Origin of the sequence: Chryseobacterium sp. UNC8MFCol, from assembly GCF_000482305.1 — a bacterium.
Classification (GTDB): domain Bacteria; phylum Bacteroidota; class Bacteroidia; order Flavobacteriales; family Weeksellaceae; genus Chryseobacterium; species Chryseobacterium indologenes.
The window spans coordinates 57,672-173,014 of the sequence record NZ_AXUZ01000014.1 but is presented as its reverse complement, the minus strand read 5'-3'; the positions used below and the strand labels follow the sequence as shown (position 1 = coordinate 173,014).

At 37.8% G+C, this 115,343-nt stretch carries 88 protein-coding genes and 1 pseudogene (2 of these 89 cut by a window edge); 55 read left to right on the top strand and 34 right to left on the bottom strand.

What is annotated here, in order from left to right; genetic code table 11:
- Positions 1-120: the final stretch of a DedA family protein gene (locus M030_RS0109005; protein WP_027373212.1), read on the top strand. 579 nt of this gene lie to the left of the window's left edge; the window shows 120 of its 699 coding nt (coding positions 580-699); its start codon lies off the left edge, out of view; its stop codon occupies positions 118-120.
- 33 nt (positions 121-153) lie between these two features.
- On the opposite strand, the gene M030_RS0109000 is transcribed toward M030_RS0109005, so the two are convergent.
- Entirely contained in the window at positions 154-1,023 is an 870-nt protein-coding gene (locus M030_RS0109000) for an alpha/beta hydrolase (protein WP_027373211.1), read from the bottom strand.
- Positions 1,024-1,046: 23 nt separating this feature from the next.
- Positions 1,047-1,535, bottom strand: coding sequence for a tetratricopeptide repeat protein (locus M030_RS0108995; protein WP_051584964.1), 489 nt, complete (start codon positions 1,533-1,535; stop codon positions 1,047-1,049).
- Between the two features lie 155 nt (positions 1,536-1,690).
- Here M030_RS0108995 and M030_RS0108990 point away from each other — a divergent pair, with 155 nt between their 5' ends.
- Positions 1,691-2,572, top strand: a complete 882-nt coding sequence (locus tag M030_RS0108990; RefSeq protein WP_027373209.1) for a DUF808 domain-containing protein — start codon at positions 1,691-1,693, stop codon at positions 2,570-2,572.
- A gap of 128 nt (positions 2,573-2,700) precedes the next feature.
- On the opposite strand, the gene dnaJ is transcribed toward M030_RS0108990, so the two are convergent.
- The 5 genes from dnaJ to proS form a co-directional block, all read right to left on the bottom strand.
- Positions 2,701-3,819, bottom strand: coding sequence for a molecular chaperone DnaJ (dnaJ, locus tag M030_RS0108985; RefSeq protein ID WP_027373208.1), 1,119 nt, complete (start codon positions 3,817-3,819; stop codon positions 2,701-2,703).
- A gap of 101 nt (positions 3,820-3,920) precedes the next feature.
- Positions 3,921-4,457: a nucleotide exchange factor GrpE gene (locus M030_RS0108980; protein ID WP_034722341.1), complete on the bottom strand. Its 537-nt coding sequence runs from the start codon at positions 4,455-4,457 to the stop codon at positions 3,921-3,923.
- A 127-nt stretch (positions 4,458-4,584) separates the two neighbouring features.
- A complete protein-coding gene (locus M030_RS0108975; RefSeq protein WP_027373206.1) occupies positions 4,585-5,922 on the bottom strand; it encodes an Nramp family divalent metal transporter in 1,338 nt (445 codons plus the stop codon).
- A 113-nt stretch (positions 5,923-6,035) separates the two neighbouring features.
- Positions 6,036-7,373, bottom strand: a complete 1,338-nt coding sequence (locus M030_RS0108970) for an OmpA family protein (protein ID WP_027373205.1) — start codon at positions 7,371-7,373, stop codon at positions 6,036-6,038.
- 116 nt (positions 7,374-7,489) lie between these two features.
- Positions 7,490-8,965, bottom strand: coding sequence for a proline--tRNA ligase (gene proS, locus M030_RS0108965; protein ID WP_027373204.1), 1,476 nt, complete (start codon positions 8,963-8,965; stop codon positions 7,490-7,492).
- Positions 8,966-9,109: 144 nt separating this feature from the next.
- On the opposite strand from proS, the gene M030_RS25980 reads away from it, so the two are divergent.
- Positions 9,110-10,246, top strand: a complete 1,137-nt coding sequence (locus M030_RS25980) for a prolyl-tRNA synthetase (protein ID WP_027373203.1) — start codon at positions 9,110-9,112, stop codon at positions 10,244-10,246.
- Positions 10,247-10,275: 29 nt separating this feature from the next.
- The gene (locus M030_RS0108950) at positions 10,276-11,682 is read left to right on the top strand and encodes an OmpP1/FadL family transporter (protein ID WP_027373202.1); all 1,407 of its coding nucleotides are present in this window, start codon (positions 10,276-10,278) and stop codon (positions 11,680-11,682) included.
- 442 nt (positions 11,683-12,124) lie between these two features.
- Here the strand turns inward: M030_RS0108950 and M030_RS0108945 are convergent, their stop codons facing one another.
- The 5 genes from M030_RS0108945 to M030_RS0108920 all read right to left on the bottom strand — a co-directional run bounded on the left by M030_RS0108945 (position 12,125) and on the right by M030_RS0108920 (position 19,568).
- Positions 12,125-12,946 (bottom strand): GLPGLI family protein, encoded by an 822-nt coding sequence (locus tag M030_RS0108945; RefSeq protein ID WP_027373201.1) that lies wholly within the window; start codon positions 12,944-12,946, stop codon positions 12,125-12,127.
- Positions 12,947-13,484: 538 nt separating this feature from the next.
- Complete coding sequence (locus M030_RS0108935; RefSeq protein WP_027373200.1) at positions 13,485-15,137, bottom strand: RagB/SusD family nutrient uptake outer membrane protein; 1,653 nt, start codon at positions 15,135-15,137, stop codon at positions 13,485-13,487.
- A 12-nt stretch (positions 15,138-15,149) separates the two neighbouring features.
- Positions 15,150-17,909, bottom strand: a complete 2,760-nt coding sequence (locus tag M030_RS0108930) for a SusC/RagA family TonB-linked outer membrane protein (protein WP_027373199.1) — start codon at positions 17,907-17,909, stop codon at positions 15,150-15,152.
- A 211-nt stretch (positions 17,910-18,120) separates the two neighbouring features.
- Positions 18,121-18,840, bottom strand: coding sequence for a ZIP family metal transporter (locus M030_RS0108925; RefSeq protein WP_027373198.1), 720 nt, complete (start codon positions 18,838-18,840; stop codon positions 18,121-18,123).
- Between the two features lie 2 nt (positions 18,841-18,842).
- Positions 18,843-19,568, bottom strand: a complete 726-nt coding sequence (locus tag M030_RS0108920) for a class I SAM-dependent DNA methyltransferase (RefSeq protein ID WP_027373197.1) — start codon at positions 19,566-19,568, stop codon at positions 18,843-18,845.
- Between the two features lie 137 nt (positions 19,569-19,705).
- On the opposite strand from M030_RS0108920, the gene M030_RS0108915 reads away from it, so the two are divergent.
- The 3 genes from M030_RS0108915 to M030_RS0108900 all read left to right on the top strand — a co-directional run bounded on the left by M030_RS0108915 (position 19,706) and on the right by M030_RS0108900 (position 22,397).
- Positions 19,706-20,875: a class I SAM-dependent RNA methyltransferase gene (locus tag M030_RS0108915; RefSeq protein ID WP_027373196.1), complete on the top strand. Its 1,170-nt coding sequence runs from the start codon at positions 19,706-19,708 to the stop codon at positions 20,873-20,875.
- A 16-nt stretch (positions 20,876-20,891) separates the two neighbouring features.
- The gene (locus tag M030_RS0108910) at positions 20,892-21,308 is read left to right on the top strand and encodes a hypothetical protein (protein WP_027373195.1); all 417 of its coding nucleotides are present in this window, start codon (positions 20,892-20,894) and stop codon (positions 21,306-21,308) included.
- Positions 21,309-21,392: 84 nt separating this feature from the next.
- Entirely contained in the window at positions 21,393-22,397 is a 1,005-nt protein-coding gene (locus tag M030_RS0108900; RefSeq protein WP_027373194.1) for a glycosyltransferase, read from the top strand.
- A gap of 46 nt (positions 22,398-22,443) precedes the next feature.
- On the opposite strand, the gene M030_RS0108895 is transcribed toward M030_RS0108900, so the two are convergent.
- Positions 22,444-23,670, bottom strand: coding sequence for an aminotransferase class I/II-fold pyridoxal phosphate-dependent enzyme (locus M030_RS0108895; RefSeq protein WP_027373193.1), 1,227 nt, complete (start codon positions 23,668-23,670; stop codon positions 22,444-22,446).
- Positions 23,671-23,828: 158 nt separating this feature from the next.
- On the opposite strand from M030_RS0108895, the gene M030_RS0108890 reads away from it, so the two are divergent.
- A complete protein-coding gene (locus M030_RS0108890) occupies positions 23,829-24,287 on the top strand; it encodes an Lrp/AsnC family transcriptional regulator (RefSeq protein ID WP_027373192.1) in 459 nt (152 codons plus the stop codon).
- A gap of 66 nt (positions 24,288-24,353) precedes the next feature.
- Here the strand turns inward: M030_RS0108890 and M030_RS0108885 are convergent, their stop codons facing one another.
- The 3 genes from M030_RS0108885 to M030_RS0108875 form a co-directional block, all read right to left on the bottom strand.
- Positions 24,354-25,382, bottom strand: coding sequence for a bestrophin family protein (locus M030_RS0108885; protein WP_027373191.1), 1,029 nt, complete (start codon positions 25,380-25,382; stop codon positions 24,354-24,356).
- A 196-nt stretch (positions 25,383-25,578) separates the two neighbouring features.
- On the bottom strand, positions 25,579-27,651 hold the full coding sequence (locus M030_RS0108880) for a thiamine pyrophosphate-dependent enzyme (protein ID WP_027373190.1): 2,073 nt from the start codon (positions 27,649-27,651) through the stop codon (positions 25,579-25,581).
- A 223-nt stretch (positions 27,652-27,874) separates the two neighbouring features.
- Entirely contained in the window at positions 27,875-30,016 is a 2,142-nt protein-coding gene (locus tag M030_RS0108875; RefSeq protein WP_027373189.1) for a S8 family peptidase, read from the bottom strand.
- Positions 30,017-30,283: 267 nt separating this feature from the next.
- Between M030_RS0108875 and dnaE the strand changes: the two genes are divergently transcribed.
- From dnaE to M030_RS0108860, 3 genes are all read left to right on the top strand, one after another.
- A complete protein-coding gene (dnaE, locus tag M030_RS0108870; protein WP_027373188.1) occupies positions 30,284-34,951 on the top strand; it encodes a DNA polymerase III subunit alpha in 4,668 nt (1,555 codons plus the stop codon).
- Positions 34,952-35,275: 324 nt separating this feature from the next.
- Positions 35,276-38,653: a fibronectin type III domain-containing protein gene (locus M030_RS0108865; protein WP_081806310.1), complete on the top strand. Its 3,378-nt coding sequence runs from the start codon at positions 35,276-35,278 to the stop codon at positions 38,651-38,653.
- A 213-nt stretch (positions 38,654-38,866) separates the two neighbouring features.
- Positions 38,867-41,194: a GEVED domain-containing protein gene (locus M030_RS0108860; RefSeq protein ID WP_027373186.1), complete on the top strand. Its 2,328-nt coding sequence runs from the start codon at positions 38,867-38,869 to the stop codon at positions 41,192-41,194.
- Positions 41,195-41,362: 168 nt separating this feature from the next.
- Here M030_RS0108860 and M030_RS25470 read toward each other — a convergent pair whose 3' ends face one another.
- Both M030_RS25470 and M030_RS0108850 read right to left on the bottom strand, forming a co-directional pair.
- Positions 41,363-41,521, bottom strand: a complete 159-nt coding sequence (locus M030_RS25470; RefSeq protein ID WP_155857855.1) for a hypothetical protein — start codon at positions 41,519-41,521, stop codon at positions 41,363-41,365.
- Positions 41,522-41,564: 43 nt separating this feature from the next.
- On the bottom strand, positions 41,565-42,392 hold the full coding sequence (locus M030_RS0108850; RefSeq protein WP_027373185.1) for an ion transporter: 828 nt from the start codon (positions 42,390-42,392) through the stop codon (positions 41,565-41,567).
- Positions 42,393-42,641: 249 nt separating this feature from the next.
- On the opposite strand from M030_RS0108850, the gene M030_RS0108845 reads away from it, so the two are divergent.
- The 3 genes from M030_RS0108845 (at position 42,642) to M030_RS0108835 (ending at position 45,493) form a co-directional block, all read left to right on the top strand.
- Positions 42,642-43,490 carry a hypothetical protein gene (locus M030_RS0108845; RefSeq protein ID WP_051584962.1) on the top strand — a complete coding sequence of 283 codons (849 nt, stop codon included), beginning with the start codon at positions 42,642-42,644 and terminating at the stop codon, positions 43,488-43,490.
- 126 nt (positions 43,491-43,616) lie between these two features.
- Entirely contained in the window at positions 43,617-44,714 is a 1,098-nt protein-coding gene (locus M030_RS0108840) for a Nif3-like dinuclear metal center hexameric protein (protein ID WP_027373183.1), read from the top strand.
- Positions 44,715-44,716: 2 nt separating this feature from the next.
- Positions 44,717-45,493 carry a zinc ribbon domain-containing protein gene (locus M030_RS0108835; protein ID WP_027373182.1) on the top strand — a complete coding sequence of 259 codons (777 nt, stop codon included), beginning with the start codon at positions 44,717-44,719 and terminating at the stop codon, positions 45,491-45,493.
- Between the two features lie 298 nt (positions 45,494-45,791).
- On the opposite strand, the gene M030_RS0108830 is transcribed toward M030_RS0108835, so the two are convergent.
- Positions 45,792-47,570: an AMP-dependent synthetase/ligase gene (locus M030_RS0108830; protein ID WP_027373181.1), complete on the bottom strand. Its 1,779-nt coding sequence runs from the start codon at positions 47,568-47,570 to the stop codon at positions 45,792-45,794.
- Between the two features lie 339 nt (positions 47,571-47,909).
- Here M030_RS0108830 and M030_RS0108825 point away from each other — a divergent pair, with 339 nt between their 5' ends.
- Positions 47,910-49,049 carry an acyl-CoA dehydrogenase gene (locus tag M030_RS0108825; protein ID WP_027373180.1) on the top strand — a complete coding sequence of 380 codons (1,140 nt, stop codon included), beginning with the start codon at positions 47,910-47,912 and terminating at the stop codon, positions 49,047-49,049.
- A gap of 25 nt (positions 49,050-49,074) precedes the next feature.
- Positions 49,075-49,440: a hypothetical protein gene (locus M030_RS0108820; protein ID WP_034722339.1), complete on the top strand. Its 366-nt coding sequence runs from the start codon at positions 49,075-49,077 to the stop codon at positions 49,438-49,440.
- 416 nt (positions 49,441-49,856) lie between these two features.
- On the opposite strand, the gene M030_RS0108810 is transcribed toward M030_RS0108820, so the two are convergent.
- The 4 genes from M030_RS0108810 to M030_RS0108795 form a co-directional block, all read right to left on the bottom strand.
- A complete protein-coding gene (locus tag M030_RS0108810) occupies positions 49,857-50,801 on the bottom strand; it encodes a DUF4349 domain-containing protein (RefSeq protein WP_027373178.1) in 945 nt (314 codons plus the stop codon).
- Positions 50,802-51,111: 310 nt separating this feature from the next.
- Complete coding sequence (locus tag M030_RS0108805; protein WP_027373177.1) at positions 51,112-52,707, bottom strand: peptide chain release factor 3; 1,596 nt, start codon at positions 52,705-52,707, stop codon at positions 51,112-51,114.
- Positions 52,708-52,819: 112 nt separating this feature from the next.
- On the bottom strand, positions 52,820-53,518 hold the full coding sequence (locus M030_RS0108800) for a hypothetical protein (RefSeq protein WP_027373176.1): 699 nt from the start codon (positions 53,516-53,518) through the stop codon (positions 52,820-52,822).
- A 1-nt stretch (position 53,519) separates the two neighbouring features.
- Positions 53,520-54,239 carry a hypothetical protein gene (locus M030_RS0108795; RefSeq protein ID WP_027373175.1) on the bottom strand — a complete coding sequence of 240 codons (720 nt, stop codon included), beginning with the start codon at positions 54,237-54,239 and terminating at the stop codon, positions 53,520-53,522.
- 93 nt (positions 54,240-54,332) lie between these two features.
- Here M030_RS0108795 and M030_RS0108790 point away from each other — a divergent pair, with 93 nt between their 5' ends.
- The 8 genes from M030_RS0108790 (at position 54,333) to M030_RS0108755 (ending at position 67,339) form a co-directional block, all read left to right on the top strand.
- A complete protein-coding gene (locus M030_RS0108790) occupies positions 54,333-55,163 on the top strand; it encodes a CPBP family intramembrane glutamic endopeptidase (protein ID WP_027373174.1) in 831 nt (276 codons plus the stop codon).
- A gap of 30 nt (positions 55,164-55,193) precedes the next feature.
- The gene (rdgB, locus tag M030_RS0108785) at positions 55,194-55,781 is read left to right on the top strand and encodes an RdgB/HAM1 family non-canonical purine NTP pyrophosphatase (protein WP_410492701.1); all 588 of its coding nucleotides are present in this window, start codon (positions 55,194-55,196) and stop codon (positions 55,779-55,781) included.
- A gap of 127 nt (positions 55,782-55,908) precedes the next feature.
- Complete coding sequence (locus tag M030_RS0108780; protein WP_027373172.1) at positions 55,909-56,823, top strand: ribonuclease Z; 915 nt, start codon at positions 55,909-55,911, stop codon at positions 56,821-56,823.
- 6 nt (positions 56,824-56,829) lie between these two features.
- Complete coding sequence (locus tag M030_RS0108775; protein WP_027373171.1) at positions 56,830-57,600, top strand: TIGR02757 family protein; 771 nt, start codon at positions 56,830-56,832, stop codon at positions 57,598-57,600.
- An 11-nt stretch (positions 57,601-57,611) separates the two neighbouring features.
- Positions 57,612-58,169 (top strand): DUF1003 domain-containing protein, encoded by a 558-nt coding sequence (locus tag M030_RS0108770; protein ID WP_027373170.1) that lies wholly within the window; start codon positions 57,612-57,614, stop codon positions 58,167-58,169.
- 214 nt (positions 58,170-58,383) lie between these two features.
- Positions 58,384-60,747: a T9SS C-terminal target domain-containing protein gene (locus tag M030_RS0108765; RefSeq protein WP_027373169.1), complete on the top strand. Its 2,364-nt coding sequence runs from the start codon at positions 58,384-58,386 to the stop codon at positions 60,745-60,747.
- A gap of 169 nt (positions 60,748-60,916) precedes the next feature.
- On the top strand, positions 60,917-64,507 hold the full coding sequence (locus M030_RS0108760; RefSeq protein ID WP_027373168.1) for a choice-of-anchor L domain-containing protein: 3,591 nt from the start codon (positions 60,917-60,919) through the stop codon (positions 64,505-64,507).
- Positions 64,508-64,978: 471 nt separating this feature from the next.
- Complete coding sequence (locus M030_RS0108755; protein ID WP_027373167.1) at positions 64,979-67,339, top strand: T9SS C-terminal target domain-containing protein; 2,361 nt, start codon at positions 64,979-64,981, stop codon at positions 67,337-67,339.
- 117 nt (positions 67,340-67,456) lie between these two features.
- On the opposite strand, the gene rsmA is transcribed toward M030_RS0108755, so the two are convergent.
- Positions 67,457-68,227: a 16S rRNA (adenine(1518)-N(6)/adenine(1519)-N(6))-dimethyltransferase RsmA gene (gene rsmA / locus M030_RS0108750; RefSeq protein WP_027373166.1), complete on the bottom strand. Its 771-nt coding sequence runs from the start codon at positions 68,225-68,227 to the stop codon at positions 67,457-67,459.
- 91 nt (positions 68,228-68,318) lie between these two features.
- Here rsmA and M030_RS0108745 point away from each other — a divergent pair, with 91 nt between their 5' ends.
- The 6 genes from M030_RS0108745 to M030_RS23900 all read left to right on the top strand — a co-directional run bounded on the left by M030_RS0108745 (position 68,319) and on the right by M030_RS23900 (position 73,387).
- The gene (locus M030_RS0108745; protein WP_027373165.1) at positions 68,319-69,218 is read left to right on the top strand and encodes a cell division protein FtsX; all 900 of its coding nucleotides are present in this window, start codon (positions 68,319-68,321) and stop codon (positions 69,216-69,218) included.
- A gap of 2 nt (positions 69,219-69,220) precedes the next feature.
- Positions 69,221-69,517 (top strand): DUF3098 domain-containing protein, encoded by a 297-nt coding sequence (locus M030_RS0108740; protein WP_027373164.1) that lies wholly within the window; start codon positions 69,221-69,223, stop codon positions 69,515-69,517.
- An 89-nt stretch (positions 69,518-69,606) separates the two neighbouring features.
- Entirely contained in the window at positions 69,607-70,425 is an 819-nt protein-coding gene (locus M030_RS0108735) for an undecaprenyl-diphosphate phosphatase (protein WP_027373163.1), read from the top strand.
- A gap of 26 nt (positions 70,426-70,451) precedes the next feature.
- Positions 70,452-71,150 (top strand): tRNA pseudouridine(55) synthase TruB, encoded by a 699-nt coding sequence (gene truB / locus M030_RS0108730; protein ID WP_027373162.1) that lies wholly within the window; start codon positions 70,452-70,454, stop codon positions 71,148-71,150.
- Positions 71,151-71,180: 30 nt separating this feature from the next.
- A complete protein-coding gene (gene rluF / locus M030_RS0108725) occupies positions 71,181-71,903 on the top strand; it encodes a 23S rRNA pseudouridine(2604) synthase RluF (RefSeq protein ID WP_027373161.1) in 723 nt (240 codons plus the stop codon).
- Between the two features lie 260 nt (positions 71,904-72,163).
- Positions 72,164-73,387 carry a YncE family protein gene (locus tag M030_RS23900; RefSeq protein WP_051584960.1) on the top strand — a complete coding sequence of 408 codons (1,224 nt, stop codon included), beginning with the start codon at positions 72,164-72,166 and terminating at the stop codon, positions 73,385-73,387.
- Between the two features lie 89 nt (positions 73,388-73,476).
- Here M030_RS23900 and M030_RS0108715 read toward each other — a convergent pair whose 3' ends face one another.
- Both M030_RS0108715 and M030_RS0108710 read right to left on the bottom strand, forming a co-directional pair.
- Complete coding sequence (locus M030_RS0108715; protein WP_228375197.1) at positions 73,477-74,724, bottom strand: helix-hairpin-helix domain-containing protein; 1,248 nt, start codon at positions 74,722-74,724, stop codon at positions 73,477-73,479.
- 212 nt (positions 74,725-74,936) lie between these two features.
- On the bottom strand, positions 74,937-75,284 hold the full coding sequence (locus M030_RS0108710; protein WP_027373159.1) for a MerR family transcriptional regulator: 348 nt from the start codon (positions 75,282-75,284) through the stop codon (positions 74,937-74,939).
- Between the two features lie 181 nt (positions 75,285-75,465).
- Between M030_RS0108710 and M030_RS0108705 the strand changes: the two genes are divergently transcribed.
- On the top strand, positions 75,466-76,020 hold the full coding sequence (locus tag M030_RS0108705; protein ID WP_155860240.1) for a hypothetical protein: 555 nt from the start codon (positions 75,466-75,468) through the stop codon (positions 76,018-76,020).
- Between the two features lie 105 nt (positions 76,021-76,125).
- On the top strand, positions 76,126-77,010 hold the full coding sequence (locus M030_RS0108700) for an AraC family transcriptional regulator (RefSeq protein WP_228375195.1): 885 nt from the start codon (positions 76,126-76,128) through the stop codon (positions 77,008-77,010).
- A gap of 104 nt (positions 77,011-77,114) precedes the next feature.
- On the opposite strand, the gene ccoG is transcribed toward M030_RS0108700, so the two are convergent.
- Entirely contained in the window at positions 77,115-78,557 is a 1,443-nt protein-coding gene (ccoG, locus tag M030_RS0108695; RefSeq protein ID WP_051584958.1) for a cytochrome c oxidase accessory protein CcoG, read from the bottom strand.
- Positions 78,558-78,815: 258 nt separating this feature from the next.
- Between ccoG and M030_RS0108690 the strand changes: the two genes are divergently transcribed.
- Positions 78,816-79,709 (top strand): SMP-30/gluconolactonase/LRE family protein, encoded by an 894-nt coding sequence (locus M030_RS0108690; protein WP_027373155.1) that lies wholly within the window; start codon positions 78,816-78,818, stop codon positions 79,707-79,709.
- A 116-nt stretch (positions 79,710-79,825) separates the two neighbouring features.
- Here M030_RS0108690 and M030_RS0108685 read toward each other — a convergent pair whose 3' ends face one another.
- The gene (locus tag M030_RS0108685; RefSeq protein ID WP_027373154.1) at positions 79,826-81,133 is read right to left on the bottom strand and encodes a DEAD/DEAH box helicase; all 1,308 of its coding nucleotides are present in this window, start codon (positions 81,131-81,133) and stop codon (positions 79,826-79,828) included.
- A 226-nt stretch (positions 81,134-81,359) separates the two neighbouring features.
- Between M030_RS0108685 and M030_RS0108680 the strand changes: the two genes are divergently transcribed.
- From M030_RS0108680 to M030_RS0108660, 5 genes are all read left to right on the top strand, one after another.
- Positions 81,360-83,249, top strand: a complete 1,890-nt coding sequence (locus M030_RS0108680) for a DNA methyltransferase (protein ID WP_051584956.1) — start codon at positions 81,360-81,362, stop codon at positions 83,247-83,249.
- A 4-nt stretch (positions 83,250-83,253) separates the two neighbouring features.
- A complete protein-coding gene (locus tag M030_RS0108675; protein WP_027373152.1) occupies positions 83,254-85,806 on the top strand; it encodes a DEAD/DEAH box helicase family protein in 2,553 nt (850 codons plus the stop codon).
- Positions 85,807-86,054: 248 nt separating this feature from the next.
- A complete protein-coding gene (rpsA, locus tag M030_RS0108670; RefSeq protein ID WP_027373151.1) occupies positions 86,055-87,845 on the top strand; it encodes a 30S ribosomal protein S1 in 1,791 nt (596 codons plus the stop codon).
- A 355-nt stretch (positions 87,846-88,200) separates the two neighbouring features.
- A complete protein-coding gene (locus M030_RS0108665; RefSeq protein ID WP_027373150.1) occupies positions 88,201-89,187 on the top strand; it encodes an EamA family transporter in 987 nt (328 codons plus the stop codon).
- Positions 89,188-89,275: 88 nt separating this feature from the next.
- Positions 89,276-90,271, top strand: a complete 996-nt coding sequence (locus tag M030_RS0108660) for an alpha/beta fold hydrolase (protein ID WP_027373149.1) — start codon at positions 89,276-89,278, stop codon at positions 90,269-90,271.
- Between the two features lie 115 nt (positions 90,272-90,386).
- On the opposite strand, the gene M030_RS0108655 is transcribed toward M030_RS0108660, so the two are convergent.
- On the bottom strand, positions 90,387-91,523 hold the full coding sequence (locus tag M030_RS0108655) for an MFS transporter (RefSeq protein ID WP_027373148.1): 1,137 nt from the start codon (positions 91,521-91,523) through the stop codon (positions 90,387-90,389).
- A 75-nt stretch (positions 91,524-91,598) separates the two neighbouring features.
- Between M030_RS0108655 and M030_RS0108650 the strand changes: the two genes are divergently transcribed.
- Together M030_RS0108650 and M030_RS23895 are read left to right on the top strand one after the other, a co-directional pair.
- Positions 91,599-92,381 (top strand): AraC family transcriptional regulator, encoded by a 783-nt coding sequence (locus M030_RS0108650; RefSeq protein WP_027373147.1) that lies wholly within the window; start codon positions 91,599-91,601, stop codon positions 92,379-92,381.
- A gap of 173 nt (positions 92,382-92,554) precedes the next feature.
- Positions 92,555-92,998, top strand: a complete 444-nt coding sequence (locus tag M030_RS23895; protein WP_051584954.1) for an SRPBCC family protein — start codon at positions 92,555-92,557, stop codon at positions 92,996-92,998.
- Positions 92,999-93,189: 191 nt separating this feature from the next.
- Here M030_RS23895 and rplS read toward each other — a convergent pair whose 3' ends face one another.
- Complete coding sequence (gene rplS, locus M030_RS0108635; protein ID WP_002980648.1) at positions 93,190-93,546, bottom strand: 50S ribosomal protein L19; 357 nt, start codon at positions 93,544-93,546, stop codon at positions 93,190-93,192.
- 295 nt (positions 93,547-93,841) lie between these two features.
- Here rplS and M030_RS0108630 point away from each other — a divergent pair, with 295 nt between their 5' ends.
- Positions 93,842-96,598, top strand: a complete 2,757-nt coding sequence (locus M030_RS0108630) for a fibronectin type III domain-containing protein (RefSeq protein WP_027373146.1) — start codon at positions 93,842-93,844, stop codon at positions 96,596-96,598.
- Positions 96,599-96,751: 153 nt separating this feature from the next.
- Here the strand turns inward: M030_RS0108630 and M030_RS23890 are convergent, their stop codons facing one another.
- Positions 96,752-98,284: a hypothetical protein gene (locus tag M030_RS23890; protein ID WP_051584952.1), complete on the bottom strand. Its 1,533-nt coding sequence runs from the start codon at positions 98,282-98,284 to the stop codon at positions 96,752-96,754.
- Positions 98,285-98,649: 365 nt separating this feature from the next.
- On the opposite strand from M030_RS23890, the gene M030_RS0108620 reads away from it, so the two are divergent.
- Entirely contained in the window at positions 98,650-99,351 is a 702-nt protein-coding gene (locus M030_RS0108620; protein WP_027373145.1) for a CoA transferase subunit A, read from the top strand.
- 51 nt (positions 99,352-99,402) lie between these two features.
- Here M030_RS0108620 and M030_RS0108615 read toward each other — a convergent pair whose 3' ends face one another.
- Positions 99,403-101,205: an ABC transporter ATP-binding protein gene (locus M030_RS0108615; protein WP_034722334.1), complete on the bottom strand. Its 1,803-nt coding sequence runs from the start codon at positions 101,203-101,205 to the stop codon at positions 99,403-99,405.
- A gap of 121 nt (positions 101,206-101,326) precedes the next feature.
- Here M030_RS0108615 and M030_RS0108610 point away from each other — a divergent pair, with 121 nt between their 5' ends.
- The gene (locus M030_RS0108610; protein ID WP_027373143.1) at positions 101,327-101,980 is read left to right on the top strand and encodes a CoA transferase subunit B; all 654 of its coding nucleotides are present in this window, start codon (positions 101,327-101,329) and stop codon (positions 101,978-101,980) included.
- A 250-nt stretch (positions 101,981-102,230) separates the two neighbouring features.
- On the opposite strand, the gene M030_RS0108600 is transcribed toward M030_RS0108610, so the two are convergent.
- Entirely contained in the window at positions 102,231-103,055 is an 825-nt protein-coding gene (locus M030_RS0108600; protein ID WP_027373142.1) for a DUF4197 domain-containing protein, read from the bottom strand.
- Between the two features lie 277 nt (positions 103,056-103,332).
- Here M030_RS0108600 and M030_RS0108595 point away from each other — a divergent pair, with 277 nt between their 5' ends.
- From M030_RS0108595 to M030_RS0108570, 6 genes are all read left to right on the top strand, one after another.
- A complete protein-coding gene (locus M030_RS0108595) occupies positions 103,333-105,564 on the top strand; it encodes a family 20 glycosylhydrolase (RefSeq protein WP_316931412.1) in 2,232 nt (743 codons plus the stop codon).
- A gap of 19 nt (positions 105,565-105,583) precedes the next feature.
- Positions 105,584-106,219: a Crp/Fnr family transcriptional regulator gene (locus M030_RS0108590; protein WP_027373140.1), complete on the top strand. Its 636-nt coding sequence runs from the start codon at positions 105,584-105,586 to the stop codon at positions 106,217-106,219.
- Positions 106,220-106,383: 164 nt separating this feature from the next.
- Complete coding sequence (locus tag M030_RS0108585) at positions 106,384-107,178, top strand: sulfite exporter TauE/SafE family protein (RefSeq protein ID WP_027373139.1); 795 nt, start codon at positions 106,384-106,386, stop codon at positions 107,176-107,178.
- Between the two features lie 83 nt (positions 107,179-107,261).
- A complete protein-coding gene (locus M030_RS0108580; RefSeq protein ID WP_027373138.1) occupies positions 107,262-108,674 on the top strand; it encodes an MBL fold metallo-hydrolase in 1,413 nt (470 codons plus the stop codon).
- Positions 108,675-108,680: 6 nt separating this feature from the next.
- Positions 108,681-109,244 carry a YeeE/YedE family protein gene (locus M030_RS0108575; RefSeq protein WP_027373137.1) on the top strand — a complete coding sequence of 188 codons (564 nt, stop codon included), beginning with the start codon at positions 108,681-108,683 and terminating at the stop codon, positions 109,242-109,244.
- 24 nt (positions 109,245-109,268) lie between these two features.
- Positions 109,269-109,760 carry a YeeE/YedE family protein gene (locus M030_RS0108570; RefSeq protein ID WP_027373136.1) on the top strand — a complete coding sequence of 164 codons (492 nt, stop codon included), beginning with the start codon at positions 109,269-109,271 and terminating at the stop codon, positions 109,758-109,760.
- 69 nt (positions 109,761-109,829) lie between these two features.
- On the opposite strand, the gene M030_RS25880 is transcribed toward M030_RS0108570, so the two are convergent.
- Entirely contained in the window at positions 109,830-110,069 is a 240-nt protein-coding gene (locus M030_RS25880; RefSeq protein WP_227533139.1) for a TolC family protein, read from the bottom strand.
- Positions 110,070-110,356: 287 nt separating this feature from the next.
- Between M030_RS25880 and M030_RS0108555 the strand changes: the two genes are divergently transcribed.
- The 6 genes and pseudogenes from M030_RS0108555 to M030_RS0108535 all read left to right on the top strand — a co-directional run.
- Entirely contained in the window at positions 110,357-111,352 is a 996-nt protein-coding gene (locus tag M030_RS0108555) for an isoaspartyl peptidase/L-asparaginase family protein (protein ID WP_027373134.1), read from the top strand.
- Positions 111,353-111,435: 83 nt separating this feature from the next.
- Positions 111,436-111,999 (top strand): hypothetical protein, encoded by a 564-nt coding sequence (locus tag M030_RS0108550; protein WP_027373133.1) that lies wholly within the window; start codon positions 111,436-111,438, stop codon positions 111,997-111,999.
- A 15-nt stretch (positions 112,000-112,014) separates the two neighbouring features.
- Positions 112,015-112,677: a copper homeostasis protein CutC gene (locus M030_RS0108545; RefSeq protein WP_027373132.1), complete on the top strand. Its 663-nt coding sequence runs from the start codon at positions 112,015-112,017 to the stop codon at positions 112,675-112,677.
- A gap of 324 nt (positions 112,678-113,001) precedes the next feature.
- Positions 113,002-113,115, top strand: a pseudogene (locus M030_RS26060) (hypothetical protein); the annotation flags it as partial.
- Positions 113,076-113,222, top strand: coding sequence for a GxxExxY protein (locus M030_RS25255; protein WP_081806309.1), 147 nt, complete (start codon positions 113,076-113,078; stop codon positions 113,220-113,222). The pseudogene M030_RS26060 and the gene M030_RS25255, both read left to right, overlap by 40 nt.
- Positions 113,215-115,343, top strand: the 5' portion of a protein-coding gene (locus M030_RS0108535; RefSeq protein WP_027373131.1) for a beta-mannosidase. It continues 343 nt past the right edge of the window; the window shows 2,129 of its 2,472 coding nt (coding positions 1-2,129); it begins with the start codon at positions 113,215-113,217; its stop codon lies off the right edge, out of view. The genes M030_RS25255 and M030_RS0108535 overlap by 8 nt, the downstream gene beginning before the upstream one ends.

Below are 115,343 nucleotides of genomic sequence, written 5' to 3'. Positions count from 1 at the left end.
AAACTGGAATACATCATTATTGTTATCGTGCTTGTGACTACACTTCCGGTGATTATCAAATTTATGTTCGGAAAAAAAGAGGATCTCTCTAAATATGAGAATAAAGATTTTGAACAATAAAATTAAAAATACAAATAGCCTGCATTTAGCAGGTTATTTTTTTATCCATTCCAGAATATTCGGATAGATAATACTGTCTCTTTTCCTTTTGCTGAACAGTCTCGGTACATGCCCTGTTCTTTCCATGAAGACAAATTTGTGCGGTATATTCATACTGGTGAGAGCAGAATCCATAGCGATTCCCTGATGCTGATTCACAAGAAAATCCTTATTTCCCTGAAATAACAGTGTAGGAACATAGGTAATATTGGCAATAGGGCTGGCTTCTCTAAAAGCTTCAGAAACATTCTTCCGGTTAAAAGGGATTCCAACCACTTTCTGAATCGTGGGTGAAGTATATTTGGAGTAAAAAGATTTTAAATAGTCGTGGCTGTAGAAATCGGTCGGGCCACTCAGGGAAATGATTTTTTTGATCTGATCAGGATGTTTGTATCCGTATAGAAGAGCAAGATGTCCACCGGCACTTTCTCCCAGAATAATATAATTGTTGGGAAGAAGCTCTGCTTTTTCAGTTAAAGAATTAAAACGGTCAATGGCCGAGCTGATATCTTCTAGCTGTTGTTTATAGGTTATTTTCTTTTTTTTCGAAACCAGGCGATAGTTCATATTGATACTGGGGATATTATTCTTAAAAAGCATTTTCTGAACCTGAATCATGTGTTCTTTTTTACCTAAAGTCCATGCACCTCCGTGTACGATAAGCAGTACCGGAGAATCTACAGGATACTCCTTCGGCAGAAAAATATCCATTTTCTGTCTTTTATGGTCTCCGTATTTTAAATTATAGATTTTTTGCTGACCGCCGGGGCCTACCCAAACTCTGAATTTCGTATTGCAGGACTGCAGTATGAAGCCAATGCATCCCATAACGAAAAAATGATACCTGAGAATGAGTTTTTTCATAAGGTAAAAATAAAGAAATATTATTACAATTCTTTATTCAAAGCCATTGCGTAGTTGCAGACAGATCGGTTGTATCTGGGCAAATGATGAGAAAGGGCTTTTAAACTTAATGATAATGCTTCCTTATGTTTTCCGGCTGAAGAAAGAGAAAGAGCTAAAAATGCGTCTACTGCATCATTCAGCTCATCAGAATAATTTGCTTTTTCTTCTCTTAGAATATGAATGCTTTCCTCTGTTTTTCCATTGTTTCTTAATGTACTTGCCAGCTGTATTCTTGCCCTTCTTCTCCGCAATCCTGATAATCCGGCGTTTATTGCGGCCCTGTACAAAGGTTCCGCTTCTTTTTCATGTCCCGTTGAGTCATAGGCGCATGCCATTTCGAAGTCAGCAATAGCCTTTGGAACTGAAAATACATTCATATGCTCTCTGAGCTCTTGAATAAACTCTTCGCTGCGAATACTGCCAAGTCTCAGCCATATATCCTGCAACAGGATTTCCCAGTTTTCATCCATTGAATAGATTTTAAACAAAGATATAAAATATTGAAACTGAAGTATTACTTTATTGTTCGCATAATTTTCAAAATTATTGTCAATTTGTGAATCCGAAAACGGAATTAAATATTTATTTTTGTTGAACTTAACAAAGATTAAAAAATTATTAAAATATGGCATCAGGCTTTTTTGCAATTTTAGACGATATTGCAGCATTGATGGATGATGTAGCAGTTACCAGTAAGATCGCTACCCAGAAAACAGCAGGTATTTTAGGGGATGACCTGGCTGTGAATGCAGAAAAAGCCACGGGCTTTCTTTCTTCAAGAGAACTTCCTGTTTTATGGGCGATTACCAAAGGGTCTTTTATTAATAAACTGATTATTCTTCCTATAGCATTTCTTTTGAACTGGTTGTACAAACCGGCTATTGAGATGATTCTTATTCTCGGAGGCTTATATCTTGCGTTCGAAGGAGTAGAAAAAATCATTGAATTCTTATTTCATCGTTCCAAAAAAGGACATGAAGTAATCAAAGAAAGTACGGAAGAAGAAAATTCAGAAGTTTCTGAGAAAGCTAAAATAAATTCAGCGATCAGAACCGATTTTATTTTATCTATTGAAATTGTAATTATTGCCCTGGGAACGGTAATCCAGCAGGAACATCCGCTTCTTACACAGATTATTACCGTAACTTTTGTTTCATTTATTGCGACAGTAGGGGTGTACGGAATTGTTGCCCTTATTGTAAGAATGGATGACGCGGGCTTTAGCTTAATCAGAAAAAGCCATGATAAAGGTTTCTTTTCAAAGCTTGGGCATTTACTGGTGAAAGCATTACCGGTAATTATTAAACTGTTGGGAATCGTAGGAACAATTGCCTTAATATTAGTTTCCGGAGGTATTTTCGCTCACAATATTCATTATTTGCATGACCTTCTTCCAAGCTGGCCATCAACGCTTAAAGAGTTTACATTCGGAATTATAGGCGGATTGGCTGCAGTGGCTGTGTTCACCGTAGGAAAAGCAATCTATTCGTTGGTAGCAAAGAAATAAAAACAGAATTAGAATTAAATAACCAAAAAACCTGTATTCGAAAGAATGCAGGTTTTTTATGGTCTGGCTTAAAGGTCATTTTGAAACTTTAAACAAAAAAAGAGACTTGTAAAAGTCTCTTTTTTATATTAATTGAATAAATCTTTTACTTTATCAAAAAAAGTTTTTTCCTTTCCGGACGGTTCTGCAACCATTTCTCCGCTGGACATCTGATTTTCGAAGAAGTCTTTTTGCTCTTTTGTAAGCTTTTGTGGAGTCCAGACATTGATATGAATAAACATATCACCTTTTCCATAGCTGTCAATACTTGGAAGTCCCTTTCCGGCAAGTCTTAAGATCTTTCCGGACTGTGTTCCCGGATCAACCGTAATTTTTACTTTTCCGCCTACTGTAGGAATTTCTTTTTTAGTTCCTAAAGCTGCTTCAGCAAATGAAATGTACAATTCCTGGTGAAGATTATCGCCTTCTCTTTTGATCGTTTGGTCAACCTCTTCTTCAATAATCACCAATAGATCCCCAGGAGTTCCTCCAAAAGGAGCATCATTTCCTTTTCCTCTTACATTAAGCTGGATTCCGTCTCTTGCTCCTGCAGGAATATTGATGGTGATTTCTTCCTCATCTTTTATCAGACCCTGTGCATTAGCACCGGCTGGAATTTTATCAGCAACTTTTCCGATTCCCTGACATGTGGAACAGGTTGTTTGAGTCTGCATCTGACCAAACATGGTATTCATTACTTTTAATTGAACACCGGAACCGTTACAGGTAGGACATGTTTTTGAAGTTGCCCCTTCGGCCATCTTCATTTTTTTTACTTTAATGGTCTTGTGAGTTCCGTTTACCATTTCCTCAAGATTCAGCTTGATTCTGATTCGTAAATTAGAACCTTTCACCTGCTGGCGTCCGCCGCCGCCAAAGCCGCCTCCTCCGAAGCTACCGCCGAAAATATCTCCAAACTGGCTGAAAATATCCTCCATGTTCATTCCGCCTCCGAAGCCACCGCCTCCGAAGCCGCCGTTTCCACCCATTCCTGCGTGGCCGAACTGGTCGTATCTGGCGCGTTTCTGATCGTCGCTCAATACCTCATAGGCCTCAGCTGCTTCTTTGAATTTTTCTTCAGCCTCTTTGTCACCGGGATTTTTATCCGGGTGATATTTGATGGCCATTTTACGGTATGACTTCTTTATTTCGTCGGCTGATGCAGATTTACTGATCTCAAGAACCTCGTAATAATCTCTTTTTGACATGACAATTTTATAATTGATTATTGATAAATGATAAAAGATATTTTAAAATTTAATAAGTGAATATTCATCCATTATCACTCATCATTTATCATTTATGAATTTTAGTTTCCTGTTACTACTTTTGCAAAACGAATCACTTTATCATTTAAAGTATATCCCGTTTCAATAACGTCTACGATTTTTCCTTTTAAATCTTCTGATGGAGCAGGAATTTGAGTGATAGCCTCATGGAAATCAACGTTAAAGCTGTCACCAGCTTTTACTTCCATTGCTTTCAGTCCTTTTTCAGTAAGTTTATTTTTGAATTTCTGATAGATCAATTCTACTCCTTGCAAATCAGCCGGATTTCCGTTTTTAGCGATTTCTTTTAATGCTCTTTCGAAATCATCTAAAACACCCAGCATAGAAACCATCATGTCCTGATTGGCATACTGGAAAAATTCCATCTTTTCTTTAGATGTTCTTTTTTTATAGTTTTCGAACTCAGCATACAGTCTGATGTAACGGTCTTTTTCTTCTGCCAAAAGTTCTTCTGCAGAAGGAGTCGCTGTCACATTGTCCTGAGACGTTGCTTCGTTCTGAACGTTGTTTTCTTCCTGATTATTGATGCTTTCTTCGTTAATATCCTGGTTTTCCATAATTCAATATTTATTTACTGAATTGTTTGACAAAAGGTCTGCCAAATAAAAAAATCAGGACATTAAGTCAGAAAATGAAAATTCAGGGTAAAAATTGAAAGTTGAAGTTGAAAATTTCTGATACTTTTTATTGTTCACCTGTGAATGTCTGATAGAGCAGATAAAGGTTTAAAACAATGATGATAGCAGAGATAATCCAGACACAGATTTTCAGGAAAGGTTTATTCACAAATTCTCCCATCTTCGCTTTATCATTGGTAAACATCACCAAAGGAACAACGGCAAAACTCAATTGCATTGATAAAATGACCTGACTTAAAACCAATAATTCTGTGGTGCCTTTTTCTCCATATAGAATAGCCACAATTAATGCGGGAACAACGGCAATAAGTCTGGTGATTAATCTTCTTAACCATGGTTTTAATCTGATATTCAGAAAACCCTCCATTACGATTTGCCCGGCAAGAGTTCCGGTAAGTGTAGAATTTTGTCCTGAAGCTAATAAAGCGATAGCAAATGCAATACTTGCCATGGAGGCCCCTAAAATAGGAGTCAGCATTTTATAAGCGTCATGAATGTCTGCAACATGCTCGTTGCCTGTCGTATGGAATGTGGCAGCAGATAAGATTAATATGGCTCCGTTGATGAAAAAAGCCAGCATCAATGATACGGTACTGTCTAAAGTCGCAAATTTGATCGCCTCTTTTTTCCCCTCCCTGTCACGGGTATAATCACGGGTCTGAATAATACTGCTGTGGAGGTACAGATTGTGAGGCATGACGGTAGCTCCCAGAATTCCAATGGCGATGTAAAGCATAGCCGGATTCTGTATAACTTCTTTCTGAGGAACCAATCCTCCCAGGATTTCATTGACAGCGGGTTTTGAAATGACAATTTCATAAGCAAAACAAGCGAGAATAATGAAAATAAGACCACCTACAATACTTTCTATCCACCTGAAACCTTTAGCCTGAAGCAAAAGGATGACCAAAACATCTACGGTGGTGATGACAATTCCCCAGGTGAGAGGAATGTGAAAAAGAAGATTGAGTGCAATGGCGGATCCAATAACTTCTGCGAGGTCACAGGCGGCAATGGCTATTTCACACAAGATCCAAAGAATAAAATTAGTGGTCGGGCTAAAGTGATCTCTGCAGGCTTGTGCCAAATCTCTTTCCGTAGCCACTCCAAGTTTTACCGACAAATGCTGTAAAACCATGGCAAAAATATTAGAAATCAGGATCACTGAAAGTAGAGTGTACCCGAACTGCGCCCCTCCGGCAATGTCGGTAGCCCAGTTTCCGGGATCCATATATCCTACGGCAATCATTAAACCAGGGCCTGTAAATGCCAGATATTTCCTCCAGAATGATCCGTTTTTGGGAACTTTTATGGAAGAATAAACCTCTGATAGAGAATGATCTGTTTTATCTTGTCGCCATGCGCTTTTTAAATTGAAATTCATAAATGTTAGAAATGACTAACAAATTTAATTAAATAAATGTAAACACAAAAATCAGAGCATGAAAAAATCCCGGAAAATGCTTTCCGGGATTCTATTTTTATTGATTCTAAAGATTATTTTGAGAATCTTACAGACATTTTTCTGTCAGAAGCTCTTTCAGCATCAGAAGCTTTAGCATCTACAGTAGCAAATTTGCTTCCGTATCCTTCTGCTCCAAGTACTTGTGCTCCAACTCCTGCTTTAGCTAAAGCAGCTTTGATAAAGTCTGCTCTTGCCTGAGATAATTTTACGTTGGAAGCTTCGTTTCCTGTTTTATCAGTATATCCGCCGATTTTGATTTTAGCGTCAGGGAAAGCCTTTAGGATAGCCACTAGGTTATCCAATTGTCCTTGCGAACCAGCTTCCAGTTCAGTAGAACTTCCCATTTTGAAGTTTACATGATCAAAATCGTACCATTTATCCTTCAAAGCTGAATCATCAGCGGCATTTTTATAACCGTCAGATTTCAGGAAAGCAATCATCTGATCTTCCATTCCACCTTTATAACCTTTTAACATTACGCCGTTCAGATCAATGTTTTCATCGGTTCTTGTTGCAGGTGTTGCGGTAGAAGTTGATGGAGCTGTTGTGGCAGAAGAGTCAACACCGGACGCTGCAGTTCCTGTAGAATCAGTAGTCGTCGTCGTTGTAGTGGTCGTCTGCTTTTTCTCGCACTGTTTCCATAAGAAATACCCGGCTGCAATTAACAATAAAAGCGGAAGTAACCATTTCCAGATTGACCCTCCGCCTTGATTGTTATTATTGTTGTTATTGAATTGCTCTCTGATTTCTCTTGCTCCTTCTGAAACATTTTCTCTGGCTGTTGCAACACCTTCAGAGATATTGTCTTTAGCCGTGGAAGTTACTGAAGAAACAGTTTCTTTAGCCTGTCCAAACCAATTCTCAGCTCCTAATCCAAAAGAAGCTAAAGAAAGACCTGCCGGCAATAGAGAAGAAATAATGCCTTTCTGGTCATTCAGTAAGCTGGAAATACCCGAAGCACCCAAATTGTTGTCTGCTGCGTATTTTCCTACAGTGCCTACTGTAGCCCCGGTCACCAGGTTTAACAAAGAACCTGCAGAATTGTTGCTGATTCCTGAAAAACTGGCAATGGAATTTACTAATCCTCCTACCTTATCTCCAAAAAGAGTAGTTAGCAAGTTGGTAATAATAGGGTTACTGGAAGATCCTCCTAATAAATTCCCTAAAATACCACTTGAAGAGGCTTTCGTAATAGCATCCACAACACCAGGATTGTTTGCGTTATTGGCCAATCCACCTACAACAGCAGGTAATAAGCCACCAATTGCTTTAGAAATTCCGGATTCGCTTTCTCCAAACTGTGATGCAGCCTGTGAAACCAAAGCGGGACCTAATTGTCCTTTAATTAAATCAATGACATTTAAAGACATAATAAATTTTTTTAGATTAATGTTGAGATAAATTTAAAAAAAAATCTGTCCAAATGTCACTTTTTTTTGAATATTTCTTTAAAAAATAATGAAGTTTTTAAAAATCACTAAATTTATTAGTAAGCTTTTGCGAATAATACACGTCTTTTTGATGGTTTTCCGGAAACCAAAGAAATACCTTCTTCTATATCATTATCCAGAGGAATACATCTGATGGTAGCTTTGGTTTCGTCTTTTATTTGCTCTTCTTCTTCTGCAGTACCATCCCAATGTGCATAGATGAAGCCTCCTTTTTCTTCTAAAACCTTTTTAAATTCTTCGTAGGTATCCACTTTTGTGATGTTTTCTTTTCTGTAATTGAAGGCTTTATTGTAAATATCCTGTTGGATTGTTTTTAATAATTCTTCAATATAAGAGTCGATTCCCTCAATAGAACGCACTTCTTTGGTAAGATTGTCTCTTCTTGCAATTTCTACAGAATTGTTTTCAAGATCTCTTGGGCCCATAGCGATTCTTACAGGAACACCTTTCAATTCATATTCTGCAAATTTCCAACCTGGTTTGTTCTGAGTATCATCATCAAATTTAACAGAAATACCTTTTGCTTTAAGCTTAGCCTGAATATCCAGTGCCACTTCGCTGATCTGGTTCAGCTGCTCTTCACCTTTAAAGATAGGAACTATAACGACCTGAATCGGCGCAAGCGTCGGTGGCAATACCAATCCGAAATCGTCAGAATGCGTCATGATCAAAGCTCCCATCAGACGGGTAGACGTTCCCCATGAGGTTGCCCATGCATATTCCTGTTTTCCTTCTCTGTTGGTAAATTTCACATCAAATGCTTTTGCAAAATTCTGACCCAGGAAGTGAGAAGTCCCTGCCTGAAGTGCTTTTCCGTCCTGCATTAATGCTTCAATACAATACGTTTCATCTGCACCGGCAAATCTTTCCGATGGAGTTTTCAATCCCTTAACAACAGGCATAGCCATGAATTTTTCTGCAAAATCAGCATATACATCATTCATTTTTTCTGCTTCTTCCACTGCTTCTTCTTTCGTAGCATGAGCAGTGTGACCTTCCTGCCACAAAAATTCTGCTGTTCTTAGGAACAAACGGGTTCTCATCTCCCAACGCACAACATTTGCCCATTGATTGATCAATATCGGTAAATCTCTATAAGATTGAATCCAGTTTTTGTAAGTATTCCAGATGATTGCTTCAGAAGTAGGACGAACGATCAGCTCTTCTTCCAATTTTGCATCAGGGTCCACGATAAGTTTATGAGGATTATCAGGATCTGTTTTTAGTCTGTAGTGCGTTACTACAGCACATTCTTTTGCAAAACCTTCTGCATTTTTTTCCTCGGCCTCAAATAAGCTTTTGGGCACAAAAAGCGGGAAGTATGCATTAACGTGACCAGTTTCTTTGAATCTTTTGTCCATTTCATCACGCATTTTTTCCCAGATTGCATAGCCGTATGGTTTGATGACCATAGATCCACGCACTCCTGAATTTTCAGCTAAGTCAGCTTTTACAACCAGCTCATTATACCATTTGCTGTAATCTTCGCTTCTTGAGGTTAATTTTGCCATTATCTTTTAAAATTTTTTTAACTTTTGTACAATATTGTTATCTAAAAATAAAAATCTATTTTTGATAGATTTTTTTACCGGTATTTTGGTACATTTTTGGTACAGATTGCAAATATAATTTAAATTAAAAATTTTTACGTTATCATGAAAAGAAATATACATAAAAATTTGCTTGGCTTGCTAAGGTCTAAAGGGATTTTAGCAATATCAGGCGGATTATTGCTTATGTCTTGTGGTGCTCAGATGGGAGGGTATAGCGAGACAGATGGGGTATATTATGACCCCAACAAGGATACGCTGCCCGAAGGAGTAATCATTAATGGTGGCGGAAACAGAGTAGGCGAATATTACGACTACTATCAGGATTCTAATATAATCCAGAATGCACAAACAAATTCAAGAGAACAACAAAATAAATATAATGAATGGGGAGGAACTGATCTGGGCTGGAGCGGAAATGCGACAGACTCTGATTGGGGCTTATATGCTGGATCTCAAACCAATTATTACGACAATTCATGGGGATGGGGATCTCCATGGGGCTGGTATGGCGGTTATAGCCCATACTGGGGTATGAACCGCGGCTGGGGCTGGGGTCTTGGCATGTCCTGGGGTTGGGGCGGATCATTCGGCTGGGGCTGGGGAGGCTCTTTCGGCTGGGGAAGCCCGTACTGGGGATATTCTCCTTATTGGGGTGGATATTATGATCCGTTCTGGGGAGGATACTACGGTAACCCATATTGGGGATATGGTGGCGGTTATTGGGGTCACAATTACTACAACAGACCCTATCACATGAGAAGTGGATCTACAGGAGGTTTTGTTGGAAATCCGGGTATCGGTAGTGCAGTGTATAGAACGAATACTGCCAATACAGGTTCCGGATTCAGAAACGGAAATAATAATAGCGGTGGTTTCAGAGATGGTAGCTCAGGAGGATTCAGAAACGGAAATTCCGGAGGATTCAGAGATGGAAATTCCGGAGGTTTCAGACAGGGGAATTCCGGCGGATTCAGACAAGGAAACTCTGGTGGCTTCAGAGACGGTAATTCCGGAGGTTTCAGACAAGGAAACTCGGGAGGATTCCGTAATTCTGTACCGCAATCAAGACCGGATTATAATTATCAGCAGCCAAGAAACAACGGCGGGTTCAGATCTATGGATTCCGGTGGTTTCAGATCCGGTAGCGGCTTCGGCGGTGGCGGAGGCGGCGGCTTCAGAGGTGGCTCCGGTGGTGGAGGCGGTGGCTTCAGATCAGGTGGTAGCGGTGGCTTCAGATAATATAAAATCTAATAAACTATAAAAAAATAATGTTAAAAAAGTCTTTAGTATTCATGAGTATTTCTGCTGCATTTTTTGCGCAGGCTCAGGATGTCTCTGTGATAAGAAATACTGTTGAAGTGTACTCGGGTTCTCCTATGGTAGGATCAGCAAAGTTTAATGCGATGGCCGGTGCAAATGGTGCTTTAGGAGGTGATGCTAACTCGCTTCTTACCAACCCGGCAGGTTTAGGGGTTGCTATTTCCGGGGAGGTTTCTGGAACTTTATCTATTTCAGGAAACAAAAATAGCAGTTCATTAGGTGGGGCTACAGTAGATTATACCAAGACCAAAGGTGATTTGGGGAATGCAGGAGGGGTGATCGCTTTTCCGCTGATGACGGAAACAGCCTGGAAGTTTATTAATATCGGGATCAATTTTTCAAACCAATCTTTAGATAACGTGATACAATCTCCGGGAAATGCTACTATTACAGCCGATTTACCGGATGGACAAGCTGCATTAGCCGGACATGCCTACTCAAGATACGGAAACCTTTCGAAAATGAGTTTTGGGGTTGGAGCAAATTACAATCACAATCTCTATATCGGTGCCGGATTTAATTTCTTAAGTGCTTCGGTTGATCAATATGATGAACTGGCATTCCGAATGTTGAATAACAACGCTGTTGATTTTTTTAGTAAGCAGGACAGTCCTCATTCTGAAAGATCTTCAGGATTTTCAGCTTCATTAGGGGTGATTGGAAAATTAAGCCCTAATTTCAGATTGGGAGCATCCCTTGAAACACCCACTTTCTGGAATATAGACAGAACGTTTACTTTCTATAATCATCCTACTTATGGTAACGGCTCGGCGGCTGAAAGCAGGAAATATACTTCCCCGCTTAAGGCGACCGTAAGTGCCGCATTTGTAGCAAACAAAAACTTCTCCTTAAACGTAGATTATACTTTAGGACTTACAAAACCTGATTACAAGGTTTATGGAAACCCTGAAAGAGAACTGAATGACTTCTTTAAGGACAACTATAAAAATATGTCTGAAGTGAGAGTAGGTGCAGAATACAGACTACAACAGTTCAGACTGAGAGGTGGATATTCATATTTGTCTAATCCTGTAGATGCTATTAATATTACAAGATTTGATAACAGTACGGGCATTAAAGGTGATGAAACTTACAACAATCTTATGTTGAGTGACCGAAACCTTATTTCATTCGGTATCGGGTATGATTTCAAATCATTCTATATTGATGCTTCATACCAGAATATAACTTCCAAATACAATAATCCTTTTATGAGAGGTGTAGCCGGAAGCAATTTTGATTCAGCATATTATTCAATAGATTCAAAATCTATGTATGAAAATGATGCGTATGCAGTCAGTAACGTGAAAAACAGTAGAAATAATTTCTTCCTGACCGTAGGCTGGAAATTCTAAATTTTACTTATAATATCAAAATAAAGCTCCGATATCGGAGCTTTTTGTTTGTTTATGAATTTATACAGTTAGTTAGCAAAAATATTAATTCATCATTTTGCAATGACGAATATTTTAAATCATTTTTAGAATAAATTTTATATATAAAATGATTTAACAATGAGATATTTAAACTTTTACTCAGATGGCTCAGTTTTTTCTCTAGTATTGTATACTTTCTTTGCTTTACAGATAATAGAAGATATAAAAATCCTTCTAAATAATATTTTGTCTTCTGCTTAATAAGATATCAGAGTCGTTATAGGAAATACAACTTTATTTAAAAAGGAAAATTGCTTCCAATGTATTCCTAGAGATTGGTAATTTTTTAATTGTATTTCCAACTGCCATATAAAGTACTTGTCATCTGGTTGTGCAGAGAGAAAAATCATACTATTAAATTTTATTTTAATAAATCAATTTCAATGATATTATTATCTTTTAAAACTATTTCTTTTCGTTCTGATTCTAAATTTTTTATTATTTGTGAAGGAGTAATTATATTTCCGGATTGATCAGTATAACTAACTAATTTTCCTTCATTAAATAATTGTCTTATATCTTTAATAGGATCTTCTCTATATTCTTTAAATAATTTTATATATTTTTTTTGATCGATTTCTATGGTTTTTTTTGATTGGTTTACTTCAGGATAGATAAAATCTTCTGATAATGATTTAATTCCCTTTAGTGCAAATGAGTGGCTTTTTGTCTCATCCTCTATTTTCAAAATTAAGCCTGGAAGTCCATGAAATTTGTATGGCCCATCTTGAATTGGCACTTGTGGGGTGAACCATGCTATCCATTTCCTACCTGCAAAATCGAGAGTTGCTTTTTGTACTTCAAAGTTTTCTAGCTTTTCTTTTTCCTTCAAAATTTGCCATTTTTGTACTCTATCATCTGAAATTTTATATTTTTCAATATAAAATTTTGTAAAAAGAAAGATTTTGTAATCAGGATAAGTTTTAATGATGCGTTGATCAATTTTACCTTCAATGGGCATTGTCATTTTTCCTGATTTTGCATCTTCAATCATTATAGAATCATTAACAAAAGAGCTGCGGCTATAATATACTGAACCTTTTGGAGAAGTATCCAAATACATTATTTCCATATTTATATCTGAGCAATTTGTTGAATCCGGTATAAAATGATACTCATAAATAAATCTTTTATTTTGAGCATTAAGACTTAAGATTAAAAAAAGTAAAATAAATTTCATCATTATTGTCGCTTCTTTAATAAATTAAAGAGGGAGATTTGTCATCCCACTCCATCTAATTTTCTTTAACAAGGAGCCGGTCAAGCTCCGGTTACATCCTCAAGCTGGAATAGCATTTATTCATGTACTACAATCATTTCCATTACAACACATATAACTCCTTCTTCATTACCGGTTCCTGGAGATGTAGGAGGGCTCCACCAAAAATATTTCCTAACTCAACTCTGGATAGAGGTTTTGAACCTTGTAGGTGTTCCTGTTTCAGTTTAATTTTTTGCATACTTTTTGAATTTTAAATTTGGAATTTATGTTATTATAGCTTTTTAAAAGTATTAATAATAATTCAAAATGTAAAGAAATGTTTTGTTGTTTTTTTAGAATAAGAAGTATTTAAACTATTGATAAGCAGAATATTGATTTTTTTTCTTAAAGGTAAAAAACAAAAGAAACAATTTCTTCCTGACCGTAGGCTGGAAATTCTAAATTTTACTTATAATATCAAAATAAAGCTCCGATATCGGAGCTTTATTTTTTGTAAGAGTTAATCCGGATTCTGCACCAGGTTCGGTTGGATCTGGATCTGTTGTTCCGGAATATATTCTATAATTCTATTGTTTGTGTAAGGAACGGTGTAGAATGGATTATTTCCATTCAGGTGAGTTCCGGGATAATTTCTGTTGAGATCTAATTTATTCCTGAAAATATCATATTTACGTTGAGCTTCAAAGGCCATTTCAAGTCTTCTTTCTTCCAGGACTATGTCTAAGGCGGTCTGGCCTGCCGGAAGAGAAGTGTAGGCAGGAATTCCTGCTCTGGTTCTGATGATATTGACATCAGCCAATGCAGAAGTCGTTACTCCTTTTTTGGCCAATGCCTCCGCTCTGTTCAGGTACATCTCTGCCAATCTTAAAATAACCGGCGACCATAATTGTGGAATACCTTCCTGTAATGAGCATTTTAAAATATAAAATTTAGGATATCCATTTCTTTTATCCATATCATTATCCAAATTGACATAGACTTTGGTATTACCCGAGTTCATAAAATAATAATTTGTCTTATTAGGGAGTACTTCCGGATAGATCTGATAATTCACATTATTCATGCTGAAATAGGTATTACCGCCTTGCTGAAAGGTCTTCTGGAAACTATAATTATAGGTTATTCCTCCAGAAGCGTTGGTTCCCTGTTGTACCCAATAAGCAACGGGTGTCAAAGGGGTAGTGTATTTGGGAGAGATAAATTTCAACCTTGCATCCTGAGGATTTTTGTTGATGAGATCAAGATAAGAAGAAGATGCATACATCTCTCCCCAGCCTACATTTTGAATAGTGGCATACATTGATCCTATGGTATACCATCCGTCGCTGTAATCGCCATCCCTGTTGTATTTAAACGCGAAGATCGTTTCTTTGTTGGTTTCAGGTGTTTTGGTCGCATAAGAAGGAAGTTCAGCATTAGATAATAATGAGTACTTCCCTGAATTAATCACCTTATCTGCATATTCAATGGCTTTATCATTATTTTCCATATAAAGATATACGCGGGAAAGCAGTGCCTGAGCGGCCCCTTTAGAGGCATAAATATTGTCTTTATTGATTGTCATGAGTTGTTCTGCTTTTTGCAGGTCATTGACTATCTGATCGTAAATCTGCCCAACTGTTGCCCTTGGTGGCAAATCGTTCACGTCATCAGAAGTTTTCAGCGGTACTCCCGGATTGCCGGTTCCCTGATTGTAAGGTTTGCCAAATACATTGACCAGGGAGAAGTATACATAAGCCCTCAGGAAATAATTCTCTCCGATCAATTGATCCGTTGTGACATCTTTTCCTTCAGAAGTTTTTAAAATTACCCTGTTGCACCCAATAATTGACTTATAGCCTGCATTCCATATGACATTGGAGCGCCCGTTATTTTTAATACTTCTGTAATTATAATAATAGAAAAACTGATCGGTGGTCGTTCCGCTGATATCGATATTATCTCCGCCATACTCACCAATTCTGTAAAGATTATTGAAAAAGCCTCCTCCGGATGCATCTCCCTTCAAAAGGGCGTAATTTCCAAGGGTAATGGTTTGTAAGCCTGTAGGATCGGTTAGTATGACTTCGGATTCCCGAGAATCATAAGGTGAGAGATCTGTACTACAAGATGTTATAGTTAATAATAGTAATGGTAAGAATATTTTTTTCATGATTTTTACATTTTAAAAAGAAAAGTTAAGGCCTAAAGAAAATCTTCTCGGAATAGGATAAATTGCTCCCGCATTTCCCGAATACGGATTGCCATCCCGTTTATCTGCATCAGAAGGACCCACTTCCGGATCGACCCCTGAGAACTTGGTAATTGTAAATAGATTTTCTCCCATGACATATATACTTAAAGACCGGACATGGAGCTTTTCCGTTAAAGACTGAGGAAAATTATATCCGAGCCTCAAAGATCTAAGCTTGACATAGCTGGCGTCTTCCAAGTACCGGGAAGAAGGTTTATTTGTCAACGTATTGTTGTTAAAAATGGGAAGCGGATGTGTGGCTACATCTCCAGGTTTTTCCCATCTGTTCCAGTCATTTTTTAATACCATCTGGTTGTAATACGGATAAGCACCATCCGAATCAAATAATTCCCTGTATGAGTTATAAATCTGTCCTCCCTGTGAGAAGTAGACATTAGCGTTAAGGTAAAAGTTATTGATGCTCAGATTTGTAGTGAAAGACCCGTAATAATCCGGTGTAGCTGCGCCTACAATCTGTAAGGTTGCCTGATTGTAATTGGAGGTAATGCTTTTGCTGCCGTCAGCATTTACGACTTCCCATTGCGCTGCACCGTTGTCGGGATTTACGCCCATCCATTTTCTCATATAGAAAGAAGTGACATCATTGCCTGCGATTGCCACCTGGTTATTAGACAACAGCTGTGTACTGTTATTTCTGGTTGACAGGACTCTGTTTTTGTAGGTACTTACATTAAAACCTACATCCCAGTTGACGCTTTGGGATTTAATAAGGGCATAATTGAAATTAAATTCCCATCCTTCATTCTTTACATCTCCCACATTCAGATATTGTCTGTCAACCCCGGTTAATGAAGGAAGGGTAACGAGCACCAATAAGTTTCTGGTTTTATTATTGAAATAATCCACATTGATACTTAATCTGTTATTAAAAGCTCTGATATCCGTACCAATATTATTCTGATAAATAGATTCCCAGGTGAGATCCTTATTACCCAGTTGATTCCATGTTGCTCCGATTTGCCCGTTATATACCTGTGTTAAAGCATACAGGTCCTGCCATCCGTAATTGGGGCTGGGCGTATTTCCTACAAGTCCTCTGCTTGCCCTGAGCTTCCACTCGCTAATTTGCTTTACCTGGAAAAAGTTTTCTTTGTGAATATTCCATCCTAGACTATATGAATAAAATAAACCATTTTTCTTACTCGTACCGAATGCAGACGAAGATTCGCTTCTTAAAGATCCCTGGACAAAATATTTTTTATCATATACATATTCGGCATTGAATAAAAATGCATTGAAGGCCCTGACGTATTTTTTTCCAGACGGCTTCTGCCCTGTGATAGCTCCGTTATCGAAGATTTCTGCTCCCGGAACAATGGCATATACGCCTGCTTTGGATATTTTATACATTCTGTCAGTATATTCGTATGCCGCTAAAGCATTGACATTATGCACGCCAAAATCCTTGTCAAACCTCAGCATGTGGTTAAAGAATTTGCTGACATCTTTCACATAAGACTCTGCCAGTCCGCCCTTATTACTGTTTCCTGAGATAGATCTGGGATCTGTATAATACATATCATCATAGTTTTTGTATGTGATATTATTAGTAGTGACAAACTTGAGATAATCTGTAAGCTTAATTTCCGCATCAAAATTTCCGATAAGGTCTAATTGGTTGCTCTTACCGTAATTCCATTGCAGGTCGTACAAGTAATTGCTATAATCTCTCCCATACCATTTTCCGGTATAGGCATCATCAAGTCTGATAAGATCCCCGTTCTGGTCTCTTGGGTTGTCCCAAGGCATATTGAGGTACATCTGCTCAAGAGAACCCTGCCTGTCTTTTTTTGCAGTATACGACAGGCTGAGTTTTGGTTTTAAAATTAGCCAGGGTTTTACTGTTTGTTCGTGGTTAATTCTGAAGGACAATCTGTTATAATCATAGTTTTTTACCGTTCCGCTTTCGTCATAATAATTCCCCGAAATATAGGTTTTTGAATTTTCAGAGCCTCCTCTGAAGTCTATTGTATAATTTTGCACGGCTCCTGTCTGGGTGCCGTCTTTCAGCCAGTTGTAGCCGGGGTTTCTCAGTTCCCCGGGAATGGTCGGTGCATTTTTTAATGAAGTGAAGTAATCATATAGCTGAATGCCATCCATCAATTTAAAACGCCCGTTACTAAATGTATTAAACGAATTATTTAATGAAATAGTAAGAGAGCTTTTGCCTGAAATTCCGGCTTTTGTGAAAACCTGCACAATTCCGTTCGCTCCGCGGGAACCATATAGGGCCGTTGAAGTTGCGTCTTTTAAAATATTAATACTTTCAATCTGGTTTGGATCAAGATTAGGTACTCCATTCATCATCACTCCATCTACAACCCATAAAGCCTGGCTGGGACCATTAATTGTTGAGGTTCCTCTGATTTTCACGCTTGCTGTAGAGCCGGGGCTACCGCCTCCCGGCAATATTTGGGCGCCTGCAGCTTTTCCCTGTAAGAGACCTGCAACATCAGGAGTGTTGGAATCTTTGAGCTTTTTGTCTGAAATAACCGAAACGGCCGCCGTAAGGCTGGATCTTTTTTGTGTTTTATATCCGATAACGACGATATCTTCAATTTGTTTCGATTTAAGAGAGTCTTTTTCCTTGGTGTTCTGTGAATATAGCAATCCGGGTACTGCTATAAAAAAAGGGCCTACTTTTCTGAAGAAGTAAGTTTGTTTTTTCATATATATGATTTGTTATTTCAGCTAATATATGAAAAAAACACACTTTAGTGATTTTAATATGTTAAATGCTGTTAATTAATTATGTTTTTTATATCATTATAGATGAATACACATAAACTAACGGGATTTGTTGAGTTGTACTGATATAATCTGAAACAATATACCCTCTAAAATGTAGAGGGTATATTGTTTTATAATTGTTATTATATATCTAATGTGGAACCTGGGGATGCTGGTGGAAAAGGTGCATTAGTAATGCGAGAGTAACTCCCAGTACAACCAATCCGATCTTTATCCAGTCGATATTGTGATTTTTATTGCTTTCAAAAATAATCACTGATGAAATGTGGAGGAATATTCCACCCACAATAGCCAGGAAATATGGCTGCAAATCAGGATTAAAATAATTCCCTAATAACATTCCCATCGGCGAAGCCAAGGCAAATAAGGCTACGATGAGCAGGGAAGGATACGAAGAACTTTTTGAATCTTTTTTCCCATTGAATAAAAATGCTCCCAGAATAAATGATATCGGCAAATTATGAAATACTATTCCCAGCAGATAAGGAGATACTTCATGTTGTTCATTTGCTAAAGGGATTCCTTCAATAAAAGCATGAACAAATAAGCCTACCATCAAAGCAACCGGCAGGATATTGTGTTCGTTATGATGGTGGAAGTGTCCGTGTTCAAATCCCTTGGTCAATGCTTCAAGGATCATCTGTAACAAAACACCTATAATAACGAAAACGCCAAGATTACTGCCTTCCCCTGATGTGTAAACTTGGGGAAAAACTTCATTAAGGCAGATGGTAATCAGAAAGCCGGCACTTAATATCAATAGATTTTTAGCCAGTTTTTCCTTTTTACCAAAGTGTTTTCCAAGAAAGACTCCTGAAATGACACTTAAAATCAGTAAAAGTACTGCTATCATTATTTTTTCTTAAATAAATTGATACAACGCGGAGAGGTTTCTTTTTCAAATTCGTTCAGCTGATAATCTCCCCAGATTTTTACCCTTTCAAACCCACATTCGGAGGCATATACATTGATCGCTTCCAGAGTGTGAAGTTTTACTTTTTCAAAGAAATGAAAAGGTTTCCCGTCAGCTTCAAAACGGATATCTTTGATCACGTGTCTTCCTTCAATCTTCTTAAGGATTCTGAAATCAATCTCACCACGGGTAATGATCGTTTCCGGAACCAGTGTTTTTCTTACATATTCTTCGTTCAGGTAGTCAAGGACAAAGTATCCTCCGGGTTTCAACACATCGTAAACCGATTGGAATACTTTTTTATCATCATTTTCATTGTCAAAATATCCGAAACTTGTAAATAAATTGAATACAGCATCCATAGGGTCTGCATCAATCGGATTTCTCATATCGTGAACTTCAAAAATCAGGGTCTGATTTTCATATTGCTTGTCTGATTCAATACTTTGTCTCGAAAGGTCAAGTCCCAGTACATCGTATCCTAATTTGTTGAGAAAAACTGAATGTCTTCCCTTACCACAGGCAAGATCTATGATTTTAGACTGAGGCGGAAGCTGAAGGTCCGCAGTCAGTTTTGTAATGAAGTTTTCCGCTTCCGTATAATCTCTATTGCTATAGAGTAAATGATAATAAGGGGTATCAAACCAAGATTCAAACCATTCCATAATGCAAAAATAACTAAATTTGTGCGGTTAAAAGCAAAGTATTTTATAACATGGCAAGATTGAAAAATTCAATTAATTTATAGTATTTAATACTAATGCCGTGATTGTTAAAACTTTAAATCTTTTAATTATTACTTATGGATACAGAAAATTTAAAAATACAGATAAAAACATTCTTCGGACTGGAACAAATTCTGGCTGAAGAAATCAAAAAACTGGGAGGAAGAAACGTTGAAATTAAAAACAGGGCGGTAAATTGTGAAGGAGACCTTGGTTTTCTTTATAAAATCAATTATTCAGCACGAACAGCATTGAAGATTCTTGTGCCGATCCACGAATTTAAAGCTTTTAACCAACATCAGTTTTATGACCGTTTGTTCAAGTTTGACTGGTCAGAGTTTATGGATGTAGACCAGTCTTTCTCTATTGATGCTACCGTAAATTCTGAGACTTTCAAACATTCCCAGTTTGTAACATTGAAAATGAAAGATGCTATTGTTGATTATTTTCAGGACAAATTCAAGAGACGGCCGAATGTTGAAACAAGAAACCCTGATATCAAATTTCACCTTCATATTGACAGAGAATTGGTAATGATTTCGATGGACTCTTCCGGAGATCCTTTATTCAAAAGAGGGTACAGAAGAGAGCAGGGAGAAGCACCTATCAACGAAGTTCTGGCCAGCGGAATGCTTCAGCTTGCAGGTTGGGACGGAAAAGGGAATTTCCTTGACCCAATGTGCGGTTCCGGTACCTTATTGATTGAAGCGGCTATGATTGCCATGGACCTTCCGGCGCAGCTCTTCAGAAAAAGATTCGGATTCCAGAACTGGAAAAATTATGACGCGGAACTGTTTTCGAAAATAAAAGAATTCAGGATCAACAGAATCAGACAGTTTGACGGAAAAATCGTAGGATATGACATTGATGCACGAATGCTGAACGCAGCAAGAATGAATGTGGAAGCCGCAGAGATGGAAGATGTTATTGAAATCAAAAAACAAAATTTCTTTGATTCTAAAAAGGAACTTTTCCCTTTATTAATGGTGTTTAACCCTCCATATGATGAGAGAATTTCTATTAATGATGATGATTTCTATAAGAAGATAGGGGATACCTTTAAAACCCATTATCCCAATACCCTTGCATGGTTGATTTCATCTGACCTGGAAGCTGTGAAAAAGATCGGTCTGCGTCCGTCTAGAAAAATCAAACTTTTTAACGGAAAATTAGAGACGAGATTCTTACAGTATGAAATGTATGAAGGGACGAAGAAGGTGCATAAATTAGAAGATAAGAATAATTAATAGCTTAAAATAATATATGTCCTGGAGTTTTCTTGATGTATTGGAAGGAGCTTTGAGCATCCTTGAGTTATTCGGTTCAAAGTCAGCTCCTGAAGGAAAAAGCCTTAATTATGATGAGAGCGTTCAGAAGAAGTCTTCTGTGCGATCAAAATATTTTACAGAGAAAGCCAGTGCAGGATTTATTCTTGTATCTGTCGTTCTCTTTTTTATTGCTTTTCATAGACCATTCCGCCCAGAAGATCAAATGCAGGCTATAATGGGAGCTTCACTGATAGGAGTTATCATTTCTGCATTATTTTTCTTTGTTTTGCATGTCATGGAGCTTTATTATTTTAAAAGTGCTTTTCAATGGCTTCTCTTTAGTTGTTCTGTGATTGTATTTTCTATTGCGTTGGTGCTATGTATCTATTATAAATCAGAAGTGTTTATTTAAGAAGATAAAGTTAATTTCTCCGAATAAGCTGTTAAACTGTTTGCTGGTTTTTCTGCGAATAAGTAATTTTGAAAAATTTTCAATTTGAATCCTAGTATTTCCATTGTTGTTGCTATTTACAACCGAAAAGATGAGCTTTTCGAGTTGCTGACTTCTCTTACCCGGCAGACAGATAAAGAATTTGAGATCATTATCGTTGATGACGGTTCTCTGATTGATCTGAAACCCACCATCAGGAATTTTGAAGAAATTCTTGATATAAAGTATTTCAGGAAAGATAATTCCGGGCCGGGACTCAGTAGAAATTATGGAGCGGCAAGAGCTGAAAATGACTGGCTGGTATTCGTAGACAGTGATGTGATCGTTGAAAAAGACTATATTGAACACATTAAAAGTGATATCCTGGCTATACCTTGTGATGCATTTGGGGGTGCTGATAAAGCCCATAAAGGGTTTAATCTGATGCAAAAAGCTATTTCGTATTCGATGACCTCGGTATTTACTACAGGCGGAATCCGGGGCAGTAAAAAAGCGGTTTCAAAGTTTCAGCCCAGAAGTTTTAATATGGGCGTTAAAAAGTCAGTATTTGAAAAAGTAGGAGGTTTTTCTGAGATGCGGATAGGAGAAGATCCTGATTTATCAATGACGCTCTGGGAAAATGGTTTTACTACCGCTTTTTTTGACAATATTGCAGTATATCACAAGCGTAGGGTAGACTTTGGAAAATTTTCAAAGCAGGTGTATCAGTTTGGCTGCGCAAGACCAATTCTTAACCAAAGGCATCCGGATTATGTGAAGATTTCTTTTGCATTTCCTACTTTGTTTATGCTGGGCTATATTCTAGGCTTTATTGAATATTTTGTGCTGGGAAGAGGTATTATCCTTGCCTTCTATGGCTTGTATACATTTCTGGTGCTTTTCCATGCTCTATGGATTACTAAAAATATAAGCATTGCCGGAATGGCGGTGATTTCCACTTATATTCAAATGTTTTCATACGGATACGGATTTTTAAAATCCTGGATCTTGTTGAATGTTTTGAAAATGAAACCCGAGGAAGCTTTCCCTCATCACTACCATAAAAAATAAATAAAAAGGTTGCCCCAAAAGAGCAACCTTAACTGTACAATAAAATTTAAAATATAGAAATATTTTCATGGCTGAGCACGCCTGTTTTCAGCATGCATTCTTTCATTTTTTGATAAGTTCTCTCGATATCATGATCCAGACCGATGGAGAATCTGATCAGGCCATCAGAAATACCTATGGATTCTCGTTCTTCTTCCGGGATCTCTGATGAGGTCGATTTTCCGGAACATGAGAATAATGTTTTATAAAAACCTAAACTTACTGCGAGATAACCGAGATTTTCTGTCTGCATCATCTCCATCAGTTCGTTGGCTTTTTCGGTTGTACCTGCATCCAGGGTCAATAAACCTCCGTATCCGTATTCCTCGTGAAGCATGCTTTTCATCAGGTCATGATTTTTATGGGAAGGTAAGCCCGGATACGATACTTTCAGTCCGTCTTTTTCGAACCTCTCCGCAAGATACATGGCATTGTGGCTGTGCTGTTTAATTCTGATGTGAAGGGTTCTGAGGTTTTTTAAAATACTGGAAGACCTTAAGCTGTCCATCGTAGGTCCCAAAAGCATACAAGCGCCGGAGTTTACATTTTTGGTATCGTCAATAAATGCCTGTGTACTGCAATACACACCACCCACCGTGTCACTGCTTCCGTTGATGAATTTTGTTAGACTGTGAATCACAACATCAGCTCCAAACAGGGTTGGGGAAATAGAAAGGGGTGAAAAAGTATTGTCAACAATTAATTGTAAATTATGTTTTTTACAAATTTCAGATAGCCTTCTCAGGTCGGCTACTTCAAGAAGCGGGTTGCTGACACTTTCGCAGTAGATAACTTTTGTATGAGGACTTATAGCGTTTTCAATGCTCTCAAAATTATTGATATCTACAAAAGTAGTAGACACATTAAATTGTGGGAGAAAGTTTTTAAGGAAAGCATAGGTTCCACCATATATTGTTCTGCTTGAAATAATATGGTCACCACTTTTGCATACCTGCATCAACACAGAAGTAATAGCACCCATTCCGGAGGCGGTTACATTTGCAGATTCTGTATTTTCCATTTTAGCCAGTGCCTGTGCCAGATAGAGATTCATAGGAGATGAATGTCTGGAATAAAGATAGCATCCTTCGGCATTGCCTTCAAAAGTATCAAACATTGTCTTTGCAGAAAGGAATGTGTAGGTAGAACTGTCAGAAATTGAAGGATTCACTCCTCCAAATTCACCAAAATATTGTAGATCCTGGATTTCGTTGGCTGCATTAAAGTTTTCCATATAAATCTGTTTTTATTTTATCCGCCTAATTTGCGCTATTTTCCTAATAATTACAATGTAAATTTGAATTTATAGAATATAAAACTGTAAATTTTTGTTTATTTAGAAAATATATTTGGTATATTCGATATTATTAATTTTTTACCAAAAAATAATCTATGGAACTTGATGAAACTGATAAGAAACTGCTTCTGTTTTTACAGGAAGACTGTAAACAAACCACCAAAGAGCTGTCCGGAAAGCTTGCGTTGTCTGTGACAGCTGTTTATGAACGTGTAAAAAAGCTGGAGCATTCGGGAGTTATCTCTAAATATGTCGCGCTGCTCGATAAGAATAAAATAGACCGGAATTTTATTGTTTTATGCCACGTAAAATTGACACAGCACAAAAAAGAATTTGTTCTACAGTTTGAAAGAGAAGTAATGAATCTGCTGGAAGTGACCGAATGTTTTCATGTGAGCGGTGATTACGATTATATCCTTAAAATAGGAGTGAAGAATATTGAAGATTACCGGAATTTTATGCTGACGAAATTAACAACACTTCAGCATATAGCCAGTACACACAGCTCTTTTATGATTTCTGAAGTGAAAAATACGACTGCAATTGTATTATAATTCATCCATAAAAAAACTTCCCAAATCTAAATTTTGAGAAGTTGAATTTTATTGTATTAAAAGTTTTTATACCAGTACACCGTTTTTCGATGCAATAGGTTCCGGAAGGTCTGTTTCTCCGCCCATTTGAAGCAGGTCAATCTCAATCGTTCTGCATATCGAAAGCATTGGAACATCAAACATCAGCCCTGCAAAAGGGTTTTCTGAGTAGTCTCCCACCAGTTCCATAATAATATAGATCCATCCGATAATGATACAGAATGGGATGGATGTCCAGATTCCCCAGTCTCCCAGCTTGGCAAATTCATTCACTAATCCTAGCGGAAGGAGCAGGATAAACAGGATGTTGAAAACAAATGCTGTACTTGCAAATTGTCTTGGGGAAGGAAATTTTTTAATTCTTTCGGCCTGTCCCTGGAATCCATAGAAATCATTCAGTGCGTTTTGAAGCTGGGTCTGATTGAAATCGGTTATAGCATTCATATTTTTAAGCTCATTGATGTCTTTTGCCTGCTGAGAAATCAGATAAGTGGCAAAATTTTTATACTGGCTCTTCAGGTCATATTCTTCCTCTGACAGATATTTGTGCAGGAAGATAGGAGCTCTTCCGTAATCAGGGAAGCCGGCTTTGATGAGCCTGTTTCTTCTTAAGTCGATGTTTCCAAATTTATTTTCACTGCTGATGTGTTCCCATTCGGTTGGAACCAAAAGCTGCTCACGGAAGGTGTACAGCCAAGCAATATGACGATTGACAATTCTTTTTTTCCGGTCTTCCAGGTCAAAAATACCAATTTCTTCATTTTTAGTATCAAAAGCATAGACCATTGAGGCAAATGAACGGCTGGAATTTACAATGCCTCCCCAGATTTTTCTGGCTTCCCAAAGTCTGTCGTAAGCCTGATTGTTCTTAAAACCAACAAGAAATGCCTCAGCAGTACCTATCAATGCAACGGGAACCCATGGAATAGTCATCCATTGCCAGTTGAAAAAATAGAAGAGCACCGCTATCAGTGTACACCAGATAGAGATTAAGATAAGATGAGCGCCTGATAAATTAAGAACCTGTTTAAAATTGACGTATTTTGTAGTGATCATAAAAGATGAATGTGTTTTGGGATTGCCGACAAAATGAATACCAAACTACAGGAGTATGGGAAGAGTATGTCTGCGAAGTGAGGGGCAGTTATTTTTTTTTCGTTGTAATCTGTTAACATTGAGATTGATAATCCTGAATAAAAGTAATAAAAAAACCTCTAAGAATTTTTAGAGGTTGAAATTTTTATTTAAAATTTTATTGCTGTAGCATTTCTTCAATCTTTTTACTGAGTTTTTCCGCATTGGGAAGCATTTCTTTTTCAAGGATAAGATTGATAGGAACGGCAGGAACATCAAGGGATCCCATTGTTTCTACCGGGGCATCAAGGTATTTGAAGCAGTTTTTCGAAATACGGTGTGCAAATGCTTCCGCAAAAGAATTAGTAAGCTGCTCTTCAGTAAGAACTATGCATTTTCCGTGAGCTTTTACTCTTTCAAAAACAAGTTCTTCATCCAGCGGAATCAGAGTCCTTAAATCGATCACTTCAACTCTTCCATTGAAATTTCTGGCAGCTTCTTTTGCCCAGTAAACTCCCATTCCGTATGTTACAACCAATAAAGTTCTTCCTTTTTCAGTTTCATTTTTATCGGCTTCGATGATAACTTTACCTTTTCCGAACGGAAGAACGTAATCTTCTGCCGGTTCGATAGTTTTAGCATCTTCCGTTCCCGGTACTTTACTCCAGTATAAACCTTTGTGTTCCAGCATGATTACCGGATTCGGGTCGTAGTAAGCTGCTTTTAACAGACCTTTGAAGTCGGCCGCATTACTAGGATATGCTATTTTTATTCCTTTTATATTCGCAAGAATGCTTTCAACACTTCCACTATGGTAAGGTCCGCCGCCGCCATAAGCTCCGATCGGAACACGGATGATATTGCTCACAGGGAATTTTCCACCACTTAAATAGCTGGATTTTGAAATCTCAGTAATAAGCTGATTGATTCCCGGATAAATATAGTCGGCAAACTGAACTTCTACAATAGGTTTTAATCCTACGGCACTCATCCCGGCTGTGGAGCCAATGATATATGCTTCCTGGATTGCGGTATTGAAAACCCTTTTGCTTCCGAATTTTTTTCCTAAAGTCACTGTTTCACGGAAAACGCCACCGATTCTTTCTCCGACATCTTGTCCGTAAAGAAGAGCTTCAGGATGCTTCCACATCAATTCCTGTATGGCGTGGATAGCAGCGTCTACCATGACGATCTTTTCGCCATTGGCAGGCTCACGTATTCCTGTCTCCTCGGTAATTGGCGTCGGAGCAAATACATGTTGCATTACAGTTTCAGGCTTCGGATCTTCAGCATTTTTAGCTCTTTCAAAAGCTTCTTCAGCTTCAAGACGTGCTTTTTTGGTGATCTGCTTCAACAGATCTTCATCAACTCCTGAATCAAGTAGTTGTTTTCTTAGAATTTCTCCCGGATCCTTCGCCCTGTGTTTGGTTAAATCCTCTTCATCTCTATAAAATTCTCTTCGGACTCCGGATGTATGATGACCGATAAGTACTGTTTTTGCACAAACAACCAACGGTTTTCTTTCTGTTCTCACGAAGTCTACTGCTTTTTTCATCGCTTCATAGCTTTCTGTGAAATCAGTTCCATCCACCCGCATTCTGCTTAATCCGTTGAATCCGGATACAAAATCATATGCATCGCAGGTTCTTGCTTCTTCCTTTGTTACGGAAATTCCCCATTCATTATCCTGAACAAGGAAAATAATAGGAAGTTGATGTAAGGCTGCAAATTGTAAAGCTTCGCTTACTTCACCTTCTGTCACTGAATTATCTCCAAGGCTACAAACGACAACCGGATTGTTTTCAAACTGTTGAAGATTAAAGTCCTGGATATACTTTAATCCCTGTGCAACCCCTGTTGTAGGGATTGTTTGCATTCCTGTAGCGGAACTCTGGTGAATGATCTTTGGTTTATTTTCATCCCTGCTTGAAGGGTGAGAGTAGTAAGACCTTCCTCCTGAAAATGGATCGTCAGCTTTAGCCAGCAATTGAAGCATAAGTTGATAAGGCTCAAATCCTATCCCTAAAAGAATACTTTCATCCCTGTAATAAGGAGATACCCAGTCTTCTTTTTTCAATTGATATGCTGTGGCAAGCTGAATGGCTTCATGGCCTCTTGAGGTGCTGTGGACGTATTTGCAAACATTTCGGTTTTCTTCATAAATGTCTGCCATAGCCTTGGCAAGCATCATATGATTGTACGCTTTAAGTAAAATATCCTGAGAAACTTTTTCGTGAAGTGCATTTTCCATAGAAAGCAAATATACATTAAAAAAACAAAATACTAACAACTGTTAGTATTTTGTTCGTTTTGTCGTATTAAATGCCTGATATTCTTTGATAAAAAGTAAAAAAAAAGGCTTTTCTGCCGATCATGTTTTATAATTTTCTGTGCAAATTTCAGGATGTTGTTTAAAAAAAAAGCGATATCGGTACTAGCCGATATCGCATATCAATTTTATGTGCGGAAAATGATTATTCCTTGATTACTTTCTTGGAAATTGTTTCTTTTCCTGTTTTTACTTCAATGATGTATACTCCTTTTGTGTAAGCAGATAAATCAAGAGGTTCCTTATCGTTGTTTACCACTCCGTTTTGTAATTTCTTACCTGATAGATCATATACCGTGAAGGTTGATTTTTTAGGAGCTTTCAGGATATTCGTAACATCTTTTGTGATGGAAGGAGCAATAGCAAGCTCATTGAATACGCTGGTTTTCGTATCCTGAGTCCCTAATACCTGATTGAAGCCGGTAACAATAATTGAATAATCCTGAGGAGCTGTAGCACTTGGTGTGGCATTATTCTTTAATGTTCCTTTGTGTGATATTTCAATTTTGTAGGTTCTTCCTGCTACAGGAGCGTCTATAACGACTTGCTCTACGTTGTCTACCGTGTTGTCTCCTTTAATCGCCGGAGTCATCGGACTAGTGGCGTTTAGCTTCCAAGGCAGATATACTGTATTTGTAGTTACATCAGTGATTTTAAGATCCAGGTCATTAACCAGTCTTGATGCTCTGTTGTTGTATGCATCATCCCAGGATACGCCTGCTGCCGGTAATTTGTACTCAGGGTCAATCCATGAGATGGTAACTTTAATTGGAGTATCACCTGTCGCTAAGATATTTTTCGTGTTTACAGCTCCGTTATTTAATGTTTCATTATTGAAAATTACCGTATTGTTAGATTTTCCTACTAATAATTCAGCTCCTTTTTTAGCATCGATGAAACCCCATCCGAACCATGGATCCGGGCCTACATTTCCAGCTTCTGCAGCAGAGTGGATCATTAATGTTTTCGCAGCAGCAGCATTTAATTCCGCATTGTTGAATAATTGCTTATTGATCTGTGTCCAAAGACCGATTACCCCTGTAACGACCGGTGCTGAATAAGAAGTTCCGTCTCCAACTGTTAAGCTTTGGCTACCTGTAGTATCCTCTGCTGTAGAAGCGCTTCCTACACCTGTTCCTACTGCTGTAATATCCGGTTTGATTCCTCCGTCATCTCTAGGACCCGCGCTGCTGTAATTTGAATGAACGACATCTCCGGGAACGGTATATCTTCCTGAATTGGCTGTAATGATATCTGTAGCACCTACCACGATAATATTTTTTGCCAAAGAACCAGGTCCGATACAGTCAAATCCTTGAGAACAGTTGGTTGTTGGTTTTGTGTCTGTGGCAGCAAATGCAACAGGAGCGTTGTTATTATCTGTATAATAGGTAGGTAATGGAGTCGGAGTTGGATAATCAGGGCCATATCCAAAATAATTTCCTGATGACTTTACTATGATATACGTTGGATTGTTATAGACAATAGCGTCATAATTCTGATCATTAATAAAGTAAGTTCCTTGTAGGTCCATTGAAGTATTCGGACTGTCAAATATACCACCCCAAACCCATGCGTTGGATCCGTTTACTGTTTTTACATCCCAACCTGCGTTTACACCATATGAATGGTTTGAAATCTTAGGCTGTGCAGTCAGTATCTTTTGGAATACTGTACTGGTAGCAGTTTCTCCAGGTAATATTGAGCTTCGGAAAGCATAAGAGTCAATAGTTGAATTTTTTGCTATCCCCTGAAAATTAATTGTTTTGGTAGTTCCATTGGTAAAGGTTACTGTCTGGGTATAAGGTTTAGCTCCAATAAATCCTGAAACCGAAGTGGCATGAGCAGAATAGTTCATTGTACTTGCTTCCTTATTGGTAATTCTGTTGGTTGCGTTATTAAAGAAAACATGTCCCGCAAAAGCTCTTCCACCGTCAAATATTGTGTACTTAATATTTTCACCATTGAAAGACCCTGTCAGGCCGGTTACCGTCCCATTTTGAAGAAAATCAGAATTTGAATTTTTGATCTGATCCATATCTTCATTTTTGTTAAATAATGGCTTCCCATCTGGCGTAAATCCAACTAAAGTAGATTTTTGTTCTTCAATTTCCTGCTGAACTTTTAAATCTCTACTAGTGTTTCCGTAGCGTTTTGCCGCATAATTATCAAATTTTGCGTTGTTTTCCCGGTTCTGTTTCGCAAACTCTCTTTTTAGTCCTTCATTGTTTTGCGCACTTATCAATGTGATGGCTAAAGTGCTGATCAAAAGTAAATGTTTCTTCATAATAGTTGTTGAATATTTAAAAAAATGTAATTTGTCAAATGTATGGTAAAATATTTTAAAATCGAATATTTTCATTAAATAATTCTAATTTTTTAATGTTAAAGTTTAAAACGTTTATAGATTGGAGTTATTTTATTTTTTATAATCTCATGGTTGTTATTAGAAATTTCATAATTTTATAGATACGGTCTATATCTCAATTAAAGTATTAATTAGAAAAAATGAAGTAACTTTACATTCTATTTCCTAAAAAAGTTAGAAAATTATATGTATTTAATTTTTGACACAGAAACAACCGGTTTACCAAAAAATTTCAACGCTCCGCTTTCAGATTCGGATAACTGGCCCAGAATGGTTCAGATTGCATGGCAGTTACATGATGATGATGGGAACCTGATCGAAAACCAGGATTATATTATAAAACCTGAAGGATATGATATTCCCTTTAACGCAGCAAGAATTCACGGGATTACTACCAAGATTGCCAATGAAGAAGGTCGTGATCTTGAAGAAATCCTTAAGGAGTTTTCTGAAGTACTGAACAGAGTAAGGGTAGTATCCGGACACAATGTTGAGTTTGACTACAATATCGTAGGTGCAGAATTTTACAGAAAAAATATAAAAGATAACCTCCAGGAAAAACCAAGAGCAGACACCATGATTCTTGGAACTGATTATTGTCAGTTAGGCGGTGGGCGTGGAGGCCGCTATAAGTCTCCTAAACTTGAAGAGCTTTATGAGAAGCTTTATGGTCATAAATTTGATGAAGCACACAATGCTGCGGCCGATGTAAATGCTACAGCAAGAGCTTTCTTTGAGATGATGAGGATTGGTGTCGTTCCCGCTGAGGTACTCAAGATTTCTGAAGACCAGCTGGCTTATTTCAAAAGCCTCTATCCGGACCCGATAAAGCCTTTTAATATTGTTGTCAGAAGACAGGTTGCTGATTTTAATAATAAAAAGAAACAACAGGATTTCGGGAGTATTGATGAAATTGACTTAGGTAAATATTTCAATTTTGACAATCATAGTGTGTTCTCAACATTGATGGCTACTACAAGCATCAACGATTTGATTAAAAAAGCTTCTGATGATAACTTTCCTGCCGTAGGAATGGTGGATCTCGGAAATATGATGGGAGCTTTTAAATTCGTTTCTGCAGTAGAGGCGGCCAATGGAGACAGGGCAAAAAAACATAAAGAATATTTAGCAAAAAAACAGGAGGCCGAAGAAAACGGATTGGAATTTAATGAAGAAGAACCGCTTTCCGAACCGTTGATTCCTGTTGTAGGTTGTGAGTTTTATATCTCAGAACGTTACGAACAGAAGCAGTTTACCAAAGATGATCCGGATAGAAGAACGCAGGTGGTACTTTTGGCAAAAGATTTTAACGGATACAAGAATTTAGCAAAACTTTCAAGTATCGGTTTCCTGAAAGGTTTCTATTTTGGGGTACCAAGGATCAGCCGTGAACTGATTGCTCAGTATAAAGAAGGTGTCATTGCCCTTACTTCAGGAATTCACGGCGACATTCCTGATGCGATATTAAATACCGGTGAACAGAAAGGGGAAGAGCTTTTCAAATGGTGGAGCGATACTTTTGGAGAAGACTTTTATGTTCAGCTTCAAAATCATAAGCTGCCGGAAGAAGAGCATTTGAACGAAGTTTTATTATATCTTGCTGATAAATATAATGTTAAAATATTAGCGCAGAACGAAACCTATTATTCTAATAAGGACGATGCGAATATCCAGGATATTGTAAGCTGTATCAAAGATGGTGAAAAATTAACAACCCCTATCGGAAAAGGATTTGGTAAAAGGAGAGGGCTGGCTACAGGAGAGTATTACATTAAAAATTCTGATGAAATAAAAGAAGCTTTTCTTGCTTATCCTGATGCATTTGAAGCCTATGATGAATTTTTTGCGAAGTTTAAACCTTATACTTTAAAAAGAGATGTCCTCCTTCCTAAATTTGATATTCCTGAAGAATTTATCCATGCAGAAGATGATATAGATGGAGGTAAAAGAGGGGAGATGGCTTATCTTACCCATCTTACCTATGAAGGTGCAAAAAAAAGATATGTTGATACAGGGATTACCGATGAAATTAAAGAACGTCTTGATTTCGAACTGGAAGTTATTGCTAACACCGGATATCCGGGATATTTCTTAATTGTACAGGATTTTTGTAATGAAGCCCGTAATATGGGGGTGTGGGTCGGTCCCGGAAGGGGATCGGCTGCAGGATCCGCAGTAGCTTATTGTATCGGAATTACGAATGTTGATCCCATTAAATATGACCTCCTATTTGAGAGATTCCTGAATCCGGAAAGGATTTCGATGCCGGATATTGATATCGATTTTGATGATGAGGGAAGAGATCGTGTAATCAAGTGGGTCATTGAAAAATATGGACAAAGTCAGGTCGCTCAGATCATTACTTATTCGGTTCTTGGGGGGAAATCGGCTATTAAAGATGCCGGAAGGGTTCTTGATGTTCCGATTCCGGATACCAATAATATTGCCAAGCTTATTCCTTCAACGCCAGGGATGAATATTGCGAAAGCACTCGCAAAATATGAAAAGCTGAAACCTGAAGAGCAGATGCTCGTTGATGAGATGAGGTATGTTCTTAATAGTCCTGATGACTCACGTCACGGAGTGCTGGCAAGTGCCAAGAAGATGGAAGGATGTATCAGGAATACCGGTATCCATGCCTGTGGAGTGATCATTACTCCGGAGGATGTAAGTAATCTGGTGCCTGTAACCATAGCAGCGAAAGATGCTGATATTCTCGTTTCACAATTCGATAACTCGGTAGCGGAAAGCGCGGGACTCCTGAAGATGGACTTTTTAGGTCTTAGAACTCTTACAATCATCAAAGATGCCTTGAAGCTCGTTAAAGCAAGGTATGGCGTTGATATTGACCCGGATCTTATTCCGTTGGATGATGCCAAAACCTATCAGTTGTTTAAAGAGGGAAGAACGGTTGGGATCTTCCAGTACGAAAGTCCCGGAATGCAGAAGTACATGCGTGAGCTTAAGCCTACGGTTTTTGCCGATCTTATCGCCATGAATGCCTTGTATCGTCCCGGTCCGATTAAATATATCCCGAACTTTATTAACAGGAAGCACGGGATTGAAGAGATCGTCTATGATTTACCGGAAACAGAAGAATATTTAAAGGAAACATACGGAATTACCGTATATCAGGAGCAGGTAATGCTTCTGTCTCAGAAATTAGCCAACTTTACGAAAGGTGAAGCCGATACCCTGAGAAAAGCGATGGGTAAGAAACAGATCGATGTCCTGAACAAGATGTATCCCAAATTCATTGAAGGAGGGAGAAAAAATAACCTCAATGAAGAAAGGCTTGAGAAAATATGGAACGACTGGAAAGCCTTTGCAGAATATGCCTTCAATAAATCTCACTCGACCTGTTATGCGTTTATTGCCTATCAGACCGCGTTTTTAAAAGCAAATTATCCTGCAGAATATATGGCGAGTGTGATGAGTAATAACATCAACAACACCGACTCCATTACCATGTTTATGGAAGACTGTAAAAGTATGGGCGTAGACGTTCTTGGGCCGGATGTGAATGAATCTCAGTACAAATTCTCTGTAAACGAAAAAGGGCAGGTTCGTTTTGGCTTAGGAGCCATCAAAGGGATTGGTGAAGGTCCGAGTGAGGCCATTACAAAAGAAAGAGAAAACGGAAGGTTTAAAAATATCTATGATTTCTTTGAGAGAATCCTACCTTCCCAGATGAATAAAAGAGTGGCAGAAAGTTTAGTGCTGGCAGGAGCTTTTGATGAATTGGACTCTTTCCACAGAGGCCAGTATTTTGATATCGATATGGCCGGAAAAACAAATCTGGAACGATTGATAAGATACGGACAGAGCTTTCAGGAAAGTAAAAATGAAATGGAACATTCCCTGTTCGCCGATTTTGCTGAGGAAGTTCAGATCGAACAGCCTAAACTGGCCCCTTGTCCTGAATGGCCTAATATGCATAAACTTAATAAAGAAAAGGAAATCATTGGTTTCTATCTTTCTGCCCATCCATTGGATGAATTTAAATTCCAGTTTCAGTTTATGCAGGGGCAGCTTTCAAAAAAAGCGGTGCTGGAAAAGGATGTAGAGGCTAAAGTATCACCGGATGAAACTCCTGTTTTGGAGCCGGATTCACAAGATGATACCGTGGATCTCGTTGAGATTGTTTCCGATGAATTGCCAACCGGGGAAGAAGAAGTGGTGGAAGAAGTTACCAAAAAAGCAGAGCCTAAAGGAAACTTTATGTTTCTGAACCTTGATGAGGTGGATGCTTATAAAGAACAGGCTTTTGCCAATAAGCAGGAAGAGCTGTTTGAAGAAAAAAAGAAAGACTGGAAGACCATTCAGAAAGAAAGAGAAAATGGCGGTGGCGGAAAAGAATATACTGTAGCCGGGCTGATTACCGAATATGTGGTAAAAGATGGTTTCAGAAGCGGTGAAAAAGTAGCATTTGTGACGCTGGAAGATTATTCAGGTTCATATTCTTTCCGTTTAGGAGACAGAGATTATATGAGATTGAAGGAAAAGCTCGAGGTGCAGAGATTTGTTATTTTTAAAATAAAATTTGCCCAGGTGAAAGATGGAAGGGTTTTCGTGAATGTAAATGATGTCATAGAACTTCAGGAAGCCTTCGAAAGGTTTGCGAAAAGTATTTCATTGGTGATGGATGTGATGGATGTACGACCTGAAGACCTGGATTTTTTCAGAACAGTTCTTGACAGAAATAAAGGAAATCAAAAACTGAAGTTCTTCATTAAAAATATAGAAGATGATTCTCATATTGAAGTGCAGTCAATGAAACATTCTGTAGACCTGAATGGAGATTTGATTAAAGAAATTCAACTGCTGAACAAGTATGAGTTCTATCTGAATTGATCAGTAGGAATCTATAAATATCTGAAAAAGTGGCTTTTTGCCACTTTTTTTATGCCGTAATGTAAGTTCAAAGCAACTTTTTTATTATGTTAAATTGGTAGACTGTTGGTTGGGATCTTAATTTTTGTTTCATATTAACTTATTGTATTCCAATTGTTTAAAAAAATAAATCTATTGATTAAATAATTAATAAAATTAAATATTTGTTTAAATTTCATTAAAAATAATGTTGTTTTATTGAATAATATTTACTCATTTTAACTTATTTATGATTTTGGATTAATTATTTTTTTACATTTATCCCCTAATTTTATTTTTACATGTATGAAAAAACTTCTACTATCGTGTATGATGTCACTGGGAATTGGGGCATCAGCACAAATTTTAGTTAATGAAGGGTTCGAAGGTTCAAGCTTACCTTCCGGTTGGACAAGCACCAACGGGGCAGGGACTACTCTGGCAGCAGGAGGTTACGGATCAAGTGCCGGAACCGCTTGTCAGGGAACTAAGGCCGTGTACAAGAATATTTATGACGGTGTACCAAGTTGGAATATGGTGTATACTTCTACAGCTTCCAATGCTACAGCGCTTAATTATTCTTTTAAATATCTCGCCAAGGGATATAACAGCACTGCCATAATTGATGGAACGGTAGCAGCGGATTATTCCGTAGATAATGGTGCAACCTGGGTCACTATCCTTAGCCCGCTGGCGATCAGTGGATCTGCCAATACCATCATACCCTGTACTACAGTTTCCGGATCAATTCCTGCAGGAACGATTCCTGCAGGTGCAGGTTTTAAACTTAGGCTCAAAAGTACAGCAGTAGGTACCGGTGATTTTTATATGGGATTTGACGATGTTCAGCTTACCCAGGATATAATAAGCCCACCGGCGTGTAACACGATTTCGACTCCTGCCAATGCCGCTACAGGAGTTTCTGTTACCCCTACTATCACCTGGGCTGCAGGCACAGGAGGAACTAACGGATATAATCTGTATTTAGGGACAACGCCGGGCGGAAACAATATAATCAACGGATTGGATGTAGGAAATGTTACCAGCTATTCAATTACAGCAGCTAATGCATTGAGTTATTCTACCCAGTATTATGCAACGATAGTTCCGAGAAATGTTATAGGTTCTGCAACAGGATGTAATGGATCCAGTTTTACCACAACAACAGTTCCTTGTCCTGCTGTTTCTGCTCCGGCAGCATCAGCTGTAAATGTATCGGTGAATCCAACTTTCACCTGGTCAGCCGTAAGTGCAGCGACAGGATATAAGTTGAGGATAGGAACTACAGCAGGAGGTTCTGATGTACTCAATGATTTTGATATGGGTAATGTTACCAGCTATACCTTGCCAACCTCTCTCAATAATGCCACCACTTACTACTATACAGTAAAATCATATACGGCGACCAGCCTTTCCGCATCCTGTACTGAAAAAATTTTTACAACAGTATGCTTACCTACTTCGGCGCCTTATTCTCAGAATTTTGATACTACCCCCACAGGTTCATCGTCAAACGTTAATGCACCAACGTGCTGGTCATACGTAGAAACGTCCGGCAGTGCAGGTTACGGATATGTATCTTCTACCTCTCCATCTTCCACTCCGAATTGTTACATTTTATTTAACAGTACGGATACTACAGGAAATGTGATGTTGGTTTCTCCGCAGACAACCAATTTGACAAACGGAACAAAAAGAGTTAAATTCATGGCAAAAGGCGGAAGTACAGGATATACGATGTTCGTAGGAACTTTGTCTGATCCTTCTAATCCGGCGTCTTTTGCAGCAGTAGGTAATAGTATTGCGATCACAACTTCCTGGGCGTCATATGTTGTTAATATTCCTGCGGGATCAAATCAGTATCTGGCTTTCAAGCATGGCTTGGGAGGTACTTCAAGATCAGTGTATATTGATGATGTTGTGGTGGAAGATATTCCTTCATGTCTTGAGACTACCGGGGTTACGGTTGGTGCTGTTACCCTGAATTCTGTCGATATTTCATGGACAGCTCCTTCTACACCTCCGGCAAACGGATATGATATTTATTACAGTACGACCAACGTAGCACCTCTGCCTGCTACGGCGCCAAGTATTACTGCTGTTGCCGGTACATCTGCAACTATTCCCGGCTTATTACCATATACCACTTATTATATCTGGGTGAGATCAAGATGTAGCGGCTCAGATCAGAGTGTATGGACCTCTGCCGTGTCTGCTTATACGGGACATTGCATTCCTACAGGAGGTAGCAGCAATACCTTATATTACTATACTAATATTACCACGAATACTTTAGGGTATAATAACCTTGCCTACACGGCTGCATCATATTCGGCATACGTAAATAATTCATCTACATCGTTCTCCGGAACTGCAGGAGGAAATATTGATTATTCATTAAAAGCATCAGGAGGAGGTACGTACTACTATTATATCTGGGTAGACTGGAATAATGACCTTGACTTTAATGATGCGGGTGAGACTATGCTTGCTGCTACCACAGCCTATGCTGCAACGGCTTCAGGATCTTTCGCAATTCCTGCCGGCCAGCCGATGGGAGACTACAGAGTGAGATTCGGGCAGTCTTATAGTGGTACTATTACATCTTGTGGACCGGCCCCTTCAGGAAACTATGTTGACTTTACCCTGAGTGTTGTTGCACCGGCAACATGTATTCCTCCGACGGGAGTTGCTGTTTCAAATATAGCCGCAGATTCTGCTGCAGTGTCTTGGACGGCTTCTACAACGCCTCCGGCTGCGGGTTATGATATGTATTACAGTACTTCAAATACGGCTCCCACAGCATCTACGGTTCCTGTTATTTCGGGTGTGACCGGAACATCTCAGGTTCTTACTACGCTTACTCCTGCAACTACATACTATGTTTGGGTAAGATCCCACTGTAGCGCCAATGATACGAGCGCCTGGTCTGTGTCTGCTAACTTCAAAACAGCTTGTGCAGCGGTATCATCGTTGAATGAAAACTTTGATTCATCAGTTGTTGGAGCGCTTCCTTCATGTTGGCTAAGTATCGGTTCTATGGCGAGCTATGCCAAAGTTTATGCCCTTTCCGGAACAATGATAAGTGCTCCTTATGCATTGTATCTTTATACTGATAATTCTGGTACAGGAATGGTATCTACCCCTGAGCTCCTTAATCTGGATTCTAATAATTATATGATTAGCTTTAAAGGAAGAGCAAATCTTACTGCAGGTGGAGTTGTTCAGATAGGATATTTAACGGATCCTGCCAATACCGGTAGTTTTGTGGTATTGGGTACTTATACAACCACGGGTACTACGGTTATTGATAACTATTCGTTGAATATTACCGGAGTTCCTGCCGGTGTTAATAAGCTTGTGCTTAAGCATACAGGATCTCCTGCCAATAGTGTGTTGATTGATGATTTTAATTTCCAGCTTGGTAATCTGTCAACTTCTGAGGTGACAAGGGATAAAAACGAAATCAGACTTTATCCTAATCCGTTCTCTGAAATTGTAAACATTTCCGATGTTTCTAAAGTAAAATCAGTTCAGATTGTTGATGCGGCCGGCAGAGTGGTGAAAACCATTGAAAATCTTTCTTTATCTCTTCATGTGGGAGATTTGAAACAAGGAATGTATTTAGTGGTATTGAATATGAAGGACGGCACCAAACAAACGATTAAAACCATTAAAAAATAATATTTATAAACATCATAAATGAGAGACTTCCTGTAGGGGAGTCTCTTTTTTTATTGCCTTAATTTTAAAATCTGTAAAATATTTTTAATGCTATTGGTTAAATATTGAAATTATCTCATATTAATTAAAAATTTATTTTTAATGGTCTTGATTTAATTTTTTTATGTATTTATTGCTTAATTTATTTAAATTTGAGTAAAATAATAATATTATATGAAAAAGATTTTACTTGTTAATTTTCTTGCAATCGGAGCTTTATCCTTTGCCCAAACCTATTGTATTCCCGAATTTGCCAGTGGTTGTGATGGGGGAGACCAGATAGACTCCTTTATAATTCCTTCAGTAGGATTTACCCATCAGGGGACAGGCTGTTCTACAGGTGCTTATGGAGATTACACCTCCATGACTATTAATCTGAATGCCGGATTAAATTATGATTTTTCTGTAACGCATGATTACGGAGATCAAAACGTACGTATTTGGATCGATTTCAATAATGACGGAACTTTTGATGATACGGATCCTGAGCTTGTAGCATTGGGAACGAGTGAAGAGGTGAATGGTACAAACGTTACGTTAGGTACAATCAGCATTCCTGCTACCGTTACTCCCGGCACCTACAGAATGAGGGTCGCAGACAGGTATTCAAGTCAGCCAATCCCTTGTAACATCTCAGGATATGGGGAAGCACATGATTATACGGTTGTTATTGGAGCGGCTCCAAGCTGTCTTGCTCCGGGCGGGTTAGCTTTATCTGCCATAACGCCTAATTCTGCGCAGCTTTCATGGACAGCATCTACAACTGTTCCGGCTAATGGATATGAGTACTATTATTCTACTTCCAGTACATCGCCTACGGCAACTACCGTTGCCTCAGGAGCCAGCAGTACATTGACGGCTACTTTATCATCACTGTCACCGGCCAGCGTCTATTATGTATGGGTGCGTTCGGTTTGCAGCACTACGGATAAAAGTGCGTGGTCACAGCAAAAGACATTTACTACGGCCTGCGGGGTAATGAATGTTCCATACGTACAAAATTTTGAATCTGCGGCAGTGCCCGGTTTACCATTATGTACGGAAGTTGTGAATAGTGGAACAGGAAATGAATGGGAAACTTACAATTACGACGATAATGGATTTACAGGGAAGACACTTCGCTATTCATACAGTTTCTCAAATGCGGCCGATACATGGTTTTTTACCTCTGCTATAAACCTTACTGCCGGGGTTAGCTACAGAATAAAGTACAAATATGCCAATTCAACCGGAACTACAGTTTATCCTGAAAAACTAAAAGTAGCTTATGGGACTTCCGCCACAAGTGCAGATATGACCCATGCATTGGCAGATCATCCGGATATCGTTACAAGTACTGCTACCAGCAATTTTGTAGATTTCACCCCTACGACTACAGGTGTATACTATTTTGGATTTAATGCCTATTCTGATGCCAATATGAATCAGTTATATGTGGATGATATTGCAATCGATGTTACACCTACATGTAGTGAACCTACGGCACTGACGGTTTCAAATATAACTACAACGGGAGGTACGGTATCCTGGACAGCAGCAACTCCGGCTCCAGCAAACGGATATGATATGTATTACAGTACAGCGAATACCGCTCCAACTGCAACAAGCACTCCTAATGCTACAGCAATTACCGGTACAACATACACAATCCCGTCATTATCCCCTTCCACCAAGTATTATATCTGGGTAAGATCTGCATGTAGTGCAACGGATAAAAGTGCGTGGAGTGAACTCACTACCTTAACTACCTTATGCTCAACCGGTAATCTTCCGTATATCGTTGATTTTGAAAATGCTAGTATTCCTAACCTTCCCGGTTGTACAGAAAATGTGAATGCCGGATCAGGTAATGATTGGGAAACAGATTCTGAACCTTTTGATATTCAGGGGTTCTCAGGAAATGTACTGAAATACGGATATAGCTTTTCCAACCCGGCAGATGCATGGTTCTTTACACAGGGCTTAAGTCTAACTGCGGGAGTGCAATATACCATCAGCTATAAATACGGAAATAATTCAACTACTTATACTGAAAAGATGAAAGTAGCTTTTGGAATCTCAAGAGATGCTTCAGCAATGATTAATCCAATTGCAGATTATCCGTCAATCAATGATAATACGGTAAATACAGCATCTTTAACATTTACCGTTCCTGCAACGGGAGTATATTATTTCGGTTTTAATGCTTATTCAGATGCGAACCAGGATAATCTTTATCTTGACGATATTACTATCACGAATGGAAACCTGGCAACTTCAGAGATTGGACCGAAGAAGAACGATCTTAAAGTATACCCGAATCCGTTTACAGATGTACTGCATATTTCTGATAGTAAAAATGTAAAAAATGCTTTTGTAACCGATGCTGCGGGAAGGTTGATTAAAACAATCGAAAACCCAGGTACAACAATTTATTTGAACGATCTCAAACAAGGACTGTATCTGATTACTTTAGAAATGAAGGACGGCGGAAAACAGACTGTTAAAGGAATTAAAAAGTAAATACTCTTTTTGTATAAAAACAGAAAAGTGGATCCTCAGGATTCGCTTTTTATAAGACAAATCGAGACATAGAATTAAAACAATCAGGTAGTAGAACTACTTAACTGGTTTATAGAAAAAAGGTTGGGCGAAAATTTTCGCCCAACCTTTTATATTATGAGTTATCCTTTACTTATCAGGAACGGGCTGTACCTGTCCCGTATTCATCCAATCGAAAACGGTAGGGAAGAACATGACTAGGAAGAAATAAATAATGATCATCAGCACGACTAGTGCAAAAAGAATAACGACTAGACTATTCGGTTTGTTTTTCTTTTGTGGTTCCATGATTTTGTGGTATTTGGTGAATAAATTATATCGATATCAAATATCAAGCTAATTTCTTGCCACACTGTTTGCAGTACCTTGCATCATCATCAATATCTTCGTTACCACAACGGTCACATATCTTTTCAAGGTTCTGCCTTTTATTTCTCATTTCTGCAGTTACAATCCCGGTGGGAACAGCAATAATAGAATAACCGGCCAGCATGAGAACAACCGCGAAAAATTTGCCTAATGGGGTGATAGGAGACACATCACCGTATCCTACAGTGGTTACAGTAACTACAGCCCAGTAAATAGACTGTGGAATAGTTTCAAAGCCCTGCCTGCCGCCTTCTACCATAAACATCAGTGAGCCTACGATCACGGAAAAAATAATAAGGAATAAAAGGAAGATATATATTTTTCTGGAGCTGTTTTTTAAAGCCCGTACGATGAGGTAGCCATCGTTCATAAAATCCAGTAAATTAAAAATCCTGAAGATTCTCAACATTCTCAGCATTCTGAAGATCAGAAAGTATTTGGTGACCGGAAAGAAAAAGCTAAGATAAAACGGAACCAACGCCAGGAAATCAATGATTCCGAAAAAACTGAAGATATAGGACCGCTTATTTTTTAATACCGCAATACGCATAGAATACTCGGCTGTAAAAAAGATTGAGATAATCCATTCAAGGATGATGAACGTATAATGGAACCTTCTGTCGAGCTGTGGTACACTTTCCATCATGATGATGGCTGTACTCGCAAGAATTAATGATAATAATATAATATCAAAAAGTTTTCCGAGCCTGGTATCAGAGCGGTAGATAATTCTATACAGATATCTTTTCCAAAGTTTATCCTCAGGAACAAGATTATGTTCTCTTTCCATGTAAGTTAAGTTATTTCACAACGAAGTTAGTAATTTACATAAAGTATAAGGTAAATATATGATTGTTAAAATGAAATTCCAAATGTTAAAAGTTTTTTAGTCGTTAAAAAGTGAATTATTAATATTTAATTTTTTGATTTACAGTTGATTATATAATATAAAATACGAATAAAAAATGAGAAATAAAAATTTATTTTTTAACATATTTTAGAATCTAGTTCGTAATTTTATTCAACAAAATCTAATATCATGAGAAAAATATTAACATTTTTTATTCTTTTGTTCATATATGGTTTTGTATATGCACAAGTAGGTATTGATACTACCACTCCCAATGGGGCGACAGTATTAGATATTGTTTCCAATCAGAAAGGAATTCTTATCCCTCGGCTTACCGATACCGACAGAGATACATACCTTGCTGACAATAATGCTTCCACAGTGCCACCTGCAGGTGTTGTGAATGCTAATCTTACCGCAGGAACTCTTATTTTTAATACGACAACCAACAATTTCCAGTATTGGGACGGTACCCTCTGGAGACAGCTTTTTGTTCCCACATCCTCTCAGGCTGGTAATGACGGTGTCGTTAAGGTGAATTCTGGAAACGCAAATGTAAAACCCTCTTTTAGTTTAAGTGCAGCAGGCAGCGGCTACGGGGCAAGACAACAGGTAACGTATACCGTACCATTGGTCTTTGCTGCAAGCCCTACGACCAGTTGGCCGGAAACTACTGTTCCTTTTCCGGGAGTTACAGCAAATATTTATACTGCTGCTACCGGAAAATGGAGGGAAAATGAAATTCACGGGCAGGTTCATATCTGGAGACTTATTGCCAATATTACTCCGGGATCCAATTCCTCAGGGTCGGTAAAGGCAACGTTTAAAAACCCCGATTCCGGGTTTGAAGTCAATTCGATCCAACTTGTTCCGAGCGGTTCAAACGGGGTGGGTAATCTTTTGACATTTTACTTTTATACCATTGCTGATCCTGCAAGTTTAGATCCCGGAAGAGGATATCAGCTTTTTATGGAATCTGATATAAGCTGTACTGTAGTAGTAGATTCATTTACCAGAGTGTCACTTTTCAAAGACTAGTTATATTTATTTTTCATGTTCAAACCGGCCACAGCAGGCCGGTTTTTTATAATATATTCTGCACTATTTTTTCTTTAATCATGGTAAAATTAATATCTTCGCCGTAATTGTAAATTTTAGAAACCCATGAAGCTAAGGACTGTAATTGCAAAAATTGAAGAGGAAATAAGTATCAGACAGGCAGAAGATTTTGATAATGTAGGTTTATTATGTGGTGTTCCAGATCGCGATGTTTCCGGAATTCTTGTGTGCCACGATGCATTGGAAAATGTAGTACAAGAAGCTATAGACAAAAATTGTAATCTGATTGTCTGTTTTCACCCCATCATTTTTTCGGGACTAAAGTCTCTGACAGGAAAGAATTACGTAGAAAGAGCAGTGATGAAAGCCATTGAAAATAAAATTGCCATCTACGCTGTTCATACAGCCTTTGATAATGATTTTTTTGGTGTAAACTATGGAATATGCAGCCAACTGGGGCTCAGGGAAATGAAAATCCTCCAACCGAAAGAAAACAACCTCAAACAACTCACCGTCTTTGTTCCTAAAGATCACTCGGAAAAAGTGAAGGAAGCTATGTTTTCAGCCGGAGCAGGAAATATCGGATTCTATGATGAATGCAGTTTTACCATCAACGGAAACGGAACATTCAGACCGGTTGAAGGGTCAAATCCTTTTTCCGGACAGCAGAATATCCGCGAAAATGCTGATGAAGATATGATCTCCGTAATTTTTGAAAATTATAAAGAAGGACAAATTGTCGGCGCCATGAAGACAGCCCATCCTTATGAAGAAGTAGCGCATCAGATCTATACCCTTGATAATAAAAATCACCACGCAGGACTAGGGATGTATGGTGACCTGGAAGAAGAAATGGACGAAAAGGACTTTTTGAATTTTGTAAAAGGAAAATTTAATCTGGAAGTCATAAAACACTCTTCCTTTACCCGGAAAAAAATTAAAAGGGTAGGGGTTTTAGGCGGTTCAGGAGCCAGCGGCATCAGAGCTGCCCTTTCTAAAAAATGCGATGCTTACCTCACCGGAGATATTAAATACCATGACTATTTTCTGGCTGAATCTAAAATGCTGATCTGCGATATAGGGCATTATGAATCAGAACAATTGGTAACCCAACAATTATTTGAAATTTTATCACAAAAATTTAGTACATTTGCAATTTCAAAATCTATTGAAAAAACAAACCCAGTAAATTATTTCATTTAAATATGGCAAAAACCAACGATATTTCAGTTGAAGAAAAATTAAGAGCTTTATACGATTTACAGATCATTGATTCAAGATTGGATGAAATCCGAAATACTAGAGGAGAATTGCCAATTGAAGTTGAAGATCTTGAAATCGAGATTGAAGGTCTTGAAAAAAGAGCTGAAAAATTTCATGCAGATATCAAAGATCAGGACGATCAGATCAAAACAAAGCATGAAGTTATTAACCATGCTAAAACTTTAATTGAGAAATACAAATCTCAGCAGGATAACGTAAGAAACAATAAAGAGTTTGAAGCATTAGGAAAAGAAATCGAATTCCAGGATCTGGAAATTCAGCTTGCTGAAAAAAGAATTAAAGAATTCGGAGCTAAAATTGCTCACAAAAACGAAACTTTAAGCGAATTGAATGCAAAGATCGAAGATTTGAAAAGCCACCTGAAATTCAAAAAAGAAGAATTGGATGGTTTGATCTCTGAAACTCAAAAAGAAGAAGAATATCTTTTAGAGCAGTCTAAAGAATTTGCGGGTAAGATCGATGAAAGATTATTAGCTTCTTACAACAGAATCAGAACAAACTCTATCAATGGTTTAGCGGTAGTAGGATTAGAAAGAGGAGCTCCGAAAGGATCTTTCTTTACCATTCCTCCTCAAAAACAAATGGAAATTGCTCAGAGAAAAAAAATCATTATTGATGAGCACTCTGGGAAAATCCTTGTTGATGACGAGTTGGTAATGGAAGAAAACGAAAAAATGAAATCTGTAATTAAATTCTAATTACTGATTTTTTACATACTACAAAGCTGTTTCAGAAATGAAGCAGCTTTTTTATTTTGCTAAAACACGTACCACACCAATATCTTCACAAATAGCAACGGATTATTCTTAAGCTTTTTTGTCATTCTGACGAAGGAGGAATATCAACAGAGTATTCAGGAGTACAAGGCTACTTTTGTTACGGAATGATAAATAACCATTAAGAGAAACGGGCCTTTGAATTATCCTCCTGCTTGGCTATACTTAAAAGATAAAAATACACAGAAAAAAACCGCTTCATTTTGAAGCGGTTATTATGTTATTCATGATGCTCATACATCTTGTTATACAGACTAATAAATTTCTCTTTGACAGCTTTCCTTTTCAATTTCAGGGTCGGGGTCAGAAGTCCTGCTTCAATACTCCAGACTTCAGGGGTAAGCTCTATTTTTTTGATTTTCTCCCAGTTTCCAAGATGTTCGTTGATTCCTTCAATCTCTTTCTCAATCCTTTGCTTTAATTCCTGACTTTGTGCAATTTCTTCAGGGGCAGAACCGATGTTCAGATTATTTCTCATCGCCCAGCTTTTGGCAAATTCAAAATCGGGTTGTACTAAGGCACATGGCATTTTTTCGCCATCACCAACCACCATGATCTGCTCAATAAATTTGGATGCTTTTGCTAAATTTTCAATCGTCTGCGGAGCAATATATTTTCCGCCGGATGTTTTGAACATTTCTTTTTTACGGTCTGTGATCTGCAAGAAACCATCACTGTCGATATGTCCTATATCTCCCGTTTTGAAAAATCCGTCTTCCGTAAATGCTTCTTTTGTCATTTCTTCATTCTGGAAGTAACCTTTAAACACAGAAGGGCCTTTTACGGTAATCTCTCCATCTTCCTGAATTTTTACCTTTAAATTATCCAAAGGAACTCCTACCGTTCCCACCTTCATTTTTTCAAAGCTGTTTACGGAAATTACCGGCGATGTCTCTGTTAGTCCGTACCCTTCCAGTATAGGGATTCCTGCATTCTGAAATATCAGATTCAGTCTGGTAGATAATGCGGCAGAACCCGAAACTAAGGTAACAATTTCCCCGCCAAGACCTTCTCTCCATTTAGAAAATACCAATTTATCAGCAATAATCTGCTGGATCCCCGAAGGTTTCGAAATTTCCTTTTTCTTTGAGATTAAATTTAAAGCCCAAAAGAATATTTTTGATTTTAATCCTCCAGCCGAAGAACCCGTGTTGTAGATTTTATCATATACTTTTTCCACCAGTCTCGGTACAACAGTCATGTAATGAGGCTTTACCTCTTTTACGTTTTCGCCCATTTTATCAATGCTTTCTGCAAAATAGATTGAAAAACCGTTGTATTGGTACAGGTAAAAAAGCATTCTTTCAAAGATATGACAGATCGGAAGAAAGCTTAATGCTCTGCTTTCTTTATAATCTAAACTTTTTTTCTTCGGAATCCTCGGAATCGAACCCAAGACGTTAGAAACTATATTATTGTGGGTCAGCATTACACCTTTTGGCCTTCCTGTCGTTCCTGAGGTATAGATGATCGTTGCCAGATCTTCAGTGTTGATGGCATTAGAAAGGTCATCTACTTCAATTTGGGTAGACTCATCCTTACCCAGGTCAAGAATCTCCCTCCAGTTGGCAGCACCGCTTATGTTGTCGAAAGTAAAAATACCCTGTAGTGTAGGAATATTATGTTTTACTTTCATAACTTTATTCAATAGCTCTTTATCAGAAACAAAACAGTACTGAATCTCCGCATTATTGAAGATAAATTCGTAATCTTCAGGGGAAATGCTTGGGTAAACAGGCACCGAAACAACCCCGATCTGGGATAGTCCGAAATCCATAATCGCCCATTCTGTACGGGAATTGGTAGTTATCAAAGCGATCTTATCACCCGGCTTTATGCCTAGCTTTAGTAATCCACGGGATATTTTATTTCCCTCATTAATAAACTCCTGTGTTGAAGTTTTTTTCCATTCACCATGATATTTGGTTACAAACATGTCCGTTTTAGGATATTTTTCTAAAGCGTAATGTGGAATATCGAATAATCTCTTGATCGTCATGATTTTTTAAGTAATTTATAAAGAATTCTAAATATAAGCATTTTTTTTAATTGTAAAAACTAGAATTCGATAATCGGAAATAAGTTGAATGTCTGCCATAATATTTCCGATCAGATGAAGGATATCGCCGGCAGAAAAAAATTGACTTATTATGAGGTTGTCTTTATTCAGCTTATTTTGTTACACCTTTTTTTTCCATAATATGAGGCGGAAGCTAATGGAAAGACATTTGTTTTCATGACTTCCGGCCTCCTTTATCTCAGCTGTTTTCCCAATTTTAATTTATTTTTCATATTTGTCTAAAAAGTGTAAATTTACGGCTATCTAATTATTTTTTTTATGGACTTTAATTTATCAGAAGAACAGCTGATGATTCAGCAGGCAGCAAGAGATTTTGCACAAACCGAACTATTACCGGAAGTTATCGAAAGAGACCGCGACCAGAAATTCCCTGCAGAACAGGTGAAAAAAATGGGAGAAATGGGCCTTCTGGGAATGATGGTTGACCCAAAATACGGAGGAGCGGGTATGGACAGCGTTTCTTACGTGCTGGCAATGGAGGAGATTGCAAAAATAGATGCTTCTGCAGCTGTTGTAATGTCTGTAAACAACTCACTGGTTTGTGCCGGTCTTGAGAAATTTGCTTCCGAAGAACAAAAAATAAAATATCTTACACCATTGGCAAGCGGAAAAGTGATCGGTGCATTTGCTTTATCTGAGCCGGAAGCCGGTTCTGATGCAACATCACAGAAAACAACAGCTGAAGACAAGGGTGATTACTACCTTTTAAACGGGATCAAAAACTGGATTACCAACGGTGGAACAGCTTCTTACTACATTGTGATCGCTCAGACAGATCCTGAGAAAAAACATAAAGGGATCAACGCTTTTATCGTAGAAAGAGGATGGGAAGGTTTTGAAATCGGGCCAAAAGAAGATAAACTGGGAATCAGAGGAAGTGATACACACTCTTTGATTTTCAATAATGTAAAAGTTCCGAAAGAAAACAGAATCGGTGAAGACGGGTTTGGTTTCAATTTTGCAATGGCTGTATTGAACGGTGGTAGAATCGGTATTGCTTCTCAGGCCTTAGGTATTGCTTCAGGAGCTTACGAATTGGCATTGAAATATGCTAAAACAAGAAAAGCGTTCAAAACTGAAATTATCAACCACCAGGCAATTGCTTTCAAATTAGCTGATATGGCGACTCAGATTACTGCAGCAAGAATGTTGTGCTTCAAGGCAGCATGCGAAAAAGATGCAGGAAAAGATATCTCTGAAAGTGGAGCAATGGCAAAATTATATGCTTCTCAGGTAGCAATGGATACTACTATTGAGGCGGTACAGATTCACGGCGGATACGGATATGTGAAAGAATACCACGTAGAAAGATTAATGAGAGATGCTAAAATCACTCAGATCTACGAAGGAACTTCCGAAATCCAGAAAATCGTGATCTCCAGAAGCATCGCAAAATAACAATTGAATAAAACACACATTACTTATGAAAAAATCTTTGTGGATCACCCTTGGGGTCGTACTGCTATTGTTAGGAGTATTCGTATGGTATAAATATTTCTTCGTATTCGGAGAAGGAGTAAAGTCTGGATATCTGAACTATGCCATGAAAAAAGGGTATATTTTCAAAACCTATGAAGGCAAACTGATTCAGGAAGGCTTTGGAAAAGGCAGAACAGGAGGTATTACAAGCTATGAGTTTGAGTTTTCTGTAGATGACCCGGAAGTTTTCAAACAACTGGAAACCAACAGCGGTAAAACCTTTGACCTTCATTACAAAGAATACAATGGCGCTCTACCGTGGAGAGGAAACACAAAGTTTGTCGTAGATAAAGTTGTGAATATGAAATAAAGAAAGGCTTCCAATACCATTGGAGGCCTTTTTTATGAGTAATAAGTAATAAATGATGAATGATGAATGATGAATGATGAATGATGAATGATGAATGACGAATGATAGTGCTGTTAAGTATCAATGGATAGGTTTTTTGTATCATAACCGTTGTGTCATAACCACTTTTTTCATCCTGTAAGGATCCAAGTCAGGTATTATAAGATCAGTAGTTTCCATTTGTATCAATATCAATATCAATATCAATATCAATATCAATATCAATATCAATGTCAATATCAATGTCAATATCAATAGCGGCGGGCTTTAGCATGCCCAAATAAATAAACCCCGTTCCATTGGCTTTAGCCAAAACCTAATTACTAAGATACAACCAAAACAAAAAAAATCCACCCTTAAGGATGGATCCTGAAACTCTAATGGGAATCTTTATCAGGAATGCTGTTTTGTTTCTTTTTGTAAAAATAATATCCAATACCGCCAATCAAAAACACAGGCCACAAGGGAAGAAGAAAAAGAAAGATGGAAGTAATCACATCCCAGCCCGATTCAATAGCGGCTAATGATTTTCCGCCAAAAGTTTTAGGTTCCTTTTCCACTTCAGTTTTATCTGTAATATTGACATTGATACTGCAGATCGTATTATCTGTATAATTATGCCCTGTAACCTGGATATCTTTGGTGTCAATATCTTCTATATTGCTGCTTAAAGCTTCCATTAAACCGTCAAAATACTGAATTGGAACCTTGATATTCAGATTATAGACCTTTTGGTTCTCATCACGCTGATTAGCAGATTCAGCATAAGACTGGTTTTCACTTTTAACATACCCGTTATTCCTGATGGCTTCTTCTCTGATGATTTCTTTTACCGTTTCAGCGTTATCTGCTCTTACCACAAGATATCCTGTTTTTACCATCTTATCTTTTGACATATTCAGTTCATAGCTGTCGTTCTTAGGCTGTGCCTCTTTGTAAATGATTTTGGTTTCCTTAATAACTTTAGGAGCTGGAACGTTTGTAGCAACCTTTTCAGATTTCTTAACTGTGGAATCCTTTTTCTCAACCTTTGATTCAAGTTTTGTAGAAGCAATTTTGTCCGATAATGAATCTACCATTTTGGAGGTGCTTTCTATTTTCTCCTGAATATCGTTTTTAGCTCCTTCAATATCTTTTATTCTGATACCTGCAGAATCAAGTGCCCGGTTGGCTGTTTTGCTGACATTATCAATAGCATCTGATGCAACTGAAGCTGTACTGTCTATGCTATTGGCAGCTTCTTCCGCTTTAGACACTCCGCCTTTCTGGCTGCACGCAATAAAAGCACCGGATATTGTAACAAGTAATATGAACTTTTTCATAACATTATTTTTTTGATGAAGTAAAATTAGTCATGAAGACTTTGAAGCATTTGTAAATAGAATGTATTCTGGTCGTAAAATTGTAACTGTTATATTTTCAGTATTTTGTATTTGTTTTACAAGAGATTTACAAACTATGCTTATACTGAACTCAGGATTTTAAACGCTCAAATTCTACTTGCTATAAGGTCCAATCGAAGACGTTATGACCACCCCGTCAAAAATTCAGAGAATTTTTGACGGGGTGGTCATAAAAAAGTCCGCAGAAAAACTTCTGCGGACCTATATCTTTAAGCAATTTCGCTTTTAATTAGTTATCCCTGAATTCACTGATAAAGTGAAGCTTCACATTTGGGAATTTCTCCTGCGTCATATGAATCGTAAATGACGAGTCTGCCAAAAATACAAGCTGGTTGTATTTATCTCTGGCAAGGAATCTTTGCTTTAATCTTGCAAATTCTTTGAACTCTTCCGATTTTTCATCAGCTTCCACCCAGCATGCTTTATGCATTGAAAGTGGTTCATAGGTACATTTCGCACCATATTCATGCTCCAGACGGTACTGGATAACCTCATACTGAAGAGCTCCTACGGTACCGATGATCTTTCTTCCGTTCATTTCCAAGGTAAATAACTGGGCAACTCCTTCATCCATAAGCTGATCAATACCTTTAGCCAATTGTTTAGCCTTAAGCGGATCGTTGTTGTTGATATAACGGAAATGCTCCGGAGAGAAGCTTGGAATTCCTTTGAAACTTAGTTTTTCGCCACCCGTTAGAGTATCACCAATTCTGAAACTTCCTGTGTCGTGTAAACCTACAATATCACCGGGAAAACTTTCCTCTACAACCTCTTTTTTATCAGCAAAGAAAGCGTTTGGAGATGAGAACTTCATCTTTTTGCCTTCTCTTACCAATAGATAATTTTCATTTCTCCTGAATGTTCCCGAAACAATTTTTACGAAAGCCAATCGGTCTCTGTGCTTAGGATCCATATTGGCGTGGATCTTAAATACAAATCCTGTAAAAGTACTTTCTTCAGGCTTCACCAAACGGGTATCGCTTTCTTTAGGCTGTGGCATCGGAGCAATGTCGATGAAAGCATCCAATAATTCACGAACCCCGAAATTGTTCAAAGCAGAACCGAAGAACACAGGTTGTAAATCCCCTTTCATATAATCTTCACGATTAAATTCCGGGTAAACAGACTGGATCAGATCAAGCTCCTCTCTTAAAGTAATTGCTGCTTTTTCGCCAATTACATCATCTATTGAAGTATCATTAATATCATCAAACTTAATAGAATCTCCAACTTTCTGTTTTTTCTCTTCCAGGAATAACTGGATATTGTTTTCCCAGATATTATAAATTCCCTGGAAGTCACTTCCCATACCAATAGGTAAAGAAAGCGGGCAAACCGTTAATCCTAATTTCTGTTCTACTTCATCAAGCAAATCAAACGCATCTTTTCCTTCACGGTCAAGTTTATTGATGAAAACCAGCATCGGAATGTTTCTCATTCTACAAACCTGAACCAGTTTTTCAGTCTGCTCCTCAACCCCTTTGGCAACATCAATAACAACGATTACAGAATCTACAGCAGTTAATGTTCTGTAAGTATCTTCAGCAAAGTCCTTGTGACCCGGAGTATCCAGAATGTTGATTTTATGGTCTCTGTATTCAAAAGCCAATACGGAAGTCGCTACCGAGATTCCTCTCTGTCTTTCGATTTCCATAAAGTCGGAGGTAGCTCCTTTTTTTATTTTGTTGGATTTTACCGCACCCGCTTCCTGGATTGCACCCCCGAAAAGAAGTAACTTTTCTGTAAGAGTGGTTTTTCCGGCATCCGGGTGGGAAATGATCCCAAAGGTTTTTCTTTTTTGTATTTCTTTGATTAAGTCTGACATATCGTATTTTGAAGTTGCAAAAATCGTGATTTTTTATGAGGTTTTCAAATTTAAATTCATACAATATGGATCGGAGACCAATCGAAATGGGTGATTGTCTTTAAATAGCACTTTAAATAAACAACGAAACAACATAAATTAATCCAAGGATGGCAAGCGTGAAGAATCCGGCTATGATATACTCAAATGCTTCAAAGTTTTTTACCGGTGGAAAGTCTGGTGTGAGGCTGTATTCTTCAATAGTTTGCCGGCTTATAGTCAGATCCGGACGAAAGCACTGGACTCCTCTCAGAAACTGACGGTACATTTCAAACTGATTACTCAGAATAACATATTCAAAGTTGAAATCTATACTTGTTAGTACAATTTCCCCGGTTGTATTTTTAAGATAGATTTTCAGATACGTTTTCGAATACCTTCCTGTTGTAGTATACATAAATAAGTCTGCTTTCGAATTTCCAGACTGTTGAAGTTCACGGTATAAAATGGTATTGATAATATTATCCCGGCTGTTGTAAAAAGTGACACCACTCTCATTAATGACAGCCTTTTGTACTTTTTCTTCCTTTCGATAGGTTAAAGCGATCATCAGGGCTGCAAAACAGAACATCAGCAGGAATTGGGCCAGAATAAGAATGAAAAAAGTACCCTGATCCTCTTGTAAATATCTTCTGAAGCTGCTATACATATCTTCGGCAATAACTCCTACTACAATAAGAATAATAGTGATAACCAGCCATAGGATTCCGGTCAGAAAGTAAGTAACCGGCTGATTAATTTTAGACGTAACGGATTGGAATTTTTCTGTCATATCATTTTTTTGTTTCAGCTAATAAAATGACAAACCCGATAATGACAAAGGTAATGAGAAGTACCATCAGAATAAGTAACCAGCCGGCCAATGAAACCCCTTTGTGATCAACCTTCCAGGTATCTGAATTAACGGAAAAGCTTTTAAGGGCTGACGGATCTATCCTTAAATCAGGGCGGAAGACGGAGATTCCGTGCATGAAATGGGCATATAAACTGGGTTTATTTTTTACGATGCGAAACGGAAGATTCATATCGATTCGTTGGGTAGATTCATTTTTTTTCTCCGGCTGTACAGTGATTTCCAATAACGGCGCGATTCCGGATCCTATTGGTGATATGGTGTAGACATCAAAATTTTGCTTCGAAGGCCGTAGTGCTGTATACAATATTTTTTTTGTGATTTCATTTTTTGAGTTATAAAATAAAATTCCTGTACTGTCTACAACAATCCTTCGGGCAATACTTTTTCTTTTGATGATGTATTGTCGTGTGACAGGAATAAGAATGAAAAGTGAAATGGCCCAGCATATCAGAGCTGTAGAGAGCATCGTTTGAAATCCTCTTTTATAAATTCCATAAGCAGGGCCGACAACAAAAAGACAGAAAAATAAAACCAGGATTCCCCAGAACGTTATCTGTAGCATAAATGTACCGAACTTGCTAATTTTAGACTCAACCCCCGGAAAAATGACTTCTGTATTTATTTTTGTAATGTTCATGGTATCGGGCTAAATTAAGTATTTTCTTTTTTAGTTGCCTGTAGCAATCAAAAAAATTATCTTTGTTTTCGTTAAATTTTTACAGAAAAAAGCATGGAAAATAGCAAATATCCGAAATTTACTTTCACATGGTGGGGCGCTGTTACTTTGGTGGTGGGATTGTTTGTAGGAACAATGGCTGTTTCGCTGTTCAGCCTTTTTTGGAAAGTTGCTTTCAGAGAAAACCTTGAGCTTAAAGAATGGTTTTTTATGTTGGCTAATTCAGCAGGCTTTTTATCGGCTATTGCTTTTTTTGACTATTTTATGGTGAGACGCACCACAGGGAAAAAACTGAATTTTAACCTGTCGTCAGTTAATTTTTATACCTATCTTTTAATCTTTCCGATGATGGCCGGGATGATGCTCATCTCAGAATTTGTAACCTCTCTTATTCCGACAACGGGATCTTTTTTCGGAGAACTTTATGAATATTTCATGCGGCTTATGAATCAGCTGACGGATGATCCTGTGGTCATGATTGTAATGACCGCGTTGCTGGCCCCCGTTTTTGAAGAAATAATTTTCAGGGGAATTATTCAGAAAGGATTGATTAATAAAGGGGTAGAGCCGTGGAAAGCTATTCTGTACGCTTCCATAATTTTTGGAGTCGTGCACGGAAACCCATGGCAGTTTATCAGCGCTGTAATGTTGGGATGTGTTCTCGGACTGGTATATTATAAAACAAAATCTTTATTAATGCCGATGCTATTGCACGGATTTAACAATCTGGTGCTCTCAGTACTGGTTCTTTACGGTAAAGAAGAAAGTTTTGCAAAAGTTTTTAATGTTTCAGAATGGCTTATATTACTCGTAGGACTTGTGATTTTTTCATTGTTCTATTATCTTTTTATGAAAAAATACAAAGTACATTACGCTGAACTGTAGACCATTTACAGCTAAAAAATAAAATTGAAAATGAGTATAGATATGGAATTATTGGTAGCTACACACAACGAGCATAAAAAAGAGGAAATTCAGCAGATTCTAGGCGGTGATTGTATCGTAAAAAGCCTTACAGATTATGATATTCATGAGGAAATCGTAGAAGACGGAGATTCTTTTCATGCCAATGCTTTAATTAAAGCAAAATACTGTTTTGAAAGGACAGGAATTCCAAGTTTAGGGGATGATAGTGGTTTGGTGGTAGAGTCTCTGGACGGAAGACCGGGAATATTCTCAGCACGATATGCCGGAGATCATGATTTTGCTAAAAACATTGAGAAAGTTTTGGAGGAAATGCAGGGCATAGAAAACAGAAAAGCATATTTTGTTACCGTTTTATGTTATTATGACGAAAATGGAGCTCAATACTTTGAAGGCAGGGTTCATGGAAATTTACTTACCGAAAACAAAGGATTGAAGGGCTTCGGATATGATCCTATTTTCGTTCCGGAAGGATACGACAGAACTTTTGCAGAAATGGATCCTGAAGATAAAAACAAAATCAGCCACCGCAAGCAGGCATTAGATTTATTTATGGATTTTCTGAAAGTAACAGATTGAAAAATTAAATACCATTCAACAAGCTGATCATTCCCCTTCTGCAACAGGTAAAACTCTGATATGACGGGGGAGATTAGTCTTCTTTCTGATAAAATTTATTGTACATTTGTTATCCTAAACTATTGATTTGAGTACTTATTTAACGATATTAGGCTTTAATTCGGCAATTCCGACGATCAATTCTTCCCCCACAGCACAACTGCTTGAGATGGAAGAAAGGCATTTCCTGATCGATTGCGGAGAAGGAACACAGGTTCAGCTGCGAAAAGCAAAAGCAAGATTTTCAAAAATCAATCATATCTTTATTTCCCATCTTCATGGGGATCACTGTTTTGGCCTTCCGGGGCTTATTGCTTCTTTCCGTCTGCTGGGAAGAGAAAACCCTTTGCATGTTTACGGTCCCAAAGGAATAAAAAAGATGATGGAAACTATTTTCCAGATTACAGAAACACACCGCGGTTTTGAAGTGGTGTATCATGAGCTGGATAAAGACTATTCCGAAAAAATCTATGAAGACAACAGGGTAGAGGTGTACACCATTCCTTTAGATCACAGAATCTATTGCAATGGGTATCTGTTTAAGGAAAAGCCTAAAGACAGGCATCTTAATATGAAGGAAATTGCCAAGTACAGCGAAATTGAAACTTGTGACTACCACAATATAAAAGCAGGAAAAGATTTTGTTTTAAGCGACGGTTATGTCCTTAAAAATGAAATACTGACTGTAGATCCGGCCCCGTCGGTATCTTATGCTTTCTGCAGTGATACCCGTTATCTGGAAAGTGTACTGCCGATTATAAAAAATGTGACCGTATTATATCACGAATCCACTTTTCTGCATGACCTGAAAGAAATGGCAGATTATACAGGACATACCACAGCTTTGGAGGCTGCCACTATTGCACAGAAAGCTCAGGTCGGGAAATTAATTTTAGGACATTTTTCCAATAGATATGCTGATCTGACAGTATTTACCGATGAAGCCAGAACTGTCTTTCCAAACTCATTCTTACCGAAAGCTTTGGAAAGTGTAAAAATTTAACTCAATATGCTGAAATTTGAAGAACTGAGAAGTTTTCTTGATGAAAAAGCAGATCAATATAACGCTCCGGATTTTGTTGAAAATGATCCCATACAGATTCCGCACCGTTTTTCATTAAAACAGGATATTGAAATAGCCGGATTTCTGGCTGCAACCATTTCCTGGGGAAATAGAAAGTCGATTATTAAATCTGCAGATAAAATGCTGGATATCATGGGAAACTCACCCTATGATTTCGTACTGAATTATTCTGAAAAAGATTTGAAAAGTCTTGAAGATCAAAGTATTCACAGAACATTTAATGGGCAGGATTTTTCTTATTTCATTAAACAGTTTCACAGGATTTATAATGAAAATGAAAGCCTGGAAAATTTATTTAAAGTAAAAGATCCGGAAGACAATTTTTACCATGCTATTGAAAGGTTCAGAAGTAATTTTCTGGAAGTTGAAAAACACAGAAGCCATAAACATATTAGCTCGCCATATAAAAATTCCTCCGCCAAAAGAATTATTATGTTTCTGAGATGGATGGTTCGAAAAGATAAACGCGGAGTGGATTTCGGAATCTGGGAAAATATAGACCAAAAATACCTTTCGATTCCTTTGGATGTACATACAGGGAATATTTCCAGAAAGTTAGGCTTGGTTTCAAGAACGCAGAATGACTGGAAGACTGTAGAAGAACTGGATGTAGCAATCCGGAAGTTTGATGAGAAGGATCCTGCAAAATATGATTTTGCCCTGTTTGGATTGGGAGTAACTAAGGAATTATTGTAAAAAAACATAGGATGAAAAAATATAACGAGAAAACAGAAATTCTTGAAAAAATAGCAGATAGTATTACCTCTTGGATAGGCTCCATTCAATCGCTGATTGTACATACGCTGCTTTTTATGACTTCGTTTCTGCTTCCGATGGTGAATCTGGTTTCATTTGATAAAATGTTACTGATTTTAACCACTGTACTTTCCCTGGAAGCAATATACCTGGCCATCTTTATCCAGATGTCTGTAAATAAAAGTCACGAAAAAATTGAAGATATCCAGGAAGATATTGAAGAGATCAGTGAAGATATTGAAGATATTCAGGAAGATATCGAAGAGATCAGTGAAGACATTGAAGAAATCAGCGAAGATATTGAGGAGATCAACGAAGACATTGAAGATATCCAGGAAGATATTGAAGAGATCAACGAAGATGAGGACGAAGAACATCATAATGAAAGAGCAAAAAATGTCATCCTGAAAAGTAATGTAAGCTCGAATAAAAACGAAATAAAATCTTTAAAAGATATCATCAACAAGCTCCAGAACGAAATTGAACAGTTGAAAAAAAATGAAGACTAGAATATACCGGAGATAAATTATTGTAATGAAACATGAAAAACAGATCTTTTTATTGGGATCTGTTTTTTATTTGGGGGATTTTATCTGGTCATTTGCGAAAATTGTAAAAATAAAAAAGATTTATTGCTGATAATTGTGTTGGAATAGAGATAAAGCAGGTTATACATTGAAATGTTACGAATAATTTTGTTACATTTGGACAAATGAAAACAAAATGTTAAAATATAGATTAAAAAGCTACTTTTTTCTTTTCATATTTTTATTGACTTCAGTTTCTGTACTTTCGCAGACTGCACCCAACAGAAAAGTGTCGAAAATAAAACCTTCTGCTGAAAGCTTACGGGCAGGAGCATTTATTGATGTAAATGTGGCGTCATATCCTCCTTCAGGATACTCTCCCGCACAGCTCGTTACCGATGTTTTAATCAATGGAGGAACCACCTGTACAACAGCGAGCGTTACCAATGTTACGGTAAGTCCTAATCATGCAGTGGATAATGCCAATAGATTTTGGGGATACTTCCATAAAGGCACCACAAATTTTCCTTTTACGGATGGAATCGTATTAACAACAGGACAAGCAAAAGAAGCAGGGAATTCCTTTATCAATATGCTCAGTAAGAGTGTAGGGACGGGAAGCGATCCTGATCTTGTGGCAGCTACAGGTAATACCTCCACATTGAATGATGCCGTAGCTCTTGAATTTGACTTCGTTCCCAACTCAACCCAGGTGAAGTTTAATTATATATTCGCTTCCGAAGAATATGAGCCGACGAATGACTATCCTTGTACAGGATTTTCTGATGCTTTTGCCCTGCTATTAAAGAAAGCAGGAGATCCTACCTACACGAACTTAGCTATTTTACCGGGAACAGCAGGGCCGGTAAGCGTTACCAATATTATTCCCGGAGGAAATGTGTTCAATTGCGGACCGGTGAATGATGCTTATTTTGCAGGAATGAACAGCCCTCACCTTCAAGTTAATTATTACGGAAGAACAATTCCGTTAACAGCCGTTGCTGATGTTATTCCGGGTCAGACTTATCACTTTAAAATGGTTTTGGCAGACGCCATTGATACCGGACACGACTCGGCAGTTTTCCTGGAAGGAGGTTCCTTCGATATCGGGATCAAAATTGTAGATGAAGCAGGAGCAAGTTTGCCGGGAACAATTAATATGTGCGACAATACCCCGAAAGTATTAAAGGCTCAGGTAGCTGCAATTCCTGGTATGACTTTCCAGTGGTATAAAGATGGCGTTCTGATTCCGGGAGCAACCAATGCTACATATACTGCCGCTGCACCGGGAGTGTATACGGTAAAGGTAATGATACCAGGGAACAACTGCCCGGGAGAAGCTTCCATTACCATTGTGGGAGGAACAAGCCCTACCGTACATGATGCTGTACTTAAGCTTTGCTCAACTCCGGCTCTTACTACTTTTAACTTGGAAGATGCAAAACCCCTTATCAGTACCACTGCCGGTGCCGTATTTAAGTTCTATGCCACCCAGGCAGATGCACAAGCTCAAAATAACAATAATATCACCAACCTCACCAATTATAGCGGAACCGACGGGCAAATACTATACGTACTTGTTTCCAACGGTGCTTTTTGTAGTAAAATAGCTACTTTAACATTAAGAAAAGAGGAAACCCCTGTTGCCCAGCTTACCGCCCCGAGGTTAAAAATATGCGCAGGAGAATCAGTATTATTAACTGCTTCAGGAGGGGTAACCTATCAGTGGGGAGATTCATCAAGTACAGGAGCAACCAGAACCGTAAGCCCAACCCAGACGACAACGTACACCGTGTATGCGATCGGCGCACAAGGATGTAAGTCTTTACAACCGGCTCGGATCACAATCGAAGTGATACCTGCTATTGTCTCCAATGTAAAAGGAGGATATATTTGTAGAGGAGATAAAATTCTTCTGGATGCCGGTTCCGGCCCCGGATATACCTACCAGTGGAGTACAGGCGAAACAAGCCAGACAATCACGGTGGATACTCCCGGAGAATATTCCGTTACTATAAGCAATGGAACATGTTCTAAAGAGTTTAAAGCGCAAGTTATACAAGCCGTTATTCCACAAATTATAAAAGTGGATTATAACGATAAGGGAATGATGGTTCTTACTGCAAGTAATCCTAGTAATGGTACTTTGGAGTATTCGATAGATAATGGCTCTACATGGCAGAGTTCCAATGTATTTACAAATGTACCTCCTAATAAAGTTATTTCCATTCGTGTGAAAGTTAAATTTACAAGTTGTGAAGGTTTCCTTGAGTATTTTACATTTGTCATGAGAAATGTGATTACCCCAAATGGAGATAATATTAATGATATCATTGATTTTAGAGGAGTTAGTAATTATAAAGATTTCCAAGGTCAGATTTTTGACCGCTATGGAAAAGAAGTGTTTAAAGCCGAAAAAATCAGACCCTATTGGGATGGCTTTTTCCAGGGTAAACGCTTACCGACCTCGTCATATTGGTATCAGATTACTTTTGAAGATCCGGCGAGTAAACAACTCACCGTGAAAACCGGATGGATTCTGCTTAAGAATATAGAATAATTTTAAGTAATGATTAAAAGACTGACTATTTTGTCAGTCTTTTTTTGTTATATTGAGAAAAATTAAGTTGATATCCTACGATAAATAAATTTGCGTTAGTAGCAATGTAAATTATGTTAAGTTGAATTTCAATCAAAAAAAATAGTATTTTTGTTTAAAATAATATAAAATGTTAAATAGGAGGACGGAAAATTTATTTTTAGCGTTATTTTTTGCTTTTGTAGGATGCTTCGCTCTTGCCCAAAACAGAGAAAGAACAGCAGTAGCCGTAAAACCTACTGCTGCCTCAATGAGAGCCGGAAACTTTATTGATGTCAATGCCCTCAGTTATCCTGAATCCAGCTACAATATTACCCAACTGGTAAAAGACGTGCTGATCTCAGGAGGAGGATGCGCTACTTCCAATGTAAGCAATGTAACAGTGTCTCCTAATTTACAACCTACCAACCAGAATCGGAGCTGGGGATACTTTAATAAAGCCACTACAAATTTTCCTTTCAGTAAAGGAATTATTCTCTCCACAGGATATGCCTATAAAGCAGGAAATACAAATTACCCGGATCTGAGCGATGCTTTGGGAACCGGAGGCGACAATGACCTGGCAGCCGCATTAAATATTCCGGCTACAGACCTGAGAGATGCTACCTATATAGAATTTGACTTTGTGGCAGCTTCAACAGAAATTACATTCAGATATTTATTTGCATCTAAAGAATATCAGCAGAATTTTCCGTGTACTATTACCGATGGATTTGCACTCCTGTTAAAAAAAGTAGGTGATCCTACTTATACGAATCTTGCGATATTACCCGGAACGGCAGGGCCGGTAAGTGTAACGAATATTCACCCGGCTTACCCCAATTGCGGGCCAAAGAATGAAGCATACTACGGAGGTACCAACACCGCTCAGATCGAAACCAATTTTAATGGACGTACAATTCCGTTGACGGCAAAAGCTACTGTTGTACCGGGACAGACGTATCATTTTAAAATGGTGCTGGCTGACTATCAGGATCCTAATTTTGATTCCGCTGTATTTCTTGAAGCAGGATCATTCGATATTGGAGTTAAGATTTTAGATCCGGCAGGAGTACAGCTGCCGGCTTCTGTGAACATGTGTGACAATACTCCACAGACTTTCACAGCCTCTGTTCAGGCTCCTAACGTTACCTATCAATGGTTTTTAAATAACAATCCGATTAATGGAGCAGTGAATGCCAGCTATACGGCAACACAACCCGGTGTTTATTCCGTTAAAGTTTACGTTCCCGGAAATAGCTGCCCTGGTGAAGCCACTGTTACTGTCGTAGGCGGAACTTCCCCCACTGTGCAGAATGCTACTTTGACTGCTTGCTATGCAGCAGGAAACGCTACTTTTAATCTACAATCAGCTCAGGGATCTATCAGTACTACGCCTGGAGCCGTGTTTTCATATTATGCAACATTGGCAGATGCCAATGCAGGGAATACCAATACCATTCCGAATCCTACAGCATATCCGAGTCCGGGAGGTCAGACGGTATATGTAAGGGTGAGAAACGGATTCTGTGCTAAAGTGGCAGAACTCCAGCTAATAAAAGCTCCGCAGATGACAGGATCTATCGTACCTCCGGTCGAACTGACATGTACCAATTCCCAGATTACCCTGGATGCTTCAGCTTCAGTATATCCTGCAGGAGCGACTTTTAACTGGACAACAACCGGAGGAAATATTGTTTCCGGAGGGAATACTCTCAATCCTGTTATCAATGCTCCGGGTACCTATACTTTAACTATAACAAAAACATATCAACCGGGAGATGTTACCTGTACAGCAGTGGCCAATGTAACTGTTACCGGAGATAGTGCACCCCCAAATACAGGACTTACTGCTACAAAAATAAAGATATGCAAAGGTGAATCTGTAATATTAACTGCTACGGGCGGAGTTACTTATAATTGGGGAGGTGGGCTTACAGGAACAGGAAATACCCAGACTGTTTCACCTACCGTTACCACCACATATACTGTGACAGCAGTAGGGGCCAATGGATGTGTCTCTCAAAATCCCGGGACGATTACCATTGAAGTATCAGAACCATTTACAGCACAAAACGCGATATTACACAAATGTTATCAACCCGGGCTGGTATATGATCTGACAGAAGCTCAGCCCCAGATAACAACCGCTACAGGTACTATCACTTTTGTATATTATGTAAATCAGGCAGATGCTAACGCTGCCAATGGTAACTTTATAGCGAATCCTACTTCATACTCACCACCGGGTGGAAATCAGACCATATTTGTTTTGGTGAGCAACGGAGGATGTAGTTATGTGGTTTCTTTACAACTGTTGAGAACTGCTGAAACCACATTGACGATTGCAGCACCACAAACAGTGACTTGTACCACTCCGCAGGTGACATTAAACGCTTCTGCGTCTGTAGTTCCTCCGGGATCTACCATTAACTGGACGACAACAGGAGGAACCATTGTTTCAGGAGGAACAACGCTTTCTCCAGTGGTAAGTGCCGGAGGGACCTATACATTGACAGTTACCAATGTCTCCCAACCCGGAAATCTAAGCTGTACCTATACCACAAATGTGACTGTACAGGAAGATAGGGTGGTTCCTGTAGCTGCCCTTGTGTCATCGCAACCTCGTATATGTGAAGGTGAATCAGTTACATTAACGGCCTCAGGAGGGGCTACCTACAACTGGGGGAATGGTCTTACCGGAAATGGTAATACCCAGGTTGTCTCCCCGACAAATACGACGGTATATACCGTTTTTGCCGTAGGAGCGAACGGATGTATTTCCGCTACTCCCGCTACAGTTACGGTTCAGGTAGGACCTCCTGTTGCAGGAATTGCAGCTTCTAAAACAAAAATATGTGCCGGAGAATCGGTTACACTTACCGCTACCGGAGGTATTACTTATAATTGGGTAGGTCTTACCGGAAACGGAAACACTCAGGTGGTAACCCCTCCAGTAGGTACAACTACTTATTCGGTATATGCTTTAGGAGGAAACGGATGTAGTTCGCTGGCTCCTGCGACAATCAGTATTGAAGTCGTTCCAGCTATTGTCTCTACACTAAAAGATGTCTATGCCTGTGCCGGCGACAATGCAGTATTGGATGCAGGGCCTGGAGTGAATTATACCTACCTTTGGAGTACAGGTGCTACGACTCAAACGATAACAGTGAACACTGCCGGAACCTATTCTGTAACGATTAGTAACGGGGTATGTTCTCAGGTATTCTCAGCCCAGCTGATTAACCCTGATTTACCACAGTTTACCAATGTTGTTTATGAAAACCATGTTCTTACGCTTACGGCAAGTAATCCAACTAACGGAACACTGGAATATTCTATTGATGGAGGGCTGACATGGCAACCGTCCAATATATTTACCGGACTACTTAATAATACCAACTATCGTTTAATGGTAAGGGTTAAAGATGCCAAATGCGGTACTTCACTTGATTACTTTACATTAATTATCAATAATGCGATTACCCCTAATATGGATGGCATCAATGATACGATAGATTTTACGGGAATCAGCGGATATAAGAACTTTGCAGCTTCTATTTTCGACAGATATGGTGCAGAAGTCTTTAAGGCTACAAGGAATGATGCCGTCTGGAGAGGATCGCTAAGAGGTTCGAATTTGCCTACCGGTACCTATTGGTATAGAGTACAGTGGGAAAACCCGGCAAGTAAAAGGCTGGAGGAACGCTCAGGTTGGATACTCCTGAAAAATAGAAACTAAATCAGTATTAAAATATAAAAACAATAACAAAATCTTTCAGAAATGAAAGATTTTGTGGTTTAAAAAGTAAACCATTCTCTATTTTTATGATTTGGATAGGGGCTGATGTATTTGACATAATGACTTGTTAATAGAAAATATTATCATTTTGTCTGATCCTTTTATTCGTTACGATTTTATATATACCAATTCCCTGGCGAAGGGCAACTGGAGGAGAATACGGATCAGAAATGTTCGGAAGAGCGGGAACTTTTATAGATGTTAATACCCCGGATATGACATGGTTGATGTATACTTTTTATACTAGAAATCAATTGCCGGAAACTATCCGGAATCTTTCATTTCAAAAAAAATATATATTCATGGGTTTTATTCATTAGTGCTTTATATTTTTATTGTTTTGTTGTAAAAAAGTTAAATATGTATATGGTATATTCAAAAAAAAATTAAATTTGTTGAAACAAAAATATTATGATAAGAAACCTACCGTTTTGTCTATTTTTTTTAGTCGTATCAACCTTCTTATTTTCACAAACACCCCAACCAAGAAAAGCTGTCAAGGAACATAAATCCTCATTATCCGCAAGGGCAGGGAATTTCATTGATGTAAACGCTCCAGCTTATACAGAAACTACTTACAATATTGAAAAATTAGTAAAAGATGTTTTAATTTCATCCGGAACCAATACCTGTGTGACCCCAAATGTGAGTAATGTAAAAATTACTCCTAATCATGCAGTAGGTGATGCAGACAGAGCATGGGGATATTTTAATAAAGCAACAACGAATTTTCCTTTCAAAGATGGTATTATTCTTTCAACCGGATATGCGAGGAAAGCAGGTAACAGTTTCGAAAGTTTTACCCTGGGAGATACCAATGGAGGAGGTTCTGATGCTGATTTGGCACAGGTTATCGGTGTTCAGGAAAGCAGATTGAATGATGCTGTATTGCTGGAATTTGACTTTGTACCTACTACTACTCAGATTAAATTTAATTACTTAATTGCATCTGAAGAATATACCGGTTCTTTTCCCTGTACCTTTGCAGATGCTTTTGCAATTTTGTTGAGGCCTACATCGGGAGGACCTTATGTAAATATGGCAGTACTGCCCAATTCAGCAGGGCCTGTAAGTATTACCAATATTCACCCTGCAGTACCGGGATCATGTGCTGCTGTTAACGAACAGTATTTCGGAGGGTACAATACGGCCAATATAGAAACTAATTTTAACGGAAGAACAGTGCCGCTTACTGCAACCGCTACTGTAACGGCAGGGCAGCAATATCACTTTAAAATGGTGATTGCAGATTATAGTGACCATAATTACGACTCTGCTGTATTTTTAGAAGGTGGATCATTTAATATAGGGGTAGAACTTTTAGATCCTAGTGGTGCGCAATTACCTTCTGATATCAATGTTTGTGACAATGTACCTCAGGTAATCACAGCATCTGTAAGCGATCCGAACTTAGTATATCAGTGGTTTCTTAACGGAACTCTTGTTCCTGGAGCCAATACCAATACAATTACGGCTACACAACCGGGAACATATACTATTGAAGTAAGCGTTCCGGGGAACCCCTGTCCCGGTAAGGCCAGTATAGAAATTCACGGAGGATTTACGCCTCAGGCCAACGATGCAACATTGCTTTTGTGTACGACTCCTGATATAACAACTTTTGATCTGGAAGCCGTAAAGCCGTCGATCAGTACAACGGCAGGAGCGGTTTTCAAATTTTATGAAAACCAGGCTGATGCTACTGCACAAAATAATAACTACATTCAAAATTTATTGAATTATAATGGCAATGACGGACAGATTCTGTACGTTGTCGTTTCGAACGGTGGGTTCTGTAGCAAAATGGTAGAACTTAAATTATTAAAAGAAGCAACGCCGACGGCAAAACTGAAAACTTCCAAAATAAAAATCTGTCCCGGCGAATCTGTAACGCTTAGTGCTGAGGGAGGGAATACCTATTTGTGGAGTAACTTTTCAGGAACAGCAGATACCCAAACGGTTACTTTGTATCAGACCACGGTATTCACCGTGTATGCCATAGGAACAAAAGGTTGTAAATCTTTGAATCCTGCTACGATCAGAATAGAAGTCACTCCGGAAATTACTTCTCCTTTAACGGATGTTGAAATGTGCGTGGGAGATATCGTTACCCTGGATGCCGGAGCTGGTCCCAATTATAAGTACCTATGGAGTACAGGAGCTACTACCCAGAAGATCAATGTAGACCAATGGGGAATTTATACAGTGGAAATTGATAATGGCATCTGTAAAAAGGTTTTCCCTGTAAAAGTGATGGCTGCCGCAAGGCCTTATGTTACAGCAGTAGATTATCAAAGTTCTAAAAAGACGCTGACGGTTATTGCCGAAAACCCTCCGATGAATAATACACCAAGTACTTTGGAATATTCTATAGATAATGGAGTTACCTGGCAACAGTCTAATATATTTGCCAATCTTTTAGATAATCTGAACTACACTATCTTAGTAAGAAGAGTAGGAACACATTGTGTAGGAACTTTTGATTTCTTTACACTGCAAATTAATAATATCATTACCCCGAACAACGATGGGATCAATGATGTGCTGGATCTCACTTCTCTTGGACAGTTTAAAAACTTTACCGGTTCAGTATTTGACCGTTATGGTGTAGAGATATACAGATTCTCAAAAGACAACCCAATCTGGGATGGAAGTGTGGGAGGTAAGAAGCTCCCTACAGCGACCTATTGGTACAAGTTTAATTTTGAGTATCCGAAATCCAAAACCCAGATGAACTGGTCCGGATGGATTATGCTGAAGAACAGAGAATAAACAGGATATGTGACTAATAAATTAAAGCCTTTCAACTCAGTTGAAAGGCTTTAATTTTATATGATTAAACAGTTCTTACTTCCCTTTAGGAAATTCCTGATGAAGAACCTTTATACTTTATGGATTTTCTTTCCAGAGGTTGGCGAAATGGATAAAGTCTGATACGCTAAGTTCTTCTGCTCTTTTATCTAAAAACTCGTGTCCCTTTAATGCTTCAGGAATATTTAAAATTTTTAGGGCATTAGAAAGTTTTTTTCTTCTCTGGTTGAAACCTGCCTTTACAATCTGCTTAAAGAGAACCTCATTACCTGCAAGACCTTCTTTTGGATTTCTCGTCAGTCTGATCACTCCCGATTTTACTTTAGGAGGAGGATTGAAGACGTTTTCATGTACCGTAAACATATAAGAAACGTCATAATAGGCCTGTATCAGTACGGAAAGAATACCATAGTCTTTAGTTCTTGGTACTGCAGCAGTTCTTTCAGCAACTTCCTTCTGGAACATACCAACCATTTCCGGGATGAGTTCATAATGGTCAACGATCTTGAATAAGATCTGGGAAGAAATATTATAGGGGAAATTACCGATAATGGCAATCTGCTCCTCTCCGATAAAATTAAAGTCCTGCTTCAGAAAATCTCCTACAAAAGTATTTTCCGTAACCTTTGAATAATTTTTTTTCAGATATTCGATGGACTCTGTATCGATTTCAGCCAGGTAAATGTTCTGATCCTTTTCCAGAAGATATTTGGTAAGAACTCCCATTCCGGGACCAACTTCCATAATGTTATTATAGTTCTCAAAACTAAGACCTTCTACAATTTTTCTTGCGATGTTTTCATCTGTCAGAAAGTGCTGGCCGAGATGTTTTTTTGCTTTTACACTCAAGGTTTTTTATGATTTTATTAACAATGATTTTCTTTATTTCGTCCCAAATTTCGGAAGATTTTTTCTATTTTAGCCAAAAATTTTAATATTAATGGCTAAATCTGTAGATGAGTTTAATAAGAAAAGGCTTCGGTCCAGCAATATTACAGTAGTGATAAGTATTGCCTTAGTGTTATTTTTGTTAGGGTTAATGGGGCTTATTTTAATCAATGCCCAAAAGTATTCTGACTATATCAAAGAGCAGTTGGTGGTGAACGCCTACTTTGATGAAAATTATGACGCTAAAGATTCTGTAAAAATTGCAAAACTAGAGGAAGAAACTTTTAAAAAGATCCAGACGTTAGCTCCTGTAAAAAAAGCAACCTATATTTCAAGAAGTATGGCTGCCAAGGAAGCCAAGAAAAGTATGGGAATCGATAGCGATGCGTTATTTGAAGAAAATATTTTCCCTTCGTCCATCGAAGTTGCTTTGAAACCGGAATATGTTGACCCGACCAAAATTGATGAAGCAATCAAAGTCATCAAGTCCGTTCCGGGAATTATTGATGTGAAGAATGACAGCACGCTGATGGTAGACGTTTACAATAACCTGAGCAGGATCTTAAAATGGATCTTAGGGTTTTCTATCCTGTTTTTAGTATTGGCTGTCGTATTGATTAATAATTCAATCCGTCTGAAAATATTCTCCAAGAGATTTATTATTAAAACAATGCAGCTTGTGGGAGCAAAAAGAAGATTTATTCTTAAACCTTTCATTATCGAAGCTGTTGTTTTAGGAGCAATTGGATCAGTAATAGGTCTTTTGGCATTATTCGGTGTTTGGTATTATTTTACAAATCAGATCGGATCTGCATTTGTACAGGATAACCAGCAATATGTTTGGTTGGTGCTGCTGGTACTGGGCGTAGGTATTTTTATTACCGTCCTAAGTACTATCATTGCAACATGGAGATTCTTAAAATCAAACGTTGACGATTTATATTACTCTTAACAATGAGCAAAAAAACAAATAATTTTTCCGCTTCAAATTTTGGAAATGAAGCAGAAGCACCCCAGGAAAATACCTTCTATTTCGGAAAGGAAAACTTCAAATGGATGCTGATCGGACTGGCATTTATCGTTGTAGGATTCCTCCTGATGATGGGACCTGATGCCAATACGGTAGACGGTAAATTTGATCCGAACTCATGGAATGACGATATCTTCTCAATCAGAAGAATCAGGATAGCACCTTTATTCGTTGTCATTGGATTTGTGATAGAAGTTTACGCGATCTTAAAAAGGAAATAAAATAAAACGTATACGAAGAGATTAAGAGATCAGGAAATTTGGAACATTCTAAATTTCCGAGTCTCTTAATCTTTTACATTTTAAAACATATGGATTTAATCAAAGCAATTATCATTGCCATTGTAGAAGGGCTTACAGAATATCTTCCTATTTCTTCTACTGCACATATGGGATTCACAGCGAATCTTATGGGTCTGGAAGAAACAGAATTTTTAAAAATGTTTCAGGTTTCCATTCAGTTTGGAGCCATCCTTTCTGTAGTGGTAGCCTACTGGAAGAAGTTTTTTGATCTGAATAATATTAAGTTTTACTACAAACTGGCTTTTGCGGTAGTTCCCGCGTTGGTTTTGGGATATTTATTTGATGATAAAATTGAGGCTGTTCTGGGCAATCAGATTGCTATCTCTTCGGTGTTGGTACTGGGAGGGGTGGTGTTGCTTTTTGCAGATAAATGGTTTAAAAATCCTAAAATTGATGACGAAAAAGGAATTACCATCAGAAATGCTGTGACCATCGGATTTTGGCAATGTCTGGCCATGATGCCGGGAACAAGCCGTAGTGCAGCCTCGATCATCGGTGGGATGGCACAGGGACTTACCAGGAAAGCGGCGGCTGAATTTTCATTCTTCCTCGCAGTTCCTACGATGCTGGCGGTAACGGTATATTCTGTTTTTGTTAAAACATGGGGCAAAGAAACTCCAACTCCGCAGAAAGGTTACGAAATGATTATGGCTTCACAAGATCACATCATGATTTTTGTAATAGGAAATATAGTCGCATTTATTGTCGCTTTGATTGCTATCAAGGCCTTTATTGGAGTCCTTAACAAGTATGGTTTTAAACCCTGGGGATGGTACCGTATCTTTGTGGGGGTAGCTTTGTTGATCTATTTTTATTTTTTTAAATAAGAGGTTTTTCTTTTATATCTCCACACATGACTGCTGAAGAACTGAAATCAGGATACATTTTTTTATTAGACAAGCCTTTAGACTGGACTTCCTTTCAGGCTGTCAATAAAATGAAATATAAACTTAAAAGGGAATTTGATCTTCCTAAAAAATTTAAAATAGGCCACGCCGGAACTTTAGACCCGAGAGCTACAGGACTTCTTATCGTGTGCTGTGGTAAATTCACAAAAAAAATTCCTGAGATTCAGGATGCCCCCAAAGAATACTGGACAGAGATTAAAATAGGAGTGCAGACAGAATCTTACGATACCGAGAAACCGGAAATTCTTCATCAGGATATTGCCCATATTTCGGAAGAACATGTTACGGAGGCTTTAGAAAAATTCGTAGGAGAGATTGAGCAAAAGCCGCCAATTTATTCCGCTATTAAAATTGACGGTGAAAGAGCCTATAATCTGGCCAGAGCCGGAGAGGAAGTAGAAATGAAGTCCAGAAAAACAACCATTTACTATATCCGGGGTATTAAAATAGATTTTCCTTTGATAAGTTTTACGGTGGGATGTGCAAAGGGTACGTACATCAGAAGCCTTGCTCATGATATAGGACAGGAATTGGGAGTAGGGGCTTACCTGACGCAATTGAGACGTACCAAAATCGGTGATTATGCCATTGAAGATGCTACAGACCAGTTTTTAAATAATGATTACAGATTCGAAGGTTTATAAAAAAATAACTCGATCGTATTACAGAGACTAATGGAAAAGACACGTATCAATAAATATTTATCAGAAGTTGGCTACTGTTCAAGAAGAGCAGCAGATAAACTTTTGGAAGAAGGAAGGATCAAAATAAACGGAAAAATTCCTGAGCTGGGAACAAAAGTATCCGATGAGGATCTTGTAGAAGTAGACGGAAAACCAATCAGAGAACAGCAGGAAAAACCTGTATATATCGCTTTTAATAAACCTGTAGGGATTGTTTGTACTACGGATACAAAACGTGAAAAAAATAATATTGTAGATTATATTAATCATCCTCAAAGAATTTTTCCGATCGGAAGGCTCGATAAACCCAGTGAAGGCTTGATTCTTTTAACAAGTGACGGTGATATCGTTAATAAAATTCTGCGTGCCCGGAATAATCATGAGAAAGAATATCTTGTAAGGGTAGACAAACCTCTTACACCAAGATTTTTGGAAAAGATGAGAAACGGGGTTCCTATTTTGGATACGGTAACCAGGAAGTGCGAGGTCGAGAAAATTGATGAAATGAATTTCAGAATCATCCTTACACAAGGGCTAAACAGGCAGATCCGTAGAATGTGTGAATATCTCGGATATGAAGTGAAAAAGCTGAAAAGAATCCGTATCATGAATATTAAACTTGATCTTCCCATCGGTAAATGGAGAAACCTTACGGAAGAAGAGCTGAATACTTTAAACAGTCTTCTTACAGACTCCAGTAAAACATTCGATTAATGTTATATAATTAGCAACCTATATATGATAAGCAGGAATATTTTCCTGCTTATTTTTTATAGTCTGTACTGAATGTATCTGTTGTTATGAGGTGATTCCTGTTTTTGTTTACTCGATATAGAATGAAAAGTTTAAACATTCAGGTATCAATATTCCAGGCTTTTAATTTTGAAACCTCCATTAAATATTCACTATTTTGTGTAATATTTTCGTTATTTTACAATTATTTGTTATTTTTATAAAACAAATAATTGAAAACCATGAAATTAAAATTTAACAAAGTTCCCTTGTTTATCAGCATTCTGATCATATTTTCCAATTGCCAAAACGATAATCACCCCGAAATTCCTCATGACACTGCTTTTTATATTGATTATAGAAGCCTGACAGGGCAGCCGGATGGAATAGCCGTTATAGAGCTTGATCCCGATGCTCCGGATTTTGGTAACATGAGTAGTAAGCTGGAATTAGGCATTGGTGTTCTGCCCCATCATCTCTATTATAACCAGAATGCAAATAAATTGTATACCACGGCATTAGGCGGCAGTTATCTCTATCAGATAAAAACCGAAAAAGACAAAATAGGACAACCAAAATTAGTAAGCGCTTCCCCCATTGATACAGGAGAGAATACGGTAGGGGAAAATTTATTTTTTACCGGTGACGGACGGTTCTTTATGACCTTTATGGGAGGTGCAGGAGGACCAAAAGACGGCAGTGTAGGAGTTTTTAATGCCAATACCAATCAGCTTATTAAAACAATCAAAGCACCCATTCAGGAAAATCCCAATAAATTTATAATGTATCCGCACGGTATTTCAATTAATGAAGAAAAGGGATTAATGATGGTATCCTCCACCATCCACCCGGATCTTACCACAGGAATGGGAAACACCTGTACCTTATTGGATCTGAATACCTACGAAATAAAGGAGACCTATCAGGTAGCAGATTCTCCGACAGACCTGTCAGCTCCTGTTGAAGTCTTATTATTGCGTGGGAAATTTCCACAATATGCCCTTGCCACTACAATGCTTGGAGGTGATATCTGGATTGCCCCGTACAACTCCACCACCAAAAAATATGATGCTTTTACCAAAATATTTGACGGAAGTACGCAAGGTTTAGGCTGGACTCTTGAAATGTATATTGATGATAACAGCAGGCTCTACGTAAGTTTTGCAGATCCGGGAAAAGTCCTGGTCTTTGACATCAGTAATCTTCCGCAACTGAAACTTTTAAAGACCCTTACGGCAGATAAAGGAGCACATCATATGGTTTTCTTTAAAACCAAAAAAGGAAAAGAAGTTGTAGCAGTACAAAATAATCTTCTGAATATTCCTAACTTAAATTCCGGTACCATTAGTGTCATTGAAATTGAGACCGGAAAAACATTAGGTACAGTCGATTTACGTAAGCGATATGGAATACTGCCTGAATCCATTGAAGGAACCAACGGTCCGAGCAGTTATATGCATCACTAAATTTTTGAATATTGTGGTAATATTCTGATCTGAATTCCGGGTAAAATATTTTACCCGGAACTCAGATTATTCTCCCATACTGAATGATTTTATTTTAGGTATAATCTCATTCTTTCCTCATATTCAGGCTTTAGTTTCAGGAACTTCCATATTTTTTTATCATCGAAATTACTGATCCTGTAGAATATGATTTTTTCGGCAGAATATTTAAAATACGGGTGATTTTTAAGCCAGTCTTCTGGAGCGTCCGCTAAAGTATATTTAGCAACAGCCGAAGCATCCAGCGGAGCAATACTGAGCAATTTCTGAACGGTTTCTTTGTCTATATTATAAGTGTCCAGAATCTGTTGCTTATTGACAAAACCACCCAATTTCTTCCTGAATCCTATCATGGATCCGGCACTTTTCTCATCCAGACCAAATTCTATCAGCTGTCTAAAAGTAATTGAATTAAGATCAGTTTTTGAAAAATCTGTTTTCTGTTGCTGATTATTTTCTCTTTTCTCAGGAATAGGAGTGAGCTTAATGTAGGGCCTTAATTCTTCAAATTTCTCAGGTGATATTACAAAGCATTTTTGTAAATCTTCTGCGTTTTTAAAGCTGCCATGCAGGTTTCTGTCCCGATAATTTACAATAGTTGTAGCTTGTTTTTCCGAAAAACCAAGGGCTTTCCATCCTTCCAGATTTAAACTGTTGGGATCAAATGAATGGTAGGCTATTTTACTTTTTCCCGGATAATTTCTTGAAATATTTTTGAAGTTCTCGGGAGTTTTCACCGGTAGCATTAAATAAGGTTCCAGCTTTCTATAATTGTCCGGAGAGATGATAAAACACTCTTTAAACTTTTCTTTACTGATAAAGCTTCCTCCCAGATAATTTTTATACTTTAAAATTGCCTCTGCCTGCTTCTCGCTAAAGCCCATTTTTATCCAGTCACTTCCGGAATACTGATCAGGATTAAATGTATGGGCAACAGCAATGGCGCTTTTTTCAAAATTTTTAAATTGTTTTGACGAAGATTCCTTACCGGTTTCCGGAAGCAAGATGAATGATTCTATTTCTCGGAATTTTTCGTCTGAAATAGCATAACATTTTTTCAATTGTTCTTTTGAAGTAAATGCTCCGCCCACAATATCCTTGTATTTAAGAATTGTGGATGCCTGTTTTTCAGAAAACCCAAGGGCCTGCCATTGGGTACGATGTAAAGCATTGGGATCAAATTTTGTGAATGCAGTGGAAGCTGAAGAATTCATGATGAAGTTAACCTCAGGGAAAGGTTCCTTTTCCCTGCTCGTATATTGCTGATAGACCAATAAAACTGTCAGCAGCATTATCATAAATGCTAATTTTTGGTAATAGCTTTTTCTCATTATAAAGTAAACTTACCAATAAAACAAAAGTATAGCAATGGGAAGATATAAATTGGTTGAGTTTAGAATATAATTGAGTAAACTTCCCAAAAAATATAAATAAAATATATATTATACATAAAATAAAATCCTCCAATGGGTGTCGGAGGAGGAAGTATCATATGTCAAATTTTGTCAGGTTATTCTTCAGAATCCCTGTCGCCTAAAGATTCTTTTAATTTAAGAAGCTCTGCTTTTACAAATTCAAGTCGGTCAATAATGGTAATCGTTTCTGAAATCCTGCTGTTGGTCGTTAAAGCTACCCGCGCGCCATCCAGTGTATATCCTTTCTCCTTTACCAGATGGTAGATCATCTGAAGGTTTTTGATGTCTTCAGGAGTGAAATATCGGTTTCCTTTCCTGTTTTTTTTAGGTTTAATGATAGGGAATTCCTGTTCCCAATAACGTATTAATGAAGTGTTTACGTCAAAAGCCTTAGCCACTTCCCCTATAGAATAATACAGTTTATCAGGTAAATTTATTTTCATTTTACAAATCCTAAACTTCAAAGATAAAAATTTTTTAAACTTGCATCCAAATATATATGGCAAAGTCCTGGTATTACATACATTTTAACACGTTAGAAATAAAAAATCAGAATCATATAAAAAAATCAGAATAACAAGTCATTTTTTATAATTTAGTGAATGACGAAAAAGTGCAATGATTATGAAGCATTATTTTTTTATTGTAACACTGATGATTCCCTTTTTAGGATTTTCACAGTGGACGAGAACCGAGCTCAGGTCTCAGAGAGTTAAAAAGTCTCAGGAAAAATTAGAATTTTCAGGACTTTATACATTAGACTCTCATAAGTTAAGCCAAATTTTGAAAAATGCTCCGCAGAGGTCTTCCGGTTCCAAAGGAGTCATTATTTCACTTCCCAATGTCCATGGAAGACTTGAAAAGTTTCAGGTCTGGGAATCTTCGAATATGGCTCCTCAGCTGCAGGCTCAATTTCCGGATATCAGATCATATGTAGGAACGGGGCTAGACGATTCAGGGGTGTATTTGAGGTTTAGTCTGTCTCCCGAAGGATTTTCATCCATGCTTACCCGTTCCGGAATTTCTGAATTTATAGAACCGTATACGGAAGATAGAATGGTGTATGCTGTTTTTGATTCCAATGCAAGGAGAGGGCAGGATAAGGAGCCTTTTGAATGTACTGCAAGGGATGCTGTGAAGAAAACTGATTATAAAATAACAGACACAATCAAAAATTAAAGCAGCGACGGGTGTTTCTGCCGGTCCTTTTTTTGTTTAACTTTGTGGTGAGGCCTTATTTATAGTACCTTCATAAATGTTATCACTCCTTTTGTTAAAATATAGATGATGAAATCTATCTCTGTTCTTCATATTGACCTATTCCAGACGGGCAGAAGCACCTCTGATTTCTATTTTAATACCATGAAAAATCATTTGGTTGTAGGTCACAAGCATATAGAGAAACCCCACAGGCATGATTTTTATGCCGCTGTACTTTTTACCCGAGGAAAAGGCACTCATGAAATCGACTTCCAGAAATATGAGGTCTCGGAAGGAAGTCTTTTCTTTTTGTCACCCGGACAGGTTCACAGTTGGGAACTTTCAGAAGATATCGATGGTTATATATTCTTTTGCTCACAGGAATTTTACGAGATACATTATGTCAATCAGAAGCTGAGGAATTTTCCATTTTTCGGATCTGTCACTTTTCCCAGAAAACTTCAGCTGCATACTGTGGAATTAGAGGAAACCGTTAGATTGTTTGAAAAATTAGGCAACGAATATCAATCTAAACATATCATGAAAGAAGGTCTGATCCTTTCATTGATGTCTCAGCTGTTTATCTATGCTGCCAGATTGTTTTCAAGAGATACTGATTTTCTGGAATCTTCAGCCGGTCCTTCCTATTTTAAACATTATCAGGATTTTGAAACCTTTATTGAAGAACATTTTACAGAGGAAAAATCGATTGCGTACTATGCTTCATTACTGGAAATATCCTCAAAGCACCTTAACAGAATCGTAAAGACCGTGGTTCAGAAAACCGCCACCGATGTTATTACAGAAAGAGTAGTCCTGGAAGCTAAAAGAATGCTGATGTATCTTGATGAAAGCCTTGTAGAAATTGCTTTCAGACTTGGCTACGAAGAATATTCCTACTTTGTAAGAGTCTTCCGGAAAAGTTCCGGAATGACCCCTACGCAGTTTATGAGGAAATATAAGGCTTAAAAGAATTGATAATTGAAAGTTTTTAATTAAAAAACAGGGAGTTGAAGGTTTTTCTGAGAACATAAGATAATATGGGTAACCTGTAACACTCAAACACTCCATGCCTATAATGCCAGTTTAAACGGTCCTTCAAAAGTGGTTTCAAAAGAGTCTACGAGTTTTCCTTTTTCATCAAAAACACCAATGACCATATTTTGTTTTGAAAATTTGATGTCTTCTTCAGGAAATGTAATATTAATATTTCCTTTGAGAATTTCATCACCCTTCAATATGATTTTTTCATTTCCGAAATAGGTGATCTCTGCATGATCCGGAGTGATAACTTTAATGGTTAGGGTTTTCTTTTCATTGGATTTGTTTAACAGAGTATAAATAAAGGTATTCGTAATCTTTCCGTCTTTAATAAAAAAGGTAGAACCTGCAGGTTTGATAAACTTTGCTTCCATAGACCCACGGTCATACATCAGGAATCCAAGGAATCCGATAAGAAGAGCAAGAATGACCGAGGTAGCCTTCATTCTCGGAGTAAATCTGAATTGATCCTGGTTTTCAATTTCAGATTCTGTAGCATAACGGATCAGACCTTTTGGCAGACCTACCTTGTCCATCACTTCATCGCATGCATCAATACAAGCTGTACAGTTGACACATTCAAGTTGTTGCCCGTTTCTGATATCAATACCGGTAGGGCAAACGACAACACATTGGTTGCAATCGATGCAGTCTCCCTTTCCTGCTGCTTTCCGGTTTTCATTATTTCTCCATTTTGAACGACCTTCGCCTCTTTTAAAATCATAGTACACATTAATGGTCTGCTTATCAATCAATACCCCCTGAAGCCTTCCGTACGGGCATACCAAAGTACATACCTGCTCACGAAGCCATGCAAAAACAAAATAAAAAGTCATCGTGAAAAAAATCATCGTGATAAACTTCAGAGGATGCTCGGAAGGGCCTTCAATCATGATACGGAATACCTGCTCATAGCCTACAATATACATAAACATGAAGGTAGAAATGACCAATGAAATGAAAAGAAATACAGACCATTTTGTAAGCCTTTTTCTTATTTTTTCAGCATCCCATTCCTGTCTGTCGAGCTTCATCTGCTTGTTTCTGTCACCTTCTATCCAATATTCAATTTTACGGAAAACCATCTCCATAAAAAGGGTTTGCGGGCAAAGCCATCCACAGAATATTCTTCCGAAAACTACCGTGAACAGCATCACAAATATTACAGAAGTCACAGCTCCCAATGCCAGAATAAAAAAGTCCTGAAGATAGAATGGCTGACCAAGGATAAAAAATCTTCTGTCGATAACATTAATCAGTAAAAAAGGATTATTATTGATTTTTACAAAAGGAAGCCCAAAGAAAAGAGCAAGAAGGATATAGCTGGTATAATTCCTGTAATTGGTGTATTTTCCTTTAGGTTTTCTGGGGAATATCCATTTTCTTTTTCCGGTTTCATCCATGGTTCCCACTGAATTTCTGAAATCTTCATTTTCAATCTCCAAGGATTTGATGTTGTTGGACTCTGCACTCATTATTGTATGCTATAAAAGTATTATGGTAGTATTTATACACAGGATCAATTCTTTGATTTTGTGCTGTTTTTTATAGAACAAATAATATCAATCCCTTTGGCACAAAGCTCTGAATTATATCAGTGGTCTCCTAATATGATCTACTTATTCAATAGGACAATTAGGACATTTTTCTTTTTCTGTTTTATTAGATCAAAATGAGAAAATATTTTGAGATCCTGTGGGGCATATCGTAAATTGCAGATCTAAAAATGAAGTATGAAGAATATCTGTACAATAGTTGGGATTGGTTTGGTTTTCGCATTGGTAAACTGCCAATCAGTAAATAGTAGTAAAATGTTTTATGAAGGTGTACAGCCGGAAAGGGTATCGGACCAGTTTAGTTTTACCGAAGGACCATCGGCAGATAAAATAGGAAATGTATATTTTACCGACCAGCCCAATGATAAAATTTATTATTGGGATTGGAAAACGAATAAGATCATAAAATTCCTGGACAAAACGGGAAGAGCAAACGGAACTCATTTTGATAAAGATGATTTTCTGATCACCTGTTCGGATGATCAGGGAGAAATGTGGAAAATTTCAAAAGATAAAAAAGTAGAGGTTTTGTTCAAAGGTTTTGAAGGCAAACGATTTAATGGCCCCAATGACGTCTGGAATGACACTTCAGGAGGTATGTATTTTACCGATCCGCTATACGAAAGAGACTACTGGGTTAATTTTAAACAGGAATTATCCCATAAAAGTCTTTATTACAGGGATAACAAGGGCAAAATCGTCAAACTGGAAACATTTACGCAGCCCAACGGAATTATTGGTAGTGAAAAATTAAAAAAGCTATATATTTCAGACATTGATGCCGGAAAAACTTATGTTTACGATATACTCGGAAATGGAAAACTTTCTCCCAAAAGGTTATTCTGTGAAATGGGTTCTGACGGAATGACGCTCGATAAGCACGGAAACCTTTATTTGACAGGAGACGGAGTACATATTTTTAACCGAGATGGCAAGAAAATATACCATATTTCTATCCCTGAAAAATGGACGTCGAACGTGACTTTCGGTGGGGAAAACAATGATATCTTGTTCATTACAGCTTCAAAATCGGTGTATACTTTTCCGATGAGAGTGAGAGGAATAAAATAATTTTCGTGTCATTGCGAGGAGCATAGCGACGAAGCAATCTCACACCTACAATTATATTGAATGATAAGAGATTGCTTCCCTTCGCTCGCAATGACTATATATTATTGAGGAGTATTTTAATAAGCAACCTCCATCTTTATCTTTTTCCCTTTCAGTTTTTCATTCTGGAGCTTTTTTAACACAGCATTGACTTTACTTCTGGAAACGGCTACATAAGAGGTCGTGTCTTTTACTTCAATCAATCCGATGTCTTCTTTCTGAAGGTCTCCTTTTTTGATCAGATATCCTACAATATCAACTTTATTAACTTTATCTTTTTTGCCGACACTGATATAAATAGTCTGGAAAGGTGTTTTTTCAGGAACTTTAGTAAAACCGGCTACACTTTCTTCCTGAGTATCATTTTTAATGAATGGGAAATTTTCTTCTTCAGTCATAATCAGATACACAAATCCTTTGGCATTCATTCTTGCCGTACGTCCGTTTCTGTGGATGAAGGCATCTTCTTTTGGCGGAAGCTGGTAGTGAACGATAGATTCTACTTCGGGAACATCAAGACCGCGGGCGGCCAGGTCGGTAGTGATAAGAATTCTCGCAGAATCATTTCTGAACTTCAGTAAGGCACGCTCCCTTTCATCCTGTTCCATACCACCATGAAAGGTTTCTCTGTCGATCCCCATCTGATGAAGAAGCTCAGAAATACGATCAACGGCATCACGGTGATTACAAAAGATCAAAGTTCTTTTGTTCCCGATTTTACAAACCAGATTGAAGAGTGTGTCCAGCTTTTCCTCAGGAATTGTCATCACTTTTCTTAACTGAATATCGGGTTTTACTTCATTTTCTTTAAGGAAGCTGATTACTTTTTCATCTTGTAAGCCTGTAAATGCTGGGATTTGATCCATTGCTGTTGCAGACGTTAAAATCCTTTGAGAAAGTCCTTTCAAAGAATTGCAGATAAATTCCATATCATCATGAAATCCCAGTTCCAAAGCTTTGTCGAATTCATCCAAAACCAATGTTTTAATCGTCTTTGGGTCAAAATTGTTGTTTCTCAGGTGGTAAGTTACCCTTCCCGGAGTTCCGATTAAAACAGCAGGAGCTTCAATTAAATTGTTGACTTCAATCTTTTTATCATGCCCGCCATAGCAAACAGAAACTTTAAAGTCTGTTCCCATAGCTTTAAAAACCTGCTCAATCTGTAAAGCCAGTTCTCTGGCCGGAACGAGTATCAGAGCCTGAACTCCCTGCACATTTTTCTTCAGGTTTCTCAGAACCGGAAATAAAAAAGCAAGTGTTTTTCCTGATCCGGTAGGAGAGAGCAGTACAATGTCCGTATTGTTTTCAGAGGCTTTATAAGTTGACTTCTGCATCTGATTCATATCCTGAATCTGCAGCTTTTGATAGATTGATTGTAGTTCCATGGTGCAAAGATAGTGAATTTTGGAGTTTGGAAGTTTTAGGATAGGACGGTTTGAAAATTGTGAATGGGAAGCCTTGGGAATAGCATCTTTTGTATTTCGATGTTGGTGTCATTCTGAACGGAACGGAATAGTGAAGAGTCTCAAAACTGTATATAAATCATTTTACGGAAAGCCGTAATGTATTTGTATGTCCTTCCAATAATTTTGAAGCAATAAACTTAATGTCATGAAACTCTATCAAACCCTTGAAAAACAGATTAAGAAAGAACCTAATTATATTTCTGATAACGGAGAAATTAAAAAATGGGTGGTTTTGAATAAAGCACAAAACTTTGATGAAGAACTCATTGGATTATTGCTGGAAGACCCTGATTTGAAAGCAAAATTTTTCATCCAAGTAAAAGAGGTATGGGTGTTCAAACAAAACCTTTTCATCCAGTTTCTTGAGCAGAAAAATTATCTGAATGACAGCTATACCCAGTTTAAAAACAAAGTGGGCTTAACTATCGATGGTAAACATTTGAAACAAAGAAATGAAGTTTCACTGGTCTGGCCATTTAAAGACTGTATCCTGGAAGGCGGACAAAGCCGTGAGGAAGATAAAAGAGAAGAGATTTTCTTCAATGAAGTGCTGGCACAGGATGAAATTACCGAACTGCTGGATCCAAAAGTGCTAACCAACGCCAAACGCTTTGATAAAGATGGTGAACATCATTTTGTCCAATTCAATAGAAATGAAAAGGGAACGATTACTGATAATTTAATTATTAAAGGAAATAATTTGCTAGCCTTGCATTCTCTCAAAAAGGAGTTTGCTGGAAAAGTGAAGCTTATTTATATAGACCCGCCATATAATACAGGAAATGATGGGTTTCAATATAATGATAGTTTTAACCATTCTACCTGGCTGAGTTTTATGAAGAATAGGCTTAGTGTCGCACGAGAATTATTAAGTAATGATGGGCTTGTTTTTGTTCAGTGTGATGATAATGAACAGGCATATTTAAAAGTATTAATGGACGAAATTTTTGCAAGAGAAAATTTTGTGAGTAATATTGTTTGGAAAGGTAGAGGTGGAAGACAAGATAGCAAATTCATTGCACAGATTCATGAAACAATTATTTGTTTTTCAAAAAATATTTCCAATTTAAAACTGTTTAAAACTACGGTTGAGGATACATCTACATATTCATTAAAAGATGAGAAAGGTAATTATAAAACTCAATTGATTAGAAAATGGGGAAGTAATAGTAGAAGAGCTGATAGACCTAATTTGTATTATGGAATTGAATTTGAAAATGAAATTATTTTCCCTATTCTACCAGATGGAACCGATGGCTGTTGGAGATGGAGTAAAGCTAAACTTAGAAACTCAATTGAAAATGGAGAAGTGATATTGATTGAAAAAGAAGGGAGGAAAGAATTGTATGAAAAAATACGCGAAAAAGATGGAACCAAACAAATTGTTTTTAACTCTTGGATTGATGAATCATTTTCTGGACAGGGAGCAAAAACTATTCAAGATATTTTTAGAATAAAAGTATTTGATTATCCTAAACCAGAACAATTAATAGCTAAATTAATTGAAATATCAACGCAGGAAAATGATATTATTCTCGATTATCACCTCGGAAGTGGTACCACAGCATCCACAGCTCACAAAATGAATCGTCAATATATCGGAATAGAGCAAATGGATTATATAGAAACGGTTGCAGTAGAACGCTTGAAAAAAGTAATTGATGGCGAACAAGGCGGCATCTCCAAATCCGTCAACTGGCAAGGCGGCGGCTCCTTCATCTACCTCGAACTTAAAAAATACAACCAAACCTTCATAGAAAAAATAGAAGAAGCAAAAGATGCAAAAACGCTCCTTCAGATTTGGGAAGAGATGAAAGAAAAGTCTTTTCTTAATTATAATATAGATATCCAAAAGCAGGAGGAATATATTGAAGATTTCAAAACATTAAGCTTGCAGGAACAAAAGCAGCATCTTTGCGAACTGCTCGATAAAAACCAGCTCTATGTAAACCTTTCTTCTCTTAAGGATGGGAATTTTGCATGTACTCCGGAAGAACAGAGAGTAACCCGGGAATTTTATCAACTTAAAAACTAGGCATATGGCATTTTTACATGAAATATTCAATAATCCGTTTGCCCGTAAGGCTCTTGCAGAAGTTTCTTTACCTAATGGAATCACCGATAACCTGAAGTTTGGAATTCGCCCTTATCAGGAAGAAGCATTCAGACGTTATTTGTATACGGAAAGGGAAGATTTTGATGGGAAGCCTAAGAAACCCTTACATCTTCTTTATAATATGGCAACGGGAAGCGGGAAAACAATGGTGATGGGTGGTTTGATACTTCACCTTTATCAGAAAGGATATCGGAATTTTTTGTTTTTTGTCAACAGTAATACTATAATTCAGAAAACGACGGATAATTTTCTCAATCCCCATACTTCTAAATATTTATTTCAGAATAAAATCGTTATTGATGGGAAAGAGGTCTTTTTAAAGGAGATTGATAATTTTGATGAATCAGACCATGAAAACATCAATATCAAATTTACCACCATTCAGCGGCTTCACACTGATTTAAATAACACCAAAGAAAACAGCGTTACCTATGAAGATTTTCAGGATAAAAAGATGGTATTGATTGCCGATGAGGCCCATCATTTAAACAGTGGTACCAAAAGCGGAAACCTGTTTGGAAGCTGGGAAGAGACCGTTCTCGAGATTCTGCATCAGAATTTTGAAAATATCCTTTTAGAATTTACGGCCACTCTGGATTATGAAAGCCGGGAAATTGCAGAGAAGTACAAAGACAAGGTTATTTATAAATATGATCTGGCGCAGTTCAGAACAGATAAATTTTCTAAGGAAATCAACCTTGTCCGCTCCTTATATGATGAGCAGGAAAGAATTATTCAGGCTTTAATTCTTAATCTGTATCGCCAGGAATTGGCTACTGTTCATCATATCAATCTGAAACCCGTTATTCTTTTTAAAGCCAAGAAGACCATCAAAGAATCTGAACAGAATAAGGAAAACTTTCACAAGCTGATCGGTGCTTTTTCTGAAACGATGGTAGATAAGATCAGGAAAACATCAACCGTTGCTATTGTTCAGAAAGCTTTTGATTTCTTTGAAGGCAGAAATATTTCAAAAGGAGATATTGTAAAACGGATACAGAATCATTTCCGGGAAGAAAATTGCCTGAGTGCCAATAATGACTCAGAAGCAGAGAAAAACCAGATTTTACTCAATACATTGGAAGAAGAAAACAATCCTATCCGTGCTGTATTTGCAGTGCAGAAACTTAATGAAGGCTGGGATGTTCTCAATTTATTTGATATTGTAAGATTATATGAAGACCGGGATGGGAAAGATGGTAGACCCGGAAAGACAACCCTTTCCGAAGCACAGCTCATCGGACGTGGAGCAAGATATTTTCCTTTTTCTGTGAAGGAAGGTGAAGATAAGTTTGTAAGGAAATATGATGATGACATTTCAAACGATCTGAAAATCCTGGAAGAGCTGTATTATCATACCAAAGAAGACAGCCGCTACATTTCAGAGCTTAAAAAAGCGTTGGTAGACTCCGGAATATATGAAGATGAGGCCAATCTTGAAACAAAGCAGTTAAAATTGAAGCCTGTATTTAAAACCACAGAATTATACAAAAACGGACTTGTATTTTCCAATAGCAAAATCCCCAAAAGCTTTACTCATATAAAGTCTTTTGAAGATCTGGGAATGAGCAGACCCAATTTTAAATACCAGCTTTCTTCGGGAAATGGCAGGACTTCTAATATGTTTTTTGAACCGGAGAAACCCGCCTCTCCTGATGAAGGAATAAAATCTAAAGGAGTCAGAATTCAGGATATTCAGAAGCATGTAGTAAGATATGCCCTAAGCCGGAATCCTTTTTATTACTTTGATAATCTTTCGCGCTATTTTCCCAATATAACATCGATCTGGGAATTTATACATGATAGAACCTATTTGGGTGGAATGGAAATCATATTCTACGGAACCCAAAGCCGTCTTCAGGAAATTTCACATTTTGATTACCTCCAGGCTCTGAATGGATTACTTCAAACTATAGAAGCCGATATTAAACATAATACTCCGGATTACGAAGGTTCATCGTTTCAGCCGCAGCCTATTCATAAGGTTTTCAGAGATAAGGAGATCAAAGTTACCAAAGGCAGTATAAGAGCAGATGGGCAGGAAAGTGTGGTTTCAGATGAAGCTTGGTATGCCTACAATGCTAATTATGGAACTATTGAAGAAAAAAGGTTTGTAGACTTATTTTCCAGGCGCTTCCAGGGGCTGAAGCAAAAATTTCAGGATGTTCACCTGATCCGTAATGAAAGGGAGGTGAAGATCTTTGATAAACTGGGACGCGCTTTTGAACCGGATTTTATTCTGTTTTGCAGCCAGAAGAAAGATAAACAGCTGACATACCAGGTGTTTATAGAGCCTAAGGGAACCCATTTAATTGATTACGACAGATGGAAAGATGATTTTTTGAGAAAAATGGGCGATCAAAAGAAAACCATTACGATTCATACGGATGAGTATTTAATTACGGCAGTGCCGTTTTATAACCATGAAACTGAAAAAGAATTTGACCAGGCGCTGGAAAAAACCTTTATGGGCTAATTTTCCGGCTTCTCCTTATTTTTAAATCCGTCAATCTTTTAATAAATCTCTTTGAACTTCAGTTGTTTAACGGGAAATTATGAATATGTAAAACTATTGCTTATCTCAAATAAAAAACATATCTTTGCACCCACTTTTTGTGCTAAAGGTCTAAGAAAGTAAAATATTAAATATTAATAACTTCCGTATTTTTCAATCACATTTGTTAAGACCGTTGAAAGAGAAGGAATACAAATTTATTTAGAATTATGTCAAAAGAGACAAATTCAGCAGAATTATTATTAAACCAAAACGTAGCACCAGAACAATTTGATTGGGATTCTTTCGAATCAGGTCTTGATGCAGATGCGAGAAAAGAAAAAAGCGATTTAGAAGAGATCTACAACGGATCATTAAACAACTTAGACGATAATGACGTATTAGTTGGTAAAGTTGTAAGATTAACTGACAAAGAAGCTATCGTAGACATCAACTTCAAATCTGAAGGTGTTATTTCTCTTAACGAATTCCGTTACAACCAAGGCCTTAAAGTAGGTGATGAGGTAGAAGTAATGGTTGACAAGAGAGAAGACAAAACTGGTCAGTTACAATTATCTCACAGAAAAGCTAGAACGCTTAAAGCTTGGGATAAAGTAAACGAACTTCACGAAACTGGAGAAATCGTTAACGGTTTTGTTAAATCAAGAACTAAAGGTGGTATGATCGTTGACGTTCACGGAATCGAAGCATTCTTACCTGGTTCTCAAATTGACGTTAAGCCAATTAAAGATTACGATCAGTTCGTAGGAAAAACTATGGAGTTCAAAGTTGTGAAAATCAACCCTGAGTTCAAAAACGTAGTAGTTTCTCACAAAGCATTGATCGAAGCAGATATCGAAGGTCAGAAAAAAGAAATCATCGCTCAGCTTGAAAAAGGTCAGGTTCTTGAAGGTACTGTTAAGAATATCACTTCTTACGGTGTATTCATTGACTTAGGAGGTGTTGATGGATTGATCCACATTACAGACCTTTCTTGGTCTAGAGTGAACCACCCATCTGAAATCCTTGAGGACGGACAGACTGTAAAAGTTGTAATCCTTGATTTCGATGACGAGAAAACAAGAATCCAGTTAGGTATGAAGCAATTAGAAGCTCATCCTTGGGATGCTCTTTCTGCTGACATGAAAGTTGGAGATAAAGTAAAAGGAAAAGTAGTAGTTCTTGCTGACTATGGTGCATTCGTAGAAATCGCTCCAGGTGTAGAAGGATTAATCCACGTTTCTGAAATGTCTTGGTCTACTCACTTAAGATCTGCTGGAGATTTCGTAAAAGTAGGTGATGAAGTAGAAGCTGAAGTATTAACTTTAGATAGAGAAGAAAGAAAAATTTCTCTTGGTATCAAGCAATTGTCTAAAGATCCATGGGAAAACATCGAAGCTAAGTATCCGGTAGGATCTCAGCATGTAGGAACGGTAAGAAACTTCACTAACTTTGGTGTATTCGTAGAGTTAGAAGAAGGTATCGACGGGTTAATCTACATCTCTGATCTTTCTTGGACTAAGAAAATCAAGCACCCATCTGAGTTCTGCGCAGTAGGTGATAAATTAGATGTTGTAGTTCTTGAGCTAGATATCCAGGCTAGAAGATTATCTCTAGGTCACAAGCAATTGACTGAAAACCCATGGGATAAATTCGAAACTAAATATGCTGAAGGAACTATCCACGCTGGTAAAGCTGTAGAAGTACACGATAAAGGAGCTTCTGTACAGTTTGAAGATGCTGAGGTTGAAGCGTTCTGCCCTTCAAGATTATTAGAGAAAGAAGATGGATCTAAAATCAAAAAAGGTGAAGAAGCTCAATTCAAAGTAATTGAATTCAACAAAGAATTCAAGAGAGTAGTAGTATCTCACACAGGGATCTTCAGAGACGAAGAAAAGAAAAACGTTAAAGAATCTTCTTCTAGAAACGTATCTTCTTCTTCAAACAACGAAGAAAGATCTACTCTTGGAGACATTGATGCATTAGCAGAGTTGAAAAGAAAAATGGAAGAAGGTAAATAATCTTTGAACCATTCATAAATAAGGAGCCGCTCATTTGAGCGGCTTTTTTTTACCTTATTTTCAGGAGCTTTTTCCCGCTATCCACTCATACTCCTCGCGCCTTCTCACTCCGCTCCTAAATCCACTAAATCTCCAGCCTTTGCTGTGGGGTAACCGTTCCTATCGGGGCTATGACAGACGTCCTGCTATACATTTGGTAAGATAATATGGAATAATTATAACCCTAACAGGTTTTCAAAATCTGTTAGAGTTGTCGTTTAAGTAAAATTGATATGATTGATTTTATTATCCGGCACAGCTACATTCCTCAAAACTTTAATTTATAAGTCGTACCTTTGCAGGCTGAAAAAAAATTATGAAGAAGCAAAATATACTAAAAGGCGTTTTATTTGTTGGGATTGGAGCTAGTATATACGGTATGTTGGCCACGTTTGTGAAAATGGCTTACCATGACGGTTTTACAACTTCGGAAGTTACTACATCCCAGTTTGTGTTAGGTTTGACAGGATTACTGATCCTTAATTTTATCCAGACCATTACCTCGAAGCAGAAATTATCATTACCCAATTCTAAAGAAGTCAGAATGCTGATTCTGGCAGGAACTTCATTAGGAGGAACCAGTTTATTCTATTATATTGCTGTGCAGTATATCAATGTTTCCATTGCGATTGTATTATTGATGCAGTCGGTATGGTTCAGTGTGGTAGTTGAGAGCATTCTTACAAAAAAATTGCCCAATGCAAGAAAGGTGATTTCGGTGATTATAGTATTATTGGGAACAGTATTGGCGACCAATCTTATCAATATGGAAATAGAGCTGGATTGGCATGGGGTGTTCTGGGGGCTAATGGCTGCCGGCTCTTATACTTTGACTATGTTTACCTCAAACACAATAGCTACTCATTTACCGGTTTTCAGAAAGAGCCTTGTAATGCTTGCGGGAGGTTCTATTATCGTTTTTTCGTTCTTATTCTTTGCTCAGATAGGGCCAATGTATTTTGACGGATTACAATCTTTATATTTAAATTTTACCGAAAATACGGAGCATATTCATCCTTTTAATTATTCGATCTTCTGGACATACGGAATTATTTTAGCTCTGTTCGGAACCATTATTCCCCCAATTCTGTTTAATGTCGGTTTCCCGAATGCAGGATTAGGATTAGGAAGTATTGTTTCCTCTTTAGAGCTTCCGGTTTCTGTAACGATGGCGTTTGTTTTATTGGGCGAAAAAGTGTTTTTAATACAGTGGGTAGGAATCGTGCTGATCCTTTTTGCTATTGTATTAATGAACTTACCTTCCAAAAAAGAAAAGGAAGTCCAGGTCCCTGAACTATCTTAATGAAATGAAATTTAAATAAAAATACCAGATAAAAAACCGTTCTTTATGGAACGGTTTTTTTAATTTTAATCATCTAAAATAAATTTTCATGAAATATGTAAGGAATGCAGTAATGGTTATAATGTTGGCTGCAGGAACAGCAGGCATTTCCGCACAGGTAAAACCTCTCGATGCTCTGCTCTCTGATTATAAATATCCTTTCGAAGTTCATTATATCCATTTAAAATCTCAGGATAATGATTTGAAGATGGCATACATGGATGTAAAACCTCAAAAAAGTAATGGAAAAACAATAATGCTGCTTCATGGGAAAAACTTTAACGGAGCCTATTGGGAAAGAACAGCTAAAGACCTTTCTGCAAAAGGGTTCAGGGTGATAATTCCGGATCAGATAGGATTTGGAAAATCTTCAAAACCTCATGCTTACCAGTTTTCCTTTTCTCAGCTAGCAGAAAATACAAAGGCAATTCTGGATGATCTTAAAATTGATAAGACCATTGTTTTGGGCCATTCTATGGGTGGAATGGTGGCGACACGCTTTACATTATTATACCCGGAAAAGGTTCAGAAGCTGATATTGGAGAATCCTATCGGTTTGGAAGATTATAAAACTTTTGCTTCTTATCAGACCATTGACCAGGCGTATCAATCGGAGCTTAAAAATACCGCAGAAACCTATAAAAATTATCAGCTTACATTCTATTATGACAATAAATGGAAAGAAGAATATCAGCCCTGGCTGGATCTTATTGCCGGCTGGACATTACATAAAGATTATCCTCAGGTCGCATGGGATGCTGCCCTGACCACTGACATGATTTACAATCAACCTGTTTGTTATGAGTTTAAAAATATAAAAACTCCTGTATTACTGATCATTGGGACAAGAGACAGGACGGCAATAGGGAAGGATAGGGCTCCTAAAGAGCTTCAGGCAAAAATGGGACAATATCAGGAACTTGGCAAGAAAACACAACAGGAAATAGCCGGTTCTAAACTGGTGGAAATTGAAAATGTAGGACATTTGCCACACATTGAAGTTTATCCTCAGTTTTTTAAAGCATTATATGACTTTATAAAATAAGATATAATAAGTTGAAACATTAAGACGTGTATCTCCTTATCGGTTACAGGCAGAGCAGGCAGCCTATACATATCTTAATGTTTCAAATATTGATGCTATTATGAAGCAACACAGGTTATCTTTTCCTAAATAGTAAGAGTGAAAATACCCCGATTCCGGAAAAAAGAGTACAGGCAATTCCAAGGTGCTGAATAAATCCTATACTTACCAATCCCAGTCCAATCATCACATAATAGATCAATCCCAATAATGCCCCAGCGCTTCCTGTTTCATTTTTATATTGTATCAGGGCCGTGCTCAGGATATTGGGGATAGCCATACTGAAAGCCATGACAATAAAAAAGTATGGAATTACAAAATAAATTCCTTCTCCTGTTAATATCCAGACCATTACAGAGGCAATGAAAGAGCCAAGAGTACTGATTTTTATTAAACCTGAAGATTCAAGCCCTTTTAATAACAGGCGTCTGTTGAGCTGTGCGCCGGCAAAAGTGCCTGCTGCAAGTACAATGCTGCTGTATCCGAAAGCGTACGATGAATATTCCTGCTCTTTAAAAATAAAAGGAGCCAGAGAATAGTACGAAAATAATAAAACATTAAAACTCATAATCAACAAACAGCACCTGATGATTTCATGATCTGTAAGCATTTGTTTTAATAAGCTGGTCAGTGTTTTGAAGCTTATTTGTTTTGGAAAAGGAAATGTTTCAGAGACTCTTTTCTGGGACAATATATAAAATAGCGCGGCCACAAGACATAAGGTGATAAAAACACCCTGATATCCGGAGACTGAAGCCAGCAGTGACCCTGTAAGCATACCGATAACAGGGCTGACGGATAGACCTATTCCGATCCAGGAAAATACTTTGCTGATGTGTTCTCTATCATAAGTATCACGTAAAATTGTTTGGGTAACAATAGAACCTACTGAAATACCGAATGCGGAGATAATCCTCGCGCTAAGCAATATCATGAAACTGGGTGCGAAAACGGCTGCAACTGTTCCGATTCCGTAAGTTATTAATCCGTATTGCAATGATTTTTTTCTTCCGATCCGGTCGCATTGTATTCCCCAGAAAGCGACTCCTAAAGCGAAGGCTATAAAATATAAACTTATCGTCAGTGTCGCTGATTCTTCTTTCACTCCAAAATATTCCTGTACCGACGGCAAAACCGGACTGTAAATAGTTTCCACAAATTGAGGAAGCATCACCAGTAATGTCAGCAACCACAACGGATTTGTCTTTTTCATTTTTTTCTGCAAAGTTTCCAAAAATTCAATGTATATTTATAATGATATAAAAACAAAAAATATCAAAAATAGGACATGGCGATTCTCAAACAAAAGCAGGAATTTGATGCAGATTCTCTACCAGGGAAAATAATAGGAATCGCTTCTGATATGGTAATGCATGATTCCGGTTTTCATTGCCATGTGACGAAAACCCAGCTTTTATATGCCCCTTCCGGTTGTATGACGGTTACCACTTCAGACAGGCAGTTTGTGCTGCCGCCGTTCAGAATGTTGTGGATTCCTGCCCATGAGGTTCACAGGGTAAATTTCCGTAATATGGTAGCCTACAGATCCATTTATTTTGATAGGGAATATGCTGCAGGTTGTATAAATTCAAGCCTTAAAGTTTTACATGTCAACCCTTTGCTGAAGGAGATTATTGAAAGAATGTGTTTCTGGGAATGGAGTGTTCCTGACGATTATCAGGAGAATATTATAAAGGTATTCTGGAATGAAATGAATGGAGCTCCTGAAGAAAAACTGGTCCTTAAAATGCCGCAGGACACACGTTTGAAAAAAATTTCAGAAGAATGGACCAAACGATTATCGATGCCTCCGATGTTGAAAAATCTCGCCGAAAATACAGGGGCGGTTGAAAAAACAATCACCCGGATTTTTAAGAAAGAAACCGGATTATCCTATCAGGAATGGAGGCAGCAATGGCGTCTTCAGAGATCCATCGAATTGTTGGTGGAAGGAAATTCGATAGGGGAAGTTTCTCATATTTTAGAATTTTCCTCCGATAGTGCCTTTATTGATTTTTTTAAAAAACAGACAGGATCAACACCGTTACAATACCTCATGCAGAACGGGTAAATCTTCAATTTTTACTGATACCTTAAACCAACGGTTATTTCTGAAAAGTGACCGAAAGCCGGTTGGGTGCCGGAATGACCGGTCAAAAATGTTTCAGAGTGTTTCTTGCCCTATGCAAAGTCTGTTGATGAATAATTTGCATAACATTGTATGACCATATAAAAACAAATGTCATGAACGATTATACCAATACAATAGAAGTAAGTACTACACCGCATCGGGTGTATGAAGCCCTGACTCACAGTATTCCTCTCTGGTGGTCTGCGTTGTTTACTGGATCATCATCAGCAATTGGGGATGTATTTACCATACGGTTTGGAGATCATATTCACAAAACATTTAAAGTAGAGGAGATGATACCTGATTCAAAAGTTGCCTGGTATGTGGAAGATTCACTGATTGCCCTTCCTGAATTGAAAAATCAAACCGAATGGATCGGAACAACGGTAGTTTGGGAAATAGTAAAAAAAGAAAACAATGCTTTGATAAAGGTAACTCACATCGGATTACGCCCTGCAGTTGAATGTTATGAAATATGTTCTACTGGCTGGGTGCAGTTTCTCGGTAGCCTTAAGCAGTTTTTAGAAACGGGAAAAGGATCTCCGTATGAAAAATAACATCTCGTTTTGGTACAATGCAATATTTAAAAAAGTAAATTCTCTATTCTGGAATTACCTCAATTCTAAACCTGACAGGTTTATCCACTTTATTCTCAGCCTCGGTAAAAAATAAAATTGCTGTAGCTCAAAAAAAAAGAAGCTGTCTACACATGGTAAACAGCCTCTTTTTGCATTTATTGTTGTCTGAATTATTTCTTCTTGTAAGCAGCGTCTTTGATTCTTGCTTTCTTACCTCTAAGGTCTCTGAAGTAGTAAATTCTAGCTCTTCTAACTCTACCTCTTCTGTCAACTTCAATTTTTTGAAGTGCCGGCATGTTGATAGGGAATACTCTTTCTACACCTACATCACCAGACATTTTTCTGATAGTGAAAGTTTTTGTAGAACCAGTACCTCTTAGTTGAATAACTGTTCCTTTGAAGAACTGAGTTCTGGTTTTTTGTCCTTCTTTAATTTCGTAATACACAGTAATTGTATCACCTGCTTTGAATTCAGGGAATTCTTTTTTAGCAATGTACTTGTCTTGTACGTACTTTAATAAATCCATTATTAATAAAATAAAATGTTAAAGCTAAGCAACTTACACGCTTTTCGTCAGAGGTTGAATAACAGGTTGCAAATGTACAAAATAGTTTTTGAATATACCAAACAATTAATGTGTTAAAAACTATAATTTTTCAATTTCGATTTTGTTAAAAAATTAACAGTTTGTTTAAGATTCCATCAGCCAGGATTTATATACGTAATTTACTTTTGCCCGAAATAAAAAATAGGATGCTTATTTTTTAAATCCTTGGTTTCCAATTTATCTGTAAAATATATACTATTTAAATAAATATATTATGAAACATTATTTCTTCTTTTTTTGTTTCGCGGTCCAGATGGCATTCGGACAGGTTTTGTTTCCTTATTTGCAAAACCCTACACCCAATTCCATGATCGTCAACTGGAAGACGGCTTCCAATAACGAGACTACCGTGATCTACGGAGATTCTCCCACAAATCTGAATGTCACTGTGACCGGTACAACCAATATCTTTTCGGATACAGGATACAATAATAACTACTATTACCACACAGCAAAGATTACCAATCTACAGCCCAACACCAAGTATTATTATAAGATAAAAACAGGAACGAGTGAATCTGCGGTCTACAACTTCAGAACTCTTCCACAACCGGGACAGGCAGTTACTGCCAATGGAAAAATCCGTTTCCTGATCATGGGAGACAATCAGATCAAAGCTGAACCGAGATATGATAGCCTTACTTTAAATGCCTATAAAAAATTAAAGGAAAAGTTCGGAGCCAATACCGATCCTTCTGATAATATCGCGCTTACTTTTATGGTAGGTGATCAGGTAGATGTGGGAACGTTAGATCATTATGAAAACGTCCACTTCAAAAAGAATATTAAATTATCACCTTACCTTCCTATCCAAACTACAGTAGGAAATCACGAAACCTATGCTCCGGTACCCGGAGGTATTCAGGGAATGGAATCTTATTATGCCCACTTTTATATTGATGAGATTAAATATAAAAATATCAGTTCCGGAAATGAAAATTACTATGCCCAGCAGGCAGGAAATGTGCTGTTCATCAGTTTAAGTTCTGAGCATACGGGAGCAGCACAGCAAACCTGGCTTCAACAGGTTCTGAATGCAGCAAATAATGATGCTACGGTAGACTGGATTATTTCTTTAAGCCACAGACCGTATCAGGCAGAACAGTATGTAGGAGATATTTCTACATGGGTAAGGAATAATGCAGTGCCGCTTCTGGTGACTTCCGATAAATACCTGATGCATGTCGGAGCCCACCATCACCTGTATCACAGGGGACAATTAAAAGATACCCCGAATTATCAGATTATTTCAGGAGGAACAGCCTGGGATCAATATTGGGGAATGTCTAATGAGAAGGATTTTGATGATGTTCAGAAAACATTGACAGACTGGACGTATCAAATCATTGAAGTCAATATCCCGACAGGAAAAGTAGATGTGGAATGCTATTCTATCGGAGGAAAATATACCAAGAAAGATAATGTATTAATCGATTCTTTCCATAGGTATAAAAACCAGCCCAAACCGGCAAAACCATCAATCACCAATACATTTTCTGGAGCAATAACCCTGCCTTTGACATTGAACGGAAGTACATTTTCTTCGTCAAATAATGAACTTTTAAATACCACTCAATTTCTGATCAGTAAGGCTCCGGATTTTTCCGTTATTGAAAAAGAAATCTATCGCGATTTTGAAAACTGGTTTGGAAAAGACGGAAACGGAAATCCAGATGTCACTAAGAACTTAAATGCCGGCGTTGATATTACTCAGGTTCTCTTGCCGGGAAATTCAATTCCGAACGGAATATATTATGCAAAAGTGCGTTACAGAGACAGAAACCTGGAATGGAGTGACTGGAGTGACGTGAAACAATTTGAAATTACAGGAAGTGTAGTTTCCAATCCTACATTTACTTTAAATAAAACTGAATATGCACAAAATGAGCCGATAATCGGTACGTATACAGGAGGACCGGGCAATCAGCAAGATTGGGTAGGAATTTATAAGAAAGGACAGACTCCGGGGGCCTCAGTAACCTCTCAGGGATATGTTTATACTAACGGGCAGACAGCGGGTACAGCTAGCTTTAACAACGGTTTGGCGACTAAAGGACAATATTTTGCAGGATTCTTTGCCAATAACGGTTATACGGAAATTACCCCAAGGAAAAATTTCTATGTAGGTCCCAATGTAAAGCTGCAGGCAACTGCCGATAATTATCCCGTAGGAGGAACGGTTACGATTAATTTTACGGATGGGCCAAATCTTCAGAAAGACTGGATCGGAATTTATAAAATGGGGCAAACTCCGGGAACCACAAATTCAATCAAATGGAGCTACGTTACCACAGCTGCCGGAACCGTTAATTTTACAGGGCTTCCAAAAGGATATTATTATGCCCAGTACCTGCTGGAAGACGGATACAACGGAATCGGAAATAAAGTATTCTTCAAAGTAGGAGATATCGTTACTGAACTGTGGACGAATAAACCGGTTTATACTTTAGGCGAAAATATCACCGCTTCATGGACAGATTCTCCGGGAATTATCAAAGACTGGCTGGGAATTTACCCTCAAAGCATTCAGTCTCCGGATGATAATTTTGTATCGTATACTTATTTTGACGGAATAACGCAGGGAACCAAAGCAATCCAGGGAACAGCAGTGCCAAGTACACCGGGGAACTATTACATGGTCATGTTTACCAATGACTCTTACACGGAAGTATCAAATAGGGTGCAGTTCCAGGTGACATCCTCAACCCTGGGAACGGATGAAACTAAAAGTACAGAGAAAAATGTAGTATTATACCCCAATCCTACAAAACCTGGTGAACCTACATTCATTAAAAGTGATTATCCTATTGAGAAAATCGAATTGGTATCCGCCACAGGAGATTTGTTGTATGAAACGAAAAATATCAATAACCAACGCTTCTCGCTGGTCAATGAAAATCTTCCGAAAGGAGTGTATTTTGTAAAAGTTCACGCCAGAAAGTTGTTTACTTTAAAATTGATTATTCAATAAAAAGTTTATTAAAAGATAATGCTAAGCAGGCTGTCGGTAACGACAGCCTGCTTTTTTGTGAGTAGCTAGGGAAATTTTGATCACCAAAAACCCTCTGAAAAAATAAAAGCAGCTCCAAACGATTGAAACTGCTTGTAATACTAGTGATTCTGATTAATCAAAGCTATTGTGTAAATCATCCTCAAGGATAATAGTCTGATTGGCTACAGAAAAAGAATCATCTCCTGTCTGTGCCAGAACCTTGGAATCCTGTACCAGCTTTCCTTCCTCATTATATATTTTTAAAAGGATCCATTTTCCGCTGCGTTCCAGTTCTTTTGATCCGTCAGCGGTTTTCAGTCTGATCTTTCCGCTTTGAAGAATACCTTCTTTTATAGAAACTTTGCCGGCAGGCTTTCCTTTTACATATTGTACGACCTGGCCTGTAAAGTTGTAATCATCACCTTCTGCGCTCAGGGGCTGATTGAACGTGTATACAATAAGCCCACTGCTGTTATAGATCGTTCCGTCGTACGCATCTTGTTTTGAGTTGAGCTTTTTCTCAGATTTCAGCTTGCTGTCTTCAGAATAGGCTTTTAGATGTATCACGGTTCCTTCTTTAAAATGTCTTTCACTCAGCCCATCATACGCAATACCATTATAGGGAAGATCATCTTTATACGTTAATGTAGATTTTAATTTTCCTTCAGGGGAATAATATTTGATTTCCTGAGTAGAACCTTCTTTTAAAAATACTTCACTGGAAAGTTTACCATTTTCATCAAATATCTTATTCTGGATAGCCTCCCCGTTTTTGTAAATATCTATGGTCGAAATATTGATATTATCATAGCTGAAATGATAGTCTTCTCCATCCATGGGATTAAAGACATCACCTTCCTTATCATATGCATAGGTAAGATGAGCAATTTTTTTTCCCGATTCGTCATAAGTGGTTTTGTAGCCGTCTTTTTTGCCAACCTTATGTTCCTGTATAATTTTCCCGATTTGAGAATAAATTACACTTTCTTTGATGGTACCGTCGCTCTTGTATTTATCGATTTTGGAAACCCTCATCGGGTTATAGTAATAATCTACCTGCGTGCTTTCTTTCCCTGATTCGGAAGTTGCACTACCGATATATTTACCTTTTTCACCGTAATATTTATTTTCATAGTTGCCGTTTTTGATCACTGATTCACTTCTGATTCCTTTAATGTCATCGTCATAAATAATCGTTTGGGCAGGATTGGAATTTTCATAGACGGTGATGCTGTTATAAAAAATCTCATTTTCAGGATCTTTATAGCTAAACGACTTTCCGCTGAAGGTACCATCACCATGGTATATGAGATCCTCTATCAGCTTACCGTTCACATCGTAGGATTGGGTAGGTCCGATTTGTGTACCTTTAGCATAGGTGGTGGTACTCATTACTTTTCCCTCAGGAGTATACCATGTTACTTTACCGTCAAAAACTTCATTACCAGGCGTAGTATCTGAAGCCAGTCCTTCCATTTGAAGCGTTCCGTTTTTATAAAAATCTTTGATCAGTGTAAGTTTGCCTTTTGAAGTAGATTCCCGGTAATACTCCATTTTATCTTGGGTGGTTTTCTCCCAGTTTTCATCGAAATAAGTTTTTTCCTGTCCATATACATTCATGCTGAGTACCAGGGCAATAAATGCAGATGTGAATAATTTTTTCATGTTTTGATCGTATGTTATAATTAATGTGATTGCAGATGTTGAAAATAAAGGTCAGAAAGGGAAGTGACGATTAGGTCGTCGCAAAATAATTTTACATTGAAATTGTGTTTAAATAAATAATATTCTAAATACTGTAGTATAAAGGCGTTTTTTAGCATTTAAAACCCCAAATATAAGTCTATTTAATGAAAAATAGGTAAAAAATGAACCGATCTGTTCATTTTTATTTATAATTAATTGAATTTTAAATAGTTAATCTTTTATGGTTACAATTCAAAATTGGAACAATTTCCGCTGTTATTTCTGGCCATGGGAGATAAGAGAAAATTTATTAAATTTAGGCAATAGAAAAATCTAATATTATCATGATAGATAAAAGAGTAAAAAATGCAAAGGAAGCCATTGAAGGAATTAAGGATGGAATGACACTGATGCTTGGCGGATTCGGACTTTGTGGTATTCCTGAAAACTCAATCAATGCCTTGGTGGAAAGTGATGTGAAAGATTTAACCTGTATTTCAAATAATGCAGGAGTAGATGATTTCGGATTGGGATTGCTGCTTCACAAAAGACAGATTAAGAAAATGATCTCTTCTTATGTAGGAGAAAACGCAGAATTTGAAAGACAAATGCTTTCCGGAGAACTAGAAGTTGAGCTGACTCCGCAAGGAACTTTAGCCGAAAAATGCAGAGCTGCTCAGGCAGGCATTCCGGCCTTCTATACACCGGCAGGATACGGAACTGAAATTGCTGAAGGGAAAGAAGTAAAGGAATTCAAAGGAAAACCTCATATTTTAGAACATGCTTTTGATGCAGATTTTTCTATCGTAAAAGCCTGGAAAGGAGATCACGTCGGAAATCTTATTTTCAAAGGATCTGCCAGAAATTTTAACCACCCGATGGCAGGAGCAGGAAAAATTACCATTGCTGAAGTAGAAGAACTGGTAGAACCCGGAGAATTAGATCCCAACGAAATTCATATTCCGGGCATCATGATTCAGAGAATTTTCCAGGGAGAAAAATTTGAAAAAAGAATCGAACAGAGAACAGTAAGAACTAAAGAATAAAGTAAATCCAATTACAATAAAAAAGCGCTGAAAATAACTTCAGCGCTTTTTTTATGCTTGAGGACTGAGCGTCTTCCTTTCTCCGATCTGTTGTCTCCACATGGCATAATAAAGCCCTTTTTCTGCGATCAGATTCTCATGAGAGCCTGTTTCTATAACCTGGCCGCGTTCAAGGACATAAATTTTGTCAGCATGCATGATGGTACTGAGACGGTGCGCGATAAGAACGGTAATCTGTTCTCTTTCTTTCGAAATATCTTTAATCGTAGTCGTAATCTCTTCTTCTGTAATACTGTCCAGTGCTGAAGTAGCTTCATCAAAAATCAAAAGATGAGGTTTTCTCAAAAGAGCCCTTGCAATGGCGATCCTTTGCTTCTCTCCACCACTTAATTTTAGCCCACCTTCACCAATCACGGTTTCTATACCTTTCTCTGCCCTTTCCAAAAGTGCAGTACAGCTGGATTTTTGTAATGCCAGAGCCAGTTCGGATTCAGTCGCTTTCGGATTTACGAAAAGAAGATTTTCTTTAATTGTCCCTGCAAAAAGCTGAGTATCCTGAGTTACAAAGCCGATTTGATTTCTCAGTTCATCAAAATCGAATTCTTTTCCATTCACTTTATTGTAGAAAATATTTCCCTCCTGAGGTCTGTACAGGCCTACCAATAGCTTTACCAGGGTGCTTTTTCCCGAGCCGCTTGGCCCGACAAAGGCGATGGTTTCTCCGTTTTTGACATCAAAAGAAATATTGTTCAAAGCTTTATACTGAGCCGACTGATGTTTAAATGAAACATGCTTGAATTCCAGCTCCTCAATGGCACCAATCTGCTTTGGATGAAGAGGTTTTTCTTCTACCTCTTTTTGCATCAGATGATCAAAATTCTGAAGAGAAGCCTCCGCTTCACGATACGAAATGATGATGTTTCCGATTTCCTGCATCGGTCCAAAAATGAAAAAACCATAAAACATCAGAGATAAATATTGGCCAGGAGTTACAATGTTTTTAAATATTAATAATAATAAAGTAAGAGTAATCAATTGTTGAAGGAAATTAACCATTGTTCCCTGGATAAAGCTTAAAGAACGGATGCTTTTAACCTTTCTCAGTTCCAGTCCGAGAATTTTGTAAGTATTATTATTCAAACGGATCACCTCCTGTTTGGTCAGCCCCAGACTTTTGACAATTTCTATATTTCTCAGGCTTTCAGTAGTACTTCCTGCTAAAGCCGTTGTTTCTGAAACAATATTTTTCTGAATGATTTTAATCCTTTTACTCAGTAAATTGGTGATAAAAGCAATCAGAAAAACTCCGCAGATGTAAACGGGCATGATCGACCAGTGCAGACGGATCGCATACACGGACACGAAAATGATACTCACCAGAATACCAAAGAAAATATTAATAAAATTGGTAATGAATTTTACAGAGTCTTCTCTTACTTTCGTTAAAATAGAAAGCGTTTCACCGCTTCTCTGATCTTCAAACTCCTGATAGGGAAGGGCCATCGAATGTTGTAAACCGTCAGTGAATATTTTTGCTCCGAATTTCTGTGTGATCACACTTACCACATAATCCTGAAAGGCTTTGGCAATTCTGCTGACCATCGCTGTTCCGATCAATAATCCCAGAAAATAAAAAGCACCATGATAGACTCCGTTGCCATATAAATACTCATTCAGATTCCTGGCTAAAAGTTTTTCTTTGTCAAAAAAATTGGGATGAGTGACCAGCTGATCAAGGATATTTCCTGTAATAGCCGGGGCAAATAAAGAAAAAACCTGATTAATGGTAGCCAGTAATAAAGAAATAATGATCAGCCACTGGTAAGGTTTAAGGTATCTAAAAAGTATTTTCATTCTGATAAATAATGTTACAAAATTACAGATATTATTTTAACTAACAGTGTTAATTATTAAGACCTGTAAAGCCCTTTTGTATTCAGTTTAAAATAATTAAATTGCAGTCTAAGTTTTTATTATGCTTACAAAAGAACAAATTGCCAAAAGAATTTCAAAAGAACTGAAAGATCGTTATTATGTAAACCTGGGAATAGGAATCCCTACTTTGGTTGCCAACTATGTTCCGGAAGGTATTTCTGTAGAATTCCAGAGTGAAAACGGAGTTTTAGGGATGGGACCTTTCCCTTTCGAAGGAGAAGAAGATGCTGATATCATCAATGCCGGAAAACAAACTATTACTATTTTAGACGGAGGCTCATTCTTCGATTCTGCTTTCAGTTTCGGAATGATCCGTGGTCAGAAGGTAGATCTTACCATTCTGGGAGCCATGGAAGTTTCCGAAAACGGAGATATTGCCAATTGGAAAATTCCGGGAAAAATGGTAAAAGGAATGGGAGGTGCCATGGATTTAGTTGCTTCAGCCGAAAATATTATTGTTGCCATGATGCACGTTAATAAGGCTGGAGAAAGCAAGATCCTGAAAAAATGTACCCTTCCCCTTACCGGAGTAAACTGTGTGAAAAGAGTCGTTACCGAATTAGCTGTTCTGGATGTGACTCCCGCAGGGTTCAAACTGGTGGAAAGAGCTCCGGGTGTTTCAGTAGAACACATTGTGAACGCTACAGAGGCAGATCTGATCATTGAAGGTGAAATTCCTGAAATGCAATTGTAACCCATTACGAAAATAAATGATTATAAATAATAAAGCAGTAGAGATTCACCTCTACTGCTTTTTCTTTTGTCAATGTTCAGTATGGAGTTTATTCGAAAGAATGATGATCAGCAAAAGCCTGCTCTATAAAATAGCAAGGTTACAGGAGTATTCAAAAAAAATTGCTGACAAAGATGCGTAGCAGAAAGGGCTGCTTCATTATGAAACAGCCCTTTTATATTGTAAAGTTTAACTTTAAATATATAATTTCTTATTTATTATCCTGTGCTCCGAAAACCTTCTGCAAAATACTTGTCGTTCTCATTGCAGGGGTATTTCTGATCCCGCTTTCTTTCTGGGCTACCATTTTGAATACCCCGTTGATTGTTTCTGTAGTTACATATTCATTAAGGTCGGTGGTTACGGCCTGTCCTGTGAATGTATTATATTTTGAGATCAGGTTTTTCCATACTGTGTCTGCACCTACTTTACCCAGTGATGCTTTTACTTTTGGCTGGAAAGCCGTAAATAGCTGGTTCTGAGTTTTGCTTTGTAAATAATTGGTGGCAGCATTATCAGTTCCTAATAAAATATTTTTAGCGTCGTTGATCGTCATTGACGTAATCGCGCTGGTGAAAATAGGGGCAGCTTCGGTAACGGCGTCCTCGGCAGCTCTGTTTAAAAGCTTTACTCCCTCATCAGCAAGACTTCCCATTCCCAGAGAACGTAGGGTAGTATCAATTTTTCTTAACTTTTCAGGCATCAGGATTTTTACAGCCTCATTTTTAAAAAAGCCATCCGTTAAAGCCAGTTTTTTTACTCCATCCGTTACTCCAAGAGTTAAAGCTTCTTTTAATCCTGACGAAATCTGTGGCGAAGTAAGGTTTCCAAGATTTACAGGATTGCTGGTGGAATTAACGTTTGTAGAAGGTTGAGGTGTCGTGGTCGTTGCAGCTGTTGTTCCTTTTGTTTTGACAGGAGCATCAAGATCCACACCTGTTTTATTTTTGACGGTAGATTTTATAATATCGAAAAGCTGTGCTTGAGCAGATACTGAAAATAATAATCCGGCTGCTAATAAAATGTTTTTTCTCATTGTATTTTTTTACAAATTTAATTGTTTATTTACGTATAGTCGCTTACACTTAGCAAAAAATAAACCACAATTTTATTGTTGCGTTTTTTTTATTGAAGTTCAGCGTAAAGGACTTAGATCTTTATTAGCCCATAATAGTCTGTGCAATATCTTTGATTATTTCTTAAAATCTGGAATAATTGATGAAAATGAGTCAATAATTTTTAGAAAATATTTATCTTAGCTAAAACCTTAACCACATCTAATGATACGGACTTTTTTTACATTCTTTCTGTTAATGTCAACGGTAATTCTTGCACAAAATAAATTGAACTTAATTCCTTATCCTCAAAAAATTGAATTTTCTCAGGGTGAATTTATCCTGCCTGAAAAAATCATTTTAGATGAAAATCTTTCTAAATCAGAACGCGAATACTATTCAAAATATTTCGGTAAATTTTTTACACTGACGTATGGTAAAAAAGAAAAAATGCAGCTCATCAGCGCATTGTTTCCTCCATCCGTTGTCCCTTTAAGCGAAGAACAAAAAAAAGAAAAATATGCCATTGAAATCTCGCCGGCAAATATTGTTATCCGCTCTTATACAGACCAGGGGCATTTTCTGGCTCTTCAGACCCTGATTCAGATTTTTGAACAATATAAAGACAGTAAGAAAATTCCGGCCATGAAAATCGAAGATCAGCCGAAGTTTGCCTGGAGAGGAATGCATTTGGACGTATGCCGTCACTTTTTCACTGTAGATGAAGTAAAGCAGTATATTGATTATCTGGCCATGTATAAATTGAACACTTTTCATTGGCATTTGACAGATGATCAGGGATGGAGAATTGAAATTAAAAAATATCCTAAACTAACCCAGGTTGGTTCTAAGCGTAAAGAATCTATGATAGGTGCCTATGCTGACAATACCTTCGACGGGAAACCTTACGGCCCTTATTTTTATACTCAGGATCAGATTAAGGAGGTCGTAAAATATGCACAGGAAAGACATATTACCGTCGTTCCGGAAATAGAAATGCCGGGACATGCCTTGGCAGCACTATCTGCATATCCTGAACTGGCATGTACAAAAGGCCCTTTTGAAGCTGCCACCAAATGGGGTGTTTTTGATGACGTATTTTGTCCTAAAGATGAAACATTTACATTTCTGGAAAATGTCTTAGATGAGGTGATTCAGTTATTCCCCTCACAATACATCCATATCGGTGGTGATGAATGCCCGAAAACACGATGGAAAGAATGTGCTCATTGCCAGGAATTGATAAAGAAAAATAATCTGAAAGATGAACACGGCTTACAGAGCTACTTCATTCAGAGAATTGAAAAATATGTCAACAGTAAAGGCAGGAAAATCATCGGCTGGGATGAAATTTTAGAAGGCGGGTTGGCTCCTAACGCTGCTGTTATGAGCTGGACAGGGGTAAATGGAGGAATTGAAGCTGCAAAATCAAAACATTTTGCCGTAATGACCCCTGGAGCGTATTGCTATTTCGACCATTATCAGGGAGATCCACAGTCAGAACCTAATGCCTTTGGAGGATTTACTCCACTCGATAAAGTATATTCTTATAACCCGATTCCTTCAGAATTAACTCCGGAACAGGGAAAATACATCATGGGAGTACAAGCGAATCTGTGGACAGAGTATATTGACAATTTTAAGCAGGTTCAGTATATGATATTTCCAAGGCTAATGGCACTTTCGGAAGTAGGGTGGGGAACATCAGATCCTGAAAACTATAAAAATTTTGAAAACAGAGTCATCAGTCAGTTCAAAGTGTTGGATAAAATGGGCGTCAATTATGCCAAAAGTATTTATAATATTTCAGGAAAAGTAGTTCCGGCCGGCACAGGAATTACCTATGAGCTGTCCACCTCACAAAATTCAAGCGGCATCCGGTATACAACCGATGGTGCTGATCCTACAATCAATTCAAAAACATATCAGGGTGCTATTCCGGTTCCTGCATCAATGACAATAAAATCAGCCTATTTTGAAAATGGTCAGCTGAAAAGTTCAATCACTTCACAACAATTTACCATTTCAAAAACAACAGGAAAGAAAATTAATCTTGAAAATCAACCGAGTGAAAACTATTCATTCGGGGGCGCAGCTACTCTGGTAGACGGTATAATAGGTAATTCAAGACAACTTGGTAAAACATGGCTGGGCTTTAACGGTAAAGATGTGGTCGCTACCATCGATTTCGGACAAAAAACAGACTTTTCGCAAGTGTATTTCAATACCCTTGAAAATAAAGGAAGCTGGATTCACCTGGCAAAATCTGCAAAAATCTTTACCTCCGAAGACAATAAGAATTTTAAACTGATCAAAGAGATCGGAAAAGAGGAAATTCAGAATGCCAAAGGAAAAATGCTGCTGAACGTAGGAAAACAAAATTCGAGATATTTTAAAATAGCCATTGAAAATGCGGGGATAATTCCGGCCGGAAATCCGGGAGCAGATTCTAAAGCATGGCTTTTTGTCGATGAAATTGGCGTAAATTAGCACGTAGAATTTTTTACCCATGCAGAACGATATACTATGTTCAGAATTCTCTTCACCCGATCTTGTGGAAAAACTGCATCGTTTCGGGGTGTTGAAAAACTATAGGGAAGGAGACATTATCTTAGATGAAAATGCATCAATCCGCTCTATTCCTATTGTGATGAAAGGAATGATCAAAGTGATCAGGACAGAAGAAGACGGAAGAGAAATCCTGCTGTACTACATTAAAGCCGGAGAAAGCTGCATTATGTCTTTTCTCGGCGGAATGCACAACGAAAAAAGTATAGTAAAAGCCGAAGTGGAAGAAGATAGTGAGGTACTTTTTCTCCCTTTAGATAAAGTTTCTTTGTTTATTAAAGAGCATCCCGATTGGCTGGACTATATTTTCAGGCTTTATCATAAACGATTTGAGGAACTTTTAGATATTATCAATGCCATTGCCTTTAAAAAAGTAGATCAGCGGCTATTGAACCTTCTTCATAAAAAGTCTGAGCTCACAGGCTCCGATACCATCCAGACCACTCATGAACAGCTTGCCAATGAATTGGGAACAGCGAGAGTCGTTGTGTCGAGACTTCTCAAACAGCTTGAAGAAGAAGGAAAACTGAAACTGGGAAGAAATAAAATACTCCTTCTCAAAACGCTCAATCCGTAATTGAATTCGTACATAATAAAAAGTAGTTCCGGCAAATCGAAGATTTGCCGGAACTACTTTTTATTAGCTCTGATGTTTATATTAAAAACGTCTTATGTAACAAAAGTAGCTGTAGACTTTCCCAAACTATCCCATTTTTGTACCAACATTCTTTAAGCAGTACAATGGAAATTTTAGGATACACAGCATCAGTTTTAATAGGAATTTCACTTGGTTTAATAGGAGGCGGTGGCAGTATTCTCACGGTACCGGTCTTGGTTTATCTTTTCGGATTGGATGCCTTATTGGCTACAGAATATTCTCTTTTTATCGTCGGGGCAAGCAGTATCGTCGGTTCTTTCTCTTATTGTAAAAAAGGATGGGTCGATTTTAAAATAGTTCTGATATTCGGAATTCCTTCCGTTATGGCAATTTTTCTGACGAGAACCTATTTCCTGCCATTCATACCCGATATCCTCATTAAGATCCATGATTTTGCCATAACCAGAAATGTTTTTTTACTCTTACTTTTTGCGGGTTTAATGATTCTGGCCTCCTATAAAATGATCCGAACTCAGGCTACTTTAGGAATTTCAGAGGTTGATCATGGAGAAAATAAAACTTTACTGGCAATGGCGCAGGGAGCTGTTGTCGGTGTTTTAACAGGGTTGGTAGGAGCCGGAGGAGGTTTTATGATCATCCCTGCACTGGTTAATTTATTGAAAGTTTCCATGAAAACAGCAATAGGAACTTCATTGGTGCTTATTTCTTTCAACTCTCTGATCGGATTCCTTTCATCCGTCAACGATGCAAAAATAAACTGGAATATACTTTCGTCTGTTACAGCCATTGCCATCATAGGAATTCTGATAGGTTCTCAGCTGTCAAAGAAAATTGACGGTAAAAAATTAAAGCCCGCATTTGGATGGTTTATCTTGATAATGGGAATTTATATTATCACCAGAGAACTGTTTTTCTAGTCTCCTTATGTAACAAAAGTAGCTGTGGAGAATTAAGGGAAGTCGGAAATTTATATCAAAGAACAAAATCTAAAATAAGTACAATGAAAATAGAACAGATCTATACAGGATGTCTGGCGCAGGGAGCGTATTACATCAGTTCAGGTGGAGAAGCTGCAATCATTGATCCTCTGAGGGAAACAGCTCCCTATCTCGAAAAATTGAAAAAGGACGGACTTGCACTACAATATATCTTTGAAACCCATTTTCACGCTGATTTTGTCAGTGGCCATCTTGATTTAAGCAGAAAGACAGGAGCTCCGGTTGTCTATGGACCTACAGCAAAAACTGACTTTAAAGCAATAATAGCAGAAGATAATCAGGTATTCAAAGTAGGAAATATTACAATAAAAGTCCTTCATACTCCCGGGCATACGCTGGAAAGTTCATCTTATCTGCTGATTGATGAATTTGGAATTGAAAAAGCCCTTTTCAGTGGTGACACCTTGTTCCTTGGTGATGTAGGGCGCCCGGATCTTGCCCAAAAGGCAGGAAATCTGACAAAAGAAGACCTCGCTGGAATGCTTTATGACAGCTTGTATGAAAAAATTCTGCCTTTACCGGATCACATTATTGTATATCCGGCTCATGGCGCAGGTTCTGCCTGTGGAAAGAATATGCAGAAGGAAACTCTTGATACGCTGGGAAATCAAAAGAAAACAAATTATGCCCTCAATCAGAAAAATAAAGCAGCTTTCATTAAAGAAGTAACAGACGGGCTCTCGCCTCCACCTGCTTATTTTGAAATGAATGTCATGATGAATAAAAAAGGATATCATAGCTTTGATGAAGTATTAACAAGAGGTTTACAAGCCTTGGAAACAGCAGCCTTTGAAGAAATCGCAGAAATGTCTGGAGCATTAATTCTCGATGTGAGAAACAGCGATATATTTGCCAGAGGCTTTATTCCACAATCTGTAAATATAGGTTTGGATGGTGATTTTGCCCCTTGGGTCGGAGCTTTAGTTGAAGATGTTAATCAGCCGATTCTTTTAGTGACCGGAAAAGGAGATGAAGAAGAAGCGGTAACCAGGCTGAGCAGAGTAGGCTTTGATCATGTTTTAGGATTTCTGGAAGGAGGTTTCGAAGCATGGGAACAGGCAGGAAAAGAAACGGATTCAGTCAATCGTATTTCTGCTGAAGAATTGGAGAAGGACATTAAAGGAAAATATGCAAAAATAATCGATATCAGAAGAGAAAGTGAATACCACGCAGAACACATTGAAGAAGCATTCAGTAAGCCTTTGGCATATATCAATGACTGGGTGTCTCAGCTGAATAGCGAAGAACATTTTTATATACACTGCGGCAGTGGATATCGAAGTACTATCGCTGCAAGTATTCTTCAGGCGAGAGGATACAGGAATTTTACCGAAATTGAAGGTGGTTTTAAAGCAATCTCTGCCACGGGTATTCCTAAAAGTGATTTTGTTTGTCAGACTAAAATTTTAAAATAATTAAATATGTTGGAGATCATAAAAGAACCATGGCCCTGGTATATTGCAGGCCCTTTAATCGGACTTACCGTTCCCGCTTTGCTGATCATGGGAAATAAATCCTTTGGAATAAGCTCAGCCTTAAGACATGCATGTGCAGCTTGCGTACCGGCCAATATTGATTTTTTTAAATATGACTGGCAAAAAGAAGCCTGGAATTTATTCTTTGTCCTCGGGATTTTTATCGGAGGAATAATTACAGCCAATTTTCTGATGAATACTTCCGAAATTATCGTTAACCCCGAATTAAAAGCGGAATTGACAGGATACGGGATTACGGATTACAGCAATCTCGTTCCGAAACAATTGATGAATTTTGAAAACCTCTTTACCATCCGGGGATTTATCATGATGGTAATCGGTGGTTTTCTGGTTGGTTTTGGAACACGCTATGCCGGTGGATGTACCAGCGGGCATGCCATCATGGGACTTTCTAATCTACAGTGGCCTTCGTTGGTCGCCACCATTTGTTTTATGATAGGAGGATTTTTAATGGCGAACTTTATCCTGCCCCTTATTCTTTCCCTGTAAGTATAATTATAATGAAACTAAGCAATGATAAAAGAAAAGAAAAAAGAAATACGGGATCAGGATGAAGTTTGTGTGATGGAAAATACAAAAGACCAGAATGAATGGTATCATCAGTTGAAGTACCTTGCAGCAGGAGTTATATTCGGAATCATATTCATCAAAGCTGAAGTGATAAGTTGGTTCAGGATACAGGAAATGTTCCGGCTCCAGTCTTTTCATATGTATGGAGTTATCGGAAGTGCGGTTTTAGTAGGAATGATCTCCGTATTTCTGATTAAAAAACTGAAGATCAAAACTATCAATGGAGAACATGTTACCTTATCTCCCAAAAAGTTTAATAAAGGAAAAATTTATGGAGGATTGATCTTTGGTTTTGGCTGGGCGCTCACAGGAGCCTGCCCCGGACCTCTCTTTGCACAGATCGGAACAGGAGCCCTGGCGGTATCTGTTACGCTGGTAAGTGCCATCGCCGGAACATGGGTATATGGATATTTCAGAAATAAATTACCTCATTAATAGACCTTATAGAATTTAAAAGTCATAAAGAAAGCCTGCCGATACTATCCGGCAGGCTTTAGTATAAAATTATGAAAAAATGAAGTTCTGTGCTCCCAGAGTCATATAAAGGTTGATGTGTTCCATTTTGTCCTGAAGCTCCAGGTTGATGAGGTTCATCTCGTTTTTAAGAAGTTCCCGCTGCGTTTGGATCAGAATAAAGCTATTACTGGTTCCTACTTTAATTTGTTTTTTAGTAAGATCAATATTATTTTTCAGCTCACTGATTGCCTTTCGATTATATGTTATTTGTTTTTCAATTGAATGCAAATTGGTCAATGAGGTTTACACTTCATTCAAAGCATTTGATTAAGGACGTCCGGGTTCAACCAACTTTTCCTTTTTTTGGAGAAATTTTGGAATACTTATGCCAATCAAAATATTTATTTTCTCATAAGACAGTTCCTGAAAGAAAACAATATTCCAGAAAATGGTAAAAGTATCCATTGCACCCGTAAAGATAAATAAAAATTATATAAGGCTTAGTCAGGGCATATTGAGGATTTCATTGATTTTTTTTAAGATATTTGTCAGGTAGTATATAATCTCAAAATACGATGAACAATAACCGAAGAAGTTTTATTAAAAAACTGGGGATCGCAACGGCAGCACTTGCGGTAAACCCTTTAGATATAATGGCTAAAGACCTACCCGAAGACTATAAAGCCGTAAACAAACCCATTGTTTTATCTACCTGGAATTTCGGGTTAAAAGCCAATGAAGAAGCTTGGACGATCCTCGGAAAAGGAGGGAAAGCATTAGATGCGGTGGAAAAAGGAGTTCGTCTTGTAGAATTAGATCCAAAAGAAAGAAGTGTCGGGTATGGCGGCCGTCCGGACAGAGACGGAAGGGTAACGCTGGATGCCTGTATTATGGATGAAAATTATAATATCGGTTCCGTAGCATGCCTGGAACACATTAAAAATCCGATTTCCGTAGCAAGAGCAGTGATGGAAAAAACTCCCCACGTCATGCTGGTTGGAGACGGAGCACTGCAATTTGCCCTTTCACAGGGTTTTAAAAAAGAAAACCTTCTTACCTCTGAATCAGAAAAAGAATGGAAAGAATGGTTGAAAACCAGCCGGTACAAGCCTGTTGCCAATATTGAAAATCATGACACCATAGGAATGATTGCTTTAGATGCCCAGGGAAACCTTTCCGGTGCATGTACCACAAGCGGTATGGCATTTAAGATGCATGGAAGGGTAGGCGATTCACCGATTATCGGAGCCGGATTATTTGTAGATAATGAAGTGGGAGCCGCCACTGCAACGGGACATGGTGAAGAAGTAATACGTACAGTAGGCACTCATCTGGTTGTAGAATTGATGAGACAGGGCAGAAATCCTCAGGAAGCCTGTAAAGAAGCAGTAGAAAGAATTGTTAAAATCAACCGGAGAAGAAATAAAAACCTTAAAGATATTCAGGTAGGCTTTATTGCTATTAATAAAAAAGGGGAATACGGATCATACTGTATCCAGGACGGATTCAACTTTGCCGTATACGATCAGAAAGGGAACCGTCTTGAAACACCTGAATTTGCCTTAAAATAGCAAAAAATATTATAGAGACGATCTTTAGTCCATTTAAAAAAATATCCATTGGCTTTAGCCAAAACTGATAGAACAAAAACAAAATGAAAAGAATGATTATCGCTTCTTTGTTTTCAATCATTGCATGCAAGGAAGAAAAGAAGGAAAATATAACTCAAAGCAGACCTCAGGTAAAGGAAGAAGTGGTTCAGGAAGCAAAATCTCAGGCTAACGAGTCTGAAGAGGCTAAAAAATGGCTGCAAAAAAACATTGAAGATTATTTTAAAGCTGATCTTGTGGCTCAGGAAAAAGTAATGCAAAAAATAACAACCAAAGAGTACTTCGATTATAAAACGGACGCAACCAATGTTGATCTTGATGTGAATGGAAGCCTTACTGAAAAGGAATTTGAGGATAAGTGGAAAAAGAAATTTGATATAAAAAAAGCTGGAACTGGCGTAGGCTTTCTGATAAGCGGACAAGACTGGGATGAGATCAAAGTGTCAGAATGTAAATTGCTTGAATCAAAAAAAAATGACTTTTTATTTGATGTTGTTCTTGCTGATGAAAAGATGAAGGCAAAATATCCGATAAAAGTTAAGGTGATCAAAAACAAGGACTCCTTTGTAATTGCCGATGTCTGGCAGGAAGAATCTAAATTAAATTAAGTATACCAAGAAAAAATGTCAAAAATAGAAATAGCTTGCTTCAATCCCGAATCAGCAATAATTGCTTTTGAAAACGGAGCGGACAGAATAGAATTATGTGACGGTTTAAGTGAAGGAGGAACAACTCCCGGCTTTGATACCACCAAAGAGCTCAGGCAGAAAATAAATATTCCGATTTTTGTAATGATTCGTCCAAGAGGTGGTGATTTTATTTATTCAGATGAAGAGTTTGAGCAGATGAAGGAAGAATTGATGCGTTTAAAATCTTTAAAAGTAGACGGTTTTGTTTTCGGAATTCTGAATGAAAATGATGAGGTAAACATAGAACAAAACAAAACGTTGGTAGAAATGGCAAAACCACTTCCCTGTACGTTTCACAGAGCGTTCGACAGAGCTTCAGGGCTTGAAAATACATTAGAAAATGTCATTGAATGTGGTTTTAAAACCATACTGACTTCCGGCCAGAAACCCAATGTTTCAGATGGTAAAGAAAATCTGAAAAAATTAGTTGAGCTTTCCGACGGAAGAATTGAAATCTTAGTCGGTGGAGGATTGCGCTCTTCCAATATTGAAGAAATAAGAGAAGTGACGAAAGCTGGCTATTTTCATTCTTCTGCAATCACTGATGGGGGAGCCTTTGCGAACGCTTCAGAAGTTGTCGCCTTAAAAAGTAAATAATATAGTTTATCATTCGGAAGGTGAATGTAAGGGAATTTATACTATTGAAATTCCTTTACTATTCGTAATTATGTTGTTATTATTCTTAAACGCAAAGTTTTAAAATTATATAGAACTAAGTGAGCCAGGAAGGCGGCTACGCCGCTAATGAAGTGAATGGTTAAAGCGTTCGCTCCGTCCAATCAATTGCAAATTGGATCATTCTTAGCTCCCTTGACAGTAATAAGAATAAACTTTGCGTTTAAGAAAGACATTACTGCCGGCTAAGATTAGCAAATGCTGGGATTCGATGTTAAACAATAGGTTTCCCAACCTTTAAAATATAAAAGTATAACCACAGATAATGCCTATAAAATTGATTTGATTGTTGAAGATAAAGTTATTATCGAAGTAATTCGATGTTGGAATTACATCCGATTTTTTATTCCCGGACACTAACTTATCTGAAACAGACCCATATAAAACTAGAACTGCTGATTAATTTTAACAGCGAACTCATTAAACATGGAATTCATAGAATTGTAAATAAACTTATTGATGAATAAAACGATCCTTTTTTCTTTCTTTTTCATTCAGAACTTCATTTTTGCCCAATTTTCGGAGAGAAATCTGTCATATGAAAACTGGCAGTTTAAAAATTCAAAAGATAATAGCTGGTTACCCGCGAAGGTTCCGGGGACCGTACATCTGGATTTGATGAACAATAAAATCATTCCGGATCCCTTCAAAGATGACAATGAACACAAAGTACAATGGATAGAGAATGAAAACTGGGATTATCAGACTGTCTTTAAGGTTTCTTCCAAAGAATTACAAAACAATAACATTGATCTGGTATTTAATGGACTGGATACGTTTTCAGAAATTTACCTGAATGGAAAGCTGTTAAAGAAAACAGACAATATGTTCAGGAAGTGGTCTTTTCCGGTCAGACAAAACCTGAAAACAGGGGAGAACCTTCTACAGGTGAAATTTAAATCCGCTGTTACTACTGGAAAGGAACTGGCGAAGAAAGTTCCGTTTACAATGCCTGAATCCCCGAGAAGCTTTGTGAGAAAAGCTCAATATCAATTCGGATGGGACTGGGGGCCAAGGCTTGTTACAGCAGGGATCTGGAAAGATATAAAACTTGAATTTTGGAACAATGCTAAAATTGAAAACGTAAAAATCGAGCAGAAAAACCTGTCGGATAAAGATGCTGAGCTCGCTGTACACACCTCTATAATTACCCATAAAGAAGGAAAATATACAATATCGGTGAATAATACTGCTGAGGTTGTTCAGTTAAAAAAGGGTAAGAATCTGATCTATATTCCTTTTCATATTCAAGATCCGAAACTTTGGCAGCCCAATGGCTGGGGAGAAGCACACTTATATGATATAAAAGTTTCCCTGAAACAAAAATCTACAACGCTTTCCGGTGAAACAATGAAAATTGGGTTAAGAACGATCGAGCTGGTTCAGGAAAAAGATGAAAAGGGCAGATCTTTTTATTTTAAAGTCAATGGAAATCCACTCTACATCAAAGGGACAAACTGGATTCCTGCTGACAGTTTTTCACCAAGAATCACCAAAGAAAAATACCGGAAGTTAATCAAAGATTCGAAGGATGCTCACATGAACATGATCCGTATCTGGGGTGGTGGGATCTATGAGGACGATGAATTCTATAAAGCCTGCGATGAAAATGGAATTCTGGTGTGGCAGGATTTTATGTTTGCAGGAAGTTTTTATCCGGCAGACGAGACATTTCTTACCAATATAAAAGAAGAAGTAAAAGATCAGGTAAACAGACTGCAAAATCATCCATCCATAGCCTTGTGGTGTGGAAATAATGAAATAGATGAAGCGATTGTCAACTGGGGATACCAAAAGCAGTTTAAGTATTCTGAAAACGATTCTTTACAGGTTTGGAAAGATTATAAAAAGCTTTTTCATGAAGTGATTCCCTATTCATTAAAAGAACACCTTACCAATGAAAAAAATATTTATTGGCCGAGTTCGCCTTCTATCGGATGGGGGCACAAGGAAAGCCTTACAGAAGGAGATTCACACTATTGGGGTGTCTGGTGGGGAGAACAGCCTTTCGAAATTTACAATGAAAAAGTAGGCCGTTTCATGTCTGAATATGGCTTTCAGGGAATGCCTTCCCTGGAAACAGTCAAATCAATGTTTTCCGGCACTTACGATTTAAGTTTACAGAACCCTGTCATTAAAGCTCATGAAAAACATAGCCGGGGATGGGATATTATCAATGAATATATGAAGCGGGATTACAAAATTCCGACTGATTTTGTGCAGTACAATTATGTTTCTCAGCTGCTACAGGCAAGAGGTATGGAGATTGCCATTGAAGCCCACCGCCGTGCAAGACCGTATAATATGGGAACTTTATACTGGCAGCTGAATGATTGCTGGCCGGTAGTTTCATGGTCATCCATCGATTATCTTGGCAATTGGAAAGCATTCCATTATCAGGCAAAAAGAAGTTTTGAACCGATGTTGATTTCTGTTTCTGAAAATGATAAATCTTATGATATTTATTTTATCAATGACTTGCTTGAAGATGCAAAAATCACTTCAAAAGCTGAACTGATTGATTTTAAAGGAAAAGTTCTTTGGGCTGCAGGTGCAACTGATCATGTAGCAGCTAATTCTGCTGAGAA

Coding starts and splice junctions, on each gene's coding strand:
- M030_RS25470 (WP_155857855.1), bottom strand. CDS start 41,521: ATGGAACCACAAAAGAAAAACAAACCGAATAGTCTAGTCGTTATTCTT.
- M030_RS0108990 (WP_027373209.1), top strand. CDS start 1,691: ATGGCATCAGGCTTTTTTGCAATTTTAGACGATATTGCAGCATTGATG.
- M030_RS0108580 (WP_027373138.1), top strand. CDS start 107,262: ATGAAAATAGAACAGATCTATACAGGATGTCTGGCGCAGGGAGCGTAT.
- M030_RS23900 (WP_051584960.1), top strand. CDS start 72,164: ATGAAATTAAAATTTAACAAAGTTCCCTTGTTTATCAGCATTCTGATC.
- M030_RS0108545 (WP_027373132.1), top strand. CDS start 112,015: ATGTCAAAAATAGAAATAGCTTGCTTCAATCCCGAATCAGCAATAATT.
- M030_RS0108975 (WP_027373206.1), bottom strand. CDS start 5,922: ATGAATTTCAATTTAAAAAGCGCATGGCGACAAGATAAAACAGATCAT.
- M030_RS0108760 (WP_027373168.1), top strand. CDS start 60,917: ATGTTAAATAGGAGGACGGAAAATTTATTTTTAGCGTTATTTTTTGCT.
- M030_RS0108895 (WP_027373193.1), bottom strand. CDS start 23,670: ATGGAAAACTTTAATGCAGCCAACGAAATCCAGGATCTACAATATTTT.
- M030_RS0108930 (WP_027373199.1), bottom strand. CDS start 17,909: ATGAAAAAACAAACTTACTTCTTCAGAAAAGTAGGCCCTTTTTTTATA.
- M030_RS0108910 (WP_027373195.1), top strand. CDS start 20,892: ATGTCCTGGAGTTTTCTTGATGTATTGGAAGGAGCTTTGAGCATCCTT.
- rdgB (WP_410492701.1), top strand. CDS start 55,194: ATGAGTATAGATATGGAATTATTGGTAGCTACACACAACGAGCATAAA.
- M030_RS0108980 (WP_034722341.1), bottom strand. CDS start 4,457: ATGGAAAACCAGGATATTAACGAAGAAAGCATCAATAATCAGGAAGAA.
- M030_RS0108570 (WP_027373136.1), top strand. CDS start 109,269: ATGATAAAAGAAAAGAAAAAAGAAATACGGGATCAGGATGAAGTTTGT.
- M030_RS0108920 (WP_027373197.1), bottom strand. CDS start 19,568: ATGGAATGGTTTGAATCTTGGTTTGATACCCCTTATTATCATTTACTC.
- M030_RS0108795 (WP_027373175.1), bottom strand. CDS start 54,239: ATGAACATTACAAAAATAAATACAGAAGTCATTTTTCCGGGGGTTGAG.
- truB (WP_027373162.1), top strand. CDS start 70,452: ATGACTGCTGAAGAACTGAAATCAGGATACATTTTTTTATTAGACAAG.
- M030_RS0108810 (WP_027373178.1), bottom strand. CDS start 50,801: ATGAAAAAGTTCATATTACTTGTTACAATATCCGGTGCTTTTATTGCG.
- M030_RS23895 (WP_051584954.1), top strand. CDS start 92,555: ATGAACGATTATACCAATACAATAGAAGTAAGTACTACACCGCATCGG.
- dnaJ (WP_027373208.1), bottom strand. CDS start 3,819: ATGTCAAAAAGAGATTATTACGAGGTTCTTGAGATCAGTAAATCTGCA.
- M030_RS0108615 (WP_034722334.1), bottom strand. CDS start 101,205: ATGAAAATACTTTTTAGATACCTTAAACCTTACCAGTGGCTGATCATT.
- M030_RS0108685 (WP_027373154.1), bottom strand. CDS start 81,133: ATGGAACTACAATCAATCTATCAAAAGCTGCAGATTCAGGATATGAAT.
- M030_RS0108830 (WP_027373181.1), bottom strand. CDS start 47,570: ATGACGATCAAGAGATTATTCGATATTCCACATTACGCTTTAGAAAAA.
- M030_RS25255 (WP_081806309.1), top strand. CDS start 113,076: ATGTTGGAATTACATCCGATTTTTTATTCCCGGACACTAACTTATCTG.
- M030_RS0108680 (WP_051584956.1), top strand. CDS start 81,360: ATGAAACTCTATCAAACCCTTGAAAAACAGATTAAGAAAGAACCTAAT.
- rpsA (WP_027373151.1), top strand. CDS start 86,055: ATGTCAAAAGAGACAAATTCAGCAGAATTATTATTAAACCAAAACGTA.
- M030_RS0108800 (WP_027373176.1), bottom strand. CDS start 53,518: ATGACAGAAAAATTCCAATCCGTTACGTCTAAAATTAATCAGCCGGTT.
- M030_RS0108755 (WP_027373167.1), top strand. CDS start 64,979: ATGATAAGAAACCTACCGTTTTGTCTATTTTTTTTAGTCGTATCAACC.
- M030_RS0108880 (WP_027373190.1), bottom strand. CDS start 27,651: ATGGAAAATGCACTTCACGAAAAAGTTTCTCAGGATATTTTACTTAAA.
- M030_RS0108770 (WP_027373170.1), top strand. CDS start 57,612: ATGAAAAAATATAACGAGAAAACAGAAATTCTTGAAAAAATAGCAGAT.
- M030_RS0108675 (WP_027373152.1), top strand. CDS start 83,254: ATGGCATTTTTACATGAAATATTCAATAATCCGTTTGCCCGTAAGGCT.
- rluF (WP_027373161.1), top strand. CDS start 71,181: ATGGAAAAGACACGTATCAATAAATATTTATCAGAAGTTGGCTACTGT.
- M030_RS0108805 (WP_027373177.1), bottom strand. CDS start 52,707: ATGTCAGACTTAATCAAAGAAATACAAAAAAGAAAAACCTTTGGGATC.
- M030_RS0108820 (WP_034722339.1), top strand. CDS start 49,075: ATGAAAAAATCTTTGTGGATCACCCTTGGGGTCGTACTGCTATTGTTA.
- M030_RS0108860 (WP_027373186.1), top strand. CDS start 38,867: ATGAAAAAGATTTTACTTGTTAATTTTCTTGCAATCGGAGCTTTATCC.
- M030_RS0108945 (WP_027373201.1), bottom strand. CDS start 12,946: ATGATGAAATTTATTTTACTTTTTTTAATCTTAAGTCTTAATGCTCAA.
- M030_RS0108845 (WP_051584962.1), top strand. CDS start 42,642: ATGAGAAAAATATTAACATTTTTTATTCTTTTGTTCATATATGGTTTT.
- M030_RS0108875 (WP_027373189.1), bottom strand. CDS start 30,016: ATGAAGAAACATTTACTTTTGATCAGCACTTTAGCCATCACATTGATA.
- M030_RS0108575 (WP_027373137.1), top strand. CDS start 108,681: ATGTTGGAGATCATAAAAGAACCATGGCCCTGGTATATTGCAGGCCCT.
- M030_RS0108620 (WP_027373145.1), top strand. CDS start 98,650: ATGATAGATAAAAGAGTAAAAAATGCAAAGGAAGCCATTGAAGGAATT.
- M030_RS0108710 (WP_027373159.1), bottom strand. CDS start 75,284: ATGAAAATAAATTTACCTGATAAACTGTATTATTCTATAGGGGAAGTG.
- M030_RS0108590 (WP_027373140.1), top strand. CDS start 105,584: ATGCAGAACGATATACTATGTTCAGAATTCTCTTCACCCGATCTTGTG.
- M030_RS0108595 (WP_316931412.1), top strand. CDS start 103,333: ATGTCAACGGTAATTCTTGCACAAAATAAATTGAACTTAATTCCTTAT.
- M030_RS0108970 (WP_027373205.1), bottom strand. CDS start 7,373: ATGTCTTTAAATGTCATTGATTTAATTAAAGGACAATTAGGTCCCGCT.
- M030_RS0108835 (WP_027373182.1), top strand. CDS start 44,717: ATGGCAAAAACCAACGATATTTCAGTTGAAGAAAAATTAAGAGCTTTA.
- M030_RS0108610 (WP_027373143.1), top strand. CDS start 101,327: ATGCTTACAAAAGAACAAATTGCCAAAAGAATTTCAAAAGAACTGAAA.
- M030_RS0108660 (WP_027373149.1), top strand. CDS start 89,276: ATGAAATATGTAAGGAATGCAGTAATGGTTATAATGTTGGCTGCAGGA.
- M030_RS0108865 (WP_081806310.1), top strand. CDS start 35,276: ATGAAAAAACTTCTACTATCGTGTATGATGTCACTGGGAATTGGGGCA.
- M030_RS0108775 (WP_027373171.1), top strand. CDS start 56,830: ATGCTGAAATTTGAAGAACTGAGAAGTTTTCTTGATGAAAAAGCAGAT.
- M030_RS25980 (WP_027373203.1), top strand. CDS start 9,110: ATGAAAAGAAATATACATAAAAATTTGCTTGGCTTGCTAAGGTCTAAA.
- M030_RS0108745 (WP_027373165.1), top strand. CDS start 68,319: ATGGCTAAATCTGTAGATGAGTTTAATAAGAAAAGGCTTCGGTCCAGC.
- dnaE (WP_027373188.1), top strand. CDS start 30,284: ATGTATTTAATTTTTGACACAGAAACAACCGGTTTACCAAAAAATTTC.
- M030_RS0108825 (WP_027373180.1), top strand. CDS start 47,910: ATGGACTTTAATTTATCAGAAGAACAGCTGATGATTCAGCAGGCAGCA.
- M030_RS0108700 (WP_228375195.1), top strand. CDS start 76,126: ATGATGAAATCTATCTCTGTTCTTCATATTGACCTATTCCAGACGGGC.
- M030_RS0108715 (WP_228375197.1), bottom strand. CDS start 74,724: ATGATAATGCTGCTGACAGTTTTATTGGTCTATCAGCAATATACGAGC.
- M030_RS0108585 (WP_027373139.1), top strand. CDS start 106,384: ATGGAAATTTTAGGATACACAGCATCAGTTTTAATAGGAATTTCACTT.
- M030_RS0108765 (WP_027373169.1), top strand. CDS start 58,384: ATGTTAAAATATAGATTAAAAAGCTACTTTTTTCTTTTCATATTTTTA.
- M030_RS0109000 (WP_027373211.1), bottom strand. CDS start 1,023: ATGAAAAAACTCATTCTCAGGTATCATTTTTTCGTTATGGGATGCATT.
- M030_RS0108705 (WP_155860240.1), top strand. CDS start 75,466: ATGAAGCATTATTTTTTTATTGTAACACTGATGATTCCCTTTTTAGGA.
- M030_RS0108550 (WP_027373133.1), top strand. CDS start 111,436: ATGAAAAGAATGATTATCGCTTCTTTGTTTTCAATCATTGCATGCAAG.
- M030_RS0108890 (WP_027373192.1), top strand. CDS start 23,829: ATGGAACTTGATGAAACTGATAAGAAACTGCTTCTGTTTTTACAGGAA.
- M030_RS0108690 (WP_027373155.1), top strand. CDS start 78,816: ATGAAGAATATCTGTACAATAGTTGGGATTGGTTTGGTTTTCGCATTG.
- M030_RS0108650 (WP_027373147.1), top strand. CDS start 91,599: ATGGCGATTCTCAAACAAAAGCAGGAATTTGATGCAGATTCTCTACCA.
- M030_RS0108555 (WP_027373134.1), top strand. CDS start 110,357: ATGAACAATAACCGAAGAAGTTTTATTAAAAAACTGGGGATCGCAACG.
- M030_RS0108915 (WP_027373196.1), top strand. CDS start 19,706: ATGGATACAGAAAATTTAAAAATACAGATAAAAACATTCTTCGGACTG.
- M030_RS0108995 (WP_051584964.1), bottom strand. CDS start 1,535: ATGGATGAAAACTGGGAAATCCTGTTGCAGGATATATGGCTGAGACTT.
- M030_RS0108935 (WP_027373200.1), bottom strand. CDS start 15,137: ATGAAAAAAATATTCTTACCATTACTATTATTAACTATAACATCTTGT.
- proS (WP_027373204.1), bottom strand. CDS start 8,965: ATGGCAAAATTAACCTCAAGAAGCGAAGATTACAGCAAATGGTATAAT.
- M030_RS0108600 (WP_027373142.1), bottom strand. CDS start 103,055: ATGAGAAAAAACATTTTATTAGCAGCCGGATTATTATTTTCAGTATCT.
- M030_RS0108950 (WP_027373202.1), top strand. CDS start 10,276: ATGTTAAAAAAGTCTTTAGTATTCATGAGTATTTCTGCTGCATTTTTT.
- M030_RS0108665 (WP_027373150.1), top strand. CDS start 88,201: ATGAAGAAGCAAAATATACTAAAAGGCGTTTTATTTGTTGGGATTGGA.
- M030_RS23890 (WP_051584952.1), bottom strand. CDS start 98,284: ATGAAAAAATTATTCACATCTGCATTTATTGCCCTGGTACTCAGCATG.
- ccoG (WP_051584958.1), bottom strand. CDS start 78,557: ATGAGTGCAGAGTCCAACAACATCAAATCCTTGGAGATTGAAAATGAA.
- M030_RS0108850 (WP_027373185.1), bottom strand. CDS start 42,392: ATGGAAAGAGAACATAATCTTGTTCCTGAGGATAAACTTTGGAAAAGA.
- M030_RS0108630 (WP_027373146.1), top strand. CDS start 93,842: ATGAAACATTATTTCTTCTTTTTTTGTTTCGCGGTCCAGATGGCATTC.
- M030_RS0108655 (WP_027373148.1), bottom strand. CDS start 91,523: ATGAAAAAGACAAATCCGTTGTGGTTGCTGACATTACTGGTGATGCTT.
- M030_RS0108885 (WP_027373191.1), bottom strand. CDS start 25,382: ATGATCACTACAAAATACGTCAATTTTAAACAGGTTCTTAATTTATCA.
- M030_RS0108740 (WP_027373164.1), top strand. CDS start 69,221: ATGAGCAAAAAAACAAATAATTTTTCCGCTTCAAATTTTGGAAATGAA.
- rplS (WP_002980648.1), bottom strand. CDS start 93,546: ATGGATTTATTAAAGTACGTACAAGACAAGTACATTGCTAAAAAAGAA.
- M030_RS0108790 (WP_027373174.1), top strand. CDS start 54,333: ATGGAAAATAGCAAATATCCGAAATTTACTTTCACATGGTGGGGCGCT.
- M030_RS0108735 (WP_027373163.1), top strand. CDS start 69,607: ATGGATTTAATCAAAGCAATTATCATTGCCATTGTAGAAGGGCTTACA.
- M030_RS0108840 (WP_027373183.1), top strand. CDS start 43,617: ATGAAGCTAAGGACTGTAATTGCAAAAATTGAAGAGGAAATAAGTATC.